114 protein-coding genes and 17 pseudogenes (1 of these 131 only partly in view) are annotated in these 113135 nt (G+C 53.7%); 69 read left to right on the forward strand and 62 right to left on the reverse strand.

Annotation, left to right across the window (positions count from 1 at the left end; all coding sequences use genetic code 11):
• Positions 1 to 409 precede the first annotated feature (409 nt).
• Entirely contained in the window at positions 410 to 793 is a 384-nt protein-coding gene (traM, locus tag HV350_RS25305) for a conjugal transfer relaxosome DNA-binding protein TraM (RefSeq protein WP_071687491.1), read from the reverse strand.
• A gap of 468 nt (positions 794 to 1261) precedes the next feature.
• Here traM and HV350_RS25310 point away from each other — a divergent pair, with 468 nt between their 5' ends.
• Positions 1262 to 1717 (forward strand): transglycosylase SLT domain-containing protein, encoded by a 456-nt coding sequence (locus HV350_RS25310; protein WP_071687492.1) that lies wholly within the window; start codon positions 1262 to 1264, stop codon positions 1715 to 1717.
• A 10-nt stretch (positions 1718 to 1727) separates the two neighbouring features.
• Here the strand turns inward: HV350_RS25310 and HV350_RS25315 are convergent, their stop codons facing one another.
• The 3 genes from HV350_RS25315 to HV350_RS25320 form a co-directional block, all read right to left on the reverse strand.
• Complete coding sequence (locus HV350_RS25315) at positions 1728 to 2258, reverse strand: antirestriction protein (RefSeq protein ID WP_071687493.1); 531 nt, start codon at positions 2256 to 2258, stop codon at positions 1728 to 1730.
• 251 nt (positions 2259 to 2509) lie between these two features.
• Complete coding sequence (locus tag HV350_RS26805) at positions 2510 to 2632, reverse strand: hypothetical protein (protein ID WP_256259396.1); 123 nt, start codon at positions 2630 to 2632, stop codon at positions 2510 to 2512.
• Positions 2633 to 2650: 18 nt separating this feature from the next.
• Positions 2651 to 2860, reverse strand: a complete 210-nt coding sequence (locus HV350_RS25320; RefSeq protein WP_071687494.1) for a hypothetical protein — start codon at positions 2858 to 2860, stop codon at positions 2651 to 2653.
• 134 nt (positions 2861 to 2994) lie between these two features.
• Between HV350_RS25320 and HV350_RS25325 the strand changes: the two genes are divergently transcribed.
• Positions 2995 to 3297 (forward strand): hypothetical protein, encoded by a 303-nt coding sequence (locus tag HV350_RS25325; protein WP_127663649.1) that lies wholly within the window; start codon positions 2995 to 2997, stop codon positions 3295 to 3297.
• A gap of 15 nt (positions 3298 to 3312) precedes the next feature.
• On the opposite strand, the gene HV350_RS25330 is transcribed toward HV350_RS25325, so the two are convergent.
• From HV350_RS25330 to ssb, 7 genes are all read right to left on the reverse strand, one after another.
• A complete protein-coding gene (locus tag HV350_RS25330) occupies positions 3313 to 3768 on the reverse strand; it encodes a conjugation system SOS inhibitor PsiB family protein (protein WP_127663648.1) in 456 nt (151 codons plus the stop codon).
• A gap of 110 nt (positions 3769 to 3878) precedes the next feature.
• Complete coding sequence (locus HV350_RS25335; protein WP_071698816.1) at positions 3879 to 4205, reverse strand: theronine dehydrogenase; 327 nt, start codon at positions 4203 to 4205, stop codon at positions 3879 to 3881.
• On the reverse strand, positions 4202 to 4930 hold the full coding sequence (locus HV350_RS25340; protein ID WP_071687496.1) for a plasmid SOS inhibition protein A: 729 nt from the start codon (positions 4928 to 4930) through the stop codon (positions 4202 to 4204). The genes HV350_RS25335 and HV350_RS25340 overlap by 4 nt, the downstream gene beginning before the upstream one ends.
• Positions 4927 to 5361 (reverse strand): conjugation system SOS inhibitor PsiB, encoded by a 435-nt coding sequence (psiB, locus tag HV350_RS25345; RefSeq protein WP_114141097.1) that lies wholly within the window; start codon positions 5359 to 5361, stop codon positions 4927 to 4929. Before psiB ends, HV350_RS25340 begins: the two co-directional genes overlap by 4 nt.
• 42 nt (positions 5362 to 5403) lie before the next feature.
• Positions 5404 to 7455: a ParB/RepB/Spo0J family partition protein gene (locus tag HV350_RS25350; RefSeq protein WP_127663647.1), complete on the reverse strand. Its 2052-nt coding sequence runs from the start codon at positions 7453 to 7455 to the stop codon at positions 5404 to 5406.
• A 68-nt stretch (positions 7456 to 7523) separates the two neighbouring features.
• A complete protein-coding gene (locus HV350_RS25355) occupies positions 7524 to 7757 on the reverse strand; it encodes a DUF905 domain-containing protein (RefSeq protein ID WP_071687499.1) in 234 nt (77 codons plus the stop codon).
• A gap of 51 nt (positions 7758 to 7808) precedes the next feature.
• Positions 7809 to 8369, reverse strand: a complete 561-nt coding sequence (ssb, locus tag HV350_RS25360) for a single-stranded DNA-binding protein (protein WP_071687500.1) — start codon at positions 8367 to 8369, stop codon at positions 7809 to 7811.
• A gap of 333 nt (positions 8370 to 8702) precedes the next feature.
• Between ssb and HV350_RS26770 the strand changes: the two are divergent.
• A pseudogene (locus tag HV350_RS26770) lies at positions 8703 to 8845 on the forward strand (hypothetical protein); the annotation flags it as partial.
• Between the two features lie 406 nt (positions 8846 to 9251).
• Here HV350_RS26770 and HV350_RS25365 read toward each other — a convergent pair.
• The 7 genes and pseudogenes from HV350_RS25365 to HV350_RS25395 form a co-directional block, all read right to left on the reverse strand.
• Positions 9252 to 9815 carry a class I SAM-dependent methyltransferase gene (locus tag HV350_RS25365; RefSeq protein ID WP_071687501.1) on the reverse strand — a complete coding sequence of 188 codons (564 nt, stop codon included), beginning with the start codon at positions 9813 to 9815 and terminating at the stop codon, positions 9252 to 9254.
• Positions 9816 to 9861: 46 nt separating this feature from the next.
• Complete coding sequence (locus HV350_RS25370) at positions 9862 to 11244, reverse strand: DUF3560 domain-containing protein (RefSeq protein ID WP_071687502.1); 1383 nt, start codon at positions 11242 to 11244, stop codon at positions 9862 to 9864.
• 51 nt (positions 11245 to 11295) lie between these two features.
• Positions 11296 to 11526, reverse strand: coding sequence for a hypothetical protein (locus HV350_RS25375; protein WP_071687503.1), 231 nt, complete (start codon positions 11524 to 11526; stop codon positions 11296 to 11298).
• A gap of 92 nt (positions 11527 to 11618) precedes the next feature.
• Positions 11619 to 11846 (reverse strand): hypothetical protein, encoded by a 228-nt coding sequence (locus tag HV350_RS25380; RefSeq protein ID WP_071687504.1) that lies wholly within the window; start codon positions 11844 to 11846, stop codon positions 11619 to 11621.
• 661 nt (positions 11847 to 12507) lie between these two features.
• Positions 12508 to 12841: pseudogene (locus HV350_RS25385) on the reverse strand (DNA polymerase III subunit theta); the annotation flags it as partial.
• 309 nt (positions 12842 to 13150) lie between these two features.
• On the reverse strand, positions 13151 to 13477 hold the full coding sequence (locus HV350_RS25390) for a phage protein Gp27 family protein (protein ID WP_148731174.1): 327 nt from the start codon (positions 13475 to 13477) through the stop codon (positions 13151 to 13153).
• Between the two features lie 1382 nt (positions 13478 to 14859).
• Complete coding sequence (locus HV350_RS25395) at positions 14860 to 15048, reverse strand: YlcI/YnfO family protein (RefSeq protein ID WP_087816400.1); 189 nt, start codon at positions 15046 to 15048, stop codon at positions 14860 to 14862.
• Positions 15049 to 15191: 143 nt separating this feature from the next.
• On the opposite strand from HV350_RS25395, the gene HV350_RS26775 reads away from it, so the two are divergent.
• The 6 genes from HV350_RS26775 to HV350_RS25425 all read left to right on the forward strand — a co-directional run bounded on the left by HV350_RS26775 (position 15192) and on the right by HV350_RS25425 (position 20701).
• Positions 15192 to 15923 (forward strand): hypothetical protein, encoded by a 732-nt coding sequence (locus tag HV350_RS26775; RefSeq protein ID WP_249418047.1) that lies wholly within the window; start codon positions 15192 to 15194, stop codon positions 15921 to 15923.
• Positions 15920 to 16210 carry a hypothetical protein gene (locus HV350_RS25405; protein WP_054626414.1) on the forward strand — a complete coding sequence of 97 codons (291 nt, stop codon included), beginning with the start codon at positions 15920 to 15922 and terminating at the stop codon, positions 16208 to 16210. Before HV350_RS26775 ends, HV350_RS25405 begins: the two co-directional genes overlap by 4 nt.
• Before the next feature lie 235 nt (positions 16211 to 16445).
• Positions 16446 to 16973, forward strand: a complete 528-nt coding sequence (locus HV350_RS25410; protein ID WP_181630727.1) for a Mor transcription activator family protein — start codon at positions 16446 to 16448, stop codon at positions 16971 to 16973.
• Between the two features lies 1 nt (position 16974).
• A complete protein-coding gene (locus HV350_RS25415) occupies positions 16975 to 17589 on the forward strand; it encodes a hypothetical protein (RefSeq protein ID WP_181630729.1) in 615 nt (204 codons plus the stop codon).
• A gap of 1 nt (position 17590) precedes the next feature.
• Positions 17591 to 18184, forward strand: coding sequence for a hypothetical protein (locus tag HV350_RS25420; protein WP_181630731.1), 594 nt, complete (start codon positions 17591 to 17593; stop codon positions 18182 to 18184).
• A 33-nt stretch (positions 18185 to 18217) separates the two neighbouring features.
• Positions 18218 to 20701, forward strand: a complete 2484-nt coding sequence (locus tag HV350_RS25425; protein WP_181630732.1) for a phage tail tape measure protein — start codon at positions 18218 to 18220, stop codon at positions 20699 to 20701.
• Positions 20702 to 20864: 163 nt separating this feature from the next.
• On the opposite strand, the gene HV350_RS25430 is transcribed toward HV350_RS25425, so the two are convergent.
• The 9 genes from HV350_RS25430 to HV350_RS25470 all read right to left on the reverse strand — a co-directional run bounded on the left by HV350_RS25430 (position 20865) and on the right by HV350_RS25470 (position 26529).
• Positions 20865 to 21299: a DUF1380 family protein gene (locus tag HV350_RS25430; protein ID WP_071687506.1), complete on the reverse strand. Its 435-nt coding sequence runs from the start codon at positions 21297 to 21299 to the stop codon at positions 20865 to 20867.
• A gap of 65 nt (positions 21300 to 21364) precedes the next feature.
• Positions 21365 to 21793 carry an antirestriction protein gene (locus HV350_RS25435; protein WP_071446529.1) on the reverse strand — a complete coding sequence of 143 codons (429 nt, stop codon included), beginning with the start codon at positions 21791 to 21793 and terminating at the stop codon, positions 21365 to 21367.
• Positions 21794 to 22210: 417 nt separating this feature from the next.
• A complete protein-coding gene (locus HV350_RS25440; protein ID WP_071446530.1) occupies positions 22211 to 22978 on the reverse strand; it encodes a hypothetical protein in 768 nt (255 codons plus the stop codon).
• 67 nt (positions 22979 to 23045) lie between these two features.
• A complete protein-coding gene (locus tag HV350_RS25445; protein WP_071446531.1) occupies positions 23046 to 23450 on the reverse strand; it encodes a DUF1380 family protein in 405 nt (134 codons plus the stop codon).
• A 55-nt stretch (positions 23451 to 23505) separates the two neighbouring features.
• Complete coding sequence (locus HV350_RS25450; protein ID WP_071446532.1) at positions 23506 to 23925, reverse strand: DUF1380 family protein; 420 nt, start codon at positions 23923 to 23925, stop codon at positions 23506 to 23508.
• A gap of 10 nt (positions 23926 to 23935) precedes the next feature.
• Positions 23936 to 24157 carry a hypothetical protein gene (locus HV350_RS25455; RefSeq protein WP_071446533.1) on the reverse strand — a complete coding sequence of 74 codons (222 nt, stop codon included), beginning with the start codon at positions 24155 to 24157 and terminating at the stop codon, positions 23936 to 23938.
• On the reverse strand, positions 24157 to 24837 hold the full coding sequence (locus HV350_RS25460; protein ID WP_071446534.1) for a DNA methylase: 681 nt from the start codon (positions 24835 to 24837) through the stop codon (positions 24157 to 24159). Before HV350_RS25460 ends, HV350_RS25455 begins: the two co-directional genes overlap by 1 nt.
• Before the next feature lie 376 nt (positions 24838 to 25213).
• Positions 25214 to 25561 (reverse strand): hypothetical protein, encoded by a 348-nt coding sequence (locus HV350_RS25465; RefSeq protein WP_071446535.1) that lies wholly within the window; start codon positions 25559 to 25561, stop codon positions 25214 to 25216.
• 32 nt (positions 25562 to 25593) lie between these two features.
• Positions 25594 to 26529 carry a DUF1281 domain-containing protein gene (locus HV350_RS25470; RefSeq protein WP_071446536.1) on the reverse strand — a complete coding sequence of 312 codons (936 nt, stop codon included), beginning with the start codon at positions 26527 to 26529 and terminating at the stop codon, positions 25594 to 25596.
• A gap of 540 nt (positions 26530 to 27069) precedes the next feature.
• Here HV350_RS25470 and umuD point away from each other — a divergent pair.
• Positions 27070 to 27492 (forward strand): translesion error-prone DNA polymerase V autoproteolytic subunit, encoded by a 423-nt coding sequence (umuD, locus tag HV350_RS25475; protein WP_045911947.1) that lies wholly within the window; start codon positions 27070 to 27072, stop codon positions 27490 to 27492.
• Positions 27492 to 28766 (forward strand): Y-family DNA polymerase, encoded by a 1275-nt coding sequence (locus tag HV350_RS25480; RefSeq protein WP_181521029.1) that lies wholly within the window; start codon positions 27492 to 27494, stop codon positions 28764 to 28766. Before umuD ends, HV350_RS25480 begins: the two co-directional genes overlap by 1 nt.
• A gap of 48 nt (positions 28767 to 28814) precedes the next feature.
• Here HV350_RS25480 and HV350_RS25485 read toward each other — a convergent pair whose 3' ends face one another.
• The 7 genes from HV350_RS25485 to HV350_RS25515 all read right to left on the reverse strand — a co-directional run bounded on the left by HV350_RS25485 (position 28815) and on the right by HV350_RS25515 (position 34627).
• On the reverse strand, positions 28815 to 30068 hold the full coding sequence (locus HV350_RS25485) for an RES family NAD+ phosphorylase (protein ID WP_224776425.1): 1254 nt from the start codon (positions 30066 to 30068) through the stop codon (positions 28815 to 28817).
• A gap of 171 nt (positions 30069 to 30239) precedes the next feature.
• Complete coding sequence (locus HV350_RS25490) at positions 30240 to 30563, reverse strand: hypothetical protein (RefSeq protein WP_071446655.1); 324 nt, start codon at positions 30561 to 30563, stop codon at positions 30240 to 30242.
• Positions 30560 to 30997, reverse strand: a complete 438-nt coding sequence (locus tag HV350_RS25495; protein ID WP_071446654.1) for a hypothetical protein — start codon at positions 30995 to 30997, stop codon at positions 30560 to 30562. Before HV350_RS25495 ends, HV350_RS25490 begins: the two co-directional genes overlap by 4 nt.
• On the reverse strand, positions 30997 to 32028 hold the full coding sequence (locus tag HV350_RS25500) for a ParB/RepB/Spo0J family partition protein (protein WP_181521027.1): 1032 nt from the start codon (positions 32026 to 32028) through the stop codon (positions 30997 to 30999). The genes HV350_RS25495 and HV350_RS25500 overlap by 1 nt, the downstream gene beginning before the upstream one ends.
• The gene (locus HV350_RS25505) at positions 32028 to 32894 is read right to left on the reverse strand and encodes an AAA family ATPase (protein ID WP_071446652.1); all 867 of its coding nucleotides are present in this window, start codon (positions 32892 to 32894) and stop codon (positions 32028 to 32030) included. The genes HV350_RS25500 and HV350_RS25505 overlap by 1 nt, the downstream gene beginning before the upstream one ends.
• Positions 32895 to 33594: 700 nt before the next feature.
• Positions 33595 to 33987, reverse strand: coding sequence for a hypothetical protein (locus tag HV350_RS25510; RefSeq protein WP_071446650.1), 393 nt, complete (start codon positions 33985 to 33987; stop codon positions 33595 to 33597).
• A 136-nt stretch (positions 33988 to 34123) separates the two neighbouring features.
• Positions 34124 to 34627: a peptidase M14 gene (locus tag HV350_RS25515; RefSeq protein ID WP_071446649.1), complete on the reverse strand. Its 504-nt coding sequence runs from the start codon at positions 34625 to 34627 to the stop codon at positions 34124 to 34126.
• A 575-nt stretch (positions 34628 to 35202) separates the two neighbouring features.
• Here HV350_RS25515 and HV350_RS25520 point away from each other — a divergent pair.
• Positions 35203 to 36192 carry an Rpn family recombination-promoting nuclease/putative transposase gene (locus HV350_RS25520; protein ID WP_020804955.1) on the forward strand — a complete coding sequence of 330 codons (990 nt, stop codon included), beginning with the start codon at positions 35203 to 35205 and terminating at the stop codon, positions 36190 to 36192.
• A gap of 144 nt (positions 36193 to 36336) precedes the next feature.
• On the opposite strand, the gene HV350_RS25525 is transcribed toward HV350_RS25520, so the two are convergent.
• Genes HV350_RS25525 through HV350_RS25535 form a run of 3 tightly spaced genes read right to left on the reverse strand, consistent with a single transcriptional unit; the run spans position 36337 to position 38273 of the window.
• The gene (locus HV350_RS25525; protein WP_032426116.1) at positions 36337 to 37113 is read right to left on the reverse strand and encodes a site-specific integrase; all 777 of its coding nucleotides are present in this window, start codon (positions 37111 to 37113) and stop codon (positions 36337 to 36339) included.
• 2 nt (positions 37114 to 37115) lie between these two features.
• Complete coding sequence (locus HV350_RS25530) at positions 37116 to 37883, reverse strand: hypothetical protein (RefSeq protein ID WP_009654830.1); 768 nt, start codon at positions 37881 to 37883, stop codon at positions 37116 to 37118.
• 39 nt (positions 37884 to 37922) lie between these two features.
• Positions 37923 to 38273 (reverse strand): hypothetical protein, encoded by a 351-nt coding sequence (locus HV350_RS25535; protein WP_009654828.1) that lies wholly within the window; start codon positions 38271 to 38273, stop codon positions 37923 to 37925.
• A gap of 542 nt (positions 38274 to 38815) precedes the next feature.
• Between HV350_RS25535 and HV350_RS25540 the strand changes: the two genes are divergently transcribed.
• Entirely contained in the window at positions 38816 to 39397 is a 582-nt protein-coding gene (locus tag HV350_RS25540) for a hypothetical protein (protein ID WP_009654315.1), read from the forward strand.
• Positions 39398 to 39552: 155 nt separating this feature from the next.
• Positions 39553 to 40554: an Abi family protein gene (locus HV350_RS25545; protein ID WP_009654304.1), complete on the forward strand. Its 1002-nt coding sequence runs from the start codon at positions 39553 to 39555 to the stop codon at positions 40552 to 40554.
• Between the two features lie 138 nt (positions 40555 to 40692).
• Here HV350_RS25545 and HV350_RS25550 read toward each other — a convergent pair whose 3' ends face one another.
• Entirely contained in the window at positions 40693 to 41271 is a 579-nt protein-coding gene (locus HV350_RS25550) for a hypothetical protein (RefSeq protein ID WP_032736902.1), read from the reverse strand.
• A gap of 289 nt (positions 41272 to 41560) precedes the next feature.
• Between HV350_RS25550 and HV350_RS25555 the strand changes: the two genes are divergently transcribed.
• The 11 genes and pseudogenes from HV350_RS25555 (at position 41561) to HV350_RS25605 (ending at position 47749) form a co-directional block, all read left to right on the forward strand.
• Positions 41561 to 41824, forward strand: coding sequence for a hypothetical protein (locus HV350_RS25555; protein ID WP_009310051.1), 264 nt, complete (start codon positions 41561 to 41563; stop codon positions 41822 to 41824).
• The gene (locus HV350_RS25560) at positions 41821 to 42387 is read left to right on the forward strand and encodes a hypothetical protein (protein ID WP_009654312.1); all 567 of its coding nucleotides are present in this window, start codon (positions 41821 to 41823) and stop codon (positions 42385 to 42387) included. Before HV350_RS25555 ends, HV350_RS25560 begins: the two co-directional genes overlap by 4 nt.
• Positions 42388 to 42417: 30 nt before the next feature.
• Positions 42418 to 42912 (forward strand): hypothetical protein, encoded by a 495-nt coding sequence (locus HV350_RS25565; protein WP_004213594.1) that lies wholly within the window; start codon positions 42418 to 42420, stop codon positions 42910 to 42912.
• A 60-nt stretch (positions 42913 to 42972) separates the two neighbouring features.
• Positions 42973 to 43176 carry an HHA domain-containing protein gene (locus HV350_RS25570; RefSeq protein ID WP_004213596.1) on the forward strand — a complete coding sequence of 68 codons (204 nt, stop codon included), beginning with the start codon at positions 42973 to 42975 and terminating at the stop codon, positions 43174 to 43176.
• A 13-nt stretch (positions 43177 to 43189) separates the two neighbouring features.
• Positions 43190 to 43387, forward strand: a complete 198-nt coding sequence (locus tag HV350_RS25575; protein WP_032736891.1) for a hypothetical protein — start codon at positions 43190 to 43192, stop codon at positions 43385 to 43387.
• A 28-nt stretch (positions 43388 to 43415) separates the two neighbouring features.
• A protein-coding gene (locus tag HV350_RS25580) for an IS1 family transposase (RefSeq protein ID WP_224252838.1) occupies positions 43416 to 44113 on the forward strand; the annotation gives its coding sequence in 2 pieces (ribosomal slippage) (positions 43416 to 43665 and positions 43665 to 44113; 699 coding nt in all).
• Between the two features lie 17 nt (positions 44114 to 44130).
• Positions 44131 to 44508 (forward strand): annotated as a pseudogene (locus HV350_RS25585) (IS30 family transposase); the annotation flags it as partial.
• 12 nt (positions 44509 to 44520) lie between these two features.
• A pseudogene (locus HV350_RS25590) lies at positions 44521 to 44799 on the forward strand (IS3 family transposase); the annotation flags it as partial.
• Positions 44800 to 44865: 66 nt separating this feature from the next.
• The gene (locus tag HV350_RS25595) at positions 44866 to 45570 is read left to right on the forward strand and encodes an IS6-like element IS26 family transposase (protein ID WP_001067855.1); all 705 of its coding nucleotides are present in this window, start codon (positions 44866 to 44868) and stop codon (positions 45568 to 45570) included.
• A gap of 137 nt (positions 45571 to 45707) precedes the next feature.
• A protein-coding gene (locus HV350_RS25600; RefSeq protein WP_087776852.1) for an IS3 family transposase occupies positions 45708 to 46915 on the forward strand; the annotation gives its coding sequence in 2 pieces (ribosomal slippage) (positions 45708 to 46029 and positions 46029 to 46915; 1209 coding nt in all).
• 333 nt (positions 46916 to 47248) lie between these two features.
• On the forward strand, positions 47249 to 47749 hold the full coding sequence (locus HV350_RS25605) for a non-heme ferritin-like protein (RefSeq protein WP_001752509.1): 501 nt from the start codon (positions 47249 to 47251) through the stop codon (positions 47747 to 47749).
• Positions 47750 to 48065: 316 nt separating this feature from the next.
• On the opposite strand, the gene HV350_RS25610 is transcribed toward HV350_RS25605, so the two are convergent.
• The 4 genes from HV350_RS25610 to HV350_RS25625 all read right to left on the reverse strand — a co-directional run bounded on the left by HV350_RS25610 (position 48066) and on the right by HV350_RS25625 (position 51523).
• Positions 48066 to 49046 carry an IS5-like element ISKpn26 family transposase gene (locus HV350_RS25610; RefSeq protein WP_000019450.1) on the reverse strand — a complete coding sequence of 327 codons (981 nt, stop codon included), beginning with the start codon at positions 49044 to 49046 and terminating at the stop codon, positions 48066 to 48068.
• A gap of 277 nt (positions 49047 to 49323) precedes the next feature.
• Complete coding sequence (locus tag HV350_RS25615) at positions 49324 to 49605, reverse strand: helix-turn-helix transcriptional regulator (protein WP_000780222.1); 282 nt, start codon at positions 49603 to 49605, stop codon at positions 49324 to 49326.
• Entirely contained in the window at positions 49586 to 49915 is a 330-nt protein-coding gene (locus HV350_RS25620; protein ID WP_000493286.1) for a type II toxin-antitoxin system RelE/ParE family toxin, read from the reverse strand. Before HV350_RS25620 ends, HV350_RS25615 begins: the two co-directional genes overlap by 20 nt.
• Before the next feature lie 603 nt (positions 49916 to 50518).
• Positions 50519 to 51523 (reverse strand): IS110-like element IS4321 family transposase, encoded by a 1005-nt coding sequence (locus tag HV350_RS25625; protein WP_053287405.1) that lies wholly within the window; start codon positions 51521 to 51523, stop codon positions 50519 to 50521.
• A 255-nt stretch (positions 51524 to 51778) separates the two neighbouring features.
• Here HV350_RS25625 and HV350_RS25630 point away from each other — a divergent pair, with 255 nt between their 5' ends.
• The 11 genes and pseudogenes from HV350_RS25630 (at position 51779) to HV350_RS25685 (ending at position 60013) form a co-directional block, all read left to right on the forward strand.
• Positions 51779 to 52483 (forward strand): IS6-like element IS26 family transposase, encoded by a 705-nt coding sequence (locus HV350_RS25630; RefSeq protein WP_001067848.1) that lies wholly within the window; start codon positions 51779 to 51781, stop codon positions 52481 to 52483.
• A 46-nt stretch (positions 52484 to 52529) separates the two neighbouring features.
• A pseudogene (locus HV350_RS25635) lies at positions 52530 to 53087 on the forward strand (IS110-like element IS4321 family transposase); the annotation flags it as partial.
• A 280-nt stretch (positions 53088 to 53367) separates the two neighbouring features.
• Entirely contained in the window at positions 53368 to 54336 is a 969-nt protein-coding gene (locus tag HV350_RS25640) for a magnesium and cobalt transport protein CorA (protein ID WP_032640602.1), read from the forward strand.
• A 91-nt stretch (positions 54337 to 54427) separates the two neighbouring features.
• Positions 54428 to 55000 (forward strand): hypothetical protein, encoded by a 573-nt coding sequence (locus HV350_RS25645; protein WP_004099040.1) that lies wholly within the window; start codon positions 54428 to 54430, stop codon positions 54998 to 55000.
• A gap of 87 nt (positions 55001 to 55087) precedes the next feature.
• Positions 55088 to 55537 (forward strand): hypothetical protein, encoded by a 450-nt coding sequence (locus tag HV350_RS25650; RefSeq protein ID WP_004099042.1) that lies wholly within the window; start codon positions 55088 to 55090, stop codon positions 55535 to 55537.
• Positions 55538 to 55652: 115 nt separating this feature from the next.
• Positions 55653 to 56594 (forward strand): annotated as a pseudogene (guaA, locus tag HV350_RS25655) (glutamine-hydrolyzing GMP synthase); the annotation flags it as partial.
• 111 nt (positions 56595 to 56705) lie between these two features.
• Positions 56706 to 58199 (forward strand): IS91-like element ISVsa3 family transposase, encoded by a 1494-nt coding sequence (locus HV350_RS25660; RefSeq protein ID WP_015344975.1) that lies wholly within the window; start codon positions 56706 to 56708, stop codon positions 58197 to 58199.
• 352 nt (positions 58200 to 58551) lie between these two features.
• A complete protein-coding gene (gene msrB / locus HV350_RS25670) occupies positions 58552 to 58992 on the forward strand; it encodes a peptide-methionine (R)-S-oxide reductase MsrB (protein ID WP_000483554.1) in 441 nt (146 codons plus the stop codon).
• Positions 58993 to 59013: 21 nt separating this feature from the next.
• Positions 59014 to 59259 (forward strand): glutaredoxin family protein, encoded by a 246-nt coding sequence (locus HV350_RS25675; RefSeq protein WP_025467194.1) that lies wholly within the window; start codon positions 59014 to 59016, stop codon positions 59257 to 59259.
• A gap of 50 nt (positions 59260 to 59309) precedes the next feature.
• On the forward strand, positions 59310 to 59618 hold the full coding sequence (locus tag HV350_RS25680) for an antibiotic biosynthesis monooxygenase (RefSeq protein WP_002122973.1): 309 nt from the start codon (positions 59310 to 59312) through the stop codon (positions 59616 to 59618).
• Positions 59615 to 60013 (forward strand): hypothetical protein, encoded by a 399-nt coding sequence (locus HV350_RS25685; protein WP_249418046.1) that lies wholly within the window; start codon positions 59615 to 59617, stop codon positions 60011 to 60013. Before HV350_RS25680 ends, HV350_RS25685 begins: the two co-directional genes overlap by 4 nt.
• Positions 60014 to 60016: 3 nt before the next feature.
• Here the strand turns inward: HV350_RS25685 and HV350_RS25690 are convergent.
• Positions 60017 to 61104, reverse strand: a protein-coding gene (locus tag HV350_RS25690; RefSeq protein ID WP_088821966.1) for an IS3-like element ISAs22 family transposase whose coding sequence is annotated in 2 segments (ribosomal slippage) — positions 60017 to 60852 and positions 60852 to 61104 — 1089 coding nt in all. Because the reading frame shifts where the segments join, the coding sequence is not laid out codon by codon here.
• A gap of 57 nt (positions 61105 to 61161) precedes the next feature.
• On the opposite strand from HV350_RS25690, the pseudogene HV350_RS25695 reads away from it, so the two are divergent.
• From HV350_RS25695 to HV350_RS25705, 3 genes and pseudogenes are all read left to right on the forward strand, one after another.
• Positions 61162 to 62091 (forward strand): annotated as a pseudogene (locus tag HV350_RS25695) (acetyl-CoA C-acyltransferase); the annotation flags it as partial.
• Positions 62092 to 62100: 9 nt separating this feature from the next.
• A complete protein-coding gene (locus HV350_RS25700) occupies positions 62101 to 62763 on the forward strand; it encodes a peptide-methionine (S)-S-oxide reductase (RefSeq protein ID WP_001281573.1) in 663 nt (220 codons plus the stop codon).
• Positions 62764 to 62996: 233 nt separating this feature from the next.
• Positions 62997 to 63473, forward strand: a pseudogene (locus tag HV350_RS25705) (transposase); the annotation flags it as partial.
• Positions 63474 to 63707: 234 nt separating this feature from the next.
• Here HV350_RS25705 and HV350_RS25715 read toward each other — a convergent pair.
• The 3 genes and pseudogenes from HV350_RS25715 to HV350_RS25725 all read right to left on the reverse strand — a co-directional run.
• Positions 63708 to 64154: pseudogene (locus HV350_RS25715) on the reverse strand (alcohol dehydrogenase catalytic domain-containing protein); the annotation flags it as partial.
• Between the two features lie 609 nt (positions 64155 to 64763).
• Positions 64764 to 66032 (reverse strand): IS4-like element ISApu1 family transposase, encoded by a 1269-nt coding sequence (locus HV350_RS25720; protein ID WP_011191342.1) that lies wholly within the window; start codon positions 66030 to 66032, stop codon positions 64764 to 64766.
• Between the two features lie 317 nt (positions 66033 to 66349).
• A complete protein-coding gene (locus tag HV350_RS25725; protein WP_004099020.1) occupies positions 66350 to 66721 on the reverse strand; it encodes a hypothetical protein in 372 nt (123 codons plus the stop codon).
• Positions 66722 to 66877: 156 nt separating this feature from the next.
• On the opposite strand from HV350_RS25725, the gene HV350_RS25730 reads away from it, so the two are divergent.
• Positions 66878 to 68152 carry an IS4-like element ISApu2 family transposase gene (locus HV350_RS25730; protein ID WP_011191341.1) on the forward strand — a complete coding sequence of 425 codons (1275 nt, stop codon included), beginning with the start codon at positions 66878 to 66880 and terminating at the stop codon, positions 68150 to 68152.
• A gap of 7 nt (positions 68153 to 68159) precedes the next feature.
• Here the strand turns inward: HV350_RS25730 and HV350_RS25735 are convergent.
• The 8 genes and pseudogenes from HV350_RS25735 to HV350_RS25770 form a co-directional block, all read right to left on the reverse strand.
• Positions 68160 to 71060: pseudogene (locus tag HV350_RS25735) on the reverse strand (Tn3-like element TnAs1 family transposase); the annotation flags it as partial.
• Positions 71061 to 71063: 3 nt separating this feature from the next.
• On the reverse strand, positions 71064 to 71624 hold the full coding sequence (locus tag HV350_RS25740; RefSeq protein WP_001161490.1) for a recombinase family protein: 561 nt from the start codon (positions 71622 to 71624) through the stop codon (positions 71064 to 71066).
• Between the two features lie 176 nt (positions 71625 to 71800).
• Positions 71801 to 73285: an efflux transporter outer membrane subunit gene (locus HV350_RS25745; protein ID WP_181630717.1), complete on the reverse strand. Its 1485-nt coding sequence runs from the start codon at positions 73283 to 73285 to the stop codon at positions 71801 to 71803.
• Positions 73272 to 73745 carry a cytochrome c gene (locus HV350_RS25750; protein ID WP_003056106.1) on the reverse strand — a complete coding sequence of 158 codons (474 nt, stop codon included), beginning with the start codon at positions 73743 to 73745 and terminating at the stop codon, positions 73272 to 73274. The genes HV350_RS25745 and HV350_RS25750 overlap by 14 nt, the downstream gene beginning before the upstream one ends.
• 28 nt (positions 73746 to 73773) lie before the next feature.
• Complete coding sequence (locus tag HV350_RS25755) at positions 73774 to 74484, reverse strand: ABC transporter ATP-binding protein (protein WP_004393997.1); 711 nt, start codon at positions 74482 to 74484, stop codon at positions 73774 to 73776.
• Position 74485: 1 nt separating this feature from the next.
• A complete protein-coding gene (locus tag HV350_RS25760) occupies positions 74486 to 75691 on the reverse strand; it encodes an ABC transporter permease (protein WP_181630718.1) in 1206 nt (401 codons plus the stop codon).
• A complete protein-coding gene (locus HV350_RS25765; RefSeq protein ID WP_181630720.1) occupies positions 75688 to 76839 on the reverse strand; it encodes an efflux RND transporter periplasmic adaptor subunit in 1152 nt (383 codons plus the stop codon). Before HV350_RS25765 ends, HV350_RS25760 begins: the two co-directional genes overlap by 4 nt.
• Positions 76836 to 77444 carry a TetR/AcrR family transcriptional regulator gene (locus tag HV350_RS25770; RefSeq protein ID WP_181630721.1) on the reverse strand — a complete coding sequence of 203 codons (609 nt, stop codon included), beginning with the start codon at positions 77442 to 77444 and terminating at the stop codon, positions 76836 to 76838. Before HV350_RS25770 ends, HV350_RS25765 begins: the two co-directional genes overlap by 4 nt.
• Positions 77445 to 77630: 186 nt before the next feature.
• On the opposite strand from HV350_RS25770, the gene HV350_RS25775 reads away from it, so the two are divergent.
• Together HV350_RS25775 and HV350_RS25780 are read left to right on the forward strand one after the other, a co-directional pair.
• Positions 77631 to 78635: an IS110-like element IS5075 family transposase gene (locus tag HV350_RS25775; RefSeq protein ID WP_000427614.1), complete on the forward strand. Its 1005-nt coding sequence runs from the start codon at positions 77631 to 77633 to the stop codon at positions 78633 to 78635.
• Between the two features lie 276 nt (positions 78636 to 78911).
• Positions 78912 to 79220 (forward strand): annotated as a pseudogene (locus HV350_RS25780) (Tn3 family transposase); the annotation flags it as partial.
• A gap of 34 nt (positions 79221 to 79254) precedes the next feature.
• Here HV350_RS25780 and HV350_RS25785 read toward each other — a convergent pair.
• Positions 79255 to 79860, reverse strand: coding sequence for a recombinase family protein (locus HV350_RS25785; RefSeq protein ID WP_000509966.1), 606 nt, complete (start codon positions 79858 to 79860; stop codon positions 79255 to 79257).
• Between the two features lie 94 nt (positions 79861 to 79954).
• Here HV350_RS25785 and HV350_RS25790 point away from each other — a divergent pair.
• Both HV350_RS25790 and HV350_RS25795 read left to right on the forward strand, forming a co-directional pair.
• A pseudogene (locus HV350_RS25790) lies at positions 79955 to 81199 on the forward strand (Tn3-like element Tn5403 family transposase); the annotation flags it as partial.
• Between the two features lie 197 nt (positions 81200 to 81396).
• Entirely contained in the window at positions 81397 to 82029 is a 633-nt protein-coding gene (locus HV350_RS25795) for a hypothetical protein (RefSeq protein ID WP_001567369.1), read from the forward strand.
• A 28-nt stretch (positions 82030 to 82057) separates the two neighbouring features.
• On the opposite strand, the gene HV350_RS25800 is transcribed toward HV350_RS25795, so the two are convergent.
• Positions 82058 to 83461 (reverse strand): ISNCY-like element ISKpn21 family transposase, encoded by a 1404-nt coding sequence (locus HV350_RS25800; protein ID WP_001567368.1) that lies wholly within the window; start codon positions 83459 to 83461, stop codon positions 82058 to 82060.
• Between the two features lie 126 nt (positions 83462 to 83587).
• Here HV350_RS25800 and HV350_RS25805 point away from each other — a divergent pair.
• The 11 genes and pseudogenes from HV350_RS25805 to repA all read left to right on the forward strand — a co-directional run.
• Positions 83588 to 85135: pseudogene (locus tag HV350_RS25805) on the forward strand (Tn3-like element Tn5403 family transposase); the annotation flags it as partial.
• 32 nt (positions 85136 to 85167) lie between these two features.
• Positions 85168 to 88347, forward strand: a pseudogene (locus HV350_RS25810) (conjugative transfer relaxase/helicase TraI domain-containing protein); the annotation flags it as partial.
• Positions 88348 to 88365: 18 nt separating this feature from the next.
• On the forward strand, positions 88366 to 88932 hold the full coding sequence (locus HV350_RS25815) for a DUF2726 domain-containing protein (protein WP_071687468.1): 567 nt from the start codon (positions 88366 to 88368) through the stop codon (positions 88930 to 88932).
• Positions 88929 to 89657 carry a type-F conjugative transfer system pilin acetylase TraX gene (gene traX, locus HV350_RS25820; RefSeq protein ID WP_181630723.1) on the forward strand — a complete coding sequence of 243 codons (729 nt, stop codon included), beginning with the start codon at positions 88929 to 88931 and terminating at the stop codon, positions 89655 to 89657. Before HV350_RS25815 ends, traX begins: the two co-directional genes overlap by 4 nt.
• Positions 89658 to 89896: 239 nt before the next feature.
• Positions 89897 to 90247 (forward strand): hypothetical protein, encoded by a 351-nt coding sequence (locus HV350_RS25825; protein ID WP_071687465.1) that lies wholly within the window; start codon positions 89897 to 89899, stop codon positions 90245 to 90247.
• Entirely contained in the window at positions 90244 to 90954 is a 711-nt protein-coding gene (locus HV350_RS25830; RefSeq protein WP_071687464.1) for a hypothetical protein, read from the forward strand. The genes HV350_RS25825 and HV350_RS25830 overlap by 4 nt, the downstream gene beginning before the upstream one ends.
• Positions 90951 to 91259 carry a hypothetical protein gene (locus HV350_RS25835; RefSeq protein WP_071687463.1) on the forward strand — a complete coding sequence of 103 codons (309 nt, stop codon included), beginning with the start codon at positions 90951 to 90953 and terminating at the stop codon, positions 91257 to 91259. Before HV350_RS25830 ends, HV350_RS25835 begins: the two co-directional genes overlap by 4 nt.
• A gap of 98 nt (positions 91260 to 91357) precedes the next feature.
• Complete coding sequence (locus HV350_RS25840; protein ID WP_071687462.1) at positions 91358 to 91921, forward strand: phospholipase D family protein; 564 nt, start codon at positions 91358 to 91360, stop codon at positions 91919 to 91921.
• A gap of 130 nt (positions 91922 to 92051) precedes the next feature.
• Positions 92052 to 92309: a replication regulatory protein RepA gene (locus HV350_RS25845; RefSeq protein WP_071687461.1), complete on the forward strand. Its 258-nt coding sequence runs from the start codon at positions 92052 to 92054 to the stop codon at positions 92307 to 92309.
• Between the two features lie 232 nt (positions 92310 to 92541).
• A complete protein-coding gene (gene tap / locus HV350_RS25850) occupies positions 92542 to 92619 on the forward strand; it encodes a RepA leader peptide Tap (protein WP_071687510.1) in 78 nt (25 codons plus the stop codon).
• Complete coding sequence (gene repA, locus HV350_RS25855) at positions 92612 to 93631, forward strand: plasmid replication initiator RepA (RefSeq protein WP_071687460.1); 1020 nt, start codon at positions 92612 to 92614, stop codon at positions 93629 to 93631. Before tap ends, repA begins: the two co-directional genes overlap by 8 nt.
• 15 nt (positions 93632 to 93646) lie before the next feature.
• Here repA and HV350_RS25860 read toward each other — a convergent pair whose 3' ends face one another.
• The 3 genes from HV350_RS25860 to araD form a co-directional block, all read right to left on the reverse strand.
• A complete protein-coding gene (locus HV350_RS25860; protein ID WP_127663654.1) occupies positions 93647 to 93895 on the reverse strand; it encodes a hypothetical protein in 249 nt (82 codons plus the stop codon).
• Between the two features lie 846 nt (positions 93896 to 94741).
• Positions 94742 to 95439 (reverse strand): IS1 family transposase gene (locus HV350_RS25865; protein WP_230133463.1). Its coding sequence is split into 2 segments (ribosomal slippage): positions 94742 to 95190 and positions 95190 to 95439, totalling 699 coding nucleotides; the frame shifts between segments, so codons are not numbered across the junction.
• A 470-nt stretch (positions 95440 to 95909) separates the two neighbouring features.
• Complete coding sequence (gene araD, locus HV350_RS25870) at positions 95910 to 96605, reverse strand: L-ribulose-5-phosphate 4-epimerase (protein ID WP_058670805.1); 696 nt, start codon at positions 96603 to 96605, stop codon at positions 95910 to 95912.
• Positions 96606 to 97044: 439 nt separating this feature from the next.
• Here araD and HV350_RS25875 point away from each other — a divergent pair, with 439 nt between their 5' ends.
• From HV350_RS25875 to HV350_RS25905, 7 genes are all read left to right on the forward strand, one after another.
• Positions 97045 to 97854, forward strand: coding sequence for a DeoR/GlpR family DNA-binding transcription regulator (locus HV350_RS25875; protein WP_058670806.1), 810 nt, complete (start codon positions 97045 to 97047; stop codon positions 97852 to 97854).
• Between the two features lie 276 nt (positions 97855 to 98130).
• The gene (locus HV350_RS25880) at positions 98131 to 99135 is read left to right on the forward strand and encodes a substrate-binding domain-containing protein (RefSeq protein ID WP_058670807.1); all 1005 of its coding nucleotides are present in this window, start codon (positions 98131 to 98133) and stop codon (positions 99133 to 99135) included.
• A 67-nt stretch (positions 99136 to 99202) separates the two neighbouring features.
• The gene (locus HV350_RS25885) at positions 99203 to 100717 is read left to right on the forward strand and encodes a sugar ABC transporter ATP-binding protein (protein ID WP_058670808.1); all 1515 of its coding nucleotides are present in this window, start codon (positions 99203 to 99205) and stop codon (positions 100715 to 100717) included.
• A complete protein-coding gene (locus tag HV350_RS25890; RefSeq protein WP_058670809.1) occupies positions 100710 to 101696 on the forward strand; it encodes an ABC transporter permease in 987 nt (328 codons plus the stop codon). The genes HV350_RS25885 and HV350_RS25890 overlap by 8 nt, the downstream gene beginning before the upstream one ends.
• Before the next feature lie 13 nt (positions 101697 to 101709).
• Positions 101710 to 102756, forward strand: a complete 1047-nt coding sequence (locus HV350_RS25895) for an ABC transporter permease (RefSeq protein ID WP_058670810.1) — start codon at positions 101710 to 101712, stop codon at positions 102754 to 102756.
• Positions 102756 to 103649, forward strand: coding sequence for an L-ribulose-5-phosphate 3-epimerase (locus tag HV350_RS25900; RefSeq protein WP_058670811.1), 894 nt, complete (start codon positions 102756 to 102758; stop codon positions 103647 to 103649). The genes HV350_RS25895 and HV350_RS25900 overlap by 1 nt, the downstream gene beginning before the upstream one ends.
• Positions 103646 to 105124 carry an FGGY-family carbohydrate kinase gene (locus tag HV350_RS25905; RefSeq protein WP_058670812.1) on the forward strand — a complete coding sequence of 493 codons (1479 nt, stop codon included), beginning with the start codon at positions 103646 to 103648 and terminating at the stop codon, positions 105122 to 105124. The genes HV350_RS25900 and HV350_RS25905 overlap by 4 nt, the downstream gene beginning before the upstream one ends.
• Positions 105125 to 105154: 30 nt before the next feature.
• Here HV350_RS25905 and HV350_RS25910 read toward each other — a convergent pair.
• Positions 105155 to 105318, reverse strand: a pseudogene (locus HV350_RS25910) (IS1 family transposase); the annotation flags it as partial.
• Between the two features lie 101 nt (positions 105319 to 105419).
• On the opposite strand from HV350_RS25910, the pseudogene HV350_RS25915 reads away from it, so the two are divergent.
• The 6 genes and pseudogenes from HV350_RS25915 to arsC form a co-directional block, all read left to right on the forward strand.
• Positions 105420 to 105566 (forward strand): annotated as a pseudogene (locus HV350_RS25915) (IS1 family transposase); the annotation flags it as partial.
• Positions 105567 to 105831: 265 nt separating this feature from the next.
• Positions 105832 to 106185, forward strand: coding sequence for an As(III)-sensing metalloregulatory transcriptional repressor ArsR (gene arsR / locus HV350_RS25920; protein ID WP_001114073.1), 354 nt, complete (start codon positions 105832 to 105834; stop codon positions 106183 to 106185).
• A gap of 47 nt (positions 106186 to 106232) precedes the next feature.
• Entirely contained in the window at positions 106233 to 106595 is a 363-nt protein-coding gene (gene arsD, locus HV350_RS25925) for an arsenite efflux transporter metallochaperone ArsD (protein WP_000783215.1), read from the forward strand.
• 17 nt (positions 106596 to 106612) lie between these two features.
• Positions 106613 to 108364 (forward strand): arsenite efflux transporter ATPase subunit ArsA, encoded by a 1752-nt coding sequence (arsA, locus tag HV350_RS25930; RefSeq protein WP_001556710.1) that lies wholly within the window; start codon positions 106613 to 106615, stop codon positions 108362 to 108364.
• Between the two features lie 47 nt (positions 108365 to 108411).
• A complete protein-coding gene (gene arsB, locus HV350_RS25935) occupies positions 108412 to 109701 on the forward strand; it encodes an arsenite efflux transporter membrane subunit ArsB (protein ID WP_000922630.1) in 1290 nt (429 codons plus the stop codon).
• A 12-nt stretch (positions 109702 to 109713) separates the two neighbouring features.
• The gene (gene arsC, locus HV350_RS25940; protein WP_000065758.1) at positions 109714 to 110139 is read left to right on the forward strand and encodes a glutaredoxin-dependent arsenate reductase; all 426 of its coding nucleotides are present in this window, start codon (positions 109714 to 109716) and stop codon (positions 110137 to 110139) included.
• 30 nt (positions 110140 to 110169) lie between these two features.
• Here arsC and HV350_RS25945 read toward each other — a convergent pair.
• Positions 110170 to 110463, reverse strand: a pseudogene (locus tag HV350_RS25945) (ArsA-related P-loop ATPase); the annotation flags it as partial.
• Positions 110464 to 110582: 119 nt separating this feature from the next.
• Complete coding sequence (locus tag HV350_RS25950; RefSeq protein ID WP_001556711.1) at positions 110583 to 111155, reverse strand: recombinase family protein; 573 nt, start codon at positions 111153 to 111155, stop codon at positions 110583 to 110585.
• 163 nt (positions 111156 to 111318) lie between these two features.
• On the opposite strand from HV350_RS25950, the gene HV350_RS25955 reads away from it, so the two are divergent.
• Positions 111319 to 113135 carry the 5' portion of a Tn3-like element Tn3 family transposase gene (locus HV350_RS25955; RefSeq protein WP_032309856.1) on the forward strand. It continues 1189 nt past the right edge of the window, so only the first 1817 of its 3006 coding nucleotides appear in the window; it begins with the start codon at positions 111319 to 111321; its stop codon lies off the right edge, out of view.

Raw genomic sequence — 113135 nt, forward strand, 5'->3', positions numbered from 1 at the left:
TGATAATTGCCTCCCTTCTGACTGATTTGCCTTAAGTGAAATATATCGCAGCAGGTATACCCACTCAATCAATAACGGAATTACGGTTTGTTTTTTGACTGTAGTCACATAAAAAATGCGAAATTTTGAACGTATTTCAGTAATCCACCCAGAAGAAATAAAAAACCATCCGGTATCCTGGGCGCAAGAGAATTAAAGGTAAAGAAGGGGGTTTAATCTGATGTGAAAAATAAGAGCTTTCCTTTACACGCAAAACTACTATATATCCTAAAAACATTAATAGGGACATTAAGCATGAATACTTAATAATTAGAAATCAATATAATCACTAACGTTACCGCACCTGAATGATAAATATACTCTGCCGCCATGAAAGGCGGCATGAAGTCGGAGAGCAATATATCAGGAGTTAGTCTTTTTCTTCTTCAGCAAAAAAAATGCCCACCTGCTCATCCGCAAAACGCTCGATAGCTTTGCGCATATTATCCAGTTTGAACCCTCCATCACTTAATGATTCCTGAGATAATGTCCCCATTTTCATTATCTCCGTACACATCATCCTGACGCGAGCCATACTGTCCAGCATAACTTTGTTATATTCCATCTGGTTAAAGCCACTTTCTTTTTTCTCACGCTGTATCCGGTATACACGCAGACCAAGCTCTATTAACATTGAAGTGACCGAAGATACTGTTGCATCAACTTCCGTCGCACCTTCCTGTCTGCGCTCTGTAACCACAGACTCTATTTCTTCACGAACCTGATTACTGACAAAAGTTTGTATACGTGGCATAGAAGATCCTTTTTTAGAACAAAACAAAAAATTATTAAAAGGCAATTTTTAACATACATATCCATAGTATGTGGCGAGTATACCATTAAAAAAATCAGAGTATAGTCGCGAGTATGTAGCCCATAAAAAGCAGAGTATACTCGCGAGTACACTCTATATAACAACCTGAAAATGCTTAAATACTCTAATCAGAGTGTGATGAACACTCTGATTAGAGTATAGATAGAGTGTACTTATACTCTATTTTAAATCGCTCTGTTTAAAATACATCGTTAAAAAAATCATAACCAACTGTTTTAAAAGACAAATCATGCAAGATTAAATCTTGCGACGGGTGTGGGACTTTGATGTTAAGGAGCAGGCATACAGAAATATACCTGCCGGGAAGAATTCAGTATTTCCGGGCATTGCCGTTTTTTATCAAAAATGGCACTCTGGCTAAAGAAAAGGTAATGAGGAATAGCTGACGTGAGGAAAACTCTGATTACAGGACTACTGGCGATGACATTTTCTGTTAATGCGCAGGACTGTTTTGAAATGGCGGGAAGAGATTATCGGATCGAGCCGGATCTGTTACGGGCGATTTCGTTCCGTGAGTCGTCCTGGCGTGATAATGCGCTCAACGTTGTATCACAGAGCGAATATGCTGTCGGTAAGATGCAAATACACTCACAAAACTTTTCGCATCTGGCTCAGTTCGGGATCACTCCCCGACAACTTTATACTGACAATTGCCTTAACATTTACACTGGCGCTTACTACCTTGCCATTGCTTTTAAACGCTGGGGATACTCATGGCGGGCTGTAGGGGCTTATAATGCAGGATTTCGTGAAACGGAAGTACAGGAGAAAAAGCGCCAGCAATATGCAAAAGAAATTCAGGCAATTTATGTTGCCATCAAAAAAAATGCGCCACCAGAGTGACGCACCTGTTTTAATCGATAGCCCGCCATATCAATCCACGTTCCGGATGTTGAATAAGACTGACATAATCCTTCAGCGCATCCTGACGGGCGACAAGCTGTTTACAGACTTTCGCATATTTATCTCCCATATCCGCCGCCTGCCAGGACAGCCAGTTCATTATCATCAACGTTGCAATAATTCCTGCAGCATCAGCACTGACCTCTGACTCAAAATAATTACCGGGGACACACATGTTATAATGTTGTTCTCCTGCTGGTGCGATATACCCGGTTTGTGTTGTGGTGAAGATAATTCTGTTCGGGGCCACATTGCCACCAACACCCTGCGGAATGATCCAGTAATTCCAGAAGCCGCCATCATAATCTGAATGCTGGCGTAACCAGCTGGCGATCATATTGTCAGCGGATGGTGTAAAAAAAAGAGCAGGGATAAAATCAAGTCGTTCATCACCATCGGTTACACAATAGCGCTGAAATTTATCTGTTTTAAATTGTTCGGCTGATTCACGAGTGGCGGTTTTGACGTTAATGGTGTGCATTCAGGTTTTCTCCTTATGGATTTATTAAATCGTTCGACTTCATCACTGAGCGGCAAAGGGCAATGAATAAAAAGGCGTGCAGCGCTTATATACCCTTTTATTTATTCCTGGCTGATGCTAAAAGCAGCCCTCTGCGAATTGATGAAAGAGACAAACAGAAGAATGCCGGATGAGAGGTGACAGGCAGGAATAAATAATAATATGACAATTATGCGTCTGAGTAATATGTGCGGCGTGTAGCGCAGCAGGTATTACCCTGCGCCGCAGGCGCGCGGCCTTTGACAGCAGTCGGGCAGGTTAACGTCGAACGCGTTACGGGAATAGATATTGCGAACAAAACCATCAGTACGCAGGGTCATATTTTTACGTGTCATCCTCGTTTCCCCTCTCACTCAGGATTTGTTAAAAATTTCAGACAGTGCGCCACGGATGAAATACAGACAGGCATCTGTGCGAGTGAACTTATCGCCGTAATGCGCATGAGCTTCCTGCACACAAGCCACGTTGTAGTGCCCACGGTCGATAATCCGTGCCATTTTTTTCACCCATCTTTTGGTAGATTCTTTGGTGGCGGTTTTGACCTTGACGTTCTGTGTGTTCATCCTGCGTTTCCTCTTGTCTGGTGATTAATCCATCTTTCGGTGAGTTCCCTGGCGGCAAAGGGCAAAGTAGCGACGACGTACGGAGGAAGGAAAGGGGCGGAGACAAAAGTTTTTGCGGCCCCAGGCAAAAAGTTTTGGCGGAGTTTATATACCCCTTGGATGACGACACGGCGGTGCTACGACCAGCCCTCCGCCCGGGGAACTCACCGAAAGATGGATTACCAGAGGCAGGGAAAGAGGATGAACACACCCGACACGGCGGAACGGCGTGGCGACATCAGAGTGACGGCAGTCTTATCGCAGGCACGGTGAAAAGCGGCGCATCCGTTTACGGATGCAGCAAGCGAGGGGTTGGTGTTGCGACAGCCTGGGATGGACACCCGCTGCCCCAAAGGAGCCGGGCAGAGACAGCATTGCTGGCTCTGTGCGAAGCATGACAGCCCCGGTTCCCGTCAGGGAAGTCGCCCGGGAATGGCTGTGATACCCGCCTGTTCAGTAGCCAGACCTGCCAGCGTATAGTTTTTTTTATCCAGCACATCAGCCCGCAGCAGCAGACTGTTAATCAGAAAGGTATCCAGCACCGGCATTCTGTGCAGACATGTCATTCGTAGCCCGCTGGCAGACTGCAGCAATATCATCCAGTGGCCACAGGCTTCTCCGGGGCTGGTCAGCATGAAGAAGTGCCGACAATGCGGTGGTATATACCGCAGACAAACTGGCCATACTCCACCATACTCACAGAAAATTTCAGGTGAAGCCACCCAGCCCTCCGGCAAAAGCAACTCCCCCGCTACGGCCTGCGTCAGCACCTGACGTGACGACCAGCCATCAGCGCGAAATTGTTCAAAATCCCCGGGAGTCATGGAAACCAGCGCCGGTAATGTCAGTCCTGTATTCAAATTCGGCATCCCTCTATTACCTCTGTTATTACTGAATTCTGCATGCGCAGCATACCCGGTATCGTACCTGACTTCGCTCCCCTGCTCACTTTTGGGTCAGCAGGGGATAATAACCTGACTCAGCGGGGAGACTTTCCGCGGAAATACGCCGGGCGAGCTTCCAGTTCACGCCTGATAAATTCATCAGCAAACAACGGCGCGATACGGTTTACACGGCGTTCCAGATTCCGCCGACGGGCAGCCGCTTTCCGCTCATCACTCCAGCGCCGGACCTGCCTTTCATCCAGAAAATCGACACACACCGCATACCCTGCGCCCGCCACCCAACGGGACATCACCGACTCAGGTGCGGGCTGCCCTGCCTCCACCAATTCTGACACCAGTTCCTGCGGTCCGGGACACGGTGTCCGGGGCAGTCTCCAGCGCAACGAGTAACGCCACTTCATGCCTGACTCCGGTGCATCAGCTTGTTGGGGACCATCCAGCGCTCCAGTTGTCTGACCGGTTCCGGGCTTTCTTTAGCGAGGGCATCAGATTCAACCATCACACTCCAGAAGGGCTGATTCACCATCATCCAGCGTTCCATTGGTGCCAGCGACGGAAAACGCTCGCTCCAGCGCCAGAACATTTCCTCCAGGTCGTACTGGTGCAGTTCAGTACCCGACCAGCGGGCGCTCCAGCTGCTGACCGTTTCCGGGGTATGAAAAGCCAGCTCAATTTCCGCCTGCCCCGCCAGCGCCTGATACGCCGTTTCGCGCTGGCACGCCTCCTTCCGGCGCTGGCGGGTGTATTTTTCAGCCCCCAGTTCACTGTGCCGGCGGGTACGCTCCTGCATCTGAAACTTCGTTTCCGGGAACAGTCGCCAGCCATCCGACAGCGACAGGGGCAACCAGCAACACGCGCCCCGGCTTTCAATCAGCCGGTCGATAGCCGCCAGCCAGTCCTGTTTATTTCCCCGCAGAGACTGTCCTGTCAGCCCCGGAGAGAACCAGCCGATATCCTTTACGGTGACACGCTTACTGCCGTTCAGGATGCGGAAAAAGGCATGGGCATACGCAAACTCCACAACATGAGCACCCCTTTCATACTTGTGCTCCACCTCTGCGATGGCCTGCATTGCAGCACGACGCTCATGACTCAGGGGGACCAGTGACAAACTCGCCGGGATCATTGTGCACCCTCCATCGCCAGAACACTGATAATGCTGGCCTGACTGTAGCCATCGGCATCGAGGCGGGCGACGAGACTCAACGTGTGGCTGATAACCTCCGGCGACCAGGCTGGCAGCGTGCGCATAACAGAGAACGGGCGACCACTGGCAGGAATAAACACCACCATCCAGGACGGGCTGATATCACCGGGGCTGCACACTGCCAGGCTGAAATTGCCGTGGGAGGGTGTGAAACGGATCTGCACCGGGAAAAAACCGCCGAACTCGCTGCGGTACTCGCCGTTCAGGTCCCAGTGAACCGGGCAGTCAAGGTCACGCATCACGGCATGGGTCAGTTCGCGGCGTAAATCTTCGCCACCGTCGCGCCAGTCTTCAAACTCCTGGGGGATCATGGTGTTCAGTACATCGGGGGTAATAATGTTACGCATAATGTTCTCCTTAAATACCGCCCCGTAACGGGGCGGCCTCCGTTATCAGGCTGCGTCGTGCAGGGTGTGGGGGCTGTCTGCATCAAAAGCCGCATCGGGTGCATCAGTACTGCCGTTTTCAGTATCAGATACGTCGTTTTCTGCATCAGACGGGGATTTTTCTGCATCAGGGGCGCGCATCCAGACAGGCACCCATCGTGTACCGGAAAGACACTGTTCAGCATGGCTGGCGGCATCTCCTTTCTTCATACTCCCGATATCTGACGCGGCCCCTGACAGTCCGGCCTCTTTCAGCGCCTCCACAATCTGGTTCTTACTCAGCAGACTGAGGAAGTTTGCCGCCGTTGGCTGCCACCAGTCGCGCAGGTTGAACCCGATTGCCGTTTCAACGCCATCGAGGTCGCTCTGTGTCGTATGCCCCATTGTTCTGGTCTGCACGCCATCGACAGAACAGGCTGTACAGAAGACCATCAGGGACATCAGCATCTTTCCGTCAAGGGTAAAAAAGGTGGTGAAATCCTTTTTCCAGCCTTCCGGCAGCAGCGCCTCCAGACGGGCTTTTTCCTGCATCAGACACAGCCATGCCTGACCACTCTTTCCGGTCGGAGCCTCACTCGTGAGTCCGCTGTGGTGTACCTCCAGACGCATAACAAATGGATCACGGGTGGTGTTGCAATAGTCGAAAACGCAGGTACACAGCCGCCATACCATCAGGGCCACAGCTTTTTCGGGCTGCTGTACCAGGGCGGCCTGCACTGCCAGCGTTCTTTCTGAAGACATCTTTTTGAGCAGCGGGGCGCTGATCCCCTCCGTCACATCCGGCTTGCTGCTGACCACATGGAGGGAGCCGCCACTGCCATTATCTTCCTGCCCTTCTTTCGCCTCGTTCTGAGGCTTCTTCTGCACCCCACGCTGGACACAAAGCTCACCGTCATACAGGCTGACCACCACGCCACAGGCTGATTTCTGCTCCGGCGTCCACGCCCGGATCGATGCCGCATTTTCAATTTCGTCAATCAGCACCTGAATCGCGGCTTCATCCTCAAACGTTTCTGTGGCCTCCTGAGTGACGTACAGTTCATCAAGACGCTGCTGTTCGTCAGCGGTGTACTGTGCTTCCGGCTCTGGTAACAGCAGATAATGTTCGCGGTCATCACCGTAGTTTCTGACCGCGCCCTCCCGGGCCAGTGACCATGACCATCCTTCATGCAGTTCGATTGCCAGTGCGGCGGACTCAAGCTTCTCCTGCACCAGTCGTTCGACCAGCACACCGTCTGCCGTACCATCACCCTCCTGGGCGCTGAACAAATCCTCACGCACCACGCCCCCTGCAGACTCATACATTTCACGCCCGATAAACACGAAGCGGGAGTGGTTCACACCGATTTCGGTGTCCGTGATGGCGCGTTTAAGCATGTGCGCGGGGGCATAGCTGTGCTGCGCCTTCACACGCTCGTAAATCTCCACCTGACGCACCGGATCATTCTCCAGACTCAGTGCCTGACACTGCTCCACATCGAGCCTGTTCTCTGCCAGCAGGACGAGAAGTTCCGGGGCAAGGTTCGCCAGCTTCAGCATTCGCTGGACGTGGCGCGAGCTGTACCCCAGCTGGTCACCAATCTGCGCCGGCGTCTTACCCTGCTCAGACAACGTGCGAAACCCGCTGATTTGTTCTGCCGGATGCATCGCCGCCCTCTGGTTGTTCTCCACCATTGAGGCGACCACCGCCAGGTCGTCGCTGACGCGCTTGACGACAACGAGATACCCGGCATCGATGCGCTGTTCGCTGAGTAACAGTTGCAGGGCAGCAAGACGACGACCGCCCGCAGCAACGCCTGACAGGCCATCAGGCAGCGAGTGAACCACCAGATTCTGGATCAGGCCGACCGCGAGAATGGAGTCAGCCATTTCCCTGACACTCTCATCCGGGTACGGAATAATACGGACGTTCAGCGGGGATTTGACGAGCGCCGACAGCGGCACCATTTCAATCTGAGCGGCCTCAAGCGCCGCCTTAAGGGCTGCGGCTTCGGCAGGTTTAACCGTTTTTTTGCTGGTTTTCGCGGGGGTTTTTGCTTTAGACTCGGTTACTGACATAGTTGATACCTCACTGGATATTGATGACTGTCCGGCCCTGCGGAGTTAGCGCTCCGGCAGGGCACCTCTTACTGCTGTTTACGAATGCCGTAACGTTCGATGTAACGGTTAAGCCAGATCCCGGCATCCGCTTCAAAATTCCATGCCTGCCACACCATTTCGCCGTTCTGACGAACGACCAGGCGAAAATGCGAACCCTGATCGTCTTCGATGGCGACATTTTCAAACTGTGCCACCACTGCTTCCGCCTGTGCTCTGGTGAAGGTGTCATCTGGTAACGGTCCGGCGTTATAAATGCTCATATTTTCTCCTTTTACTGCCCCGCTGGTTGCGGGGCGTATTCATCATGCTGGTCAAAACGGGGCATCATCATCCATCGGTGGATAATCGTCCGGTAACGGCTGCGGCACCTGCTGAGACGGTGCGGCGCTCTGACGGCCTTTTCTGCCGCCCTTCGCTTTCGGGGATTTTTCAGGAGTGCCAGCTGGTTGTGACGGAGTGGCTGGCGTCTGCGGTTGTGCGGACTGCTGCTGCGGAGCCGTGCTCTGAGACTGACCGCCGTCACGACGACCACCCAGCATCTGCATAGTGCCGTTCTGTCCGACAACGATTTCAGTGACATAACGTGTCACGCCGCTGTCGTCCTGCCAGTTTCGGGTGCGCAGTTGCCCCTCGACGTACACCTGAGCGCCTTTGCGCAGATACTCGCAGGCCACTTCCGCGAGCTTGCCAAACAGCACCACGCGATGCCATTCGGTGTTTTCGCGCATCTCTCCGGTCTGTTTATCGCGCCAGGACTCCGAAGTGGCGAGGCTGAGGTTAGCGACCGCGCCGCCATTGGGCATGTAACGGACTTCTGGGTCCTGGCCCAGATTACCCACGATGATGACTTTGTTGATGCCGCGTACGGTCATGATGAATCTCCTTCCGTTTGTTTTGCTTTTAAAAACCATCACCCGTTGAGTTGCCGGGGCCGCGGTTTTGACGTTTTGCGGGGACCTGCTGAACACTCCCGCTGGTTATTACCTTCACCCGTTTGAGAGCCGTTCGCCGCAAGGGCGTAAACGACCACGGCCCGGTGCAGGTGTCCGGGGTGAGCGGTCAATTTTTTACGGTCTAATGAAGCCTGCGGAATGGCCGGAAAAAATTTATCGCGAAAGGCTTCGCCGTCCCTGGACAGCCAGGCGGGTTGTGGTTGTCTCAGCCCCGGCGAAAGGACTCAAAAGGGTGAAAAAACCAGGCAAGGAATGAGCAGGCCCCCGCCGCAACGACGGAAAGCGCGGGCGCGAAACGGCGTTGCGCCTTACAGCCCGGCGGCAGTTTGCCGGGGTGCGAAAAGCGCAGGAAACGGCGCGCCAGGGGCGGCGTGACCGGAACGGTCGCAGCAAGCCTGCTTTTGACTTTCGCCATCAGACCCTAGCCGTATGGCCCGAAACCCGCAGGGATTCGGCGGAGACTGGCAGGTGCGCAGCAACTGCCCTGGCGGAGTGGGGCTCGACGACTGGACAGCGCCAGCTGGCCAGGAGCCGAAGGGGGCCAGTACCCTGATATTTCAGATTTCAAAAACACAGGGAAGCAGCAGCATGAAAAGGAACCGGAACAGGAACAGAAAACATCACCCTGTGAAACAGCAGAGAAAGCTCTCACCCGACAGACAGTCCAGCCAAAGAGACCATGAACAGACGCGGATGGAGGGCGGCGGCGCGAAGCGCGGCCCCCTTCAGCGCCGCAGGCGCGCGGCTTTTTCCGGCGCGGACAGACGGGGGCGTCCTCCCCCGCCCGGCTCACAGTGCCCGTCAGTTCTGAATTCTGAGAAGGACGGTTGATACATCGGTATACGTGAATGTGCCACGCGGCAGCGGCTCCCAGACATCAGACAGGGGTTTCAGGATCTTCTGCTGGCGTGGCCCGTTCAGACAAACCGCCGTCAGTATTCCGCCTGATTCGAGCAGCGTTAAGGCGTGCTGTATGTGGCGGATATCCTGCGCATGCTGAAACGGCGGATTCATCAGGATTTTGTTCCAGAGGCTTCCCGGCTTGTATTCCAGAAAATCCCCGCACCGGACGTTAACGCCCGGAAACGCCGCTTGCAGATGTGCGGCTAACGCGGCGTTAAGCTCCACGGCGTCACACCGTGCCAGCGGGGCCACCTCCCGGATGGCCCGTAAAATGGCCCCCGTTCCGGCCTCCGGCTCCAGAATACGATCAGAATCGTTAAGCTCTGCCAGGTCAGCCATCTGACGACAGACCGGATCGGGAGTGACGAAAAGCTGCGAGCTGGCCCGGATTTCGGCCACGGGGGTGCGTCCGTCAAGTCTGGCCCGCATCGCCTGAATACGGTCCCTGAGTTCACTATGCATATGAATGGCCCTTACCTCCCCGGCGTAATGCCGGGGAGTCTGTCGGTTATTTTTGCGGGATTTCCACGGTTTTCATGTCGGTGATGTACACATTATCGAGCGTGTAACCGCTGGTCATGATGCGGCGGAAGCGGTACGCGCCATGCTCATCATTTTCAGCGACACCCCGGACCGACTTATAATCAGCCGGGGTTTTCGACCATTCGGCTTTTGTCATTTCGCGGAAACCCTCCCCCGGATAGTTAACGATCGGCGGGCGTTTCGCGGCCTGTTTTGCGGCGCGGGCTTCTTCCGCAGACGGGGCTTTATAGTCCGTGATACGGTCGGGGGTCAGTGTCATGGTCCCGTTGCAGCGCATAAAGCTGTAATACGGGGTGACAACCGAACTGACCGCGCCGTTACTTTTATTGATGCGGATGATGGTCAGCCACTCGCCCCGGCTCTGAACCTGCCCGCCCGGCTCAAAATCCTGGGTACGGGTGACCACGCCGCCGCTTTCGTCCAGCATGGCGCGTTCATAGGCCAGGCGGTTCTGGTAATGATTCAGCCAGCGCTGCTGATGGCGGATCGTGCGTTCATGATATGGGGCGGCAATGTCGCGGGCCTGTTCAAAAGTAATAATCTCATTCTCAAGCGCCGAATGCAGGGACATCTGGCCTTCGTACTGGCTTTTCTCCGGCGGGCGCGGGTATTTTTCCAGCGTGAAACAGGTGTAAATATGATCGTAATTGCTGATAAGCCGCGCCATTTTCAGATCCAGCGTCTGCGCCCGCCACATCGTCAGATATTTCTGCGCCTGTGCAATATTCCGCTCCGCCTTGCGCTTGTCCGCCTCGATTTTTCTGATACGACGGTAACGCACATCCGGGCGTTCTTTGTATTTCGCCAGACGCAGGGAGGCATGCGCCCGATCCTCCCAGTATTCCGCACGTTCAAAGAGCATCACGGCGCGTTTCATACCGTTCTCAATACGCTGCGCATCCCGTCGCGCGCGGCGTTCGCTGTGATGGCCTACCAGGATCGGCTGTCCGAACGGGATAACCGACGCCAGCGCATCCACCTGCGCGAGCGTCTGCTCTGACTCCCCGGCGCGTTTTTCGCTGTAGCCGCTGAAACGGTCGGCGCGTTGCTCCTGACGGTCAAACAGGGTGTTGTCATCGTCTTCAATATCTCCGGCAAGAGACAGAAGCACGTCCTCACGGGCTGGCGTCCAGGCTGGCGCGACAAACAGTTTCTGTTTCGGCGCCCAGCGAAAACCCACGGCGTGGATCTTCTGATACGTTTCATCATCCAGACGCAGCGCGGCATACAGGCGCAATTTGTTGTCATCCGGGGAGTATGTCGCCCGGTACGACTGCACGGGGCTGTCTTCAGACGCGGGCGGCGGGGTGATGCTGGCAGTCAGTGCCAGTGCGGTAGTCTGTGTCATGTGAGTTTCTCCTTCCTGTGGTTGCCGCCCCTCGCGGGGCGGCTCACCTCATCAGTTAAATGCGCGTTTCAGTTCAAGCGTGCGGAGTACCTGCCCGTAGGCGGTATTTGTCATCGCGGGGATATGTACCCCGCGCCCCTTGCGGATACGTCTGGCGATGTGTCGCCCGAATGCCTTTAACGCGGGATTAATTTCTGATGCCGAAATATCGGCCCGAATGATGCGCGTATGACGGCGGGGCTTTACAGCCTCTGCGGAAGGTGAAACAATAGTTACTGTCACTTTAGTTAACTCCTTATGGTAGTTAATGAAGCCGTAAAAACCGTTACAGCGATTTTTACGGCGTGGGAAAAGCAGGGTTTACCCTGCTTTTTTCATGTCTGCGGGTTGCTGCCCGTTCCTTCTGCCTCCTTCTGTACTTTGTCCGTAATGTCTTCGGGGTCGCCTAAAAACCAGCCGCTGACGGGTTGATAACGTTCGATAAATGCCCTGACAGCCCGCTTTCCGGTCACGGCGCGGATACGGGTAAACATCGGTATAACGCCCTGTGCATCGCGTCCGCTGAACGCAATCTGATAAACACGCATCGCCTGAGCCTGCATTTTTCTTCCTCCTGGTTTTTAAAGAACATCACCCGTTGAGTTTCGGGAGCCGCGGTGTTGACGTTTGCGGGAACCTGCTGCGCTGCTCCCTCTGGTATTTAACTTCACCCGTTTGAGAACCTTCGCCGCAGGGGCGTAAACGAGCACGGGCGATGGCAGCCGTCCTGGGCGCGGTTTACCGCGTGCCATTTACCCTGGACGGCTGACAGCGTTTGTGCTTGTCTCAGCCCGGGCGAAAGGGGCTTAAACGGTGAAAAGGCACCAGAAGTGGATGAGAGCAGGGGCCCGCCGCAACGTCGGGGCGCGGCACGCGAAACGGCGTTGCGCCTTACAGCCCGGCAGCCTTACCGCCGGGGTGCGAAAAGCGCAGGAAACGGCGCGCCAGGGGCGGCGTGACCGGAACGGTCGCAGCAAGCCTGCCGTTGACGTTGCGACAGCCTGGGATGGAAACCCGCTGCCCGAAGGGCCGGGCAGAGACAGCGTAGCTGGCTCAGTGCGAAGCATGACAGCCCCGGTTCCCGTCAGGGAAGTCGCCCGTCGTCAGCGAAATCCGTCAGGAAATATCGGCAGCAGGATGAAAGGAAACAGGAACAGGAACAGGAACAGGAACAGGAACAGGAACAGGAACAGGCAACGTATTATCACCGGCAGAAAAAAACCTCACACACTGGCCAGAAAAAACTATCACCCGGCATGAGAAAAATCCGGCCAGCGACAGGCAGAATGCTTCAGGACTGAAGCTACTTTTTAACCTCATCCTCTTTTCTGGCATATTCCGGGGCATTTTTGTCAGGCAGCTGCTCACTGAACTGACGGTAATAGTGCAACCGCCCCCAAAAATACGCTCTGAGATGTTCAGGCAGTTCTCTGACCACCAGTTCAGCGACCACCGGCATAGCCAGCCTTTCTTTATACGCCACGCCTGAAGCGACCAGGTCAATGGCCACCTTATCCTGCTCTTCTTTCGATGTTGCGGCGAGATTAAATCCGGACATCATATACTCCGACAGAAAGGGAAACCGGCGGTAAGTGTACGCAATCTGAGTCAGGGGGGGAAAAGGACGGGGAGCGGCGCGAAGCGCGGCACGAGTCCTTCCTCCCGCAGGCGCCAGCCTGCATGGTTTTTCGCGCGGGCTGACAGGCGGCATAACCACCTGCAATTGATTAGACATGAGATAAATAAAGGGTTATCCGTGAGATAATTATGGGAAGTTCTGGGGTGTAGTGGGTTTCAATGGAACGGTTTCTGTAAATCTGTTTCAGCTATTGAAACGAGGCCAAGACTCTTGCCCTGACCTCAAATTCTACTTTTCGAGCGCCCATTGTAAAATGGCTTCTGCGTATTCTTGCAGGCTAGCTAACTCTGCCTCTGGTGTTCGTTCCGTGGCAATGCGTAGCGCTTGTAATTTAAGGGTTGCATATTCGAAACGACTTCCGGCATGCAGCCCAAGAATTTCAAATCTATGCTTTGTTGCATAGCGGTGCAAGGAAGACCTTGCAATTGGGTACCCTTTGCTCTCAAGCCAAGCGACTATTTTATCGTAGTGACTGAAATTTGATTTCACTAATTCATTATTTAGCTCGTCTCTTACCTCAAGTGGCAAGGTACTTATAGTCATCGATCTGGGCATCACTTCCCCTCATGTTGAATGCTGAGTAAACATGATTAACCAGAACTGTTGGATTTGTTTCTAATGCACTTTAATCATCACGACATGCCAAGAAATAGCCGAGGTTCTAGCCGTCAGTGCCACCTTAAATCCAGCGTTACCGCAATAGCTTGGGCGGTGACGCAGACTCAGAAATGTTAAAGGCCACCGGGGGTGAGCCGGTGGCCTTACTTACGTTTCCTGACTGCTTACGGTAAGCAGGCCAGAATCAACTCAATAAAGGCAACAATCGCCTTAAGAGCGATGACAGCGATTTGAAGAAATCCCTTCATCCGTTTGCTCCACTACAGGAGCGCGGCATCATCGTTAAAGCCCTTCCACTGCCTGGTTAACGGTGTTGCATTGTTAGTGGATGCGTGACGCGCTCAGGTTGAGGCACTGGAGCGGCACCACCCGTAATCCAGCCAGGGCTTGAACACGTTTCACATGCCTGCGTTGTGTCAGAACGCGACACCCACTAACGCCGTGATTATAAGGGCATCAGCAGTGTAATCAAAGAACTGGAGTAAATAACGGACAAAAAAAAGCCCAACTGGTGAGGTCAGGCTTTTTTCTTTGGGTGCTTAAGGTGATGAATCTCTGTTCAAGGTAATGAGCCTCAACCAGAGCGCGTCACGCATCCACTAACAGGGATAAGTGTACTAACTAGGAACAGATGATGCAATCATCATTAGCTTATTGATATTGCCAGCCTTCAAAAGCGCCAACGTTGGCGCTTTTGAGCTACCCGATATAAGCACGAATCGAGAAAAGCGGTAGTTCAAGTCGTGAGTACTGGCTTAAACCCTGCTTTAGCGCAGGATTTCCATGAAACCCCATCGTAATTAAGGTGCAGGAATCCATCTTGTTATCTGTATTCCCAGCGCTGGGAATGATATTGCCAGCCTTACAAAGCGCCAGCGCTGGCGCTTTTGAAGCGTTAAATTTATACCAGTAAAGCGCCCCAATCTATATTGCCCGACAGTACTGAAACGGCAGGCGCTTGCCGTTTTGAGGGTGATTCCCAACGTTGGGAATGATTGAACCACCTGAAATGTCCCGGCGCTGGGACATTTGTGATCCGATGCCCTCAATCAAATGCGGTATTTGGAAACATGCCAGCGCTGGCATGTTTGACATTGCTCAGCCGACAGTGATTTTTTAAAGCGGTCAACGTTGTCCGCTTTGAACGCTGGATTGCTTCCTCCCAAAAGCGCAAGCGCCTGCGCTTTTGTCTGGGTAACGTAGCGCTCAACGTTAAGCGGTTTGGAGTAAATATGTTGTTTTTTACTGATGGAAAGCGGACAGCGCTGTCCGCTATGCTGAAAGTGTCCGACTTCTTTTTTACCGAACGGTACGGTAGTTCATCTCTTGGGGTCAACACCTCTACGCCTCAGTTCATTTCGAGCAAGTTCTTTAAGCCAGTTGCCTAAACTAACTCCATCTGATTTAGCGGCAGCATCAAGCTGCTCTCGTAGTTCTGGTGAGATACGAACATTAAACATTGGAGCTTTTCCCGCGCCTTTTAAACCTTTATCAATTTTAGTTTGCATACTTGAAGTGTATAGACCTTTGGTGTAATGTTTTCAGTAAGGGTCTATACACTATAACATGTGTAGGGATAAAGAAAGCGGCTCTGAAAGGTGATGCAACACCAGACAGAGCCTGACCATCACCGTTAATAAGGCTAACGACAATGGATACAAACAAGTTTAACCATTCAGACGCAACAAACCAAGCTGACACGATCAGTTTACTACTGACTAAGAGCAGTGATGCTCAGGCCGACGTGATAGATCTGATTCGTGCCGGGGTTCAGTTGCATTTTATCAAGAACAGTAATCCTCATGGTGGATTCATTAATCGGCTCTCTGAATTAGGGATTTCACACCGTGTCGCGCTTCATTCCATGCGAGTTGCCCTTAAGTTCGGTATAGCCAATACTCCCCGCGCCGCAATCGCCAAAACAGGCATAGGAAAAACGAAGTTATCACTACTTGCCCGGCTGGATGAAGTGACACTGGATCTCCTTGCCAGTGGCGGGGCATATAATGACCACACGCTTGATGATATTCTTCGTATCAGCGCCAGAGAGTTACAACAGATTATCAATTCAGGCAAGGATAGCTCTCAGGAAAGACAGTTGGTCGATAAACCGAATACAACTCCTCTGCCAGTTGATAGTAAATCCCCCAAAAATAACGAACCAATGCAATCTGTAAAAAATGAGGAAGGTAAAAAGCAATATTGCCGTGAATTATTCAGAGTGGCATTACGTTACTCCGGTGTAAATGAACTGGATATACTGACTAAATCCATTGAAGAACTGATTGCCTGTTCACTGGCAGATAAATACTGTCCCGGACTGAATGCAGCCAGTTATGAAGTTTATAATAAATTTATGATTAACCGGAGGGCTGCAAAATGAAACAGGCTGAAACTCAAAATACTTTCCGTGCGATGCCGTCATTTTCACAAGGTGCCTCTGATGATATTATGTTTTTAAAGACTGATGCTAATCAGGAGTTAATTTACGATTCTGCCACCTACCGACTTGATGCAGTTCGTAAGCTACTTGATTTTGCGTCAACATTAGGTACGGATAAATCATGTGCATCCTCTGATGTTTCGATGGTTACAGATGCTGCTGGCATACTGGTTACTGACGCTATGGCGTTGCTTGATGGATTGAGGAAAGGCAGACAACCTCAGTAATCTGGCGTAATCGAAGCCCCTCCTCTGAGGGGCTTCTTCATATCTAAAGTACATTAAAAAACATCCCCGCCCCAAAGCCATATTCTTAATCCACGTTAGTAACCCGCGCTCAAATGCTCTCTAAGCCGTTTTGAGGTGTTACTGGTGCATGTTCCAGTTTGTTACCAGTGAGATGCCCCATAAAGCTTTATAAAGGCTTTTCTGCGCACATCTTTATCGTTACCGGGGTGTGATTATGATTACAAGAGAAGGACTGTACACTTCATCCAACGCTCTTGGGGAAATGGGGGACGCTGTAGAAGCGTTTCTGGTTAGCAAGGGCTATGAGCAGCAACAATCATATCATGTAGCTAATGACGTTATTGCAGGCATAGCTGATGGTTTTGGCGGTTGTAATTTATATATGCCAAAAAATTTTGACAATGCAACTAAAGCTATACGCCTTCTTAATGAGGTTACAGCAACCATTGAAGGTGTGCTGGATACATTCCCATTTTTATCCGTTCAGGCTAAGCAACTTTCCACTGAGATTACTGAACACCTGCGAAAGTTATTTATGGGAAATAACTTCTATATAACTAACAGGGCAACAAGAAATTTTCATGACAGAAATGCGAAAATACTTTCTGATTTTTATCGGGGGGAATCCCATCGCGAATTATCAAAAAAGTACGGTCATTCTGTTCAATGGATTTATAAGATTATTGCCGATGAACGTAAGAAAGAAAAAGAGCAGCGTGTAATGCAACAAGGTCAAATCTAAAATGACAGATAGCAATATTGGTAACTGGAGAACGATTGAGATATTCCGGGCGGGAACGCATACCGCGATGGCGGGGCAGGAAATCAGCTTTTCCGACGAGGATATCGACAACATTGCAGCGGCCTATAACGGCTATCATCGCACGGGTTATGGTGCGCCGCTGTGTCTGGGGCATCCTGCCAGTAACAGCCCTGCCTATGGCGAAACCACCGGACTGATAAGCAAGAACGGCAGGCTTTTCGCACTGGTAAAACCGGATGATACCCTGCTGGGGCTGGTACGCTCAGGGCATTACAAGAAAGTGTCTGCGTCATTCTATAAACCCGGCGAGGCCAGCAACCCGGCAGGCACCGGAGCATGGTATCTCCGTCATATCGGTTTTCTCGGCTCACAGCCGCCAGCCGTTAAGGGGCTGGAGCAGGTGGAGTTTATGGAAAGCTGTTACCCGGTCTGTTTTGGTCACAATGAATCACACATTTATTTCTCAGAGTTCGACGGCATAGCCGACAGCAAGAGGGCAGCGCAGCACCTTTTAATAAAAGATGTAAGCGAAGCCTGCAACATCTCCTATTCCGAAGCGCTCACCCTCACCACACCTTTTATCTGGAGCCATTAAAATGAAACCTGTTATTTCCCTCATTGAAGCACTGAACGCCGTTAAAAATAATCTTGCCTCCCTGAATGAGCAGAAAGAAAAGCTCTCTCGTCGCATTGGTGATATTAATGGCGAAATCACCGCATTACAGGATATGCCGTTATCGCTTAATGATTACTGTTCCTTTATTCCTGAATATATTGAGCGATTCGGGCAGGGAGAATACCAGTCGTTTAAATATGCCCTTTGTAACTGTTCCGGTAATGAAGGGAACGCTGAGCAATGGGGCCGTCTGGAAAATGATTATGGCGACATTTCCGGTCTGCCCCGTCTGGTGGGGCTGGGTGGAAATCTCTCCCCGGCAGATACCGGGATGGCGGTTATGCGAAAGCTCTGCTTTTTCTTCCCGGAGGTGGTCGCCACCCGCCTGACCGAAGCGCTCAAAAAGGATAAAAGCGTAGCATGGGGCAATGACAAACTTCCGTCACTGGCAGACCGCCGTAAGACCGTGGCGGCGCTTGTCAGCGAACGTGCGGAGCTTGAAAGTGCACTAGATGCCGTCAGCCAGGAAATTGCCGGGATTACCGGAATCAGCGGCCTGTCCCTGACCGAATGACGCCCACCGAACCACTCACTACCGGAGTGAACCATGAGCAATAACTTTTCTGTTGGTGTGATGATTGGCGGTATTGTCGGGAGTAGCTTCCGTTCCGCCGTCAGCGGCACACGGCGGGCGCTGGATTCTCTCGGCGACACATCACGCCGACTGACGGAGCAGCAAAGCAGCCTGTCACGCGCCATGCAGCGTTATGGTCAGGTGGGTTCAGGCGTGGCTTCACGCCTGAACAATGACCTGCAACGGGTCGGCAGAACGCTGGAGCAACTAAACCGCCAGCAGTCGCGCCTGTCGGCGGCGTCTGCCAATACTGACGCCCTGAGAGCTAACCGGATGGCGCTCTACGGTCAGGGGATTGAGACGTGGGCACAGGCCAAAGTGGCTTACAGCCTTGTTTCCCCGGCGATTCAGCAGTCAGCCACGTTCGACGACAAGATGATTGATATGTCAATCACCGCGAAATATGACGATAAAACCCGCGCCAGTCTGGGGCAGCAAATACGGGGCTGGTCGCTCAAGTACAACCAGTACCAGAGCGACTTACAGGACGCCGTAGGCTCGCTTATCGGTGACAATATCGACAGTGTGTCCGAAATCGGCAGCTTCATGCCCAACATAGCCCGCGCCGCTACTGCCACCCGTACCACCGGGACGGAATGGGCGAAGGTTGCCGCCGTCTGGAAAAACTCGCTGGATGGCAGCGCTAAAGATTTTGCCAAAGTACAGAACATCATGGCTTTTGCAGGCGACCAGGGGTCTTTTGAAATCCCCGATCAGGTCAAATGGATGCCGTCCCTTGCCCCTATGATGCGCGGTATCGCCGAAGGTAAAGATGCAATGGCGGAAATCGGAGCCAGCTTACAGATTGCCCGTATTGGTGCGGGATCGTCTGACGAAGCCGCCAACAACTTCCGTAACTTCCTCACCAAGATTTTTGCCAGTGACACGCAGAAACAGTTTGCCAATATCGGGATTGACCTACAGAGTTCGCTGATGGCCTATAAGTCTGCGGGCGTCTCGCCTATTGAGGGCATGGTAAACGTCATTGGCAGGTATCTGGAAGCCAAAAGCCCGGAAGCACTGGCAGGCTTCAAGAAGGCAATGAAAATCAAGGACGACAGCTCCCGCGACCTTGCATTACAGGAACTGGCAAAAAACTTTGGTTTGGGTGAGATGTTCGCCGATATGCAGGTCATGGCGTTTGTCCGTCCGATGCTCGCCAATATGGACAAATACCGCGAAATCAGGGCGGGCGCACTCAAGGCAGCGGATAAAGACCTGCTGGCCTCGTCCTACACGGAACGGCTTAAATCACCGCTGGAGGCGACCAAAGCGCTGATGGTCAGCACCCGAGAGCTTTCTATCACCCTCGGCAGTCAGCTATCTCCCTCGTTCGTATCCATGACACAGCAACTGATTCCGGTGATTCATTCCACCGGGCAATGGATAGCGCAACACCCCGGCATTGTTCAGGGTGTGGCAAAAACCGTGGGTGCATTGCTGGGCCTGAAAATCGCCACTGTCGGGTTGAAACTCGGTCTTAATCTGCTGGTATCACCGTTCGCCGGATTGTGGAAGAACGCCGTACTGCTGCGCACTAACTGGCTGTTGCTCAAAACAGCCCTGAGTGATGGCGGTAAGCTGCGCTGGCTGGCTACCGGGTTCAGTGCCGTGGCGAAAGGAGCCGGGACGCTGGGTAAAGCGCTGGCGGGTGGGCTGTTCAGGGGCGTGATGGTCGTTGCAAAAGCTTTCCTCTGGTTTGGACGAGCGCTGCTGATGAATCCCATAGGCATTGCGATAACCGTCATTGCCGGAGGTGCATATCTGATTTACCGCAACTGGGGCGCAATAAGTCGATGGTTCTCACAGCGATGGGAGGAAGTCAAAATGGCCTTTAACGGCGGGGTTCTCGGTGTCAGTAAGCTAATCCTGAACTGGTCGCCGCTGGGGCTGTTCTACAAGGCGTTTGCGGGAGTCATGAAGTGGTTTAACATCGACCTTCCCGGCCAGTTTACGGAGTTTGGCGGTCATCTGATTGATGGACTGGTGAACGGTATCAAAAACAAGTGGGAGTCGCTCAAGAATACCGTCACCGAGATGGGCGACAGTGTTGGCGGCTGGTTCAAGGAAAAGCTGGGGATTCACTCGCCAAGCCGTGTCTTTATGGGCTTCGGGTCGAACATCGCAGAGGGGGCGGCGATTGGTATTGGTCAGTCTGCATCGCTGGCGCTGAAAGCCTCCTCGCGGCTGGCTGATATGATGGTGCCGGATGTACCGAAAGTACCCCCCGTGCTAGAACGCTATATGCTCGGCGACCTTACCTTACCCAGAGGCCGGGACTCGCATTCACCAGCAAGCGCAAGCGGCGGGATTAACGTCATTAACAATATCTATATTGATGGCAAGAACAAGTCACCAGCACCGGATGTGGCTAATGCGCTTAAGCTGTCCATTCCTGAGATTGAAAGAGCACTTGAAGCTATCCTTGCCCGTAAGCGCCGGGTTGCTTACGACTGATAATCAGTAATTCCTTTGCAGTATCTGAAAAGCCGCACCGTGTCCATTTATCTCACGAATTGCGGCTTATTTATCGCGCGGTGGATCATGCAATCATGCTTACCTGCCCTGTCCTCCCTGTAAGATAAAGTGACCGCCGATGTACACGGCGCACTAATATCTGTCAGTAGTTCCCTTCGGTCTGGTTATGGTGAGGAATATTTGCGGAAAGCAGGTATCGCAACGTATCCAGTGCGGCTTCTTCTTCGGCGGCCCTGTCCTGCGTCTGGTAACGCGGAAGGTTCATTCCGGCTTCCATCAGGGGCAAAAGCGTGCGCAGCATATCTTCAGGGATGGCAATCTGGCGCGGGGGACGCTGTGCGACTAACTCGCGCAATACGCCCTCAACAAAGTTCTGGCCAATACCATCACGCCAGAGCGAATCACTGTCCGACTCGCCAATGGCGCGCAGTACGGCCTGTGTGTCATCAGCGGTCGGGTTAAACTCCGCCCCCACTTCGCGCACATCGTCTTCACACCAGACGATGACGGCTATCTTTTCGTTGTTCTCGTACACTTTCAGTAAGTCGCAGCAGATGGTGCTGACGGTTCCGTACATAACAGTCTCCCTTAAATAAATGAATGTCGCTTACAGCGGGGCGGCATCGCCGCCCCGTCGGTTAATCAGTCGAGCGCGGCATAAATGGCGGTGCATTCAGGGTGAAACGTAATGTGATTCCAGAGCTGGGTATCACGCAGCATGTACAGGCGTGTGAGCGCGGCATTGCCGCAGTCGTGATGTGTCCAGCAACGGCGGTTAATGGCAAGCGAGGTCAGAATAATCCCGGCGGCGTCGGCGCTGACGGTACGATCAAACCAGTTTTCACCGTTGATCATGTGTACCCGATCGCAGTCGGGCATCATGTACCCGCCGCCTTCCGGCAGACGGATGAAATGCCAGGTAACGCCGCTGTATTCGGGCATCCATTTTTTCGCCAGGGCATACACCTGTAATTCAGCCAGCATAAAATCGGTGCCGAACATGTACGGCAGGAAAGACAGGCGGTCGGATTCTTCGACGTTAAGGGTGTGCTGACGTGTAGCTAACTGCATGGTAAACCTCCGTAATCACATGGTCTGCGACACCGGGCGGTGCCGTGCATCCAGACCAGTCGGGCGATCGGGCGTGGATACAAGGGCGCAAGGGAAGCCGCAGCCTGACGCGCACGGCAGACGGGAGCTGAAGGGTGAGACCGTGAAACCTGAGCGGTCGAACGACCGGAAGATAACGGCTGACGTGAAGGAAGGACCGGGTGACCGCCGCGTGCACTTTACCCTTGTATCCACGACAGCCCGACTACGATGGATGCACGGCACAGCCCGCACACGGCTCCGGACTGACAGAGCGGAAAACCACCAGGCCACGTCACACCGGGACGGGGCCGCCATAAAAGCGGAGCCGGCGACATCCTTTTCAGCTTCTGAGTCACCGGCGGATAAAAGAAGGGGTTTCCCCCTTCCCTCCCTGACTTAATCCCCGATGGGGTCTGTGTTGCGGACCTCGTTCAGCACATCCCGCAACACGCGACGGTCAAACCAGCGGCGGACCGGTTCCCCCGGGAAACGCAGAAGATCGGTCATCACTCCGGCCGCTTCGATTTCCTCCCGGGACTCATTCACCAGGGTGAGCAGGACCGGACAAAACCGCGCACCCCGGACCAGTATGCCGTCCAGCACCTGATCCAGCCGTTCCCCGTCCTCACTGTCCAGCCAGTTGTCGTGCTCGTATTCGTCCGCAACCAGTCGCCAGTCTCCGAAACGTTTTTCCATCAGCCGCGGCGCGGCAGACGGCACCAGAGCCGCCGCGATGCGCTTCGCGTCCTGACGAACAATGTCACAGATCCGGTCAATGAAATCTTTCAGGAAGGCCAGCAGGTCCCCGCATTCGGCTTTTGTCAGCCATTCCTGCGCATACGGCAGACTGATACAGGTAAAATCAGTCAGGGCTTCGGGCCGGGGATAAGACTGAGCCGGATACAGATGCAGCCGGGCGGGCGTACCTGCCAGCCGTTGCGCGCTGGCGGTCAGCAGTTTCGCCCGTCCGTCATTCAGGGCCTGGCACAACCGGGTTGTCAGCGCCAGGATCTCGTCTGCATCGAGCACGCCACTGGCGAACAGCCAGCCGGGTACGGTTTCGGGCGCGACGGGCGTCATACCAACTGAGTCGGGCCAGCCGGACCGGCGCAGCAGATTGTCACCGTGGCGCAGAATGAGGGCGTTCAGGGTATCGTTATTCATGGTTATTCTCTCTGTATACTGTACGGGAAGTGTCGCCCCGTCAGAACGGGCGGGGCGGTCGGTCACATCAGGCGGCCAGGAGCTGCCTGAGCCACGTAATATCGGCCTGGGCATCAGCCACGGACGGGTAATGCTGGCTAACAAGCGGCCAGGCCCGGGCGTCCTCTGCGTCCAGCGCCAGCCCCGCGACGTCAGTCAGGCGGGCCAGCAGATCAGCGGGAACGATGACGGTCGGGATGTCGGCCCGTAATCCGGCATACATCTCCTGGACCGTGCGAAATGAAATACCCTCTTCGGTATGGCCGGTCACGCTGCCGATTTCCTGCAAAATCGCAGCGGCCTCGCTTTCCGTCATGTTTTCCACCTGGGCCATTACGTCCTGCTTCGTCCAGACCAGCAGGGCAAAGTGATCATTGTTGCCAAACATACGTTTCAGCTTTTTATTCAGTTCCTTACGGGTGCCGTACATCATGATCTTATGTTCCTCTGAGCAGATTCAGTCCACGCCGCCGGGGCGGCGTGGGTATTCAGTTTTTCAGTAAGGCGCGCACTTTCGCCGTATCAGCCAGGCGGCGGGTCACGCTGTCCGGGACCGGGTGGTTGCCGTCGCGGGCGGTCCATTCCCTGTGCCATAACGCCTGTTCGGCGGTCGTCAGCAGGGTTTCAAGCAGGTCAGCCGGCACCATCACCGCCGGAACGGCCTGTTTCACCTGATCAATCAAATCCATGACCGCACTGGCAGACACGCCCGACTCAAGCCGCTGTTCTTCCGGTATGGCGTCCAGACGCGCCAGAACGTCCTTTATGTCCTGTTCAGACACGGCACATTCCATGCCGTCGGCCAGCGCTTCGATATCCGCCGGGGACCAGACAACCAGGTTCAGCGGGGTTTCTGCGGGATACTGCTCACTCAGCAACCGGCAGAGGGTTTCACAGGTTCCGTACATGTTTTTCTCCTTAGTCCTTAAAGCAGGTATCCAGCTCAAGCATTTCGTTGTACGCCGCCATAAACAGGGCATTGATGCGGAAGAGCGTCTGACGAGCCAGGCGTTCGGTCAGCACTTCGGAATCAAAGCGATAGCGGTGCTGCATGTCGTTCAGCGCGTCCCGCAGGTCACTCATGTTGTTGGCCAGTTCCGCCACGTCTGCGCGGAGTTTTTCGTGTCCGGCATAGTTCATTACGCGGCCTCCGGATAAAAGACGTCGTTGGCTGCCGGGCGCTGCATGGCGCGCTGCACGGATGACAGGCGCTCAATTCCGGCTTTGTGGTACTGCTCCATCAGCTCAATCCCGATATAACGGCGCCCTGCCTGGACGGCGGCCACACAGGTGGAGCCGGAACCGGCAAACGGATCGAGAACAATGGCGTTCGGGTGTGTGAAGCTCTCGATCAACGGTTGCAGACTGGTCACGGGTTTTTCGGTCGGATGGTGACGGTTGCCGCTGTATTTCCAGCCCAGAACATCCGGTAACGGGTCCGGCGGCAGCGCCGGACGGCCTTTCGCCAGGATATAGGCGCATTCATGGCGGTAGCCGACATAGGCCGATTTCGACGAGTAGGTTTTGGTGAAAACCAGATGCCCGACCACGCTGAACCCGGCGCTTTTCCATGCGGCCATGAAGCGATCGACGCGGTTCCAGCCGTAGAAGCTCACCATCAGCGCGTCTTTTTTGAGGACGCGATACATCTCATTGCAGGCTGGTTGGAGCCATTCATCGGTTTTGTCACCGGCAATACTGCGGCCGGAACGGTCACGGAACCCGACCAGATACGGGGGATCGGTGAGAATGAAATCAACGGCACGCTCCGGAAAGCCGGACATAATATCGACGCAGTTACCCAGGATAAAACGGGACATAGGGACACCTCGTGGTTACAGGGGGCACCCAGGAGGACGTCGGTACGACGTCCGTTCCCTGCTGCCCGGAGCCTGTACGCCGCGACCGGTAACGGGTCAAGCTGACCGTGGAATAACGAGCCGACAGTCCCCATCATCGGCGAGCTTATGCCGCGAAAGCAGCTTGAAGGGCGCTCCTTAAAGTGCGAGTGGATGGCGTAAAATCACAGCGACGCCGGACAGGAGCGGAAACGCCGCCCGTCCCGTGTCCGTCCGGGCGCGGCACACTGGCTCCGGGCAGTGGATATCCCCGCGCCCCGCGCGGCATGGATGCGGAGCAGCGCGACATCATTATTCCGGCCTGAAGTACCGGGCAGTCGGCCTGCCCGGTCTTCCGTCAGCGGGTAATATCCCGCCAGTCGTTCCCCCACTCATCGTGCAGTCGCGGCATATCCGTTGAGCCGGTCACTGTCCACGCATCGAGGAACTTCAGCCCGCGCAGGATACTGTTTTCCACGTCATCGAGCAGAATAATGCTGTTAAACCAGACCACGCCTTCGGGGAACTCCCAGCGATGCCGGTCATCCTCGCGTCTCAGCGATGGCCACCAGGTGCGCCCCATTTCCAGAATGCCCGCTTCAGCCTGCGCCAGGTCACTCGCGGAAACCAGGTAATACACCATCATTTCAGTGCCACCGATGTCGACGCTCAGGCCAACAAGCCAGGTATTCAGATTTAATTCCATGTTATTCCGGGCGGTTTCCCGCCCGCCTCCGGTCAGCCGCCAAAATGCGCCACGTTGTTGATAATCCACTCCGGGCCGATCACATCAGGGAAGCTGTCCTCATCGTCCGGGTCAGCCTCGCCCCATTCCAGCTCGTCAGTGATGTACACGTCCGTTTCGCCGCTGACGTACCGGGCATAACCGCAGTAATTGCAGCCCTGCTCCGCAAACCAATGCTCCACTTCACCGCCATATCGCTGACTGAGTTCAGCCACAACGACCTCGCCAACCGGACTCCAGGGGGTGTCAAAATCCACCGTCAGCGTGTTCTCTCCGGCGAAACAGATATTTGACTCATAACCGACCGGCCACTTGCAACCGTACCGGGTCAGATAGTGGTCATATGACGACGGGACACCCGTCAGCAGGCCACCGTTGAAGCCGTTCACTTCAATATCCAGGCGCGTCGGCAGGACATCACGCAAATCCACTGGCTCTGCGGCAAACAAATCATCACCAGCATCGCACAGGCTGTTCCACCATTCCTCCACCGGCGCAGGCCGGAAACTGTTTCCCCAGTCAAAAGATTTTTGCTGGTACAGCTGCCGGATGACTACCTGTTCCGGTTCACTGAGGGTAGCCCAGCGGGCATGCCCGATATGGCTGTCCAGCCAGCACTGATGCAGCGTCTGGCAGGTTTCCACATCCAGCACAGCTCCGGCCATAAACATCGCCAGCCAGTCGCTGTATGCCTGGGCTGAAGCCCGGTTGTCTGCGGCCATCCCGTGAGCAACCAGTTGCGGGTATGGCGTGTAACACAGTTCTGTCAGGGGGCGCAGTATCCCCGCACAGCCTGCCAGGAAAAGCTGAATACCGTCTTTTCTGGCGCGGCGATGCAGGGACAGCCCGCCTCCGGCAATCCACGTTTTGAGGGCATCACTGTTTTGAATACCACTGAACATCAGTCGGTTGGCACACCAGTTCGGCATGGGAAGCTCCTTACACAGTCAGGGTGGGCAGGAGGCATCACCGCGATACCGTTCCCTGCCGCACGCTGCCTGTTCGTCGCGTCCGGTAACGGGTCAACGCCGACCGTGGAATAACGAGCCGACAATTCTCATCGTCGGCGAGCTTATGCCGCGAAAGCGGCTTGAAGGGCGCGCCTTAAACTGGCGAGGGTATGGCGTAAAATCACAACGACGCCGGGCCTGAGCGATAAAGACGCCCGTCCCGTGACAGGCCGGACGCGGCACACTGGCAGCGGGTGGCAGTCAGCAACAGGCGGGCAGGAATGGCCGTGGTGATCAGAGGATTTGTGGGAAGGGAAAACACCAGAGAGGGAGCAGATGACATACCAACAGTTCTGCGCCGGTCCTCCACAGGGTTATTAACCGATTCTGTGGATAACCTGACATCTGTTTTTCCAGGCAGAACAGTTACCTGACGGGAAACAGCAAAATTTCACTTGCAGGACAGGAAATATCTTAAATAATACTGTATATGCAAACAGGTGTTTTAAGAGGTATGCCATGTTACTTTTTGTCGCCCCCGAACAGGAGCCGGTGCAGTCCACTGCCCCGCTGTTCACCGAACGTTGCCCGGCGGGTTTTCCGTCGCCGGCCGCCGATTACACCGAAGAAGAGCTGGACCTGAACACTTACTGTATCCGGCGTCCGGCTGCAACGTTCTTCGTCAGGGCTATCGGGGATTCGATGCGGGATATGGGTCTGCATTCCGGCGATTTAATGGTGGTCGACAAAGCAGAGAAACCCATGCAGGGGGATATCGTTATCGCGGAAACAAACGGCGAATTCACGGTTAAACGCCTGCAGCTGAAGCCCCGCATTGCCCTGCTGCCGATGAACCCGGCCTACCCCACGCTCTATCCGGAAGAACTGCAGATTTTTGGGGTGGTGACGGCTTTTATACACAAAACCCGGAGCACAGACTGATGTTTGCGCTCGCGGACGTGAATTCGTTCTATGCCAGCTGCGAAAAGGTCTTTCGCCCTGATCTGCGGAATAAACCCGTTGTCGTTCTCTCAAATAATGATGGCTGCGTCATTGCGAGAAGCCCTGAAGCGAAGCGGCTGGGCATAAAAATGGGGGTACCGTGGTTTCAGCTGAAGTTGGTGAAATTTCCGGAGCCGGTCATCGCGTTCTCCAGTAATTACGCGTTGTATGCGAGTCTCAGCAACAGAGTGATGATCCATTTAGAGGAAATGGCGCCACGGGTGGAGCAGTATTCCATTGATGAGATGTTTCTGGACATTCGCGGCATAGACCGCTGCATTAATTTTGAGGACTTCGGCCGGCAGCTGCGTGAGCACGTCCGGAACGGAACCGGCCTGACTATCGGCGTGGGTATGGGGCCAACTAAAACGCTGGCGAAGTCAGCTCAATGGGCCTCCAAAGAATGGTCGCAGTTTGGTGGCGTTCTGGCGTTAACGCCGGGAAATCCCCGCCGCACGGAAAAACTGCTCTCACTGCAGCCGGTGGAGGAAATCTGGGGGGTTGGCCGGAGAATTTCGAAAAAGCTGAACACAATGGGAGTCACCACGGCACTGCAGCTGGCGCGCGCGAACCCTGTATTTATCAGGAAGAATTTCAGCGTTGTGCTGGAGAGAACCGTCCGGGAACTCAACGGAGAAAGCTGTATTTCGCTGGAAGAAGCGCCTCCGCCGAAACAGCAGATTGTCTGCAGCCGATCCTTTGGGGAGCGTGTTACGACGTATGAAGCCATGCGCCAGGCAGTTTGTCAGTACGCTGAGCGTGCAGCTGAAAAGCTGCGCGGCGAGCGTCAGTTCTGCAGGCATATTGCCGTGTTTGTGAAAACATCGCCATTCGCCGTAAATGAGCCCTACTACGGTAATCTGGCCAGTGAAAAACTGCTCATCCCCACGCAGGATACACGGGACATCATTGCCGCTGCCGTCAGAGCTCTGGACAGGATCTGGGTGGATGGTCACCGTTACGCAAAGGCAGGCTGTATGCTGAACGATTTCATGCCAACTGGGGTATCGCAGCTGAATTTGTTTGATGAAGTACAGCCGTGGGAACGGAGCGACCAGTTGATGCAAGTTCTGGATAGTATTAACCATTCCGGTCTGGGGAAAGTGTGGTTTGCGGGACGGGGCATTGCTCCTGAGTGGCAAATGAAACGAGAAATGCTTTCCCCTGCGTACACAACGCGCTGGAATGATCTCCCGGTGGCAATGATAAGATGATCTGCCACCGAAAGATTTCGCATGCGAAATCTAGGTTGTATCAACCCGTCAGAAATCGTCATCTGAATAGCCAGATTTCGCATGCGAAATCTCTGCTTCAGCGGCAGACAAACTTATCTCTTTATGGCCTACCGGGGTTACTAACGATGTATACTTAACGCCCCTGATTTCATGGATCTCAATACTGCCCAACTTCAGTTCAAGTACGTCTTGCTGAGGTTTGTTTCGGGAGAGAACGGTAAACTCTCGTCTGAAATCACGATTGGTCGTTGTCATCTGAGGGTCAAACTCAGCGTAGTCATCGTCTTCTCTATACATTGAAACTTGCGCTTCCAGTCGTCTGAGTTTGGCGTTTTTAACTGCCGATGACTTATGAAACAAGATCACATTACACGCGTTTTCCTCCCCTTGGCCAGAAGGCATTTGAGCAGACGAAAACTTGATTCCATCCAGTGAATATTTGTCCGTGATAGACAGATAATCAGCAATAGCTTGCGTAAGCAGATAGTTCGATTCAGCGAGCTCAGGCACAACCGGCATAACTAGTTTGCGTGATAGTGTTGCTATGAAACGGCTACGCTCATATCTGACCAGATATTCAGGATCAAAACGGCTTACACCGTTTACAGCCACTCTGCCGAGTACCGTCAAATCGAGGAGACGTACAGGACGCAGTACCCGAAATTCAGAAACTACTACGAAACTACCGACCGGAGGACGGACTTCCGAAACGGCATTAGTTTTGGATGTTGCTCCATAAAATACAGATATTCCTTTCGCGTTCATCCGACCATAAGGTGCTAAATCGGAAGGAGGGGGGCCAAGCCTTGATTCTGGCATGTGCAACGCAGACTTAATGTCATCCTCGGACTTAAAAATCCGTCCACGATAAAGAGGCGTATCTGGAGTGAAATCGGTAAAGGCTGAAGGGTGATTATCAAAGAGATAACCGAACACTTCATCAAACGTTTCAAGGGCATCATGATTGAAAAAACGATTACTTTCACGAAGCTTCTTTTCCATTAAAGCCCATTTGTTGGAAAGCTTAGAAGAAATTGATATTGCTGAGATGAAGAGTGGATCTTCACCATATTTATGTTCTTCAGTTCCCCGTTCGAACCAGCAATCCAACAGTATTTTTGAAAGGTCTTTAATCACATCGATGTTGGATGAAACCTCTTGTTCAAGAATCTCGATAAGAGGAGAACCTTCCTGAACACCATACTCATGGTCTACTTCGCCAGGAGAATAATATTTTTCTATCAGCCAGTCAGTTTTATTTCCCAATGCATGCATAGACATGGTTCGGTCTTCATTACCACAGTAGTCGCATGGTCTGTAAGAATCCGGGTCATTAATGATCATGTGAAAGAGAACCGGGTCATTCTTCAAACAGTGACTGCAAACTCTCTTGTAATTCTCGTCAAGCATCGTGATGCTCCTGTAAAAATTTCGCATGCGAAATCTCAATATCTAATTTCGCCGATAGAGTTCTTTAACGCTTGCAGATAGCTGGTAGTGCTGTTTTGCCCACCGCCCGTAGTTATTAACGGACTCATACTGACGCTCGGCAGCACCATCACGGTAATACTGTATATGGATAATCCCATGTAGCTGCAGATAGCTGGCTACCGTTGTTACATTATTGCGAATGAAGCGCGTGTGGCTCTGGAACACATCAAGATCAACTCCGTCCTGTCCTTCATCAAGCGCATCAAGAATAAAAGCGATTAATGCAGAAGCGATAGAACGTCTGCCAGAGCCTGCGATACAAGCATCAAGCTCTTGAAAGGTCATGTGGATTTCCTGTTGTAACGGTAGCTGGCATCCTCTTCAATTGCCGCCACGAACCATCCGGTAGCCGTTTGCCTGTCTATGCTATCAGGCAAGGAAGCGACTAACTGCTCAAGTGGAAGTGTACGATTAGCTCTGAATATCAGCGCCGACATACCACACCAGTCCTGGTTACTTTCTGGCTTCCAGCCGATGCTGAGCATCAATGTTAACGCTGTCTGAGCTGCCCACAACGGAGTTTCAGCCGGGTTAGAGGACCATGAAAGTAACGCCGCGCCGGGTACGGGCCTGCTTCTTGTAACATATCCCAGATTGATAGCCGCTTCTGTTAATGCGGCAGCTGCTTCGGATTGAGTTCCGGGATATCGAAGCGCCCAGAGGCGGACAATTTGGCCACGGAATGCCATGGCCATTTCGGTGAACGGGGTTGATTTCATCACTGAGAGCGCATCCCTTTGACGCGTAGTTCAGAAGCCTCAACTGAAATCTCACCAATTTCCATTTTCACCCACACATACCCAGCTTTATCTGGCGCACGGTCAGTCATTATTACCCCTTGCTGACCGTCTATCTCGACAACAACCTGCCATGTTTTTACATCTGAATTACAGTCTAAAAGCTTGGTTGATTTTTTGTTCTGAGACTTAGATTTCGCATGCGAAATCTCACCTTTGCTTTTGTTCTTAACTGCATCAAGAACAGCTTTAACCTGCGAACGTGAAATACCAGACTCTCGCGCAGCTGCGACAAGCTTCGCGGCCTCTTCGGGAGACTTTTCATTTACCTGTATCAGTGTGTATGCCAGATCGACATCGGATGTGATTTTATCCCGGAGAAGGGCGGTAACATTTTCTGGTGCATCAATGAGACGAAGGTGTTTACTGACAAATGAGGTAGGCTTACCCATTGTTTTTGCGATCTGCTCACCCGTCATATTGAACTCATGCTTGAGCTCATAGAACGATTTTGCAGTCGCTAATGGTTTCAAACCAGACTGCTGCAGATTTTCAATGAGCTGACCGATGATGCGTTCTTTTCTTTCCCGTGGTGGTTTACCGACATAAATATCAATGTGGGTATCACCACGCTTGCGGGCAGTGCGAACACGCGTTTCGCCTAACCATATCTGGTAGCCACGTCTGTCACGAGGATAACAACGAGGCGGGGTAAGCATCCCTATCGTTTCGAAGGTATCAGCCATACCATCGATAATATCTTCCTCGAAGTCTTCTTCAGGTCGCACTTGTTCTTCAGCATAAACCAGATTTATATCGACACGGATTATCTGTCCATCAGGTTCGATATCCGGTCGGGCAATATCCGCCATAATCTGGTGCGCAGCTATATCATGGTTCTGCTCATCTGGTTGTTTATTTGCAATGACCTGTTCAATATCAGAAACAACAGATGCATTTTTTTTCATTTCCTGCTGCGCCTGGAGTCGTCTCATAAACGGTTTCTTGGCCATTACTTACCTCCTGCGAGCAGAATAATTTTCTTAGTAAGTTCTTTATACTGAATTGCAGGAAGACATTTGGGGTCATATTCATCAAATGAGAGACCAAGTTCGATCGCTTCCTTTGCAGCAGCAGGTACAAATGATATATAGGCGAGAATGTATTCTTCAGAGTAGCCTTTTCCCTGAAGGATCTCGATGAGGAGATTCAGGTTCAGTGTATCAATAGGCCCCAGATATCCTTCTTTAAGTGGCTTTTTATAATTTTTGACCTGCGTCTGCGTCACATAAGTCCCCATGAACTGCAGCGAAGGATTGTAGTTCCGCTTAATTTTCTGCATATAAGTAAGCTGTTTACCAACTGCATTACGGGCCTGCTTCTCCAGCAGGGTAGGGATCAGAAGGTAATCAGCTGACATATGCGCTGCGATCATGACATTTGAATAAGATGGCGCTGAATCAGCAATAATAAAATCAAACTGTTTCTTCAGTTCTTCAATACGGTCCCTGAAGTCGAACATGCAGTCGCTGTTTCGGTAGTTAATTTCATTAAGTTCACTGGTAGCACCGATAAAAAAGCGCCCGCCAGGAAGCTCAATCGGTCGAATCTCTGTTTCAGAAAAGAAAAGCTGATATGTATTCGCTTCACCGGGTGTAAAACTGTTACTTAAAGGTTCGCGTTCTATCTCATAAGGTAAGCCGTCAGGGAATGCCCTCTCCGTCAGACCAGTTGTCCAGTCCATATCAATTTCAAGCACACGGAAACCAGCTTCACGAAGGTCATGTGCGATTTCACTGGATGACTGCGATTTAACGATTCCGCCCTTCTGACTACATACAACGATCAGTTTTCCGATAGGTCCAATTTTCAGTGTCATGTAACAATCCTTAAGATTTCGCATGCGAAATGTTTGAGAAGGGGCGGCACGGCTTGAAAGAGTATTTCAATAATGAAATGAATTCATTGCGGGATTTCATACACACTCCTGTGAGTCAGGCGTTTCGCCAGGTGCAGAAGCAGCTATCTGCCACTGCGTTTGTTGTCGCGCTTTCATGACAACACAAACAGTATACAGAGAAAATATAAGATATCAATAATGATACGCAATAGATTTCGCATGCGAAATCACATTTTATGTCCGTTAGTAAAAGCCGAACCAGCGGCTTTTTTACGTCACTGGTTTAATACCCTCGCCATCTGGACACTCCGATAATTCTGTCCAGTTCTGCTGGCAGCGCAGGATCTGGCCTGATAGTCTTGGGTAATAACTACAGGAGGTAGAGATGACATTTTTCCTTATTATTGCGTTTGCTCTGATAGTCGTCGGTAGGCTTCTGCTGCGAAAGAGCCTAAATAAACTCCACAATGAGTATTACCGCCGCGCTGACGAGCGGGGATGCGCGGAACGTTATGAATCGTTCGTTCGCCTTTACAATTCCAGAGATCCCCGCATTTTAGAAATTGCTTATCTGGAAGCCATTTCCTGCACTAAGGCCGCTTGAGCGGCCTTTTTTATATCCCTCGTTTAATTCTCCGCTCGGTTAGACATTCAGGTATTTCTGTCCACGTCAGTTAGCTCAGGTCCATAACGAAAGAATCCAGCCAGCTATCACATCGTTTGAAATTGATGCGAAAACTCCACACGCGCCTCCAAGCCACCATTTATGCTTTCCCACAAAACGCTTTAGCTTTTCCCCTCTGGTAAGTGATGCCTCATGCAATTCGATAAGCGTTATCCATTCCTGTATCTTCTGTTTATAATAATTCCAGCTATTCTTATCTACCTGTTCCTGAGATAGCGGTTTTATTCTTCTGGAGATCCAGCCGCAGAATTCGGGAGGCATAATTTCCGATAACTCTTTTACACCAAAATCAAACCGGTGCTGGTTAAGAAGAGATATAATTTCTCTCTGTTCAGCGGTGTTAAGCCCAGCGCGGTCGCGGACTTCAATTAGTTGGTCCAGTGTCATAAGCAAGCCCTCTTATGGTTGAAGACCCCTATTTTATCACCTCCGGAACATGGCCGTAGAAGTCGCCCTGTTATGTCCATTTATAATAAATTTGCGTTCGCCTGGACGTTCAGTTGTTTCAGTTCACTTACTTACCTTACCTCCGCCAGAACGCCCACCATGCATGTTGTTTGCCCTGAAGTGCAGCTTTATCCTGAAGTAATTCAGCACTAACTACCCCCTGAAGCATAGAAACGGAGTCTCTCGCGGCATTACGGTAGGAATCAATAAGATCACTGGGCTTTCTGAGCAAAATAAATTGCGATACTTTTGCCTGAGTATCAAACGCATAAACTCGTAATTCAGACGAAGAAGTGAGACTCACAATATTATGCAACCGCATATAATCGGTGTAGTCCTCGCCACCTGGATCACATGATTCATAAAGATATTTCTGCATTAGCAATTGCGATGAAGAAAGGAAATCTATATAGCGGTCAGTTTTTTTATCTATATCACGCAGTCGCTGAGCTACTGCTTCTTTCCTAATTTCATGGAGGTGTGTTAATTTCAGTGTAATCCAGCCGCCAACAATGGTGATTAACGCGCCCAGACCGATTTTAACGGCACTGTCAGCCACATCCACCCACTCAAGCGCCATCTGCTATCCCTTCTATTTCTGTGATGATCATGACTGTCAGTATAAATCCCCGGCGGATTGGACATACAGCGCTTTCTGTCCAGTTCAATCCATGCCTCGCTCTATCACCTTCAATCATGCACCAAGAATGTACAAAAAATGTTTTCTAACTTGGACATTTCGGCACTATCGGAAAAAGTGTCCAGAAAATATTTCTGGTGATCGTATTTAATTTTGTTGACCCGCTGCGCAAACCGTGAGTCTGTTCAGAACTTGCTTCTGAACAGGGGAGGGGTTGGACAAGCCCGCCGGGCGCGTCAGCAAGTCACATTGGGGTATACGTCAACGATACCGGGAGCTTCCTCCGCCTCCGGACTGATGTGACCAGATATGTGAGGCCATAAACGGCAAGACCACTTAAATATCTTCAGAGACGTCTGTAACTGTAGAGTGAATGGTATGCCAGGGAAGAGGAGAGGGGGACAGAACCACCCCGGCACTGCCCCCCTCGGAAGAAACAGAAAGTCCCCTCCACGCGAATGTTAGCATTTTTTGCCTGTGATATTATGACAACGTTATTTTCAGAGCATGGACCGATGAAAAAGAAAACCACCACGCCCACACCCCACGATGCGACATTCAGGCAGTTCCTGACGCAGCCGGAAATAGCCCGGGATTTTATGGAGCTGCACCTCCCGGCAGAACTGCGTGCCATCTGTGACCTCACGACGCTGAAGCTGGAATCCGGCTCGTTTGTTGAGGATGACCTCCGCCAGTATTTCAGCGACGTTCTCTATAGCCTGAAAACCGCCGGCGGCGACGGCTACGTTCACGTGCTTATTGAGCACCAGTCGTCGCCGGACAGGCACATGGCGTTTCGCCTTATACGTTACGCAGTAGCCGCCATGCAGCGCCATCTGGAAGCGGGCCATAAGAAGTTGCCCCTGGTGATACCGGTCCTTTTCTATACAGGTAAACGCAGCCCCTATCCGTACTCCACCCGCTGGCTGGATGAGTTTGACGACCCCGTGCTGGCAGGCAACCTCTACAGCAACGCTTTCCCGCTGGTTGATGTGACCGTTATTCCGGATGATGACATCGCCGGCCACCGCAGTATGGCCGCCCTGACTTTACTGCAGAAACATATTCATCAGCGCGACCTCGCTGAACTGGTTGACCGTCTGGCGCCCATTTTGCTGGCCGGATACCTGTCTTCATCCCAGGTCATATCACTGGTACACTATATCGTGCAGGCAGGCGAAACAGCCGACGCCGAAGCCTTTGTACGCGAACTGGCACTGCGTGTGCCGCAACACGGGGACGCACTTATGACCATCGCACAGCAGCTTGAGCAGAAAGGTATTGAGAAGGGTATCCAGCAGGGAATCGAGCAGGGGCTCGAGCAGGGCATCCAACTAGGTGAACAACGTGGTATTGAAAAAGGCCGCAATGAAGGAAAACTGGAAGGCAAACTGGAAGGCAAGCTGGAAGTTGCCCGTACCATGCTCAGGAGCGGCATTGACCGCAGTACCGTGATGAAAATGACCGGTCTGACTGAAGACGACCTGGCGCAGATCCGCCACTGATTCTTCCCTCCTGAGAACGCGTTTACTGCCCGGATGAGGCAAAATACCTACCCGGCATTTCATTCTGAACCCCTTGTCTGTTCAGAACTCGCTTCTGGACAGACAAGGGGTTGGACAAGCCTGCTGCGCGTCAGCCTGTAGCCGTTAAATTCGTTCTTTCAGCATCGCCACCGCCTCGGCCCCCGGCATCTGGAACTGAACCCGGTGACGTGCCGCCACATCGAGCGCAAACACCTTCGTGTAGACCTCCGTTGAGCTCACTGACTTGTGGCCCATCAGGCTCTGCAGGACCTTCAGCGGAATGCCGGCATACAGCATGTGCATGGCGTAACTGTGCCGGAACGTGTGCGGTGTCACCGGTATCGAGAATGTGACGCCATCAGCAGCAGCTGCATCAACGGCTTCATTCAGCCAGGTGCGTACGGTACGGTCGGTAATCTCCCAGATGCGGGCCTTCTCGGTTCGGCCGGTCCGCTTGTTGCGACGCTCGAGAGGAATTTTCAGCGTGGCCACCATCATCTGCAGCTGGCTGACGTACTGGTGATCGGATAGCGGAACCAGACGATGGGCCTGATTGCCGGCGGGCGCTCTCCCGGCCGTTCTCGCCGCTTTTTCCGCACGCTGTTTGAGCGTGGCCAGCTGCACAAACGGATACGGCGGTGCCAGTGAAAAATCCCCCCGCGTCAGCGCCAGCGCTTCGTTAATGCGCGCGCCGGTGTTCCAGAGCGTCGCCAGCAGCATCTTGCGATGCAGATCGGGCACATAGTGGAGCAGGGCGCTGATTTCCGGCGCCAGCAGGTATTTCGGCAGTTCGTCCTGAACAAGGGCCATCTGGCGCAGGGCGAGGGCCGCGGGATAATCGATGGCCACTGGCAGCTGTAAGGAATGTCCCTGGTGAGAAACAGCCGGAAGGGATGACATTATCATGATGGTGTTCCTGCAGGGGCTGAATCATTATTACCGGACTGTTTCCGGATATGAAACGCTGCTATCGCGCGCTGATTAAGGATAGTTATCTTGGCCCGACGTTTACGCTCCTGCCGCCAGATCGACCAGAGAGCAGGCTGTGCCGACCAGGGCGTTGCATCGAGGCGGGTTGCAGGGAGTTGTGCGAGGTTTCTCAGCCGCCGGGAAAGAATAATTGTTTTCAGTCCAAGCCAGGCATACTGATAGCGACGCTCATAAAACGTATCAGAATAGTCAGGTGGATCATCATGTTCAGCTGCTGAACTGACAGCCCTGTCAGCACCGTTCTGCAATACGGGCAACTCGCGGATACGGTACATAAGATGGCGGGGCAGGACTCGCCAGTCACCTGAGATAGCACTAAGACTGAGGTCTTCCGGTACCACTGAAAACCGGGTAATACCGTCACGATCTTCATAACCGGCATCCGTGGCAACTCTTGCACAGTGCTCAGCGAAACGTTCAAGGTGGAAGACCAGCTCCGTGGTGATGTAAAGAAGTTCTTTCTGCTGTTTATCCTCAGACAGTTGCTGCTCATGGCGCAGTCGCTCCGCTGCCGCAGTCGCTTCTCGTTCCCGGGCGTAACGGTGATTCACCCTGCTCACCAGTAAAGCCACGCCGCCAGCCAGTACACCACCGGCTAGGGTTGATATCACCGGCATCCATGCAGAAAACCCCTGCACAACTGCTTTAACTTGTTCTGAATCTGTCATGACATCTGACATGATTGTTCCTTAATGTGAAATCACACCTTCTGTCTGTATTCAGCGGCCGGCAGCCAGCTCTTCAGCAAGCTTCACAAACCCTTTGTGCTCAGTCTGCAGGTAATGACTGTAAATCCGGGCATCACGTTCTGTCAGCCCGGATGAATTACCGGTGAAGTAGCGCTTCAGCACCGTAATACAGTGGCTGTAGGTATCGAGATCATATTCCCAGTCGCCCAGTTCGCCGGCCGCATCCAGTTCCTTGCGGAACAGTTCATACTTGCGGACCAGAATGTCGAGGCCGAGATTTGTAGCAGCATAAGTATTACTTTCACCAGGTGAAGAAATCGCGTTACGGATTTTTTCAAAAGCATAACTGAAATCATTTCTCTCATTGAATGCAGTAAACATGTCCTTTCCTCAGTTGAATAGTTAGCCGTGCAATTTTACCACACCTCAATCATCGTCAGATGAGTGCCACTCTGTTGAGAAAGTGACTTTCACAACAGTTAATTTCAAACACTGAAATAATAAGCAGCCATATAACCACGCCGTTAAATTACCGGATGCCCATTCCGACCTGATCCGACTTTTCTGTTATTCCGCAGTTTCCGGAAGTGTACCACGCACACGAAATAACCACACCGCCCTTTAATGGGGGTGATCGGGCGGTCACGGGGCAGGGGAGGGACACAACATATAGCGTCATCGTCAGCGGATGACACCGCTACATCTTGTGTTGCCGGGCTGCCGGGTGCCGGAGCGGTTGCGGCAGATCCGGAACTGCCTTTTTTCGGATCTGTGCAAAATGAAGAGAGTGACGCTGGAATCATAACCTATCTTATGCATCAAATTTAGCCTTAAAAATGCAGATATAAAATATTGCATCACAATTTTACATATGAGATGCTGACACCAGATCGCAGTCAGAAGTTGTTAACAGGATGCCAGTAATGAAAGATGCTAAATCAAAAGACCTCTCTGAGTTATTTAACACCATTACGGTGCGTAATGTGCCAGCTGATGTTGATGAAGCTATCACGAGGCAGGCTAAAGCCGCCGGCAAATCAAAGAGTGATTTTGTGCAGGAGTTTCTGACGGCAACATTTGGCGATCTGATCGGCAATTTCATCCGCACCAGTGAACTGGTTGCCCTGATGGACCAGGAAATGGCGAGGATGGCCGGAACAGTACTGAGCGAGCATGTTTATGATCTGGAGATGACTCAGGCCGGCCACCGGGAGTTCTGCCGTATTCTCGGGATAAAAAACAACGATGATTTGCAGCGCATTATGCTCGCGGGGATGCCATACCTTCAGATCCGCGCCGGACAGCTGAGAGGGATTGACAGCCTGGCAAGGGGGAACTCCCTGTATGCCGCACTGCTGGTCAACGGGGCGTCCCGGGATGAAGAGACGGTACAGGCGCTTCACCGGTCACTTTTTAATATGTTCCCGGAAACTGTTTTTCAGGAAATGATTAATGAACTGCGAAAGGCAATGCGCATGGACGCTTTTGAATGGTCGCTTATCTGAGACAGATATAAACGAGAAAAGCCACCCCGAGGGATGGCTTTTCCGGTACTAACTTTAACGCACGGGTCCGAAGAAATCCGCGCCTTGATGGGATAAATCTACCAGTTACTGGTACGCCCGTCAACCTGACCCTCAGTTTAGCCCGGGAGGGCTGTATGCAGCTGGAAGACTATATCTCGGCCGGGCGGCTGAACATTTACACTGACGTGCTGAAGCTGAAACCTGGTGAAGAACTGGGCGGGTATAACTGGAACAAAGCCGTTTCCGCCGCCATGCAGCCGCTGATGCACTGCCTTGAGGTGACGCTGCGTAACGCCATCGATTACAGTATTCGCCATGCCCGGCTGCCCGGCGCTGCCGGACACTGGCGAACCGATACCAACTGGATCTTTGATTTACCCCGCTATATCGGTGACAAGACCTGGATACGCCAGAACAAGCGCTACAAAACCGATGCCCGTGGCCAGAAGCTCATGCATCACGGGAAACCGGTTTATGACCGGACAGCCTGGGAAGAAGACTGTATCCGTAAGGTGTCAAAACGTATCCGTGCTGCGGGCAAGGCGCCGACGGCAGAGCGGGTGATCTCCGGTCTGGACTTTGGTTTCTGGACCAATTTTCTCACGAAAAACTACGATGAACCGCGGAACCGCTCGCTCCTGTGGCCCCAGTTGCTTCCGTCGGTGTTCCCCGGCGCCCCGGCCGGCACCCCCCGTCACGTGCTGGAAAAGAAATTTACCCGTATCCGTGACTTGCGTAACCGCCTGGCGCACCATGAAGCAGTCTGGAAATTCCAGGAGGAAGATCCGGTTACCGGTGCGCCGGATTACAACCGCCCGGTATATGGTCTTCAGGCGTCCCTGCAGCTGTTGCGTCGGGCATGGAAAGATATGCTGGAGGCTCTCAGCTGGCTCAGTCCTGCAAGGCATGCTGCGTTTCTGGCAGAAGGTCATCATCTGCGTTTCGAGGCACTGGCCACGCACGATGGTTTGCTGAGTTTCACCGGACGGGCACAGCTGATGCACGACCTGAACGTGCGGCGCAGTAAAGAGATCAGAAAATTATTGCGGGGGCTCGGACAGCAAAAAATCATCCGCCTGACCAGCCGTACCCGGATCATTGCTATTATTGGTCCCGATTTTATCCGTACCCTCTGACCTTTCCCCTCCCTTGTGGCAGGGGATTTTTCATAAAACACTGAAAGCTGAACGGCTTCCGTTGCCATTTTCAGCAGGACATGAGGCACGTCCCACTTGCTTTCCGCATAGCCAGACATGCCATGCTGACGCAAAGCGTTAGTCGCTCATCCACTGAACCGTAAGTTGCTTATTAATGGCAGATACATCATCCGGCATAGCCAGAAAGTAAAAATGAGGTGTTCCAGACCGCTTCAGTACCTCATAACGATGGGTCCCGTCCCCGAAATGAAATCCACCATCTTCGTGCACAGATAACAGGACCGGTGAAACAGGCCATCCTTTTGCGATATGCAGTATGGCCTTTCCGAGTTTCGGGTTGGTAATTTCCACCCAGAGGCTGGAATCTGTCAGTCGAAAGAAGGAATTAATAAGCGGGTCAAAATCAGCAAAAGAGGCTTTCCCCAGCACCAGAGAACTGAGATCAATTTGTTCACAGTCAGCAGGCTGCAATACCCGTGGACCAGGAAGGTAAATCGAACGTCTGCGCCCCGGAACAGACAGATCCCAGTTAATGTCTGTCTGTCCTGCCGTTGGCCATCTGTCCGGAGACAACCCCTCCAGGGCATCAATCTCATCATCTGAAATCCGGAACAATTCTTCCTGGTGATCGCCTTTAAACATTAAACTCAACGCTTCGGCCCACATATCGCGAGCTTCATTGTTCTGGTCTGTCATTGCCATGTTCTCCTGTACTAAGAAGGCCACATTGTGCGCCTTTTCACGCTCTGGAGCCTAATACAGGCATGTGATAATCCTTGCTTCCTACTTAGCCAGAAACCGGATTTGCGCGGCGGGAAACGCGCAAAGGATATGATAATCAAACCAAACACATAAAATCATACTGAATGTGATATTTAGCATTAAACACACAATAATATCTGATATGATATTTGAATTATTAGTAAGAAATCATACGTGATATGATTTTTAACCTAACCGGACATGTTCAGACGGAGCGAGCAGGATGGATGAGAAAGAAGTGAATTTTTCACTCAGCTATGAGCAGCTGACCCGGATAGCGGAAGAGCGTATCCGTGAATGCAATCTGGACAGCCAGGGCGCGATTTACATCAGCGAGTCAGCCAAGGCCGGTGCCGTGCTGAGCTATTGGTATGAACTGGCCATAAATGGCTATGCCTCAGTGAATGCCATAAAGAGACAAGAGCTCATAGACGCCGATCACCTGCGCCTCAGACAACTCATCTGGCCGGAGGCGGACAAGCAATGACTCAGGCGCGCCGACCATCGCCGCTGCAGCGGCGGGTGCTGATTGTGCTGGCCGCCCTCGATGCGAAACGTCCGGGGCCGGTGGCGACGCGGGATATCGAGCGGGTGCTGGAGCAGGGCGGGGATGCCCCGGTGTACGGGCCGAACCTGCGCGCCTCCTGCCGGCGCATGGAAGCCGCGGGCTGGCTGCGCACCCTGCGCGCCCCGAACCTGCAGCTGGCCGTCGAGCTGACGGAGGCCGGTCGCGGCATTGCAGAACCGCTCTTCCAGGCAGAACGCGAGGCTGAAACGGCACGACAACGACTGACAGACGTCCGGCGTCTGCCGTTACGCCAGACGGCTGCCGGTGACGCGGTGGAGCTGCAGCTGGGTGACGGTCATTACTCCCTGCGGGAAGCGGCCTACGTGATCCGTCTGGACGGTACCACCTGCCTGCAGCTGACGGATGCCGGCGGCATACGCCGGATAAAAGAGGGCGATCCCCTGCAGGTGGCCAGCTGGTATCAGACCTGTTTTGATGCAGGCCTGCCGGTCACCGTCCAGGTGAATGAGAGCCGGGACTGATCGCCACCACACAAGGAATATGAGCATAAAATGAAAGTCACTGAACCCGGGCTGAATAAGCTGATCGATAACCTGAACACCCTGATTTGCGAGGACAGCCTGCTCACGCGCCAGGAGCGTGAAACGCTGGTACTGGCCGTCGCCGCTATCGGCGCCATGAAAGCGCGCGTCGGCTTGAAAAAAGGCGATGCGCCGACCGTTGCCAGACGGGAAAAAAGGGAGAAAAAAGACCGCCAGCCTGATCCGCGTTTTCCGCGAGCCGGTCATCCCTGGCAGGAAGACGAAAAAACCTTACTGAGTGATGCGCTCGATTCGGTACCGGACGAAGAGATTGGCAAGCATCTGTTCTGGCTTTCCGAGAAACTGGGCAGAACGCCTTTCAGTGTTGCTTTCCAGATCGCGGCAATCAGGGAGCTGCAGGACGGCTGGGAGGAGCAGTTCAGGGAGATTTCGGATAACATTCGCTTGTCCGGTCTGAGCATCAGTGATTATCTTACACAGAACGGCACGGGCCATAACGCCTGAAAGAAATTTGCGTTATTTGTAAAATTAAATACCAGGGAAGCCTCAGGATATAAAAAACTAATGACGAAACAGGAATGGATTTTACGACTACGGCGCTGTACATCGAAGGAAACCCTGGAAAGGGTTATAGAAAAAAATAAATATTCTCTGTCAGATGATGAGCTTGAGCATTTCAATGCCGCGGTTGATCACCGGCTGGCGGAGATGACGATGGGAAAGTTGTATGACCGGGTACCGCCAGGTGTCTGGAAATTTGTGAAATAGAACAGGTGACCTTATGAGTTACGGCTGGCTCTTCGAAAGTCCGGATGATGACATTTCGGGTGATAATCATATCAATCTGGAACACCTCCCTCCTGAGCTAAAACAGGTTGCTATCCAGATAGTACAAAATCAGTTTGATCGTGATACTGCAGAGAAAAAACTTGCAGAATTAATCCAGAAACTCGGTGATGCTGCCAACTTACTGATTTAGTGTATGATGGTGTTTTTGAGGTGCTCCTGTGGCTTCTGTTTCTATCAGCTGTCCCTCCTGTTCAGCTACTGACGGGGTGGTGCGTAACGGCAAAAGCACCGCCGGACATCAGCGCTATCTCTGCTCTCACTGCCGTAAAACATGGCAACTGCAGTTCACTTACACCGCTTCTCAACCCGGTACGCACCAGAAAATCATTGATATGGCCATGAATGGCGTTGGATGCCGGGCAACCGCCCGCATTATGGGCGTTGGCCTCAACACGATTTTACGTCACTTAAAAAACTCAGGCCGCAGTCGGTAACCTCGCGCATACAGCCGGGCAGTGACGTCATCGTCTGCGCGGAAATGGACGAACAGTGGGGCTACGTCGGTGCTAAATCACGTCAGCGCTGGCTGTTTTACGCGTATGACAGGATACGGAGGACGGTTGTGGCGCACGTCTTCGGTGAACGCACTCTGGCCACACTGGAGCGTCTTCTGAGCCTGCTGTCGGCCTTTGAGGTCGTGGTATGGATGACGGATGGCTGGCCGCTGTATGAATCACGCCTGAAGGGAAAGCTGCACGTTAACAGCAAGCGTTACACTCAGCGCATTGAGCGACATAACCTGAATCTGAGACAACATCTGGCAAGGCTGGGACGGAAGTCACTGTCGTTCTCAAAATCGGTGGAGCTGCATGACAAGGTCATCGGGCATTATCTGAACATAAAACACTATCAGTAAGTTGGAGTCATTACCCGATCATCCTTAGACTCAGGGGCAAAGATTCTGTCTCAGTAAATCAGGCTCTTACCGACAAATTCCTGAGTTTACCGTCAGAACTCAGAAAATCACTGACATGGGACAGAGGAATGGAACTGGCCAGACATCTAGAATTTACTGTCAGCACCGGCGTTAAAGTTTACTTCTGCGATCCTCAGAGTCCTTGGCAGCGGGGAACAAATGAGAACACAAATGGGCTAATTCGGCAGTACTTTCCTAAAAAGACATGTCTTGCCCAATATACTCAACATGAACTAGATCTGGTTGCTGCTCAGCTAAACAACAGACCGAGAAAGACACTGAAGTTCAAAACACCGAAAGAGATAATTGAAAGGGGTGTTGCATTGACAGATTGAATCTACAACTGCGCTCTTGATGTCCGACTCGCTGAACGGTTCACGATAGTTGCCAGACTGAGCGACAGCCACACGGTTGTCAGCCTGTGCTCCGCGCTGGAAATACACCGCAGCAGTTACCGGTACTGGCGAAAACGACGCGATATGGTTAATCCGGTACACGTCAGGTTGTACAGCGAAATACGTCGGGCGTGGAACCAGAGCCGGGGCTCTGCGGGGGCACGCACTTTGGCTGACATGCTGACCCAAAACGGCGTCCCGATGAGCCGTTACCGTGCCGGACGCCTGATGAAAGGCACTGTTGCAAATAGTCGGTGGTGATAAACTTATCATCCCCTTTTGCTGATGGAGCTGCACATGAACCCATTCAAAGGCCGGCATTTTCAGCGTGACATCATTCTGTGGGCCGTACGCTGGTACTGCAAATACGGCATCAGTTACCGTGAGCTGCAGGAGATGCTGGCTGAACGCGGAGTGAATGTCGATCACTCCACGATTTACCGCTGGGTTCAGCGTTATGCGCCTGAAATGGAAAAACGGCTGCGCTGGTACTGGCGTAACCCTTCCGATCTTTGCCCGTGGCACATGGATGAAACCTACGTGAAGGTCAATGGCCGCTGGGCGTATCTGTACCGGGCCGTCGACAGCCGGGGCCGCACTGTCGATTTTTATCTCTCCTCCCGTCGTAACAGCAAAGCTGCATACCGGTTTCTGGGTAAAATCCTCAACAACGTGAAGAAGTGGCAGATCCCGCGATTCATCAACACGGATAAAGCGCCCGCCTATGGTCGCGCGCTTGCTCTGCTCAAACGCGAAGGCCGGTGCCCGTCTGACGTTGAACACCGACAGATTAAGTACCGGAACAACGTGATTGAATGCGATCATGGCAAACTGAAACGGATAATCGGCGCCACGCTGGGATTTAAATCCATGAAGACGGCTTACGCCACCATCAAAGGTATTGAGGTGATGCGTGCACTACGCAAAGGCCAGGCCTCAGCATTTTATTATGGTGATCCCCTGGGCGAAATGCGCCTGGTAAGCAGAGTTTTTGAAATGTAAGGCCTTTGAATAAGACAAAAGGCTGCCTCATCGCTAACTTTGCAACTGATGTAGCCCCCTGAAACACCGGACAGTAGCTGTATCTCCAGATAAGAGATAGGCTTGAATATATGTCTAACACTAACGCCAATTTTGAGATGACCGGGATCCTGTTAGGGCAAGAAGCCCGTAAACGTAAAACTCCTCAGGAGAAGATCGCCATTATCCAGCAGACGATGGAGCCGGGCATGAATGTCTCCCATGTCGCCCGCCTGCATGGTATCCAGCCCAGCCTGCTGTTTAAGTGGAAGAAGCAATATCAGGAAGGCAGCCTCACCGCCGTTGCGGCCGGAGAGGAAGTCGTTCCTGCTTCTGAGCTTACTGCTGCTCTGAAGCAGGTCCGGGAACTTCAGCGCCTTCTGGGCAAGAAGACGATGGAAGTTGAGATCCTGAAAGAAGCCGTGGAGTACGGCCAGTCGCGAAAATGGATAGCGCACGCGCCCTTGTTGCCAAAGGACGGGGAATAGCCCTGGTCAGCCGCACCATGGGCGTGTCGCGTGCGCAGCTGTCACTGCGGATTAACCGTTCTGCCGACTGGCAGGACAAGCGCTGTAACCGGCGTAATGACGAAGCAGACGAAGAAATACTGTCGGCTATCCTCGACATCATCAGCGATATGCCGAGTTATGGTTATCGACGCGTGTGGGGCATCCTGCGCAAGCAACGTCGCACAGAGGGACAGCCACCTGTGAACGCCAAACGGCTTTACAGGATAATGAGCGAGCATAACCTGTTGTTGTTGCATGACAAACCAGAGCGACCGAAGCGTGAACATAAGGGCAAGATAGCGGTGGCAGAAAGCGATATGCGCTGGTGTTCAGATGGCTTCGAGTTCGGCTGCGACAACGGCGAAAAACTGCGGGTAACGTTCGCGCTGGACTGCTGCGACCGTGAGGCCATAGACTGGGCAGCAAGCACGGGAGGCTATGACAGTTCAACCGTGCAGGATGTGATGCTGAGGTCGGTGGAAAAGCGCTTCGGCGACAGGTTGCCCGATACAGCGGTGCAGTGGCTGACGGACAACGGTTCAGCGTATACCGCGTATGAAACGCGGAGGTTCGCGAGAGAGCTGAATCTGGAGCCCTGCACAACAGCGGTGAGCAGCCCGCAGAGTAATGGCATGGCCGAACGGTTCGTGAAAACGATGAAAGAAGACTATATCGCGTTCATGCCAAAACCGGATGTGAGAACAGCACTGCGAAACCTTGCAGTAGCGTTCACGCATTACAATGAAAACCACCCGCACAGCGCGCTGGGATATCACTCCCCGAGGGAATACCGGCGGCAGCGGACATCGTTAACTTAAGATACAAAAGCTGTTCGGAGATGGCGGGTCAAGATCATCGCTAACTTTGCAACAGTGCCCCTAATCGTGTTCAGCAGAATAGCCGGAGGAAGTTTCCTACTGTCGATAAGAAAGGATTGGCACAGGGAGTGTGAATATCGAAACACCATCACAGAATAATGCCAGATAGAAATGCGATAGTAGGGTTGGATATTTAAATAAGGAGCATCCCGACTTAAAATGAATATGACTGCGTAACCAGGCGCAATAAAAAAAGCGAAAGAATCGCTTTTATTCTGGTTGTTTTTTCGAAGAGTGACCGTTTTCTGAGATGACAAGAAATAAGGAAGTCCTATGATCGCTAGCGGAATAGTTCAAAAACTGAATGCGCAAATGAATCAGGAGTTTTATACCTCAAATTTGTATCTTCAGCTCAGCCAGAGGTGCAGCGAGAATAGCCTTAATGGCACCGCACTATTTTTGCGTCATCAGGCGCAAAATACGGTGACGCAAATGATGCGCATGTACGAATACATCAAACAGAGCGGCGCCACGCCGGTGTTACAGGAGCAACACGCCCGGTGCGGTGAATTTTCCACGCTGGAAGATCTGTTTGAGCAGACGGTAAGCGATTACCAGAAGCGCATTAATGCGCTGACCTCTTTGACGGAAGACGCCCAGGCAGCAAACGATAAGTCAGCGATTAACTTCCTGAAGCGATACAGAAAAGAGGAAATCGTGGACGGGACGCTGTTGCAAATCATTCTGGATGAAGTCCGCAGCGCTAAAAAAGCGGGCATCAACATGCAGCAAACCGACCACTATCTGGTTGGCGTGATCGATCGCTATCACTAAATCAATTTCGCAGTACGAGGAGGTTTTACGCCTCCTCAGAAAATCTGTTTTACATCAGAAACAGAGGTTTATGCCAGTGAACATTTGATACCCAACACGTCATAGTGATTTTTTAACTTAGCGTTTTTATATCGTGCCAAAAATGTCTCTGCTTGTGTCTTTATATTAAGGAAGGTGCGAATAAGCAGGTCATTTCTTCCCAAGCTGACTCGCTGATTAAAATTTCGCGGATCTGGGCCGATTTTTTTCCCGCAAACACATCGAATCAGCCTATTTAGGCTATTTTTTCCACCATTTCTGGCGTTATTTCCGGTTTTTACTGAGATCTCTCCCACTGACGTATCATTTGGTCCACCCGAAACAGGTTGGCCAGGGTGAATAACATCGCCAGTTGGTTATCGTTTTTCAGCAGCCCCTTGTATCTGGCTTTCACGAAGCCGAACTGCCGCTTGATGATGCGAAACGGGTGCTCCACCCTGGCACGGATGCTGGCTTTCATGTATTCGATGTTGATGGCCGTTTTGTTCTTGCGCGGATGCTGCTTCAAGGTTTTTACCCTGCCGGGACGCTCGGCGATCAGCCAGTCCACATCCACCTCGGCCAGCTCCTCGCGCTGTGGCGCTCCTTGGTAGCCGGCATCGGCTGAGACAAATTGCTCCTCTCCATGAAGCAGATTACCCAGCTGATTGAGGTCATGCTCGTTGGCCGCGGTGGTGACCAGGCTGTGGGTCAGGCCACTCTTGGCATCGACACCAATGTGGGCCTTCATGCCAAAGTGCCACTGATTGCCTTTCTTGGTCTGATGCATCTCCGGATCGCGTTGCTGCTCTTTGTTCTTGGTAGAGCTGGGTGCCTCAATGATGGTGGCATCCACCAAAGTGCCTTGGGTCATCATGACGCCTGCTTCGGCCAGCCAGCGATTGATGGTCTTGAACAATTGACGGGCCAGTTGATGCTGCTCGAGCAGGTGGCGGAAATTCATGATGGTGGTGCGATCCGGCAGGGCGCTATCCAGGGATAATCGGGCAAACAGGCGCATGGAGGCGATTTCGTACAGGGCATCTTCCATGGCACCGTCGCTCAGGTTGTACCAATGCTGCATGCAGTGAATACGCAGCATGGTCTCCAGCGGATAGGGCCGTCGGCCATTGCCCGCCTTGGGATAAAACGGCTCGATGACAGCGGTCATATTCTGCCATGGCAGAATCTGCTCCATGCGGGAGAGGAAAATCTCTTTTCGGGTCTGACGGCGCTTAGTGCTGAATTCACTATCGGCGAAGGTGAGTTGATGGCTCATGATGTCCCTCTGGGATGCGCTCCGGATGAATATGATGATCTCATATCAGGAACTTGTTCGCACCTTCCCTAAGTCACCGGCGGCTTGCCTGCCACACATTGAACATTACAGACCAATTAGCACTTTGTCACCGGGGAAAGATGTAAAGATTATGTATAAATAGATTGGCTTAGAAGTGACATTTCAACTTTGGAGAAACAGGTGACATTTTAAACTTGCTTTAACAAAATTTTGGGACTGACCGAAACAAAAAGGCCAGCCCCGGAGGGCTGGCTATTCAGTACAGGGCAATGACAGGTTTCTTGATGCCGCAGGCGTGAGCGTAGCGGGTCAGTGTGTCGATGCTGGCTTTGGTGATGTTGTTTTCCAGGCGAGAAATAACCGGAGGTGTAACCCCCATGCGTTCAGCAACCTGCGCTTTTGTCAGGTTGTCATGCTTGCGCCATTCAGCAAGCAGCTCCCTGAGCTTTTCCTTACGTTCTTCTTCCTGCCATGCAGCGCGATATTCATCGTCCTGCATCCACTCGTTATGCAGTTCTTTATGGCTTACCAGTTTCATTAAGTACCTCCGCTAACCGCTTTTTGGCGAGATCGATTTCTTTCGCTGGCGTTTTCTGTGACTTCTTGATGAAAACACGGAGCATGATGATGGTATTGCCTTTGTGGTATACCCAGATTCCCCTGGCTATGTCCGTCCCCATCGTGCGGATCTCAAAAAGTCCATCGCCCAGGGGCTTCGTGTCCGGCTCCCGCAGTAATCGGGCGTCATACTCCAGTTTGCCGATGAGACGGTCAAACTTCACCCTGATTTTTACGGGTAATGCTGTGGCTTCTTCCCTGGCTTCCGGGTGATAAACAACGCTAAACATGTGACCTCCCATTTCTATTAATATTAACCTATAGGCTAATTTCAGACAAGGTAGAATTAACCTATAAGCTAATTTTGTTGGCAGTTATCGTGGCTACCCGGTCACTACCCTGTTAGCGTGAGTTTTCGTTCCACTGAGGAACGGGGATTTATGCGCGTTAGCGCATGTAAGGCGGCAGGATGAAATGACAGGTAGCACCGAGGGTTAGCCGCCGATACCAGTGAGGGATCGAAAGGGATCGCCTATCCATCCCTTCACCTTGCAAAGCCATATTCCGCTAAAAGCGGCTCAGAGGCTTTTGTGCGCGGTCGGAGTGGTCACAACAAGGGGACGTCTCAGAAAACGGAATCTATGGTCACTCCCGTTTTTGCAACACCGATTTTGACGATAAGTTGGCTTGCTTGAATCTATCCGGCGTCTGAATGGGATTTTATTCCCGCGCCTTGATGAGTTCCGCGCCTGATGAACCTCCAGAAAATATACGGCTTCAATGAGCCTTTCCGTTTTACAGGTTCCTCAACAGGCCGGTGGGCCGTTAGTATCATCAATATCAGTATTCGCAAAACCAGATCAGTGATTCTTTAAACCGGTGTATTTCTGCCGTTATGCTACATAAGTTTGCTGTCGTGCCGTTAGGGCCCAGGCTATTCTGGCCAGCTTGTTTGCCAGAGCACAAGTGACGACAAAGTTGCTTTTCCGGCACAGTAAATCCCTGACCCAATCGGCCAATTTGCCAGACTGGTGTTCCAGTTTTTGTATGAATACCCTGGCACATTGAACCAACAAAGTTCGGATCTTTTTGTTACCTCGCTTACTAATTCCCAGCAATGTCGTCCGACCTCCCGTGCTGTACTGTCGAGGCACTAGCCCTGTTGCCGCCGCAAAGTCACGACTGCTGGCGTACTGCTTCCCGTCGCCAATCTCAGTTGAAATAGTACTCGCTGTCAGTGTTCCGACGCAGGGAATGCTCAGCAAGCGCTGTCCAATCTCATCTTCGTCCAACTTTCGTTTCAACTGGGATTCCAAATCTTTAATCTGCTCAACAAGATAGTGATAATGCTGTTGTAATTTCAGCAATAACTGGCTGAGGTAAAGAGGCAAACTATTGTCCTCAAGAATGGTACTCAGTCGGCTAATAACGGCAGCTCCTCGGGGAACACTAATGCCAAATTCCAGCAGAAAAGCATGCATTTGATTGGTTGTTTTTACCTTATCCTGAACCAGGGATTCACGGACACGGTGCAGAGCCCGCATTGCCTGCTGAGATTCCGTTCTAGGTTGCACAAAACGCATAGACGGACGCGATGCAGCTTCACAAATAGCTTCGGCGTCGACAAAGTCGTTTTTGTTACTTTTAACGAATGGACGGACAAATTGTGGTGATATCAGCTTTGGAAAATGCCCCAACTCTTCCAACTTGCGTGCCATAAAGTGAGAGCCTCCGCAGGCTTCCATTACGATGGTCGTTGCCGGGCATGTCGCCAAAAATTCGATTAACTTTGGCCGGGTAAATTTTTTACGGTAAACAGCCTTGCCGCGACGATCCTGGCAATGAATATGGAAAGAGTTTTTACCCAGATCGATACCAATGAGCGCAATGTTTTCCATGATAGTTCTCCGAATGAAAGCCTATCCTCAGCATAGTACCGGGAAGGAGGGAGTGACCATCTCATTAAATAAAGCACGTTAAGCCCATTGCAGACTCTAGATATTGACGAGTACGTCGGGTTTTCTCTTGTTTGAGTTGCCTCTTGTGGTAAGATAGTAATCAATTACTATCTTACCAGGAGTGCTCGTGGAGGCACTGTTGCAAATAGTCGGTGGTGATAAACTTATCATCCCCTTTTGCTGATGGAGCTGCACATGAACCCATTCAAAGGCCGGCATTTTCAGCGTGACATCATTCTGTGGGCCGTACGCTGGTACTGCAAATACGGCATCAGTTACCGTGAGCTGCAGGAGATGCTGGCTGAACGCGGAGTGAATGTCGATCACTCCACGATTTACCGCTGGGTTCAGCGTTATGCGCCTGAAATGGAAAAACGGCTGCGCTGGTACTGGCGTAACCCTTCCGATCTTTGCCCGTGGCACATGGATGAAACCTACGTGAAGGTCAATGGCCGCTGGGCGTATCTGTACCGGGCCGTCGACAGCCGGGGCCGCACTGTCGATTTTTATCTCTCCTCCCGTCGTAACAGCAAAGCTGCATACCGGTTTCTGGGTAAAATCCTCAACAACGTGAAGAAGTGGCAGATCCCGCGATTCATCAACACGGATAAAGCGCCCGCCTATGGTCGCGCGCTTGCTCTGCTCAAACGCGAAGGCCGGTGCCCGTCTGACGTTGAACACCGACAGATTAAGTACCGGAACAACGTGATTGAATGCGATCATGGCAAACTGAAACGGATAATCGACGCCACGCTGGGATTTAAATCCATGAAGACGGCTTACGCCACCATCAAAGGTATTGAGGTGATGCGTGCACTACGCAAAGGCCAGGCCTCAGCATTTTATTATGGTGATCCCCTGGGCGAAATGCGCCTGGTAAGCAGAGTTTTTGAAATGTAAGGCCTTTGAATAAGACAAAAGGCTGCCTCATCGCTAACTTTGCAACAGTGCCCCCCGAGGAGCTGCCGTTATTAGCCGACTGAGTACCATTCTTGAGGACAATAGTTTGCCTCTTTACCTCAGCCAGTTATTGCTGAAATTACAACAGCATTATCACTATCTTGTTGAGCAGATTAAAGATTTGGAATCCCAGTTGAAACGAAAGTTGGACGAAGATGAGGTTGGACAGCGCTTGCTGAGCATTCCCTGCGTCGGAACACTGACAGCGAGTACTATTTCAACTGAGATTGGCGACGGGAAGCAGTACGCCAGCAGCCGTGACTTTGCGGCGGCAACAGGGCTTGTACCTCGGCAGTACAGCACGGGAGGTAGGACGACATTGCTGGGAATTAGTAAGCGAGGTAATAAAAAGATCCGAACTTTGTTGGTTCAATGTGCCAGGGTATTCATACAAAAACTGGAACACCAGTCTGGCAAATTGGCCGATTGGGTCAGGGATTTACTGTGCCGGAAAAGCAACTTTGTCGTCACTTGTGCTCTGGCAAACAAGCTGGCCAGAATAGCCTGGGCCCTAACGGCACGACAGCAAACTTATGTAGCATAACGGCAGAAATACACCGGTTTAAAGAATTACTGATCTGGTTTTGCGAATACTGATATTGATGATACTAACGGCCCACCGGCCTGTTGAGGAACCTGTAAAACGGAAAGGCTCATTGAAGCCGTATATTTTCTGGAGGTTCATCAGGCGCGGAACTCATCAAGGCGCGGGAATAAAATCCCATTCAGACGCCGGATAGATTCAAGCAAGCCAACTTGTCGTCAAAATCGGTGTTGCAAAAACGGGAGTGACCATAGATTCCGTTTTCTGAGACGACCCCTGCATGACCATTATCGCCGCATATTATTACAACGAAGGTAAGCGAGTCCGTGAAATCAGGCTCGATGAGCACGTCGAACTAAACGAGAATCGCTCGGGCTTCTGCTGGATCGCGCTTAGCGAGCCCACCGCAGACGAACTCAGCGCGATCCAGACGACGTATAACCTCCATCCTTTGGCGATCGACAACGCCATGCACCCGCTGTGCCCGCCCAAGCTCGAGGTCTACAACGATGAGTTGTACGTCGTCGCCCAGACCGCCGAGCTGGTCGGCGACCGGATCAGCTACGGCAAGATGGCGATCTTCACCGGTCACAATCACCTTATCACCGTGCGGCACGGCAATGCCGGAGCGCTGGGCAAACTTCGGGAGCAACTCGAGGCATCGCCGACGCAGTTCGGCAAGGGTGTCGACTATGTGCTGCACGCGATCTTGCACCGAGTGGTCGACCAGTATCTGCCCATCTTCGAAATGATCGAGGACGACGTCCTGGCGATGGAGCGACGGTCGCTGCACGATTTCCTCGAGCCAGAAGAGGTGGCGCGAATCTTCGAACTAAGGTCCGAACTCACGCGGTTCCAGCGCACGCTCGGGGCTATGGCCGAGCTGGTGCGAAAGCTCGTTCGCGGCCACTTTCCCTGCATCAGCGCCGAAATGACACCATATTTCCACGACGTCGCGGACCATGTCCACCGCGTGCAGTCCATGGTCGACGGCCTCCTGCTTGTCCTGTCCACGGTCTTCGAGGCCAGCAGCCTTCTGGAAGCGCAAAGGATCGGTGTGGTCACTCGCCAGCTCGCGGCCTGGGCGGCGATCTTGGCGGTCCCGACGGCGATCGCCGGAATATATGGCATGAACTTCAAGCACATGCCGGAACTGGACACGCCATATGGCTACTTCGTCGTGCTCGGAGTGATAGCGGTGTTCTGCCTTCTCCTATTCATGCGCTTCAAGAAGGCCAAGTGGCTATGAGTAACGCACTTCGCGAGCTTCTCCGTCCGCCGAGTCACAGCGCGCTTTGTGCGCGAGCGTGTCCAATCCAGTTCAAGATGAAGGTGCTTCCATGACCTCCCAGGTGACCGACGTTCTAGAAGCAGTCCAGTCATTCATCGCCAAAGGCTATGACCGCGAATACCGCGTCAAGGACGGCAATCTCGTCGATCTCGAACTAGGGTCAACCCTCGATGCATGCAGCATTCGCGTCGATGCGGCGTTGCGCCTCGAGAGCGGGGACGACGGCGAAGATGCCTCCAACATCTACGCGATCACCGATCCGGCGACAGAGCATAAAGGCCTGTTGATCGACGCCTTCGACGTGTTCCACGAAATCTGCCCCCGCGACTTGTCCGAGCGCCTTGTGGCGCATCGGGAAACAGCACCGGCAGGTGACCAGGACGCGCCGAGCAAGCACGGACTACGGAAAGTCTACAAGAGCGAGTTTCACAGCGATCCCGAGCGTTACGTTCTGCGCGAGGGCTTTCCAGACTTCCCGCCATGCCCTTTCGGCCAATCCTTCAGCATCCTCGGCTTCGATACCGCCGAGCAGGAATATGTCTGGCTCGTCACGAGCATCATTCGAGATCCTCGGCTGATCAGGGTTCCATACCAGGGCGAAGACGTCATCAGCGACGAATAGCGGTGTCGCTTAGCCGGAAAGGCTGGCCTTCCTGGCCCACACATCTGCAGGCTGAACTTTAAGAACATCGAAAATTAGGAGGTGATTATGGACTGGAACAAGGACCACATACGAGAAACTATGCTCTTGCTGGAGACAGCAGCGTTGCACAGCGCTCGCGAAAACTACCTGGACTATGTCTCTACCGCTCGGCTCGATCGGAGCGAACCGATCGAAAACGACGAACTAGCTCAGGCCGAGGTCGCGAGCGACTTCGCTGAAGCGCTCGATGACACGCTCCATGACTACGCCAATAAACTCGAAAAGCTCAGGACGATCGATTTCGGCCCCAAGTTGGCCGTCAACGAAGGCGCTGTCGTCAAGCTGTCCGGCCGCCACTTTGTGATCGCGGTGTCAACGAGCAAGTTTACCTGTCAGGGGCGTGAGCTCATGGGCATTTCCACGATGGCGCCGATCTTCGAAGCGATCGAGGGTGCCCGAGCCGGGGAGACCGTGCAGTTCAACGGCCGGGACCTCACCGTAGAAGACGTGGAATAAAGCCCTCCACCGCAGCCGGCGCGCTAGTGCCGAACGCCCTGCATCTCTTTCTGCATGCATACGGTCACTTGCAGCCGCGTTGACCTGGCTCATCAAAGGCAAACCACCAGAGAGCATCATTGACGACGCCGTTGCTAAAATTCGTGCGCAGGTGGGCGATGAGGAAGTCATCCTTGGTTTGTCCGGTGGCGTTGACTCCTCTGTTACCGCCGCACTTTTGCATCGTGCGATTGGTAAAAAGCTGGTCTGCGTGTTTGTTGATACTGGTTTGTTGCGCCAAGGTGAAGGCGATCAGGTCATGGAGATGTTCGCCAAAAACATGGGCGTCAAAGTTATTCGTGTTGATGCCGAAGAAAAGTTCTTATCACGTCTCGCTGGCGAAGCGGACCCAGAGAAAAAGCGCAAAATTATCGGTAATGCATTTATCGATATTTTTGAAGAAGAAGCGAGCAAGCACAAGCAAGCCAAGTGGTTGGCACAAGGCACCATCTATCCAGATGTGATTGAGTCTGCCGGTAGCAAAACCGGTAAGGCGCAGGTGATCAAGTCGCACCACAATGTCGGCGGCCTAAAAGAAAATATGACGCTCAAGCTGGTGGAGCCGCTGCGCGAGCTGTTTAAAGATGAGGTGCGCAAGATCGGTATGGAGTTAGGCCTGCCTTACGATATGGTCTATCGCCACCCCTTCCCTGGCCCCGGTTTAGGTGTGCGTATTCTTGGTGAAGTAAAAAAAGAATATGCCGACACGTTGCGCTTGGCTGATGCCATCTTTATCGAAGAGCTGTATGCCGCAGACCTGTATCACAAAACCAGCCAAGCCTTTGCTGTGTTCCTGCCGGTGAAGTCGGTGGGTGTAGTGGGCGATGCCCGCCGCTATGAGTATGTGGTGGCATTGCGCGCAGTAGAAACTATCGATTTTATGACAGCGCGCTGGGCACACTTGCCGTATGAGTTTTTAGAAACGGTTTCTAGCCGCATCATCAATGAAATCCCGGGGATTTCGCGGGTAACCTATGATATTTCTTCGAAGCCACCGGCAACCATTGAGTGGGAGTGACGGGCACTGGCTGGCAATGTCTAGCAACGGCAGGCATTTCGGCTGAGGGTAAAAGAACTTTCCGCTAAGCGATAGACTGTATGTAAACACAGTATTGCAAGGACGCGGAACATGCCTCATGTGGCGGCCAGGACGGCCAGCCGGGATCGGGATACTGGTCGTTACCAGAGCCACCGACCCGAGCAAACCCTTCTCTATCAGATCGTTGACGAGTATTACCCGGCATTCGCTGCGCTTATGGCAGAGCAGGGAAAGGAATTGCCGGGCTATGTGCAACGGGAATTTGAAGAATTTCTCCAATGCGGGCGGCTGGAGCATGGCTTTCTACGGGTTCGCTGCGAGTCTTGCCACGCCGAGCACCTGGTCGCTTTCAGCTGTAAGCGTCGCGGTTTCTGCCCGAGCTGTGGGGCGCGGCGGATGGCCGAAAGTGCCGCCTTGCTGGTTGATGAAGTACTGCCTGAACAACCCATGCGTCAGTGGGTGTTGAGTTTCCCGTTTCAGCTGCGTTTCCTGTTTGCCAGCCGGCCCGAGATCATGGGGTGGGTGCTGGGCATCGTTTACCGCGTCATTGCCACGCACCTGGTCAAGAAAGCGGGCCATACCCACCAAGTGGCCAAGACGGGCGCGGTCACCCTGATCCAGCGTTTTGGATCGGCGCTCAATCTGAATGTTCACTTCCACATGCTGTTTCTCGACGGTGTGTATGTCGAGCAATCCCACGGCTCAGCGCGTTTCCGCTGGGTCAAGGCGCCGACCAGCCCAGAGCTCACCCAGCTGACGCACACCATCGCCCACCGGGTGGGTCGCTATCTGGAACGGCAAGGCCTGCTGGAACGGGATGTCGAAAACAGCTATCTGGCCTCGGATGCGGTGGATGACGACCCGATGACACCCCTGCTGGGGCACTCGATCACTTACCGTATCGCTGTCGGTTCACAGGCGGGGCGAAAGGTGTTCACTTTGCAAACTCTGCCGACCAGTGGTGATCCGTTCGGTGACGGGATTGGCAAGGTAGCCGGGTTCAGCCTGCACGCCGGCGTGGCGGCCAGGGCCGATGAACGCAAGAAGCTCGAACGGCTGTGCCGGTACATCAGCCGCCCGGCGGTATCCGAGAAGCGGCTGTCGTTAACACGAGGCGGCAACGTGCGCTACCAGCTCAAGACGCCGTACCGGGACGGCACCACGCACGTCATTTTCGAACCATTGGATTTCATTGCAAGGCTGGCCGCCCTGGTACCGAAGCCCAGAGTCAACCTAACCCGCTTCCACGGGGTGTTCGCACCCAACAGTCGGCACCGGGCGTTGGTCACGCCGGCAAAACGGGGCAGGGGCAACAAGGTCAGGGTGGCTGATGAACCGGCAACACCAGCACAACGGCGAGCGTCGATGACATGGGCGCAACGGCTCAAGCGTGTTTTCAATATCGACATCGAGACCTGCAGCGGCTGCGGCGGCGCCATGAAAGTCATCGCCTGCATTGAAGACCCTATAGTGATCAAGCAGATCCTTGATCACCTGAAGCACAAAGCCGAAACCAGCGGGACCAGGGCGTTACCCGAAAGCCGGGCGCCACCGGCTGAGCTGCTCCTGGGTCTGTTTGACTGACGAGCCTGAAGGCCAACGATACCAATCAAAATGCTGCGTTCACAGCGCCGCGGCAGGGATCCGCCGTGCTGGTTGTCGGAAAAGGAGCCGCTAGTGGGAAAGAGGAGGGTAAATTTTCAGCGTTGCTGGCTCCCCGTCAGCCGGATTGGGTTGCATCGCAGGGGTGTCGAAAGAGTCAACTGCGGTCCAAAGCTGTTGGACTTGGGTGAAAAGGGCGTTTATTCTTCCTATACGTCCAACCTTCAAACTGTTCCGCAAGTTTTTGTGGATGGAAAATTCATTGGTAGCGCGACTGACTTCTTCGCGTGGATTGATAGCTAAAGAACAAACCCAAAAATAAAGGAGCAAATTTATGTTCAACTGGGAAAGCATTAACAACTATCTCGATAACGGCACTCCCGCTCCTCCTAGAAAAGTAGAAAAGAGCGAGGAAGAGTGGAAAAAAATTCTGACGCCCGCTCAATTTAATGTCATGCGGAAGAAAGGCACCGAGCGCCCTCACACTGGGGAACTCTGTTCATTTTATGAGGCAGGACGGTATGCCTGCGCGGGCTGCGACACTGAACTGTTTGATTCGAACGTTAAGTTTGATTCGGGAACAGGTTGGCCGAGTTTTTCTGAGCCCGTCGCCGACAACGTAATTCAATATGAACTGGACACGACTTACGGACGAAGAATCGAAGTGCTATGCAATGTGTGCGAAGCCCACTTAGGGCACGTTTTTCCAGATGGTCCTGAGCCCTCTGGGGCTCGATTCTGCATCAACTCGGAGTCGTTGAAGTTTGTAGAGTAATTTTAGAAAATGGAGGGGGTCGTGGGGATTAAGCTGTTCGGTCATAAGGACTGCCACAAAACCAAGATTTACCAGTCGTACTTGAAAGAAAAAGGAATCGAGTTTGATTTTTTAGATGTTCACGAAGACGACGCGGCAGCTGATGAACTGCGATCCCTTTATACTACTGGAAAGTTAAATTTCCCGACAATACTGGTTGGGACAAAGAAGCTGAGAAACCCCAAGTTCAAGGATCTCGACAAGTGGTTGGAAGCTTCGATGAAATAACGAGATCTTTTTTTTGAGGATTGTAATTAGCTTAGTAAGGAGTCAGATCAATGATTATAGCAGTTTTCCGCAGTCGTGTTGCCAAGGAGCACGGTGGGGAGTTTGAAAGAAGATACGCCGAGATGTCCGCGCTTGTCGAAGCCATTCCTGGTTACGGAAGCCATGAGCGGTTTTCTTCTCCTAACGGTGAAGATGTTCTAATTGTCGAGTTCCTTACCAGAGAAGCTTTCGATGCTTGGGATAAGCATCCCGAACACAAAAAAGCCAAGATGCTTGGCAAAGACTACATTTTTGAATCGTACGACGTGAAGGTCGGAGAAGTTTTTGAACGGCACACAAAGCCGGAGGTGAAATTATGAAAACGAGAACTACTTATGTCGTAGGTGGCGTCCGTATTCCATTTATGAAATCAATGACTGCCTATCGAGATGTCACCACGCCAGAGCTTATGACCGCTAGCCTGAAAAGTTTAGTCGAAAGATATAACTTAAAGGGCAAAGTCGTGGGTGACGTGGCTCTGGGTGCACTCATGCAAAGTTCGGCCAACTGGAACTTTGCGCGTGAAGTTGTTCAGGCTTCTGGCTTACATCCGAATACGCCAGCATATAACGTGCAGCGGGCTTGCGGTACCAGTTTAGAAACTACGATTCAGATCGCACACAAAATATCCAGCTACCAAATCGAGAGCGGTATTGCGGGCGGCGTGGATAGCAATAGCGGTAATCCCCCCATTTTTTGGAGCACTCAAAAGTAGAGGTCATGCGGCCTGTGCCAAGCGCTGTTTCGGCGTGTAGCCGCCCAGCGCCATATTGGGCCGCTCATGGTTATAAACCCACAGCCAGTTCGTGGCAAATTCCTGTAACTCATTCAGTGACTCAAACAGGTAATGGCCCAACCAGTCGTAACGCACAGTGCGGTTAAATCGCTCTATGTAGGCATTCTGCTGCGGGTTGCCTGGCTGGATATACCTCAGCGCAATCCTCTTCTGCTGCGCCCATTGCTTGAGCTCTTCGCTGATGTATTCCGGACCATTATCACAGCGGATTGCGGCTGGTTTGCCCCGCCACTCGATGACCTGCTCCAGCACCCGTTTGACTCGCGAGGCAGGCAAGGAAAAATCCACCTCGATGCACAGTGCTTCGCGATTGAAGTCATCGATCACATTAAACAACCGCACCGAACGACCATCGCTGAGCTGGTCATGCATAAAGTCCATCGACCAACAGTGATTCGGTTGGTCAGGGACTGCCAACGGCTCCGGCTTGGCCCGCACTAGCCGCTTCTTGGGTTTTATCCGCAGATTGAGCTCTAGCGCCCGATAGATCCGGTAGACCCGCTTGTGGTTCCAGCCAAAGCCTTTGACGTTACGCAGGTACAGGAAGCACAGTCCGAAACCCCAGTTGCGCTGGTTGGCGGTGAGGCGCAGCAGCCAGTCGGCAATCTCCTGGTTTTCATCAGCCAGCACGGGCTGATAACGGTAGCAACCCTCGCTCACCTTGAACACCTGGCAAGCCAGACGGATAGAAATGGCGTAATGAGCCACAGCCTTGGTCGCCATCTCCCTGCGGGCAGATGGCGTCACCACTTTTTTGCCATCGCCTCGGAGATGATCTCAGCCTTTAGGCGCTCCTCGGCATACATCTTCTTAAGGCGACGATTTTCCTCTTCCAGCTCTTTGAGGCGCGCCATGAGAGAGGCATCCATGCCACCGAATTTGGAGCGCCACTTGTAGAAGGTGGCGGAGCTGATGCCATGCTCACGGCAGAGCTCAGGGACGGGTGAACCAGACTCGGCCTGCTTGAGGATGGCGATGATCTGTGCATCGCTAAAGCGTGATGTTTTCATGTAGAACCTCCTGCGTTCAAGATACGAGAAAATTCTACTTATGAGCACCTCAGTTTTTCGGGGGGATTACCTAGCGACTTGCCAATTATGGTGACTCGTTCGTTCTCGCAGAAGCTCGTTGCATTGAATTCGGCCAGAACACTCGGCGAGAAACTAAGAATCTTTTTGAGCTTTAGGCCGAGCGATTTAAAACCCGTGCCACCCGCCGTCGTTGAACCGCGAACAGGGAAGTCAATGGGTGAACATTGTGAGTTGATGGTCAAAGAATGGAAAATTTCCCGGCAAGAGCAAGACGAGCTGGCTCTGGCAAGCCATCTGAACGCCGCGAAAGCGTACAAAGACGGCTTTTATGCCGATCTCGTTTTTCCATTTTTAGGAAAAAGTACGGATGGAATCATGCGTGGCGATACGACTTTAGAGAAGTTGGCAAAGCTAAAGCCAGCATTTGATCGATCCGAAAAAGGAACTCTGACGGCAGGCAACTCGAGTTCACTCACGGATGGCTCGTCCACCGTTCTTTTGGCTTCCGAAGAAGAGGCTAAAAAGAATAATTGGCCGCTGTTGGCCAAGATTGTGGATTCTCATACTTCTGCCGTGGATTACGTCGCTGGCGAAGGTTTGCTCATGGCTCCAACTGTGGCGGTCAGTGAATTATTGAAGCGAAACGGCTTAAAGCTTCAGGATTTTGATTTTTACGAAATTCACGAGGCGTTCGCTGGACAAGTGCTCTGCACGATGAAGGCGTGGGAGTCTGCTGAATACTGCAAAACACGTTTGGGACGATCAGAGCCTCTCGGAAAAATTGACCGCTCGAAGCTAAATGTCCGTGGAAGTAGCATTGCCCTTGGGCATCCGTTTGCGGCTACTGGCGCTAAGATCGTCGGAGTTTTAGCAAAGATACTGCACTCAGCTGGTCCTGGAAAACGTGGCCTTATCGTCGTTTGCACGGCGGGAGGAATGGGAGTGGCTACAATTCTTGAAAGTTAGGAGAAAAATATGTCGGATCTAAAAATGAATAAAGAAGACGGTGTTGAAAGCTATGAATTTGCAACCCCTGAAGCAATCGAAGAAGCATTGAAAATCGGGAAGCTTAGTCAAACGGTTTTCGGCATGGGTTGCTTTTGGGGACCGGATTCTAATTTTGGAGGGACGCAGGGAGTAGTGCAAACACGTGTTGGCTACGCTGGAGCATCAACTCTGGATCCGAGTTACCGCAACATCAACGGACACGCCGAAGTCGTCAGAGTGATCTACGATAAAGACCAAATCAGCTACAGGGAACTTCTTGGAAGTTTTGAATCATGGTCTGTTCATGGTAGAAAGCAGGGCCAGTATCGCCAGATACTTTTTGTTTTTGATCTGGAGCAAAAACAAGTAGCTGAAGAACTGATTCAAGCGATTGGAAAGGAGAAATCTCCCGAGGTGATTGAGGCCGGAGAACAAAATGGTTATTTTTGGCCCGCCGAAGATTACCATCAAAAGCATCGTCTTCGCAGAAACAAACAGCTTGTAAGTCTTGCAGAAGTAGATTTCGGTCCTCGCTGGGATGAACATCTGTATTTTACTAAATTAAATAGTACCGATAGAAAAGGCTTCAGTCTCTCAAGCTGGCTAAAAAAGTTGTCTCCGGAAATGCAGAAAGCTTACCGAATCGGTTAATCTGAAATTGCAGCTGGCTAAAGAACTCTATTTTCTATATGTAAAGAATGTGACGATCTCCTTCACATGGAGTCCAAGAGAGCATAAAAAATCTGTGTAAGTCGCATTACCCATGTATTTGAAAGGAATAAATAATGCCAATATCAGACCAGCTTATCGACCGAAGCAAGACCTCAGTTTTTATGAGGTCTTGAGATCAGCGCAGCATGAACAGATCTCTTACAGTGTGGCGAACACGAGGCGGCAACGTGCGCTACCAGCTCAAGACGCCGTACCGGGACGGCACCACGCACGTCATTTTCGAACCATTGGATTTCATTGCAAGGCTGGCCGCCCTGGTACCGAAGCCCAGAGTCAACCTAACCCGCTTCCACGGGGTGTTCGCACCCAACAGTCGGCACCGGGCGTTGGTCACGCCGGCAAAACGGGGCAGGGGCAACAAGGTCAGGGTGGCTGATGAACCGGCAACACCAGCACAACGGCGAGCGTCGATGACATGGGCGCAACGGCTCAAGCGTGTTTTCAATATCGACATCGAGACCTGCAGCGGCTGCGGCGGCGCCATGAAAGTCATCGCCTGCATTGAAGACCCTATAGTGATCAAGCAGATCCTTGATCACCTGAAGCACAAAGCCGAAACCAGCGGGACCAGGGCGTTACCCGAAAGCCGGGCGCCACCGGCTGAGCTGCTCCTGGGTCTGTTTGACTGACGAGCCTGAAGGCCAACGATACCAATCAAAATGCTGCGTTCACAGCGCCGCGGCAGGGATCCGCCGTGCTGGTTGTCGGAAAAGGAGCCGCTAGTGGGAAAGAGGAGGGTAAATTTTCAGCGTTGCTGGCTCCCCGTCAGCCGGATTGGGTTGCATCGCAGGGGTGTCGAAAGAGTCAACTGCGGTCCAAAGCTGTTGGACTTGGGTGAAAAGGGCGTTTATTCTTCCTATACGTGCCCCGGGAACGGGCTTCGTCACGTCCAGGCGATCGAACATGGCTTCCCAGGCCGTCAACGTCGTGAGTGGCAGCGCCGCCGCTTCCGCCCAGTCGAGCGACGCGGGTTTACGACCGACGATCCGGGCGTCGACGAGATGGAACTCCGCATTGGTGCCAGGCCTTATGAGCGATCCGGCATAATAGACCTCGTCGCCTACCGCGAACTGCGTCACGTCGGGGCCGACCTCTTGCACGATCCCGGCCGCATCCCATCCCAGCACTTTCCAATCGCCATCAGCGGGCGGCGTGCTGCTGCGGATTTTGTAGTCGACCGGGTTGACCGAGACAGCCTTCACCTCAACCAGGATATCGCCTCCTTCAGCGACAGGCCGAGGCAGATCAATGTCGACCAGAGAGGCGTCCTCGGCGATGGGTCCCGGAACCTTGTAACCAACGGCTTTCATCGGTGTCTCCAGCTTGCTGTATCCTGAAGTCTTATCGATCAGATCGAAATTTCTTCCGAAATATACTCAGGATTTAAAGATTTCGCGTGTCAGACTATGAAGGTATGCGCGCAACATATCCAATAGCGGTACGACATAGTTTCCATACCTCGGAGCCGGATTCAGAAGTTTATCGAAAATAGCGGTTTATTGCTGTTCGGCGGGTGAGCATCCGGATGGAGGCGATAAGCGCCCAAGCGGTTGAGGAGTCGACCTCTCAGCGGTCGCGTTGGCAGGGGCGATCTCGCCCGCCGGTCTCACACCAACGTTGGCAAGCGACGGCGTCCGCTCGAAATCCGCTGACGGGGATACGCCTGCAATGCCGATTCGAAGCTATCGAAACTATAGCTACAGGGTATTGGGAAATCATACTGGACTGACGCTATAGTCTTCACGCATAACCACGACTCAAAATGGTCCAACACTTTTCTCTACGCTAATAGGGGAGCCCGCAGAATTCGGAAAAAATCGTACGCTAAGGTTTTCCGGGCATCCGTAAGGGCCGAAACTTCCCGTCTTCCAGTCTGCGGCTCTGCCGCCAGACGTAATCGCCGGTTCATGTACAGGACCTTAAGCGGCGAGTCCATTTAAAACGCCTTCCAAGGTCCTGTTCTGTATCGACTTTCTCTGCTTGGTTCGGCAGGCGTTCTTGGCCAAATAATCGGCAGCCCATTCCAATCTTTCCCTTATTTCTGTCAGCGCCCTATGGGCCACTGCTTCCAATAGCGGTAGCCACCACGTCGCACTGTTCTTCGACGCTTTCAGCATCGATAGCGCCCCACTCATCACACTCTGCGCGACCCGTCTCTTCATCACCAGCGACAGCAGGCTCGTCCACACCAACCCCTCGGCAATCGCTTTCTCGCCCGTCACAAACCCCTTGAGCCGGTTGTGCGATTTCCACTCTTTAAATAACAACTCCACCTGCCAACGGCAGCGATACAGGCTCATCACCTGCTCTGCTGACCATGCTGCTCGCGGTAGGTTCGTCATCCACAGACAGAACCGCTTTTCCTCAGCAAACCAGCGCCGGATCAACCGGTACTCGACCTGGCCGGACTTCACCACCATATCCAGTACCTCGGCCCGACAGCGTCGCCGTCCGGCCTCTCTCAGAGATAGTCCCGCCAGCTTGGGTACTTCCCGTCCATCACCGCGCCAGGCTTGGATTATCTTGGGGTTCAGGCTTTTCGTGCCGCGCACCAGATAAAATCCGCCAGCGTCGTTCACCTGCTCAAACCAAGCCCTGTCAATGTAACCTGCGTCAGCCAGCAGCAGGCAGTTGGTCAGCGTGTGGGCTTCAGGCAGAAATTGCCGTTCCCCTGCGGTATCGGCAGACACACTCATGCACAACGGGCTCTGCTCCGACAGTGACATGGTCATATGGCACTCGATAGCTGCCGGACTGATGGTCTTGAACCGGCCGGGAAAATCAGCAGCAAGGCGCCGATGCACCGCAAAGGAGGTGCCATCGTGCAGTAACACCTGCTTGAACGCGCCGAGGGAGGCTGCTTTGAGTTGATGGTCGATACGCAAGGCGATGGCCCGCTCGACCAGGGCTTTCATAAACAGGGCAAAGCTCTCTTTGCGCAGCTGATTGTGAAACGGTTTGTAAGAAACCTGATGGGTGTTTACCAGTTGCAAGGCATTGAAATGGCGGTGTAAACCGGCAATGTCATTGACCTGGTCGCCTCCCATGGCCCGCAGCAGTGCAGGTACGAGCATGGCTGGGGTAATGGCACGCTGACGCAGACAAAACTTGCAGAGCCGAGCAATGCGCTCGAGTGCGGCGGGAGCCAAGAGTTGCTCCAGATAGTAATTAGCGTTGATAATAGTCATAGGCTTCGCGCGTGTTGATTTTGTTTGGCGATAAAATCAGATCACAAACGAAGCCTTTTTTATATCTATTTCAATTGGTTGCCGCTAAAGATCCTGTACATGAGTGAGGGTTATGGTGGCTATATGCTGGATATTGCTATTCAGATGACAGCCATATGGGGAAGATTACAGGCGCCTGAAATAACAGCAGAGTATGGAGTGACTACCACGGCTGGAGGTTGGCACGGGCTGATCCCCTCTCCCTTTGGGAGAGGGTTAGGGTGAGGGGAGCTGGCTGACCGGGTGTAGCAACCAGGCGGCATTACACCGCTGAATCTTCAGTTATTGAAATTCCACGCGATCGGCAGTTCGACGTCGAAGATAAGTGCATCCCCGTCGAGGCGAAAGGCCAGGCTGGTCTGGTGCTGGTCGTATTCGTTGATAATCAGGCAGCTCTCGGCGAAGTTGGACTCGTAGTTGATATGGGCCACTCCTTCACGGCCGTCAGCGAGTTCGATGCTGAGCACCCGCAGCGGGTTCTCCTGACTGAGGTTGACCCGGGTGTCCCCCACGTCCACCAGCCGTTCCAGCAGAGGGAAGAAATCTTGTCTGTGGGTCGTTATGGCCTGGGTGATGGCCTGCTCCAGCTCAGCCTGGGTGGCGAAGGGGCCGCCGAGTGGGTAGCGGGTCTGGATCCTTTCCTGAGTCATTGCGTTTCCTCCTGAACTGAGATGTGGCAACAGTTTGGCCGCTGCAGTGACCTGTCATGTACAGGATCTTTAGCTACAACCAATTGAAATAGATAGAAAAAAGGCTTCGTTTGTGATCTGATTTAATCGCAAAAAAAAACCGACACGCCCGAAGCCATGACTATTATCAATGCAACCCAGTACCTCAAGCAACTTCTTAGCTCTTCTGAACTCAACCGGATCGGTAAATTTACCGGTTTTTGTCAGCGACTCCGGGATATCCAGCCTGCGAGACTACTCCCGGCTCTGCTCTCAGGGCTTGGTTGCGACAAGGTGGATGGTATTGCTGGTTTGCATCGCCATTTCAATGCGTTGCAGCTCCATGATACTGACCAAATAGCGTATAAACCCTTTCACAACCAGTTACGCAAGCAGGGTTTTCCCTTGTTCATGCGCGCACTGGTTGAACGAGCCATCGCCTTACGCCTCAAGGAGTGTCTACCGGACGCCCACGGACTGGCAGGCTTTGAGCAGGTACTGCTGCAGGACGGGTCGTCATTCGCGTTACATCCGCAATTGGCAGAACATTTCCCGGGCCGATTCAATAAGCACAGCCCCGCTGCGGTAGAGTGTCATATGACCATGTCCTTGCTGGACCAGTCGCCGATATCGATGAGTATCACGGCGGATACCGAATCGGAGCGCAAGCATCTTCCGGCCGCAAATTCGTTAAATAACAAACTGTTATTGGCGGATGCCGGTTACATCAGCCGCGAGTACTTTGCTGATGTGACCAAAGCCAAAGGAAGCTATCTGGTCAGAGGGAGTCAAAATCTCAATCCCAAAGTACAGGCAGCTTACCGACAGGACGGCAGGGAAATGCCCAAGTTACTCGGAAAAAAGCTCAAGGATATCGATCGGAGAAGCTGCAGAGCCGAGGTTCTGGATCTGGATGTGAGTTCGGGAAAGTATAAATATCGACTCATAAGACGTTGGTTTGCAGAGGAAAAACGGTTCTGTATATGGATGACCAATCTTCCGCGTGAGCGATGGCCAGCCGAGAAGGTGATGGCATTGTATCGTTGCCGTTGGCAGATCGAACTGTTGTTCAAAGAGCTGAAATCACATAACCGGTTGAAGGCGTTCGCGACACGACAAAAAGCGATAGCGGAAGGCTTGATCTGGGCTAGTTTGCTGGCCTTGCTGGTCAAACGTCGGCTGGCGCTGACGCTGATTGGCAGCGCGGAGTTATCGATGCTGAAGATTGCCAAAAACAGCGCGCTTTGGTTAATGCCGATATTGGCGAGCATCATCCATGGTGCGTGGCAGGAAATAACAGAGAAGTTGGAGTGGGCAATGGTGTATTTATCCAAAAACGGCAAAAAGAGTAGGCAGAGAAAATCCAAGCAAAACAACACGTTAGACGGTATTATTAATTCGCTTGCCGCTTAAGGTTCTGTACATGATCGCCGGTTAGGTTGATGTGCTCCCAGCCCAGCGGCGACAGGAATTGCAGCAGCTCGCCGTCCACCGGCTTGCCGGCCTCGACCAACCCCTGGGTGGCGCGTTCCAGGTACACCGTGTTCCACAGCACGATAGCCGCCGTCACCAGGTTGAGGCCGCTGGCCCGGTAGCGCTGCTGCTCGAAGCTCCGATCCCTGATTTCCCCAAGGCGGTTGAAGAACACCGCCCTGGCCAGCGAGTTGCGCGCCTCACCTTTGTTCAGGCCGGCATGCACGCGGCGGCGCAGTTCAACACTTTGCAGCCAGTCCAGGATGAACAGCGTGCGCTCGATCCGGCCCAGCTCGCGCAGGGCCACGGCCAGTCCGTTCTGGCGCGGGTAGCTGCCGAGCTTGCGCAGCATCAGCGAGGCGGTGACGGTGCCCTGCTTGATCGAGCTGGCCAGGCGCAGGATGTCGTCCCAGTGGGCACGCACGTGCTTGATGTTCAGGGTGCCGCCGATCAGCGGGCGCAACGTCGGGTAGGCTTGCACGCCCTGCGGCACGTACAGCTTGGTTTCGCCGAGGTCGCGGATGCGCGGCGCGAAGCGGAAGCCTAGCAGGTGCATCAGGGCAAAGACGTGATCGGTGAAGCCGGCCGTGTCGGTGTAGTGCTCCTCGATCCGCAGGTCGGACTCGTGGTACAGCAGGCCGTCGAGCACATAGGTGGAATCGCGGACGCCGACATTCACCACGCGGGTGCTGAACGGCGCGTACTGGTCGGAGATATGGGTATAGAACAGCCGTCCCGGCTCGCTACCGTACTTCGGGTTGACGTGCCCGGTGCTCTCGCCCCGGCCACCCGCGCGGAAGCGCTGGCCATCGGAGGATGAGGTCGTGCCGTCGCCCCAGTGGGCGGCAAAGGCGTGGCGATACTGGTGGTTGACCAGCTCGGCCAAGGCCGCCGAATAGGTTTCGTCGCGGATGTGCCAGGCTTGCAGCCAGGACAGCTTGGCGTAGGTCAGGCCGGGGCTCGACTCGGCCATCTTGGTCAGCCCGAGGTTGATCGCATCACCGAGGATTGCGGACAGCAGCAACGTCCTGTCTTTGGCCTCGGCCCCGTCCTTCAAGTGGGTGAAGTGGCGGCTGAAGCCCGTCCAGTCGTCCACGTCCATCAGCAGTTCGGTGATCTTGATGCGCGGCAGTAACTGGCTGGTTTGGTCGATCAGCGCCTGCGCCCGATCCGGCACCGCCGCATCCAGCGGGGTGATTTTCAGCCCTGACTCGGTGAGGATGGCATCGGGCAGCTCGTTGTCCTTGGCCAGGCGGGTGACGGTGGCCAACTGCTCGTCCAGCAGCTGCAAACGCTCTTCCAGGTACTGGTCGCTGTTCGGGTTGATCGCCAGGGGCAGGGCCTGCTCGCGCTTGAGTGCGGCGAACTTCTCGGCCGGCAGCAGGTAGTCGTCGAAGTCGCGGAACTGCCGCGAGCCCTTGACCCAGATGTCGCCGGAGCGCAGGGCGTTCTTCAGCTCGGACAGGGCGCAGATTTCGTAGAATTTCCGGTCGAGGCCTTCCGGGGTGATCACCAGCGGCTTCCAGCGCGGCTTGATGAAGGCCGTGGGTGCATCGGCCGGCACCTTGCGCAGGTTGTCGGCGTTCATCTCACGCAGGGTCTGCACGGCTGCCAGCACGCCTTGCGCGGCCGGCGCGGCGCGCAGTTCCAGCACCTCCAGCAAGGCCGGCGTGTAACGGCGCAGGGTGGCGAAGTTCTCGCCGACCAGGTGCAGGTGGTCGAAGCCTTCCGGCCGGGCCAGCAGCTCGGCCTCGCTGACGCTCTCGGTGAACTCGTCCCAGGGAATCACCGCCTCGATGGCGGCATAGGGGTCGCTGCCGCTTTCCTTCGCTTCCAGCAGCGCCTGGCCGATCCTGGAGTACAGGCGCACCTTGTCGTTGATCGCCTTGCCCTGCTTCTGGAACTGCTGCTGATGCTTGTGCTTCGCGCCGCTGAACAGCTTGACCAGGATGCGGTCATGCAGATCGACCAGCTCATCGATCACGGTCGCGGTGCTCTCCAGCACCACGGCGGCCAGGGTCGCGTAGCGGCGCTGCGGCTCGAACTTACCGAGGTCTTTGGGCGTCATCTGCCCACCCTCGCGGGCCAGCTTGAGCAGGCGGTTCTGGTGGATGTGCCGGCCCAGGCCTTCGGGCAAGTCCACCAACTGAAATGTCTTCAGCCGCTCGATGTGTTCCAGCATGTGCCGAGAGTTGGGTTTCAGCGGTGCCTGGCGCAGCCAGGTCAACCAGGTGATGCTGCTGCCGGCCTTGAGCTTCAACAGCTCGTCCAGCTTGGCCCGATGCGAGTCCGTGAGTGGTTCGACCAGGGCGCGGTAGACCCGCCGATTGGCTCGCGCAATGGCTTCCGAGCAGGCCCGGTCAATCACGCTCAGCGCCGGCAGGATGCGTCGTTTCTGCCGTAGGCTCTCCAGGGCCTGACCGGCCAGCAGCAAGCCTTTGTCGGTCTGCTGGGCCAGCTCGGTTAGCTCGCGCACCAGGGCGCGGAAGTCGGACAGGCCGAACGGGGCCAGTTGCAGGTAGGTGCGCAGTTCCTGGGCATGCTCGCGACGGGTCACGTCGCGCTCGCCGTACTTTGCCCAGCTCGCCGGCTCGGCCTGGACTTGCTTCGCCACCCACAGGATGACCGGCTCGGGCAGCTCGCTGTCGGTTCCCAGCGCGTAACCGGGGTAGCGCAGCAGGCAGAGCTGCACGGCGAAGCCGAGGCGGTTGGCGTCGCCGCGTCGCTGGCGGATCAGCGACAGGTCGGAGTCGTTGAAGGTGTAGTAGCGGATCAGGTCATCCTGGCTTTCCGGCAGCGCAAGCTGGGTGTCCCGCTCCGTGGCCGAGAGGATCAAGCGACGCGGCATGTGTCAGTCGTCCGTGCGGAGGTACTGGTAGAGGGTTTCCCGGCTGATGTTGAACTCGCGGGCAAGCTGCGCCTTGGGCTCGCCGGCCGTCGCTCGCTGCCGCAGGGTAGCAGCCTGCTCATCGGACAGGGCTTTCTTGCGGCCCCGGTACGCGCCACGCTGCTTGGCCAAGGCGATGCCCTCACGCTGCCGCTCGCGGATCAGGGCGCGCTCGAACTCAGCGAAGGCCCCCATCACCGACAGCATCAGGTTGGCCATCGGCGAGTCCTCGCCAGTGAACACCAGGCCCTCCTTCAGGAACTCGATGCGCACGCCGCGCTGAGTCAGCTTCTGTACCAAGCGACGCAGGTCATCGAGGTTGCGGGCCAGCCGATCCATGCTGTGCACCACCACTGTATCGCCTTCGCGGACGAAGCTCAGCAGCGCTTCGAGCTGGGGGCGCTGGGTGTCCTTGCCCGATGCCTTGTCGGTGAACACCTTGCTCACCTGGGTTTGTTCCAGCTGGCGTTCCGGGTTCTGGTCAAAGCTGCTGACCCGGACGTAGCCGATGCGGTGCCCCTGCACGATGTCTCCTTGGTTGAAGGCGGCTTAAGTGCACTTTCTGTTCCGTTGTGCCTCAAAGCCCATTTCTGTCAGGCTGAAATCTATAACCTTCGCGGGCATGTGTCAAAAAATGGGAAAGCAGACTCTATTCTGACGAAGCGGCGCGGCCCTGCCTGACATCAAGTTAGGGTATAGCCTTAACTGACACCACCTCCCAGGGCCTGATATAAAGCAACACTATCGACTAGGCGTTGTGCCTGGGCCGCAACCATATTGATCCGGATTGACTGTGCCTGTTGCTGCGCGATGAGCAGTTGCAGGTAGCTGGCCGCGCCCAGCCGGTATTGCCGCTCGACCGACTGCAATGAGGCCTGTGCAGCCATATCAGCGGCAGCGAGGGCAGTCAAAGTTTGTGCATCGCTTTCCACCCCGCGCAGGGTATCGGCGACGTTACGCAAAGACTCCAATACGACGCTCTGGTAATTGGCTGCGGCGGCATCAAAAGCGGCGAGCGCCGCTCTTTTTTCAGCGGGTAGCCCTGGATTAAAAAGAGGCTGGGTGAGCTGCGCAACTAGGCCCCACACTGCCGAGCCACCACCGAACAGGGCACCGGTGGTCAGCGCTTGAGAGCCAAGGTTGGCGCTCAGGTTGATCTGTGGGTAGAGCTTGGCGACAGCCACACCATAGTCTGCATTGGCCGCATGCAACAGCGCCTCTGACGCCTGGATATCCGGTCGGCGGCGCACCAGTTCTGAGGGCACGACGAGCGGCATCTCGACGGGCAGAGTGAAATCGGCCAGAGTGAAGGCCGGGATGCCACCCGTGCCTGGGGCACGACCGGCTAGCACCGCCAGTAGATGTTCGGTTTGTTGCAGTTGTTTACGCAGCGCAGGCAGTTCTGCCCGCGTTTGCTCCGCCTGAGCTTGTAGGCTCAACGCTTCATCAGGTGAGGCCTGACCGATACGCACGCGTTCATGGGCTAGGCGCAGTTGCTCATCCTGCACGCGCAAAATGGCAGTAGTGGCTTCTAGTTGCGCGGCGAGGCGTGCTCGGGTAATGGCAGCGGTTGCCATGTTGCCGGCAAGGGCCAGGCGCGCAGTATTCAGTTCGAAGCGACGGTAGTCGGCGCGAGCAGCCAAGGCTTCGAGTGCGCGCCGGTTGCCGCCAGCCAGATCGAGGTTGTAATGCACGCCAACGCTGGCGTTGTAGAGGCTGAATTGACGTGCGTCTCCGCTCAACCCTTGGCTACTGGGACTCATTTGCTGGCGCTGAGATCCCAGTGCGACATCTACCTGTGGATATTGCGTCGAGCCCGCCTGTGCGGCAAGAAGCTCCTGCGCCTGTCGCAAATTGGCGCTGATGCTCGCCAGCGTCGGGCTGACATGGAAAGCTTCGTTTATCAGTCCGTCGAGTGCGGATGAACCCAAGCTTTGCCACCATTGCGTTTCGATCGGAAGCCCTTCGACTAGACGTTGTGTTTCGCCGAACTGCGTGGGAGCGGACACGGTTCTATCAGCTACCGGTGTTGCAGTGTAGGCCACATCGGGTGCGGTGGGACGCTGAAAATCAGGGCCGGCGGCGCAGCCGGCCAGACCGGCGGTGACCAGACCAGCTACCAGGTAAGTTGCCGCAAGCCGTCTTTCGAGGCTGATGGGGCGCTGGCATGTTTTAGCGTGCTCCATAAAAATGCTCCACGAAAGGTTTACGGAAAGCTTGGTGGCAGCCCAAGCAGCTTTCCTGCACGTGGGCGAATGATTGGATCACCGCCTTGCCGTCGCTGCTCGCAGCAGCCAGCTTCATGGCCAGCGCCGCCTCGTGAGTCTGCGCGTCAAAGTTTCTGAACTTGGTCGCATCAGCGCCGAGGTAAGCAAGGATGCGCATTTTTTCAGTAAGCGGTGGCTCGGGGTGTGCAGCAACTTTTGGGGCGAGCTGAACGACCTGAACCCATTCCTCCTGCGAAATCGCACCGGTAATAGCCTGCATGTTGCGCCCGAGTTCCTGCATGATCTTGCGTAGCGCCAGTGGCTCAACCTGGGTAGCGTCACCAGCCCAAGCTGGCAACTGAAAACCCCATAAAAGCAGGCAGGCCGTAACGGTCAGGGTGATAGTTCCAAATGCGTGGCTGTGTTTGCGGTGGGTCATGAAATTCTCCTGTAATTCAATCGTTCTCTCATTCGAACTCCCGCCCTTCGCCAGCTTCCTCATGGGTCACGCCGTCGCGGATGTGGTAGATGCGCTTGAATGTGGGGATGATCTTTTCGTCATGGGTGACGACGATGATGGCGGTCTCGAACTTCCGGGCCATGTCGTTGAGGATGCGGATTACAGCCATGGCGCGCTCGGAATCCAGCGGCGCAGTGGGTTCATCGGCCAGGATCACCGGCGGACGATTGACCAGTCCGCGCGCGATGGCGACCCGTTGCTGCTCGCCACCGGAGAGTTGCGAGGGCATTGCGCGAGCTCGGTGTTGCACATCAAGCGCTGTGAGCAATTCCAGTGCCTTCGCGCGCGACTCTCCATTCGCGACGCCTGCAAGCATCGGCAGCAGCGCCACGTTGTCGGTGACATCGAGAAACGGAATCAGGTACGGCGCCTGGAAAACGAAACCGATCTTGTCACGCCGTAAGGCGCGCAGGTCGCGGACTTTCCAGCCATCGGCGTAGATCACTTCATCGCCCAGCGTCATGCGACCGGCGGTCGGTTCGATCACCGCACCCAGACACTTGAGCAGCGTGCTCTTGCCGGACCCGGAAGGGCCGATCAGTCCCACCACTTCACCAGGCGCAACATGCATATTCACGTCTCTCAAGGCAAAGACAGCGGTGTCACCATCGCCATACCGCTTGCTTAAACTTTCGATGTGTATCCCTTTGCCACTCATCTCAACCTCCAATGGCTTCGGCCGGATCGACCTTGAGTGCCATGCGAATGGCGACGAGGCTAGCTAGAACGCAGATCACGAGCACGGCAAAAAAACCGGCGACAGAATCCATTGGCGTGAGCAGGACATATTTTGGAAAAGCCGGTGCTGAAAAGGTGGCTGTGATCTTGCCGACCACGAAGCCAATCACGCCCAGGGCGAGCGCCTGCTGCATGATCATCACGGCGATGGTTCGGTTGCGTGTGCCGATGAGCTTCAACACCGCGATCTCACGGATTTTGTCCATCGTCAGCGAATAGATGATGAAGGCAACGATGGCCGCGCTAACGATGGCCAGAATCACAAGGAACATGCCGATCTGCTTGGCCGAGGTGGCGATCAGCTTGCCGACGAGGATGTCTTCCATCTGTGCCCGGGTGTAGACCGTCAAACGCTTCCAGCGCTGGATGGATTCGGCAACCTCGTCCGGCGCATGACCAGGTTTCAGAGTGACCAGCACGGCATTGACGAACGCGTTGCTGCTCTGTGAAGCAATCACGGCATCCAGCAAACCTGGATCACCGGGTCGATTGAAGACCGGGTTGGCTTCGGTGCGACGCCGGCTTTGCCAGATGGCATCGTTGTCCTTGAGGAACTGGGCCTCCTGGGCATCTTTGAGCGGAATGAATACCATCGGGTCGCCGCTGGACGACACCATGCGCCGTGTCAGCCCCACGACGGTGTAATGATTGCGGCGAATGGCAAGACGATCTCCCAGTTTGAAGCCGGTGGCGATGTCGGCCACAGCCTCGTAGTGACCGCGCGTGATCTGGCGTCCAGCGACGAGATAAGGAGGCCATCCGGGTGTAGCCCCCAACGCACCGGGCGCGATGCCGACCACCATGGTGCGTACATCACTCTCGCCCTTGCGTACCTGCATGGTCAGGTAGGTCGCGTTCGCTGCCTGTGAGACTCCCGGCATGGCGAGAATGGCGCGATACACGTCATCGTTGAGGCTGGACGACTCCGCATAAGGACCCAGAGTATCCTTTTGCACCACCCAAAGGTCAGCGCCACTGTTGTCGAGCAACGCCTTGCCGTCGTCCACCATGCCTCGGTACACCCCAGCCATGACTAGGGTGACGCCGATCAGCAGACCCAGACCGATGCCGGTGAAGACGAATTTCCCCCAGGCATGGAGAATGTCGCGGCCGGCCAGGCTGATCATCGTGAAACTCCCGGGATATGCTCGACCACATGGATGCGGCTGCGCGCCGTCAGTGCCTTTTCGCTATAGGTCACAACCTGGTCCCCATTCTTGAGCCCTTCGCGCACCTGCACGTAACCATTGAGGTCGGAAGTGCCGAGCTTGACCGGGGAGAAATGCAGCTCACCATCCACGATTTGCCAGACACCAACTTTATCGCCTTCACGCTGGACGGCAGCGTTGGGGATCAGTGGAGCGGCCGGGAGCGCCGGCAAGTCAACCGTGACTTCGGCCAGTTCACCCACTGGTGGCAAAGGTTCTGGTTTGTTATCGAATGTCACCTTGGCAAGCGTTTCCTCGGTTACCGCGTCGGCCTTGAGTTCCACCCGCAGCACGCGACCTTTCAAGGTCTGGCCACCACGCGAACGAAGGACGATACGGGTCGGCAGCCCCCCAGCCAGCCCCGATGCGCTGATCTGGTCGAAGCGCACATTGATCCACAAACTCTTGGGGTCGATCACCTCCACCACGGCCTGACCCGCGACGATGGTCGTGCCGGGATCGGCATCGCGCACGGCGACTACACCGTCGACCGGCGCGATCAGGCGCAGATTGCTCCGCTGCGCGACGAGTCCTTCGCGGTCGGAGCGTGCCCGGGCAATATCTTCCCGAGCGGCGGATAGGGCGGCATCGGCGATCTGCAGTTCCTGCCGCTTGGTGGTGACGATTTCCTCGCTGGTCGAGCGCACCGCAAACAATTGCTCATAGCGGCGCACCTGGGTTTGCGCGTAGGCTTGCCGGGCTTCTGCCTCGCGCAAAGCCGCTTCCGCCCGCTTGAATACCGACTCCTGTGAGCGCACCCGATCATCGAGGTCGACCGGCTCCATCTCGCCGAGCACCTGTCCGGCCTTGACCTGGTCGCCTACATGCACCTCCAGGCGTTTGACGCGCCCGGCAAACGTCGGCCCGATCTTGTAGGTGTAGCGCGCCTCCACCGTGCCGATGCCGAACAGCGCCGGTGTGATAGCCCGTGATTCAACGCTTGCCACCGTCACAGCGACCGGGGCGAGCGGCCCTGATCGCAGACCGACATAAATAAAAAGCACCAGCAAAGGAATGATGACGGCAAGCAGCGCCAGGGTGCGGCCTTGCAAGGATAACTTTTTCATTGCGCACTCCTTATGCCACGCCGATAAATTGCAAAGACGCGCGGCGCATCGCGGTGCATACGTCCCACATCACCCGCCAACAGCGATTGCATGACCAAGCCCTGGATCGTGCCAATGAACAGCGTTGCCGCTGCCTCGTTGTCAAGCGAGGGAGGCAGCTCGCCGCTGGCCTTGCCTTTCTCGATGAAACGATCCAAACGTTCGCCGTAGCGCTGAATCAAGGTTTGCACCATGCGCTTGGCCGGTGTCGATTCGGCACGCTGAAGCTCACCAAACATCATTCTTGGCACGCCTGGGTGCTCAGCAACAAATTCGATATGACTCATGAACATCGCCTCCATGGCTGCCAAGGGCGACTCGATTCCTTGTGCGGATCGATCGATTCTGGCTAATAGGCGCTCTGCTACCCACTCCATGACCGCCTGCCAAATAGCTTCCTTGTTCGGGAAGTGCCGAAACAGCGCACCCTGGGTCAAGTTCATGTGTTTAGCGATAGCCGCAGTGGTTATCTCGCTTGGGTTTTGTGAACCGGCAAGTGCCACGACGGACTCGACAGTTACGGCACGACGCTCATCGGCCGGCAGATGCTTTGGATGGGTGTCCACGAGCACTCCTTTTAAGATAGTAATTGATTACTATCTTATCACAAGAGGCAACTCAAACAAGAGAAACCTGACGTCCTCGTCAATATTTAGCGTCTGCAATGGGCTTAACGTGCTTTATTTAATGAGATGGTCACTCCCTCCTTCCCAGTACTATGCTGAGGACAGGCTTTCATTCGGAGAACCATCATGGAAAACATTGCGCTTATTGGTATCGATCTGGGTAAGAACTCTTTCCATATTCATTGTCAGGATCATCGTGGGAAGGCCGTTTACCGTAAAAAATTCACCCGACCAAAGCTAATCGAATTTCTGGCGACATGCCCGGCAACAACCATCGCGATGGAAGCCTGTGGCGGTTCTCACTTTATGGCACGCAAGCTGGCAGAGTTAGGGCATTTTCCAAAGCTGATATCACCGCAATTTGTCCGCCCATTCGTTAAAAGCAACAAAAATGACTTCGTTGATGCTGAAGCTATCTGTGAAGCAGCATCACGTCCATCTATGCGTTTCGTGCAGCCCAGAACCGAATCTCAGCAGGCAATGCGAGCTCTGCATCGTGTCCGTGAATCCCTGGTTCAGGATAAGGTGAAAACAACTAATCAGATGCATGCTTTTCTGCTGGAATTTGGTATCAGCGTTCCGCGAGGTGCTGCCGTTATTAGTCGACTGAGTACCCTTCTTGAGGACAGTAGTTTGCCTCTTTATCTCAGCCAGTTACTGCTGAAATTACAACAGCATTATCACTATCTTGTTGAGCAGATTAAAGATCTGGAATCTCAGTTGAAACGAAAGTTGGACGAAGATGAGGTTGGACAGCGCTTGCTGAGTATTCCCTGCGTTGGAACGCTGACTGCCAGTACTATTTCAACTGAGATTGGCGACGGGAAGCAGTACGCCAGCAGCCGTGACTTTGCGGCGGCAACAGGGCTGGTACCCCGACAGTACAGCACGGGAGGTCGGACGACATTGTTAGGGATTAGCAAGCGGGGCAACAAAAAGATCCGAACTTTGTTGGTTCAGTGTGCCAGGGTATTCATACAAAAACTGGAACACCAGTCTGGCAAGTTGGCCGACTGGGTCAGGGAGTTGTTGTGTCGGAAAAGCAACTTTGTCGTCACCTGTGCTCTGGCAAACAAGCTGGCCAGAATAGCCTGGGCACTGACGGCGCGACAGCAAACTTACGAAGCATAAAGGCAGAAATACACCAGTTTAAACAATCATTCATCTGGTTTTGCGAATACTGATATTGATGATACTAACGGCCCACCGGCCTGTTGAGGAACCTGTAAAACGGAAAGGCTCATTGAAGCCGTATATTTTCTGGAGGTTCATCAGGCGCGGAACTCATCGAGGCGCGGGAATAAAATCCCATTCAGACGCCGGATAGATTCAAGCAAGCCAACTTGTCGTCAAAATCGGTGTTGCAAAAACGGGAGTGACCATAGATTCCGTTTTCTGAGAGGTCCCCTTCTGGAGCAGCAGACCGGGCTGAATCCGGTAGAAATTATGACGGACACGGCAGGATCCAGCGATATCATTTTTGGCCTGTTCTGGCTACTGGGCTACCAGTTTTCCCCTCGTCTGGCCGATGCAGGTGGGGCGATATTCTGGCGGGCAGATAAAATGGCCCATTATGGTGCCCTGAATGAGCTGGCTCGGGGATGTGTTGAACTTTCAAAAATAGAATCCCAATGGGATGAAATGATGCGAATGGCGGGTTCACTGAAGCTTGGGACCATCCATGCATCAGAGCTTATTCGTTCACTGTTGAGAAGTAGGGGTCGGTTCCGGCTGAGGGCGAAATGACACCCTAAGCGTTAGCTCTGTGTCGTTGCACGATGTCAGCGACGGTATTCTTGCTGATACCGAGCTCGCGTGCGATCCAGCGATAGCTGCGTCCCTCGGCCCTCATCGCAACCACCTTAGGCAAAAGTCGGTCTGATTTTGGTCGCACTCCGGCCTGACGACCAAGCCTCTTACCACGTGCCTTCGCAACAGCAAGGCCTGACTTGACCCGCTCGCTGATGAGATCCCGCTCAAACTCCGCAATGCCGGAAAGAAACGTCGCCAGCATTCGTCCATACGGCGACGAAAGATCGAACGCCATTCCATTCATGGCTATCACGGAAACCTTCCAGTTCTCCAGTTCACGTAGCGTATTGAGCAGATCGAGCGTCGAGCGCCCCCACCGGGAAAGCTCAGTGACCAGGATTGCATCAATTTGTCTGGACTGGGCAAGCGCCAGGACTTTCTTTCGCTCGGCCCGGTCGAGTTTAGTTCCTGAACCTGTTTCCTTAAATATTCCCACCACGTCGTAGCCGGCACGGCCGGCGAAGGCTCGCAGATCAAATTCCTGGCGTTCACAAGACTGATCCGCTGTTGAAACCCGGCAGTAAATGGCGGCACGATGTCCCAATTGAACCCTCCTGGATTTTTGTATCGGAACGCCCTGATTTATATGGGCTGGCTGTTGTCCAAAACAGACTATACTTCAAAAGGGACGAATTTGTATGTCACGACGCCATATTTTCACCGAACGGCAGCGAGCAGCGCTGTTCGATCTGCCCACGGACGAACTGTCGCTACTGAAGTTCTACACGCTGGGCGATGATGACCTGGAAAACATTAGGCAGCGCCGCAGACCGGAAAACAGGATTGGCTTTGCCCTGCAACTTTGTGCCTTACGATATCCGGGCCGTGCACTGGCTCCTGGTGAGATGATCCCGCGTGAAGTCCTTTCCTTCGTCGGTGCTCAGCTTGGAGTTCCGGCTGATGCGCTTCTCACTTATGCCACACGGCGCCAAACCCGTCAGCAGCACATGGACACGCTGCGCGAAATTTACGGCTACAAGACCTTCACGGGCCGTGGTGCCCGTGATCTGCGGGAGTGGACTTTCGGCCAGGCCGAAGATGCCAGATCAAACGAGGATCTTGCTCATCGTTTTATTGTGCGGTGTCGGGAAACTTCCACCATTCTGCCCGCAGTATCGACAATCGAGCGCTTGTGCGCGGATGCTCTGGTCGCCGCTGAGCGGCGGATTGAAACGCGGATTGCGGAAAATTTAACAGCGGATGTTCGCGATCACCTGGACAAACTTCTGAGTGAAATGCTCGCCGGCAATATCAGTCGTTTCATCTGGCTTCGCAACTTCGAGGTTGGTAACAACTCGGCTGCTGCTAACCGTTTGCTCGACAGGCTCGAATTTCTGCGTACCCTGAATATCAATCATAGTGCTTTGGCCAGCATACCTGCCCATCGCATTGCCCGGCTGCGTCGGCAGGGTGAACGCTACTTCACCGACGGTTTGCGTGACATCACTTCGGACCGCCGCTGGGCGATCCTTGCCGTCTGTGTTGTGGAGTGGGAAGCGGCGATTGCTGATGCCATAGTCGAAACCCATGACAGGATCGTAGGAAAAACCTGGCGGGAAGCGAAGCGCCAGCATGACGAAACAATTTCCGGCTCTAAAGCCACACTCACGGATACGATCCGTACCTTCACCGCGCTGGGAGCTTCGTTGCTTGAGGCCCGCAGTGACGGAACCCCGCTGGAGATGGCTGTCGCCAGTTCGGTTGCATGGGACCGGCTCGCTCAACTGGTAGCGACAGGGACTCAACTCAGCAACACGCTAGCCGATGAGCCTCTTGCATATGTCGGGCAGGGATACCATCGCTTTCGTCGTTATGCGCCCCGCATGTTGCGCTGTCTGAAGCTCGAAGCCGCGCCGGTCGCCGGACCATTGGTAGCAGCAGCTTTGTCGATCGGAGAGATGAAAGGTGTTGCATCGCCAGAAAGGCGTTTCCTGCGGCCCAGCTCCAAATGGAACCGTCATTTATGTCAAGGCTCAATTGAAATGTCCGTTATCCAGCTCAATTAAAATGACCACTTTGATCTCTCATTCTCTTTACTGATAGACTTTCCTCCGACTGAAACAACAGGATGATTGAGCCCATGCTTCGATACGAGTTAACGCCGAACAATGCAGGTTTTATACTGTGGGGAGATTCAGAAGCCCTGAATGAATTACATGAACTCATTCATTACATCGTGGATGAAAGCCCACTGATTAAAGTTAAAGACGGATTTATGTTATCCCTTGCCTATGATATTCGTAAAGCACGGGAAGGTAATCGTCGTGTTGAGCAACATCAGTATGATCAACATGATACATATAAGCTTTATGGTGTTGAGCTTTTATGGCCTCTGGTCCTGGTACAGTCCTCAATACTCAGAAACTCAATGGGTTATATTCAGACAGACAAAAACCAGCTGTCTGTCATGTATGCCTTTGAATACCTGATAGAATCAGCATTAACAGAGTCTGAGAGAACAACGTCGAATGATATTATGCTAACAGTAAAATATGCATCAGACTCTGATTTTAATTTCATTGAGGATAATATTGACAGCAGGTGCTGCTATTTTATCAGCCTATCTCCGGAGCAAAGAAAAAAGCAGTTAATCAGTATTGTTCGTTCTTTTCATTCATTATGGGGTAAGTATGCCCGTGAAAAGCAGGACATAAAGATGCTGAACGAAATGAATAATACATCATGGGTCTGGCCGGACAATATCAACTGGTGAGCAACCACTGTCCGGCCAGTGAGTACCATCAGCGGGCTCTTTTACCAAAAATGTCCTCTGAACGTGACTGAAGCTGTTTGAGTGCTTCGAGCATGTCATCATTATCCAGTGAGCGCTGGGATTTCTTCCCTTCCTGCTTTGGCCGTCGTCGGGAAGGGCCATCTCCAGCGGGAATTGACTGAGAGCGCGTGTTATCCCGCTTGCTCTGCACCAGACTGATAAACTCCAGGGTTCGGCCAAGACGCTTGTTATCGACAATCGCGCCCTGGTCGATTTCTGACAGTCGGTCGTAGGTAGAGTAGGGAAGTAGCGTACCGTTCAGGCGCAGCTCTTTTCTGCCATCAGGATAGTGATACACATCGATATATTTACCTATTGCACGGCGACTCAGTTCGCTGTCTTCAATCAGGTACAACATTTTATCATATTGTATCGTCAACGATTTTGAGACTTTACGTTTTTCACGAACAGTGAAAATAAGCCCCAGGTCCTCATCATGTTCTACAGCACGGTGTACGTCAAAATCATGTCGCGGTACTTTGCCAAAACGGCGGTTATAGTCAGCCATATAGGCCTCAGCGAAGTCATTTGCAGCCTCCATTGAACAAATGCCCTGTAACCGCAGCTCTTTGACCAGACGATCCTGTAAAGTGAGGTGAGCTCGTTCTACACGCCCTTTGGCGGGACTGGTTTCTGCACAGATAGTCTGGATGTTCAGTTCATGCATGGCTCGCCCAAACTGAGTATGCCCGTCTCCGCCTGTGGCGTGTTTATTGTTAACACGAAAAACACCGGCTTTATCGCTGTACAGTGCCAGCGGTTTACCATGCTTATCGATATAGCGCCGCGTGGCTTCGAAGTAAGAAAACGTGGACTCCGATTTAACAAACAACAGTTCCATCAGTTTGCTGGTTGCATCATCAACATAGACCAGCGCGGTGCAGGCCGGGCCACGGCCTTCAAACCAGTCGTGATCACAGCCATCTATTTGTATCAGCTCACCAGTACACGGACGCCGGTACCGTGGTTGAGGGATCCTTGCGGCACGTTGTTTACGGGGAACCCATAAGCCAGCCCGCACCATGATGCGCCGGACAGTTTCTTTGCCAAGAAACAGTCCGTGGAGTTCTTCGAGCTTTTCACGCGCCAGAGTCGGACCGAAATCAGCATAACGCGTCTTGATCAGTTCCAGAGCCTGATCTGCGAGCCCGGGTGGCAACTGGCGGTTACCACGCATGCCACATCGTCTGCTGGCCATACCAAGCGGTCCGCCTTCACGGTAACGGGCAAGAAGTCTGCGGCATTGCCTGTCGCTGATACCGAGGTGCTCGGCCGCACGGCGCGTTGTGATGCGACGTTCAATGACGTCCTGTATAATCTTGATCCGGTTGATCTCTTTCAAAGTAAACACTCCTGAGCTTTCTGCGCTCATGATATGCCTCCCGGTAGTTTAAACGGACCAGTGAAGCTTACCATAGCGCGGACATCTGAATTGAGCCACAGGCGGACATTACTATTGAGCCATTACAATTTACGAGCTCAGGAAAAAGGAGATACCCGTCTTTGGGAAGTGGCGGTACTCTTTCACCTCCGGGATGCTTTTCGTTCCGGAGATGTCTGGCTCGCTCATTCGCGCCGCTATGGTGACCTCAAGCAGGTACTGGTGCCGATGATCGCGGCGCAGGAAAATGCAAAACTGGCCGTGCCTTCCAACCCACAGGATTGGCTGGCAGACAGAAAGGCGCGACTCACGATCGCTCTTAAGCGGCTGGCCCGGGCTGCCCGTAACGGCACTATTCCGCACGGTAGCATAGAAGATGGAACGTTGCGGATCGACAGGTTGACAGCAGACGTGCCGGATGGTGCCGAGGCACTCATACTGGATCTGTATCGCCGAATGCCGTCCGTTCGGATTACCGACATGCTGCTTGAAGTTGATGCAGCCCTTGGTTTCACAGATGCGTTTACCCATCTGAGAACCGGGGCTCCATGTCGCGACCGGATCGGTCTGCTCAACGTCCTGCTCGCTGAAGGGCTCAATCTGGGCCTGCGTAAGATGGCGGAAGCTACAAACACGCATGATTACTGGCAGCTCTCACGCCTTGCCCGCTGGCATGTTGAAAGCGAAGCCATGAACCAGGCATTGGCAATTGTGGTGGCCGCGCAGGGTAAACTGCCGATGTCACGCGTCTGGGGGATGGGCACGTCAGCATCGAGCGATGGTCAGTTTTTCCCGACAGCGCGGCATGGCGAAGCCATGAACATGGTCAATGCCAAATATGGTTCTGTTCCCGGCCTCAAAGCGTATACTCACGTAAGCGACCAGTTCGCGCCATTCGCTTGTCAGTCGATCCCGGCGACCGTGAGCGAGGCACCGTATATTCTCGATGGACTACTGATGAACGAGGTCGGTCGCCATGTTCGCGAACAGTATGCCGATACAGCAGGATTCACCGACCATTTGTTCGGAGCCAGTAGCCTGCTCGGCTACAATCTCGTTCTGCGAATCAGGGATCTGCCATCGAAGCGGTTGTACGTATTTAATCCCGATACGACCCCCAGGGAGTTACGCAAGTTGGTAGGTGGAAAAGCCCGGGAGGATCTTATCGTTGCGAACTGGCCTGATATTTTCCGTTGTGCCGCGACGATGACCGCTGGCAAAATCAGGCCCAGCCAACTCCTGCGCAAGCTCGCTTCTTACCCACGACAAAACAACCTTGCAGTTGCGCTTCGTGAAGTTGGTCGTATTGAACGGACCCTTTTCATTATTGAGTGGATCCTGGATACGGACATGCAGCGGCGTGCTCAGATCGGTCTTAACAAGGGAGAGGCCCACCATGCGCTCAAAAATGCGCTCCGTATCGGGAGGCAGGGGGAAATTCGCGATCGCACGACAGAGGGGCAGCACTACCGAATCGCTGGGCTCAATTTATTGACTGCGGTGATCATTTACTGGAATACCGTCCATCTTGGTCATGCCGTCACGGAGCGGCGGAACGAAGGGTTGGATGTTCCCCCTGAATTTCTTCCCCACATATCCCCATTGGGCTGGGCGCACATTCTACTGACTGGCGAATATCTTTGGCCCAAGGAACCGAAAGCTTAGGGTGTCATTTCGCCCTCAGCCGGAACCGACCCCAACTGGACGGCAGCTGGAGTTTGTACCGCAGCCGGACACTGGCGGTTTCTGAAGGGGACCGCGTCATGGCACTGGGGCGGGAGCTGAAGGGGGCCATCAAAGCGAAAGAACAGTTTACAGTGGCGGGGCTGGAAGAGGGCGCGGTACGGCTGCGCAGCGGCGACCGGGAACTGCGTCTGCCCACAGACCGGGCTGTGAAGCTGGCCCATGACTATGTGGAAGGGACCGGGGCCGGTACCAGCGCGTCGCGCACGGTACTGGCTGCAGTCGGTCCGCGAGGCCTGAATAAACAGACCCTGAACGCGCTGGCGCAGAGTGGCAGCGACATCCGGATTTATACGCCGCTTGCGCCTGAGCAGGCTGCGCGCAAAGTGGAAAGTGTGTCTGCGGTGCGCCTGGCCAGTGACCAGGTTCGCCAGTCGACCGGTGAGGCAAATCTGGATACCGCCATACAGGCCAGCCGGGACCGTCTGATGTCGGATGCGGAGCAGGCGGTGAGTCTGGCCATCCCGCGCGCCCAGCAGGGGCTGGTCCATCTCGGTGAACTTAACCTGCTGGCCGAGGCGGTGAAGTCTGGCCAGCCGCTGGCGGCGGTCCGGGCTGAAATCGCCCGCCAGGTGGACAGCGGGGCACTGATTAAGCTGGATTCGGTTGCCGGGGCGGGAAACCGCGTCCTGGTCCCGCGTGTGGCGTATGAGATGGAAAAGACCATCATCCGCCATATTGCTGAGGGTAAGGAAGCTGTACAGCCCCTGATGGCGCTGACGCCTGCCTCGGTCCTGGCGGGCCTGACAGCAGGTCAGCGGGAGGCCACGCGGACGGTGCTGGAGAACACCGACCGCTTTATGGCCATTCAGGGGTACGCCGGGGTGGGGAAAACGACCCAGTTCCGGGCGGTGATGGGGGCTCTGAACACCCTGTCTGAGTCCGTACGCCCGCAGGTCATTGGTCTGGGACCGACACACAGGGCGGTGCATGAGATGCGTGAGGCCGGGGTGGACGCGCGCACGCTCGCCAGTTTCCTCAGTGAAACCCGGCTGGCCATTCAGGGCGGTGAAACACCGGACTTTCGTAATGTCCTGTTCCTGACCGATGAGAGCTCGATGGTGGGCAACCGCGATATGGCAGAACTCTACCAGCTGGTTGCTGCCGGCGGCGGACGGATGGTCTCCAGCGGGGATACCGCGCAGCTGCAGGCCATCTCCACCGGTCTGCCGTTTCGCCTGGTGCAGCAGCGCAGCGCCATCGATACGGTGGTGATGCAGGAGATTGTCCGCCAGACCCCAGCGCTGCGTCCGGCGATTGAGAGCATCATTGCCGGTCAGGTGGCGCTGTCCCTGCATCAGGTGGATGACGTCACCCCACAGCAGGTTCCGCGTCAGGAAGGAGCCTGGGTGCCCGAAAATTCCGTGATGGAAATCCGTGCGCCGAAAAAGGACCCGGAGCAGGGGTATCTTGTGGCTTCCGGACAGCAGGCGCAGTCTGTGGAACAGCTGGCCCTGGTGCGCACCGACATCATTGAAGCCATCCGGGACGACTGGATGGGCCGTACCCGGGAGGCGCAGCAGCAGACGCTGGTTGTGGCAGAGCTGAACGCCGACCGTCATGCCATCAATGAGGCCATCCATGCCGCCCGGCGTGAGAAAGGCGATACCGGCGCAGAGGAGCGCACGTTCACCGTGCTGGAGCCGCTGCGGGTACCGGATAACGTTCTGCGGGCCGTCGAAACGTTCGCCGCGTACACAGGCGCGGTGGCCATGATGAATGAGCGTTACTGGACGGTAGCGGACGTGAACACGGAGGACGCCGTGGTCACGCTGCGGAATGCCGACGGGGAATCGGTGCTGATTTCTCCCCAGCAGAACACGTCGCAGGATATTTCCCTCTTCACGCCCCGCGACCTGACGCTCAGCCAGGGAGACCGGGTACGCTTTACCCGCTCGGACACCGACCGCGGCTATGTGGCCAACAGCCTGTGGGAAGTGGCAGGTTTCACTGATGATGGTGCCATCCGGTTCCGCCAGGGAGACCAGGAGAAAATCGTCGACCCGCAGGCGATGACGGAGGACCGTCATATTGACCTCGCTTACGCCCTGACGGTGTATGGCGTGCAGGGTGCCAGCGAGCGCTTTGCCATTGCCCTGACCGGTACGGAAGGCGGCAGGAAACGAATGGCGTCTCTGGAATCCACCTACGTGACGCTGTCACGCGCAAAAGAGCATATGCAGGTCTACACCGACAACCTGGCGGGCTGGCGGGCCGATGCCCGGCACTCAAATGCCGGACAAACCGCCCACGACCTGCTGCACCAGAAAAGCGACCACGAATCCGACACCGGTAACCGCCTGCTGGCCACCGCCTCCCCGCTGGATAAAACCGCTCTGGGCCGCCGGGTACTGGCAGAAAACGGCCTGGAGGGCGAGACAATGGCCCGCTTCATTGCTGCCGGCAAAAAATACCCGTCACCGTATGTGGCCCTGCCGGTCTGGACCCGTCACGGGAAAGAGGCCGGAGCGCTGCTGACCGAAATCCGCATAGAGGACGACGGGATGCGCGTGGTGCTCAGTGAAGAATCCCGGCTGCGTGGCGGGGAGGATGCGCAGTTCGCCGGCCTGCAGGCCAGCCGTAACGGACAGACACTCATTGCTGATGATGCACAGACGGCGCTGCGTCTGGCACAGGAGAACCCTGAGAGCGGGGTGGTGATACGCCTGCACGGTGAAGAAAAGCTGCTCAATGCAGCCCGCCTGACCGAGGGACGTATCACGGAGCCTGATGAGGTGGCCCGGACGGTGCGCAGTGTGGCGGAGGCTGAAGCGGCGGCGAAAGCGGAAGACCCCATTACGCTGCCTGCGGACGAGCAGCAGAAGCTGGCAGAGACGCAGGAAAAAGCGGCCCGGGCGCTGGCGGAGCAGGCCCGGCAGGAACTGTTGCCGGCTGTGCCGCGTACAGAGAGCGACAGGTCTGACCCGCTGCTGTCAGCCCGTGACGAACGCCGTCTGCGGGACGGCACAGACCGGGATACCCGGGAACTGGATGAGGCTGTCCGGGAAGCCGTGGCGGAAGGCCGGGGACCCCGCCAGCAGGTCCGCGAACAGATGGAGCGGACCGAACGTGAATGGGTGGTGAATGTACCGGAGAAAGCCATTGAGCTGGAAAAAACGCTCGGTGGGGACTGATTAATGGAGATAAAAAGTATGGTTATTGCGATTGTTATTATTGTCATTCTGCTGGCCGGTTTTGTGGTGCTGTTCCGGCAGGCCGGCCGGGCCAGCCATCCCCTGCTGCAGGCCCTGCGGGCGCGGGGAATGCGTCCGGGGACGGCGGAGCAGTTGTTGTGTGCCAGGCCATCATTTGTCAGTGCCGGACGTCTGATGACGGTGCGGGAACAGCGCTTTCTGCGTCGTCTCGACAGGGTGACAGATACCCGCCAGTGGCGTCTGTGTCCGCAGGTTCGGGTGGCCGATATTGTCCGCGTGGCCCCCGACCGGAAGTCCGGCAGTCGGGAATGGTGGCAGCTGTTCCGCCTGGTCTCACAGTGGCACTGCGATGTGGTTATCACGGACCGTGACGGGCGTATCGTGGCAGCGGTGGAGCTTGACGACCGTACCCATCAGGCACCGAAACGCCAGCGCCGGGACCTGTTGCTGGAGGAAGTACTGAAGCAGGCGGGAATCCCGTTGCTGCGGGGTGATGACGAACAGCAGTTGGCGGAGTGCGTCAGGGAGCATCTGTGTGCACAGCGTCCGGAGGGGACCACATGAATCCGGACCCCGTTGCCGTACATCACATCAGACCGGTCCTGACCTTCTCCGCGCTTCAGCGCGATGTCATCCGGACAGTGGCATTTCTGGCGATGGCGGGGGACCACCTCGCCACCGCCTTTCAGGCTGACCTGCCACTGCTGAACATGGTCGGGCGCTGTGCATTCCCCCTGTTTGCACTGGTCAGCGGGTGCAACCTGACAGGTAAATCCATCAGGCAACGAAGCCTGAACCGTCTGTGGCTGATGGCGCTCCTGGCCCAGCCAGGTTACTGGCTGGCCTTCCGGGACGCGGGACTGGTCTGGTGGCAACTCAATATCCTGTTCACTTTTGCGGTGGTTATGCAGATGACCCGGTTCCTGCAGAACACGACTGTACTCAGTGGCATTGCCGCCTTCGCGGCCCTGGTGGGGTATCTGCCGCTCAGTTCTGCCAGCTACGGCATATCCGGTCTGCTGATGCTCGCCGGGGCGCTGCTGGTCTGGCAGGTCAGGGACACGCTGCGGTCCGCCATGTTTGCCATCTGGCTGCTGCTGATTGCCCTGCTTAACGCCCGTCACGGGGATGTGATGATGCTTTCCGGCGTGATTCTGACGCTGACGGTGCTGTTCTGTGTTCACGGGCTGGTACCGGCTTCCGGACGACGTCTGCAGGCCGGACGCTGGTTTGCGCCGGGGTATGCCCTGCATCTGTTACTCATCGCGCTGATGGTCAGTCTGCACTGACATCAGCTTCCGATTTCCCACATAAACAAAGGAGTATGTATGTGCGCTCTTAAATATGGCGCCCTGATTTGTGTCGCGGCTCTTGTCTGGCTGACGGGATATCTGTCTTTACGCAGCTTCCAGGCGGAAGGGGCCAGTCTTAAAACCTGCGCGCTGATGTCAGGGCCCCCTCTTATCTGGCTGGCTTACCAGAAAGCCTGTCTCTTTGTTCAAAAATTCACGACTGAAAGGAAATCATCATGAAAAACAAGAAAATCATTCTCTCAGCTGCTGTCGCATTGCTGATGTCTGGCGGTCTGGCATTTGCAGGATTTGACAGTACTCCAAAGACTCAATATGTGGGCCCGCCATTCGGCAGCACTCTACAACCTGATTATCTGAGCCAGCAAGGGGAACAGGTAACGACTAACGTGCTGTTGCGCCAGATTCTGGCGGAGGTCATCAGGTCAAACAACCTGAAAGAAGACAGACGTTGCAGCGACGGTGAAAAACAGTACTCGCCGGGCTACGTCATTACGGTCGACAGGAAAACGCTGCGTTGTGACAGCGGCAATGGCTATCCGGAGTGGGTAGCGGAGGGTAAGTCATGAGTTTCTTCAGCTATTTCCGTCTTCGCACCGCGCAGCAGGTGCTGTGTGTTTCGTACAGTGTCCCACTGGCGATATTTCTGACGACCGCTTTCTCGCCGTTCGGTACCTGGTCCGGTTTGTGGTTTTTTAATTACGTTGTTGTGCTGATGGCGCTGAGCTGGGGCGGGCTGGCGCTGTACACCCGTGAGACTGACCGGGTTCGCCAGCTTGCTGACTCGCGGGAGGTCACCATCCGCAATGGCAGACGTGTCGTTGTGGCCAGAATGAAGGCGCATGAGAAGGCGCAGCTGGTATGGGAGGTACTGCTGGACGATGATGTTATCCGCCGCCAACTGCAGGTGTGGTGGCACGGGACAGCCCGTTTTCTGGTGTTCAGCATCAGGTATCTGCCGGCCGCTGTTCTGATGACGGTCTGGCTTGTTTTCTGGCTGATACCCGACGTGGCCGGGGAGATAGTGGAACAAATCAGGGAGTGTCCGGCAGACCGTGTGGTCAGGTGGGCTGCGGGGGCGCTGACATCAATGTATGTCATCACCGGCCTAGCGTGGGTGATATGGAACGTTCAGATGGACCGGCTTCCGGTTAACTGCTTTCGTGAGGCCTTTCTGGCGAAAGTGGCGGCATATCAGCAGTGTGGTGACGAAATGTCCGCTTCCGGAACAGATGCCCCCGCAGCGCATACTGAACTCAGGGTGGACGGAAAATGATTGTACCCGTCGATGTAAACCGTGATGAGCACGGATACTGGGCGCATCCTGCACTGACCCGCAGCGGCTGTGAAACCCCGGCAGAACTTCGCTACTGGCTGAGAACCCACGGGCTGGAGTGCTTCGTGATGACCATGCGCGACGAGGCGCCTGAAGCCTTTGCTGCCGGATTCACTGACGAGGCACCAGATGCGCGCGGCTGGCTGCCGGAACCGCCGGATAATGATGGCTGGTTCCTGGGCTCGGTCCATGATACCCGCGACGGACCTGTCTGCTACTGGTTCCGTAATACCACAAAGGCCTGACGCCTCCGCAGGGCGTCGTTGTCCAACCCCGGCAATCGGGGAAAAGCGAGTTTCCCCCGATTCCGGCGTTTCTGAATACATCCCGCGAAGGAAATACCATGCAAATAACTCACAAAATACCTGTGCACCGATGGCTTCTGCCCGGCCTGCTCGGTCTGGCAATGTGTGCACCAGTCCCCATCACTTACGCCGCTGCCATTGAAACTGGTTTTTCTCCGGAAGGTACTGCTCTGCAGCTGGTTCTTAAGACAATTGAGACCGCACAGCAGGAAATCCGTCTGATGGGCTATTCCTTCACATCTCCGGAGGTGGTCAGCGCCCTTGTCAACGCAAAACGCCGTGGAGTGGATGTGAAAGTTGTGCTGGACTGGAAAGCCAATACCGGCAAAAACAACAACGCCAGCAGGGCGGCAATGAACTTGCTGGTCGGTGCCGGCATTCCGGTACGTACCGTCAGTGCGTACAAAATTCTGCACGACAAAGTGATCGTGAGCGACGGCCGCCACACCGAAGTGGGATCGTTTAATTATTCTCGGGCAGCAGACCGTTCGAATTCAGAAAACGTGCTTGTCGTCTGGGATGACCCGGTAGTCGCGCAGAAATACCTGAACCACTGGACATCCCGCTGGGCGCAGGGAACGGACTGGATACAGACGTACTGACCCTGTAGTGCACGATCCTCAGACGTAAACCGTGCGCCAACGCGGGTTACGTTCATAAAGTAAGTCGCTGATTTCCTGAATCTGTAGTATTCTCTGCAAAGATCCTTATTTGATCTTTGAGGAGGCAGAGATGTCGCAGGTTGAAGGTGCAGTAACTTCCTCATCGAAAGTAAAGCGTCAGTATAGAAAAGGTAATCCTCTTACTGATGCAGAAAAGCAAAGGCAGTCAGTCGCTCGCAAGAGAGCATTGCTCAAAGAGGTTAAAGTTTTTCTTGATCCACAACTTAAAGGATACCTTTTGAGTATGTGTGAGCAGGATGGGCTAACTCAGGCTGAAGTATTGACTACTCTTATCGAGCGTGAAGCGCAGAAAAGAAAATTAGGCTAATGGGCTTACTTTCTTGAGTGTTTCATTTTTCGATGCTAGATTACTGATCGCTTAAAGAATTTTTGGCTGGCCACGCCGTAAGGTGGCAGGGAACTGGTTCTGATGAGGTGTCTACCCGGAGCCAGAAAAGCAAAAACCCCGATAATCTCTCTAATCTTGGCGGGTCAGGAGATTACCGGGGCCTACTTAAACTGTATAGCCATCAATCAGGCTATGCAGGGAGTATAGTTTTATGCTCAGAAAAGTTCAATACCTGTTTCTGTGCCCATTACTCCTTCCGTGCATTGTAAGTACAGGAAGAAGTGACTGAAAGGCACAATCCGCAACACTGGAGTCAGCTGTCGACCGAAGACCAGATCCGTTTCTGGGAGCGTGTTGATGAGGGCGATACATCCTCTTTTCTGGTTACGCCAGAGAAGAAGCGTACACGTCGCCGCCGTGGCGAACACTCCACTAAACCCAAATGCGAAAATCCGTCCTGGTTCCGTCCTGCGCACTATAAAGCGCTGGGTGGACAGCTTGGTCATGCCTATAACCGTCTGGTGAAGAAAGATCCGGCGACAGGGCAGTACAGTCTGCGCATGCATATGTCCCTGCACCCTTTTTATGTCCGCGAACGGCAGCGTGCTGGGCGTAAGTACGCCTTTCGTCCGGAAAAACAACGACTGCTTGATGCCCTGTGGCCGATGCTGATCAGTTTCTGCGATGCCGGCAAACATACTGTGGGCATGTGTGTGTCCAGGCTGGCCAGAGAACTCAGCCCAAAGGACGCAAAGGGGAATGTCATACCCGAAACGGAAGTCACCGTCTCCCGTCTTTCCTGCCTTATTTCTGAGCAGGTGCGCTTTGGCACGCTGGGTGTGTCAGAAGAAACCTCCTGGGACCGTGAGTCCCGTAAGCGGCTGCCCAAATACGTCTGGATAACCACCACCGGCTGGCAGATGCTGGGCGTGGACCTGATGAAGCTACAGGAACAGCAGATGAAGCGGCTGCGTGAGAGTGAAGAACGTCGCCGGCTCATCGAGGAAGGTATTCTGGGGGAAGATGAAGATATTTCTGTCCATGCTGCCAGAAAGCGCTGGTACCTGCAGCGCAGCCATGAAGCACTGAAATATCGCCGGGAGAAAGGTGCGGCGCGTAAACGCGCCAACCGGCTGGCCAGGCTGCCACAGGACCGGCAAATTTACGAGATGACGCTCTTCCTCAAAAGGACTCTTCCTGCAGATGAGGCTTACCAGTGCTCTGATGACCATCTGAGGAGACTGGCCATTAAACATCTGTACCAGCTGGAGCTGTCGCTGGCTGCTCCACCACCACACTAGCGATATCAGCCCCCGTTAATTTTCTGTCGCCAGCCCCTTACGGGGCTTGTGGTGCTGGTTCCGTTCGCCCATTTTTCGGCAGTCCATCGCTTTTTCTTCATAATCTCCCTGTGTTCTCCCATTTTTACGGTCGCAGGAGCGTTCATATTGACGACAGGACTGAGTTATCCACACATTTCCGCAAACAAATAAGTAAAGCTTTTCACAAACAGATATCAGCAAACCCGGAAAATAATCTAACCCCCCTTTATTAATCCCCTGCATCGCAAGCCTGCAGGGAGATCCTTTATCCTCTGAAACGCTGTGAGTAAATGATATAAGGCCCGCCCTTGCAGCGGACTTACGTCCGCGCCGGTTCGGAAACACCAGAAGTACCTCCCGTCGCACAGCGCCGGGCCCCTTCAGTGCAAATAGTTACAACATCCAGAATTTTGAACAGCATAATCAGAGCAAAAACCCACCATCCAGCCCCTCCCGGCACTGAAAAGCGAGGCCGCCCCGGGCCAAAGGCCCGAAACAACATCGCTTTAAATGCTGGATGATGTAACTAAACATTTAAGTTGCTGCCAGTAACATCGCGGCAGGTTCTCAGTACAGCCCCCGGGCACCGGCTTCGCCGGCACCACGGCTCCGGAAATCACGCCCTGTACGTCGCAAGCGCCGTACAGCCCGCTCACCGGAGTTAAAAGGGCTTAATGAAACCACATCATGGCTATCAGCGGGTTATGGCTTAGCAGGGCGAAGGGATGGATTGGTGGAACCTGTCAACAGCGTAACCGGCTGCGCCGGGCTACGGCGCCATTAACAACCGTGCTCTGGTCAACTTCTGAGGGCGCCTCTATGCGCCTCTGGCGCATTCCCGGAATGCCTGCGCACTGCTCGGCATTCTTAACCCGAATATTGAAGCTGCATTTCCGGCTACGCCGGGTCCCGGCGCCACTCACCATCAGTATTCTGTTTACCACCTGATGGCGCCTCCATGCCGCCTCGCGGCATTCGTGACCACCGCTTATGCTCAGCAGTAGAAATACTGACGTTAAGCCTCTGCCGTAGTATATTTTCGCGATTATCCTTAGCTACGGCTAAGGCTGGCCGGGTAATGACTCCAACTTACTGATAGTGTTTTATGTTCAGATAATGCCCGATGACCTTGTCATGCAGCTCCACCGATTTTGAGAACGACAGTGACTTCCGTCCCAGCCTTGCCAGATGTTGTCTCAGATTCAGGTTATGCAGCTCAATTCGCTGAGTGTAACGCTTGCTGATTACGTGCAGCTTTCCCTTCAGGCGGGATTCATACAGCGGCCAGCCATCCGTCATCCATACCACGACCTCAAAGGCCGACAGCAGGCTCAGAAGACGCTCCAGTGTGGCCAGAGTGCGTTCACCGAAGACGTGCGCCACAACCGTCCTCCGTATCCTGTCATACGCGTAAAACAGCCAGCGCTGACGTGATTTAGCACCGACGTAGCCCCACTGTTCGTCCATTTCAGCGCAGACAATCACATCACTGCCCGGCTGTATGCGCGAGGTTACCGACTGCGGCCTGAGTTTTTTAAGTGACGTAAAATCGTGTTGAGGCCAACGCCCATAATGCGGGCGGTTGCCCGGCATCCAACACCATTCATGGCCATATCAATGATTTTCTGGTGTGTACCGGGCTGAGAGGCGGTGTAAGTGAACTGTAGCTGCCATGTTTTACGGCAGTGAGAGCAGAGATAGCGCTGATGTCCGGCAGTACTTTTACCGTTACGCACCACGCCTTCAGTAGCTGAGCAGGAGGGACAACTGATGGAGATGGAAGCCACGGGAGCACCTCAAAAACACCATCGTACACTAAATCAGTAAGTTGGCACCATTACCTAAATCCCCGGGACAACCACAGAATCCCACAATTATCTCGCTTATCCCTGTTCATTTATCTCACTTCTAATCACCAGGCAGCTCAACGAGAGGCCACGAAAAACACCAGACTATGAATCACCCGCAGAGCGGTTCAATGAGTGTGTTGCATCCATCGGTTGAACTCACAGCCGAAAGCGCAAAGTCGGTCGGCGCAGGTGAATCTGGCGGTGGCGTTCAGTCATTACAACGAGCATCATCCCTACCGTGCGCTGGGGTAGCGCTCACCACGGGAATATATACGCAGGAAGTTATCGCAACCGTAAGGGAGAAAAAGCGTCTGGATATATAGGGTCAAATCCACATTACATAAAACTGGCATGGCCGATCCACCATACCAGAACGAATAAATTCTCTCTTCCTGAGTAGAACGCGATTATTGCCCGTAATACGCATTCACCCCGTGCTTACGCAGGAAGTGTTTATCCAGCAGCGTCTGCTGCATACTGTCAACGCCGGGCTGTAGCTGACGGGTGAACAGATTCATATAGGCGATCTCTTCCAGCACTACGGCATTATGCACGGCATTATCCGCATCGATGCCCCAGGCAAAGGGACCGTGGCCGTTGACCAGCACCGCAGGGATATCCTTCGCGCTAATCCCCTGCTGATTCACCGTTTCCACAATGACATTCCCGGTTTCATGCTCATACTGACCGTTAATTTCCTCATCGCGCATCAGCCGGGTGCAGGGAATCGTGCCATAGAAATAATCGGCGTGAGTGGTGCCCAGCGCCTTCAGCGGCTGACCGGCCTGCGCCCAGATCGTCGCGTGGCGAGAATGAGTATGTACCACGCCGCCGATATGCTCAAAGGCACGATACAGCACCAGATGCGTCGCGGTATCGGAAGAGGGTTTTTTATCACCCTCTACCACTTTCCCGGTTTGCAGATCGACCACCACCATATCTTCCGGCCGCATATCTTTATAATCCACGCCGGAAGGTTTAATCACCACCAGACCGCATTTACGATCGATTCCGCTGACGTTTCCCCAGGTAAAGGTAACCAGCTTGTGGGCGGGTAATAATAGGTTTGCTTCAAATACCTGTTGTTTTAATTTCTGCAGCATAGTTTAACCTCACGTAATAAAAAACTTATTTGCAGATGACGAATAAATCGCTGCAAATATTCATTTCATCAATTAAGAAGGAGTGAATGGTTTATTACGTTACGTCTAATACTCCGCGGCGAAAAGCCTGTGGGAATGGCAAAATTAGCCAAACAAACGAAAACGGTCGAATTTGGTCAAAAACGGGCATTTATGACTTGACCGTTTATGTTGATTTAAAGCTGTTAATGAATTTTTATCTGCAATAACGCCCGCTTTTAAGTGATAAAAATCACATTAAAATGCAAAAAATAAATAAAAACATCAATGTATTGTGATATTTATCACGTTATGGTATATGAAAAACCCAGCGATCAGGTTTCTTGAAATCAGTCACTTTAAAAATAACTGAAAAGTATGAATATTAGGCCATGTGATAAGCAATGGAATCGGGCTATTTATGTTACAGGCTGAGCGTTATAAGATGATTTGTAGCTATGTGCAACAGAATGGCTCCGCGCTGGTTGCTGAACTGTCGGCTATGTGCAGCGTTTCGCAGGAAACTATCCGCCGCGATTTAAATCTGCTGGAACGTAACAAGAAACTGATTCGCAGCTTTGGCGGCGCAGTGTCACTTGATGACTATGATGACCGCACCCGGCCCGTGCAGAATGCTTTCTACAAAGCGGATACTATTGATTGGGCAGAATCGTTACGCAAAAGAACGGAAGAACATCCCGATATCAAGATGAAACTGGCCAAGGCTGCGCTGCAGTTTATTCAACCCGGCGACTGCATCCAGCTGGATAACAGCAGCACCTGCTGGTTCCTGGCACGACAGATCCCGGATATTGATATCACCGTCGTAACCAACTCGCTCAAAATCATCCAGGCGCTGGCCTGCCGCGATAAAGTGCGTATTATTGGCTGCGGAGGTGAATACTCTGAACGCCACGAGGATTTCCACGGCCCGGTGGCGGAAAGCGCGATTCGTAACTTTCAGATCAATACTTTCTTTTTCTCCTGTCAGGGACTGAATCTGGAAAATGGCATTCGTGACGGCAGTGAAATTAACGCCCGCTTAAAGCAGGTGATGCTACAGGTTTCCGGCAAGAAAATTCTGCTGGCCGACTCCAGTAAATTCGATCAGTTCGCATTTTGTAAGATTTGCATGCTCGATGACATTGACATTTTAATCACCAATAAAGTGGCTGAAGAAAGAAACTGGGGAGACAGTCCTGAATTTAGTGTGATTGAAGTTGATAAATAAGTTCTTTAGCAAAAATAAAACCCGTCCGTTCTGGCTCAATTAACCAGAACGGTTTTATTACCGTCAATAACAGTAAAAGTTGTAATAAACCGGAACCGAAATACACTATCACCATTGTTTTATTCAATGGCTAAAGCGGATTAATGCATACTTTGCGTTAGCCGTTGCCGCTCATTTTATTTAGCAACGCGCGGTGTAATGGCGAAGGGGAAACCAACCAAATAACGAACTATTAGGCAACGATGAAAATTAAAATAACCTTCTGAGGATCTAATAATGAAAAAATTACTCTTACCCTGTGTAATCGCCTCACTGATCGCTTCATTTTCCACCTGGGCTGATGACGCAGCGGTCCCTCAAAAAGCCAACAAGCCTTTTACCATGGGCGTGGTGGTGAAAGTAGGTGGGATTCCCTGGTTTAACGTGATGGAACAGGGGATTAAAGAAGAAGGTAAAGCCCTGGGTGTGAACGCCTGGCAGGTGGGGCCAACCACCGCCGATCCGGCCGAGCAGGTGCGCGCCATTGAAGATTTGATTGCCAAGAAAGTGGATGTGATTGGCGTGGTACCAAACGACGCCAAAGTGCTGGAACCGGTACTGAAACGCGCGCAGGAAGCGGGTATCAAGGTTATTACCCACGAATCACCGGCACAGGCCAATGCGGACTGGGACTTTGAATTGCTCGACACCCAAACCATGGGCGCTAACCATATGAAAGATATGGCTGCCTGCATGGGTGAAGAAGGCAAATATGCCATGTTCGTTGGCAGCCTGACCGTTCCGCTGGTAAACGACTGGGCCAACGCGGCCATCGCCTACCAGAAAGAACACTATCCGAAAATGCAGCTGGTTGAAGACCGTTTTGGCGTCGCCGAATCGGTAGATGACTCCATGCGTACCGCCAACGACCTGATGTCAAAACACAAAGATCTGAAAGGCATTATGTCCTTCGGCTCGCAGGGCCCAATCGGCGCAGGCCGCGCTATCGACAAGCGTAAGAAAAACAATGATATCTGCGTCTTCGGTACATTTACCCCGGGTCAGGGCATCAAGCTGCTGGAGAAAGGAGCGATCGATGGCGGCTATATCTCTAACCCGATGACCGCCGGCAAGGTCTTTGTGCAGGTGGCGACGGCGATGATGAACGGAGAACCGATCAAAGACGGCGTCAAACTGGGCGACATGGGCGAAATCAAAATAAAAGGCAACACCATCCTCAGCGATAACCCGGAAAAACTGGATGTGGAAAACACCAAACGTCTGGTGAAACTGGGCCTCTGACCCTGAGCCGTATCGCCGGAGCCTTTGCGCTCCGGCTTTATTCACGTCTAACACCAGGGCAAGAACGATGCTTAATAATAACAATGTCGATAATGCCGCCGCGCTGATCACGCTGAACGCGCTGTCAAAAAGCTTTGGCGGTCATCAGGCATTAAAAAACATCACGCTGACCTTAAACCAGGGCGAAGTCCACTGCCTGGCCGGAGCCAACGGCTGCGGTAAAAGTACACTGATTAAAACCATCAGCGGCGTCTACGCGCCCGATGCCGGCAGCGAAATCATCATCGACGACAAAACCCATGCTCGCCTGACGCCCGATCGCGCCAGGGCCTTAGGCATTCAAGTGATTTATCAGGACCTGTCGCTGTTTCCGAATCTGACCGTCGCCGAAAACATTGCCTTCGAATACAACCTTAAGGGCTATTTCGGCTGGTTTAAGCAAAAAAAACTGAAAGAAAAAGCGCAGCAGATCCTCAACGAACTGGCGTTCAATATCGATCCGGACGCGCTGGTGCAGCATCTTCCAATAGCCCAACGTCAGCAAATCGCCATCTGCCGCGCGTTGGTTGCAGATGCCCGGCTGGTGATTATGGATGAGCCCACCGCCTCGCTGACACGAACCGAAGTGAACCAGTTGCTGCGCACAGTGAACTACCTGCGTGATAAAAACATCACTGTGGTCTTCGTCAGCCACCGTCTGGATGAAGTGAAAGAAATTTCCGACCGCATTACCGTGATCCGCGACGGCGAGAAGATCGGCACCTGGGACGCCGCCGCCCTATCCACCGGCAAAATCACCGAGCTGATGACCGGATTAGTCATTGAACACCAGCAGAAGCTGCCGAACGCCGAACTGGGTAAAGTGGTGCTGGAGCTGAATCACCTCAGCCGCAAAGGCCAGTTTGACGATATTTCCCTCCAGCTACATCGTGGCGAAGTACTGGGTCTGTGCGGCCTGCTGGGCTCCGGCCGTACCGAGCTGGCGCTGAGCCTGTTTGGTATCACTCATCCCGATAGCGGCAAGATCCTCCTTGATGGTAAACAGGTACAGATCAAAGACAACACCCAGGCACGAGAAATGGGCATTGCCTATGTTTCAGAAGACCGTCTGACGCTGGGTGCCATTCTGCCGCAGTCGGTTGCCGACAACATGGTGATTTCCATTCTCGATGAGATCAAAACACCGTGGCATATGATCGATGAACAGCGCAAAGACGCGCTGGTGCAGGAGTGGATCAAAGATCTGGATATCAAGGTGACCAACCCGGATAACCCGCTTTCAACCCTTTCCGGCGGCAACCAGCAGAAGGTGGTGCTGGCGAAATGGATACTCACCCGGCCAAAAGTGTTGATTCTTGATGCGCCCACCGTCGGCGTGGATATCGGTGCGAAAGACAGTATCTACAAGTTGATCCACCGCCTGTCCGGCGTCGGTATTTCGGTGCTGCTGATCACTGATGAAGCCCCGGAAGCCTATTACAACTGCGATCGCGTGCTGCATATGAAGCAGGGAAAAATCATTAACGAGTTAATTCCTTCAACGCTGAGCGAACATCAATTCGCGGAGGCCATCAATGGCTAACATTTTTAAAATGCCACGTTCGGTCGAAGGCTGGCTGGGCTGGGTTATCGCGTTAATGCTGGTGCTGTTTTCAACCTTAAGCAGCGAGTTTTTGTCGATCCAGAATCTGCTGGATTTGACCGAAAGCTATGCCGTAACCGGGATTTTCGCGCTGGGTTTATTTGTGGTGCTGGTGACCGGCGGCATTGATATTTCCTTCGCCGCCGTGGCTTCCGTAGCGCAGTATTTTATTGCCTCACTGTTGCTCAACGATGTGATTGCCAGCCCACTGCTGTGCATCGTGCTGGCGATTGTCTGCGGTGTGGTCTTCGGGCTGATTAACGCCGTGCTGATCTACTACCTCAATATCGTCTCGATCATTATCACCATCAGTATGCAGTCGCTGCTGTTCGGCATGCTGATGTGGATTACCAACGGTCATAGCATTTACGACCTGCCCGACTGGTGGATCAGCCAGCGCACTATCCTGCCCTTCGAATACGGCGGCGAAAGCTACCAGGTGGGCCTGCCGGTGGTCGTGATGCTGGGCATGGCGCTGCTGACCTGGCTGCTGCTGAATAAAACCCATATCGGTCGGCAGCTCTACGCCGTCGGCGGCAGCAACGAATCCGCCCGTCGTATCGGCATCCGCGTCTCCGTTATCTATCTGTTTGCCTACGGCTATCTGGGCGCGTCGGCGGCGATTGGCGGCATGCTGCAGGCGTACCGCATGAGCGAAGTGGTGCCTAACGCGCTGGTTGGCGGCGAGCTGGATGTGCTGGCTGCGGCGGTGTTGGGCGGTGCCAGTCTCTCAGGGGGCAGAGGCTCGGTGATCGGCACGCTGATGGGCGTATTCCTGATCGGCATTCTGAAAAACGGCCTGAACCTGATCGGCGTTTCCAGCTATTTCGTCAACATCGTGATTGGCGTCGTTATCGTCGCCGCGATCTGCGTCACCCACTACAAGAAACGCAAAGAAACCGATGTCGGCTTCGTCTGACGGAGACTGTTTAATGAAAAATAAACCCTTTTTACCTCTGGACGGTACCAGCACCGGTCTGCTGGCTATCTGCCTGATTGCCACGGTGGCCTTTTCACTGGCGATGCCGGGCCGCTTTCTGACCGAAAACACCTTTCTGAGCATTGCGTTTCAGTTGCCGGAACTCGGCCTGCTGACCTTTGCGATGTTTGTACCCATGCTGAGCGGCGGCTTGAATCTGTCGATTATCGGCACAGCCAACCTCACCAGCCTGTTTATGGCCTGGCTGCTGATCAACTACATTCCGGTTGATGCCAGCATCGGCATTCAGTTGATGTGGCTGGTACTGGCGCTGCTAGGCGCGGCGGGGATTGCGGTGCTGATTGGCGTACTGACCGGGCTGATGATTTCCCGCGTGGGCGCGCACCCGATTCTGGTGACCCTCGGCAGCATGACCATTATCAGCGGCATTGGGGTGTACCTGACCAAAGGCGCGGCGCTGAGCGGCATGCCGCCGATCGTGCGCAGTATGGGATCGGAAGTGATATGGGGAGTCCCGGTTCCGCTGATTATCTTTATCGTCGCCACCGTATTTTTGGCCTTGCTACTGGGCAGAACGCGCCTCGGCAAAAATATCTACATGTGCGGCAGCAACATTAACGCCACCTGGTTCAGCGGCATCCGCACCGACCGAATCATGATGGCGATTTACGCCATTTCCAGCCTGCTGTGCGTGCTGGCGGGGCTTATCATGATGGCCCGCTTTAACTCGGCGCGCATGGGCTACGGAGACTCCTATCTGCTGCTGACGGTGCTGGCTATTGTGCTGGGCGGAACCGATCCGTTCGGCGGCGTGGGCAAAATTATCCACGTCTTCTGTGCGCTGCTGGTGCTACAGGTTATTGCCACCGGGCTAAGCCTGGCGGGTGTCAGCCTGCACTTCAATCTGGCGGTATGGGGCATCACGCTGATTTTCGCCCTGGCGTTCAAATTCTTTAAAAACAAATGGCAGGCGCAGCGGGCAATGAAGCTGAACCAGAAAAAGCACCGGCAGTTGCTGGCAACACGTGGGGAAAGATAATGCGTAAGCATCCATTAGGGATTTACGAGAAGGCCCTACCGAAAGGGACCAGTTGGGTGGAGAAACTGGCCGTGGCGAAATCCTGCGGGTTTGATTTCGTCGAGATGTCGGTGGATGAAAGCGATGAACGCCTGGCGCGCCTGGACTGGACGCAGGCAGAGCGCATGGAGATCATCCAGGCGATTCAGCAGACCGGCGTGCGTATTCCCACCCTGTGCCTGTCGGCACACCGCCGCTTCCCGTTCGGCAGCCGCGACGCGCAGACCCGCCAGCAGGCGTATGCCATTATGGAAAAAGCAGTGCGGCTGGCGCAAGATTTGGGCATCCGTACCATTCAACTGGCAGGCTACGACGTCTATTACGAACCACAGGACGACGACACTATCGCCCGCTTTGAGGACTCCGTGGCCTGGGCCGTTGAACTGGCCGCCGGGGCACAGGTGATGTGCGCGGTGGAAATCATGGACACGCCGTTTATGAACTCCATCAGCAAGTGGCAGGCGCTGAATCAGAAAATTAACTCGCCATGGTTCACCGTCTATCCCGATATCGGCAACCTCAGCGCCTGGGGAAATGAGGTGGACAGCGAGCTGACCGGCGGTATCGATCGCATTGCGGCTATCCACTTGAAAGATACGCTGCCGGTCACGCCGGACTCGCCGGGCCAGTTCCGCGATGTGCCGTTTGGCGAGGGCTGTGTTGATTTCGTCCAGTTCTTTAAAACCCTGCGCCGCCTGAACTATCGCGGCACCTTCCTGATTGAAATGTGGACGGAAAAAGCCGACGAGCCACTGCTGGAAATCATTCGCGCCCGTCGCTGGATTGAAGACAAAATGGCCGCAGCCGGCTGGGGTGAAACTCGCGCCGCGCTGCTCAGCCCGGAGGCAGTATGAGCCACTACTTTATGGGAGTTGATTTAGGTGGGACGGTAACCAAAGCGGGGATTTACACCGCGGACGGTCTGGAGATCAAAGTCGTTGAGCTGGCAGTACCGCTGCTCAGTGAACAGATGGGGTTCTGCGAACGCGATATGGCAGAGCTGTGGTCCGCCACCAGCCAGGTGATTCGCCAGGTGTTGAAAGACAGCGGTATTGCGGCAGATGCGATTCACGGCGTGAGCTTTTCCGCCCACGGTAAGGGTCTGTACCTGGTGGATAAGCAGGGCCAGCCGGTGCGTAACGGCATCGTCTCCTCCGACTCACGCACACAGCCACTGGTCAGCCGCTGGAAAAGTGAAGGCCGCGACGCCGAAGCTTACGGGCGCAGCCTGCAACAGCTGTGGCCGTCGCATCCGGCGGCGCTGCTCGGCTGGCTGAAGGAGCATGAGCCGGACAGCTATCAGCGCACGGGCTATATTCTGATGGTCCACGACTATATCCGCTACTGCCTGACCGGCAAGTTCGCCTGCGAAGAAACCAATATCTCCGGCAGCAATTTGTTTAACCAGCAGCAGGGGGCATTCGACCCTACTCTGTTTAACATCTTCGGTATTGCAGAGATGGCGGAGAAAGCGCCGCCGGTGATCGGTTCCGCCGAATGCGCCGGATACGTCACCGAACAGGCCGCCGTGCGGTGCGGTTTAAAAGCCGGAACGCCGGTGTTCGGCGGGCTGTTTGACGTTGTCGGCGCAGCGTTGGCCTCGGGCGTACACGACAGTTCCTGCCTGAGCGCCGTAGCAGGCACCTGGAGTATTGCCACTCGCGTTTTCGACTGTATTGAACCGTCTGACTATCCCTACGTGTGGGGGAAATACTGCATTCCCGGCACTTTCTTTGTTCATGAAGGCAGTCCGACCTCGGCCAGCAACCTCGCCTGGTTTGTGCAGCAGTTCTTCCCGGATCTGCCGGACAGCTATCGCCAGCTTAACCAGTGGGCGAAAGACGGCTACGAAAAGGATCTCAACATCCTGTTTTATCCGTGGCTGTACGGCTCCAACTTCCACGATAGCCTGCACGGTGGCTTCCTTGGCTTAAGCGGCCACCACAGCCGGGAAGACATTATCTACGCCATCTATCAGGGCATCGTCTTCTCACATCTGCTGCATCAGGATCGCGTGCAAGATCTGGGCACAGGCAGCGACTTCATCCGCTTTACCGGCGGGCCAACTCATTCGAATATCTGGATGCAAATGTTTTGCGACGCCAGCAACCTGCCGCTGGAAATCGTCGACGTGAAGCAGTCCGGCTGCCGCGCGGCAGCGATTTGTGCGGCGGTGGGGGCCGGTGAATACAGCGATTTCCAGACGGCAATGAAGCACTGCCAGCCGCCCACCCTTCGCCTGGAGCCAAACCCGGCTAAACACGTAATGCTGAGAAAACGCTTCGAGCGCTTTAAGCAGATTGCGCAGGCATTAAGTGAAGTGAAGTGAAGACTCCCGTCTGACGGTCATGACTCCAATTTATGGGTAATGATTTATCGTCAGATAATGTCCAATGACTTTGTCATGCAGTTCCACCGATTTTGAGAACGACAGCGACTTCCTGCCCAGCCTTGCAAGATGCTGCCTCAGATTAAGATTATGTGCTGCGTATACCGATTGCTGATAACGTGCAGCTTCCGCACATCGATTTTTGCTATCACGGCCGAAATTCAGGAAATGAAAAAAATGGGTAATGCTGCCAACTTACTGATTTAGTGTACGATGGTGTTTTTGAGGTGCTCCCGTGGCTTCCATCTCCATCAGTTGTCCCTCCTGCTCAGCTACTGAAGGCGTGGTGCGTAACGGTAAAAGTACTGCCGGACATCAGCGCTATCTCTGCTCTCACTGCCGTAAAACATGGCAGCTACAGTTCACTTACACGGGGTCTGAGGGCCAATGGAACGAAAACGTACGCTAAGGAAATAACCAATTGTTATAATTGATATTATTCATTCTTCTCTATGAACTGAAAGCCCGCACTAAGCAATGTTTTAGCCTCAAATGACTTTTTTACCTACCCAACTAACGTAACGATCGCACATCAGGTCGTTTTTCAACCGCATAGTGACACCTGCACTCACATGCGAGAAAACACATATGATTTTGACTTCTTGTTTTGGTGGAGAGACAATACCCATTCATAGCAGGAGTACATAATGCCAGAAATTGCATCCCTACAACTTTTCAAAATACTATCTGATGAAACCCGCCTGGGTATCGTGCTACTGCTCAGGGAGATGGGGGAGCTGTGCGTATGCGATCTCTGCACAGCGCTGGAACAATCACAACCCAAGACCTCCCGCCATCTGGCGATGCTTCGGGAAAGTGGCCTGTTGCTGGATCGCAAGCAGGGGAAATGGGTTCATTATCGCTTATCCCCGCATATTCCTTCCTGGGCTGCCCTGGTGATTGAGCAGGCCTGGTTAAGTCAACAGGACGACGTACAGGCCATCGCCCGTAAGCTGGCATCGGCCAACTGCTCTGGCAGCGGTAAGGCTGTTTGTATCTAAAAATTTTGCCTGTACATATATGTTTTTACGAATATGAGGTGTTAAAGATGAAAATGTTAACGGTGTTTGATCCGGCGATGTGCTGCAGTACCGGCGTTTGTGGTTCAGATGTCGATCAGGTTTTGGTCAATTTTTCTGCTGATGTGCAATGGCTGAAAGGGCGTGGGGTTCAGATCGAACGTTATAACCTGGCGCAGCAGCCTATGAGCTTCGTTGAGAACGAAAAAGCGAAAGCATTCCTTGAGGCTTCTGGAGCTGAAGGGCTTCCGCTGCTGTTGCTTGATGGTGAAACGGTGATGGCCGGGCGATACCCAAAACGCGCTGAACTGGCTCGCTGGTTTGGTATACCGCTGGAAAAGGTGGGTTTAGCTTCCACCAGTTGCTGTGGTGGTAAAACTTCCTGTTGTTGAGTATGTCAGGAGGACATATGAAATTCTTAGAGAATATCCCGTCTTACCTGTTTTTCACCGGTAAGGGAGGTGTAGGCAAAACTTCGATTTCCTGCGCAACGGCTATACGTCTGGCTGAACTGGGAAAGCGTGTTCTGCTTGTCAGTACCGACCCGGCTTCCAATGTCGGTCAGGTATTCGATCAGACTATCGGTAACACTATCCAGCCCGTGACTGCTGTGTCTGGTCTTTCGGCTCTGGAGATTGACCCGCAGGACGCCGCCCAGCAATACCGCGCCAGAATCGTTGACCCTATTAAAGGTCTTTTGCCTGATGACGTTGTTAACAGCATCAGTGAACAGCTTTCAGGAGCTTGTACGACAGAGATCGCTGCATTCGACGAGTTTACTGGCTTACTGACTGACGCTTCTCTGCTGACCCGCTTTGATCACATCATTTTTGATACTGCCCCAACTGGCCACACTATTCGCCTTCTTCAGCTTCCCGGAGCCTGGAGCAGCTTCATCGAAAGTAACCCGGATGGTGCTTCCTGTCTTGGTCCAATGGCTGGGCTGGAAAAACAACGCGAGCAATATGCTCATGCGGTTGAGGCATTATCCGATCCTGAACGAACTCGCCTTGTGCTGGTCGCGCGATTGCAAAAATCAACACTGCAGGAAGTCGCTCGTACTCATGACGAATTATCAGCTATTGGCCTTAAAAATCAGTATTTAGTCATTAACGGTGTCCTGCCTGCGAGCGAAGCAGAACGTGATGCACTGGCCGCTGCAATATGGCAACGGGAGCAAGAGGCGCTGGCAAATCTTCCTGCCGGGTTATCTGATTTGCCGACAGACAACTTATACCTGCAGCCGCTGAACATGGTTGGTGTATCCGCATTGAAAGGCCTGCTCAACGAACACGCTGAGATAACATCGCTTCCTGAACAAAGCCCACAGAACAAGCCAGAGAATATGTCGTTGTCTGTCCTGGTTGATGATATCGCCCGCAGTGAACACGGTTTGATTATGCTGATGGGCAAAGGTGGTGTGGGCAAAACCACAATGGCTGCGGCTATCGCCGTCAGTCTGGCGGATAAGGGTTTTGATGTGCATCTCACCACCTCAGATCCTGCTGCACATCTCAGTACAACGCTCAATGGCAGCCTCAAAAATCTGCAGGTCAGCCGAATCAACCCTCACGATGAAACTGAACGCTATCGTCAGCATGTTCTTGAGACGAAAGGCAGGGATCTGGATGAGGCTGGGAAACGGCTGCTCGAAGAGGATTTACGTTCTCCTTGCACAGAAGAGATTGCGGTGTTCCAGGCGTTTTCACGCGTAATTCGTGAAGCTGGCAAACGGTTTGTGGTCATGGATACGGCACCTACCGGGCATACGCTATTACTGCTTGATGCTACCGGGGCTTATCACCGTGAGATTGCCAGGAAGATGGGGGATAAAGGTCATTTTACCACTCCGATGATGCAGCTTCAGGACCAGGAACGTACCAAAGTTTTGCTGGTCACTCTGCCTGAAACCACACCTGTACTGGAAGCGGCAAACCTGCAGTCCGATCTTGAACGTGCGGGGATTCATCCCTGGGGCTGGATTATCAATAACAGCCTTTCGATTGCACAGACGCAATCGCCGCTGCTTTGCCAGCGCGCCCTACAAGAGCGTCCTCAAATCGAGGTTGTGAAAAACCAGCATGCAAGCCGCATAGCGTTAGTACCGGTAATGGCTGCAGAGCCCACTGGCATCGAGAAACTCAGAGAGCTGGTTGTTTAATTTTTTTGTATATACAGGGCGGCAAAGCCGTCCTGTCTGGAGGATTTATGTTACTGGCAGGCGCTATTTTTGTCCTGACCATCGTTTTGGTTATCTGGCAACCGAAGGGATTAGGGATCGGCTGGAGTGCGACGCTGGGCGCGGTACTGGCGCTGATCTCTGGCGTAGTCCATTTTGGTGATATCCCTGTAGTGTGGAATATTGTCTGGAATGCGACGGCGACCTTTATTGCCGTGATTATTATCAGCCTTCTGCTCGATGAATCGGGCTTTTTCGAATGGGCGGCGCTGCACGTTTCACGTTGGGGTAACGGTCGCGGGCGTTTGCTGTTTACCTATATCGTTTTGCTCGGCGCAGCGGTGGCGGCACTGTTTGCCAACGATGGTGCGGCATTGATTCTGACGCCAATTGTTATCGCCATGCTGCTTGCATTAGGTTTCAGCAAAGGCACTACGCTGGCATTTGTCATGGCCGCCGGGTTTATTGCCGATACGGCCAGTCTGCCGCTTATCGTGTCCAACCTGGTTAACATCGTTTCTGCAGACTTCTTTGGGCTGGGTTTCACTGAGTATGCGTCGGTAATGGTGCCGGTGGATATCGCAGCCATTATCGCCACGCTGGTGATGCTGCATCTGTTCTTCCGCAAAGATATTCCGCCAACTTACGACCTGGCTCTCCTGAAAGCACCGGCAAAAGCGATTAAAGATCTGGCAACCTTCAGAACCGGCTGGATAGTGTTGATCCTTCTTCTGGTTGGCTTTTTCGTCCTTGAGCCGTTGGGTATCCCGGTCAGTGCGATTGCTGCTGTAGGGGCTGTCATTCTGTTTGCGGTGGCGAAGCGAGGCCATGCCATTAACACTGGCAAAGTGCTTCGCGGTGCGCCATGGCAGATCGTCATATTCTCTCTGGGAATGTATCTGGTGGTCTATGGTCTGCGTAATGCCGGACTAACAGAATACCTCTCCGGTGTGTTGAACGTGCTGGCAGATAAAGGACTTTGGGCCGCGACGTTTGGTACTGGCTTCCTGACGGCTTTCCTCTCTTCCATCATGAACAATATGCCTACCGTGCTGGTTGGTGCTCTCTCTATTGATGGCAGCACTGCAACAGGCGTTATCAAAGAGGCGATGATTTTTGCCAACGTGATTGGCTGCGATCTTGGACCGAAAATTACACCTATTGGTAGCCTGGCAACGTTGCTCTGGCTGCATGTCCTTTCACAGAAGAACATGACCATCACATGGGGATACTATTTCCGCACCGGGATCGTCATGACTCTGCCTGTGCTGTTTGTAACGCTGGCCGCGCTGGCGCTACGTCTCTCTTTCACTTTGTAATGAGATACTGATATGAGCAACATCACCATTTATCACAACCCAGCCTGCGGCACGTCGCGTAATACGCTGGAGATGATCCGCAACAGCGGTATCGAGCCGACCGTTATTCTTTACCTTGAGACTCCACCTTCACGCGATGAGCTGCTCAAACTCATTGCGGATATGGGCATTTCCGTCCGGGCTTTGCTGCGTAAGAACGTCGAGCCGTATGAGGAACTGGGTCTTGCAGAAGATAAATTTACTGACGACCAGCTCATCGACTTTATGCTACAGCATCCGATTCTGATCAACCGTCCGATCGTAGTGACGCCACTGGGAACTAAACTTTGCCGTCCTTCAGAGGTTGTTCTCGATATCCTTCCAGATGCCCAGAAAGCGGCTTTCACCAAGGAAGACGGTGAAAAAGTCGTTGATGATTCAGGTAAAAGACTGAAATAAAGACGAAGGGGGCATTTGCCCCCTTCATTATTACTTCGCCATTTCTTCCAGCAGGTCAATACCAACCGGCTCTTCGCTCTGTAGCGCTGTTAATGCAATACGCTTTGCATACTGCTCTTCCACATCAGAGATGAGAGGCAGCTCGCGGTTCGCCCTGATCTTCAGGAAAGGCGAAGACGGTTGAGCAGCTGCCAGGCTGTTATTAACGACCCATGCCCACGGCTCGATGCCAGCTCGGCGTAGATCCTGCTGCAGGTTAGCGGCTTCCAGTACAGGTGTCGTTTCGGCAAGCGTCACGATAATCACCTTCGTCTTCTCCGGGTCTGCTGCTTTTTCGCTATCACCTGTCTTCGATGTCAGAAAGCGAGAGAATTCGGCTTCATGCTGTCGCCAGAACACACTCATGCAATTGTTGAATGCCTTTACATCACTCATGTTCGTCCTCAAATTTTGCTCAGATTAACCCGGCTCTCATCTTCCAGAATTTTATAAACAGTGGAACGGGCAATACTGAGCCGGCGGGCAATATCTGTTGCACCAGTTCCCTGCTGATGAAGTGCCAGTACACTATTTCTGTCGATGATGCGCTTTCGGCCAAACCGGATACCTTTCAGCCTGGCCTCCTGCCGTCCTTCGTTCGTACGCTCCAGAATCCTCCTGCGTTCGGCCTGGGCTACAGCTGAAAGAATGGTCACAACCATTTTCCCCATTTCACCGTCGGTGCTGATCCCGTCGTCTATGAATCGGACCGCGACTCCCTGAGCGTCGAATTCTTTTATCAGTTGGATCATATCGGCAGTGTCGCGGCCAAGCCGGTCGAGTTTCTTCACCAGGATGACGTCACCTTCCTCCACCTTCATTCGCAGCAGATCCAGTCCTTTCCTGTCGGTAGAACTGCCGGATGCTTTGTCGGTAAATATGCGACTGGCTTTCACCCCCGCCTCTTTAAGCCCCTTGATCTGAATATCGAGGGACTGCTGGCTTGTTGATACCCGTGCGTAACCAAAAAGTCGCATAAAAATGTATCCTAAATCAAATATCGGACAGTGGGTGTCTGTTATAACAAAAAATCGATTTAATAGACACCTAGACAACACCATTTTAGTGTGTTCGAGAATTTATAACATTTCGGACGGTTGCAAAAATGTTACTAAATGCCCGTCAGGCAGGGAGGCCGATATGCCCGTTGACTTTCTGACCACTGAGCAGACTGAAAGCTATGGCAGATTCACCGGTGAACCGGATGAGCTTCAGCTGGCACGATATTTTCATCTTGATGAAGCAGACAAGGAATTTATCGGAAAAAGCAGAGGTGATCACAACCGTCTGGGCATTGCCCTGCAAATTGGATGTGTCCGTTTTCTGGGCACCTTCCTCACCGATATGAATCATATTCCTTCCGGCGTCCGGCATTTTACCGCCAGACAGCTCGGGATTCGTGATATCACCGTTCTTGCAGAATACGGTCAGAGGGAAAATACCCGCCGTGAGCATGCAGCGCTGATACGTCAGCACTATCAGTATCGTGAATTTGCCTGGCCCTGGACATTTCGCCTTACCCGTCTTTTATATACCCGGAGCTGGATAAGCAACGAACGTCCTGGCCTGCTTTTCGATCTGGCGACAGGGTGGCTTATGCAACATCGTATTATTCTCCCCGGAGCCACTACGCTGACCCGGTTGATTTCAGAGGTAAGGGAAAAGGCGACGTTGCGCCTGTGGAACAAACTGGCACTGATACCGTCAGCCGAACAACGTTCACAGCTGGAGATGCTGCTGGGGCCAACTGATTGCAGCCGCCTGTCTTTACTGGAATCACTGAAAAAAGGCCCTGTGACCATCAGTGGTCCGGCGTTTAATGAAGCAATTGAACGCTGGAAAACTCTGAACGATTTTGGCTTGCATGCTGACAACCTGAGTACACTCCCGGCTGTGCGCCTGAAAAATCTCGCACGTTATGCTGGTATGACTTCGGTGTTCAATATTGCCAGGATGTCACCGCAGAAAAGGATGGCGGTTCTGGTTGCCTTTGTCCTTGCATGGGAAACGCTGGCGTTGGATGATGCACTGGACGTTCTGGACGCCATGCTGGCCGTTATCATCCGTGACGCCAGAAAGATTGGGCAGAAAAAACGGCTCCGCTCGCTGAAGGATCTGGATAAATCTGCATTGGCGCTCGCCAGCGCATGTTCGTACCTGCTGAAAGAAGAAACACCGGACGAATCGATTCGTGCTGAGGTGTTCAGCTACATCCCCAGGCAAAAGCTGGCTGAAATCATCACGCTTGTCCGTGAAATTTCCCGGCCCTCAGACGATAATTTTCATGAAGAAATGGTGGAGCAGTACGGGCGCGTTCGTCGTTTCCTGCCCCATCTGCTGAATACCGTTAAATTTTCATCCGCACCTGCCGGGGTTACCACTCTGAATGCCTGTGACTACCTCAGCCGGGAGTTCAGCTCACGGCGGCAGTTTTTTGACGACGCACCAACGGAAATTATCAGTCGGTCATGGAAACGGCTGGTGATTAACAAGGAAAAACATATCACCCGCAGGGGATACACGCTCTGCTTTCTCAGTAAACTGCAGGATAGTCTGAGGCGGAGGGATGTCTACGTTACCGGCAGTAACCGGTGGGGAGATCCCCGAGCAAGATTACTACAGGGTGCTGACTGGCAGGCAAACCGGATTAAGGTTTATCGTTCTCTGGGACACCCGACAGACCCGCAGGAAGCAATAAAATCTCTGGGTCATCAGCTTGATAGTCGTTACAGACAGGTTGCTGCACGTCTTGGCGAAAATGAGGCTGTCGAACTCGATGTTTCTGGCCCGAAGCCCCGGTTGACAATTTCTCCCCTCGCCAGTCTTGATGAGCCGGACAGTCTGAAACGACTGAGCAAAATGATCAGTGATCTGCTCCCTCCGGTGGATTTAACAGAGTTGCTGCTCGAAATTAACGCCCATACCGGATTTGCTGATGAGTTTTTCCATGCTAGTGA

The organism is Citrobacter sp. RHBSTW-01013, from assembly GCF_013781985.1.
Classification (GTDB): Bacteria; Pseudomonadota; Gammaproteobacteria; order Enterobacterales; family Enterobacteriaceae; genus Citrobacter; species Citrobacter braakii.

Coding starts and splice junctions, on each gene's coding strand:
- HV350_RS25800 (WP_001567368.1), bottom strand. CDS start 83,461: ATGAGCGCAGAAAGCTCAGGAGTGTTTACTTTGAAAGAGATCAACCGG.
- HV350_RS25700 (WP_001281573.1), top strand. CDS start 62,101: ATGTCGGATCTAAAAATGAATAAAGAAGACGGTGTTGAAAGCTATGAA.
- arsR (WP_001114073.1), top strand. CDS start 105,832: ATGCCAGAAATTGCATCCCTACAACTTTTCAAAATACTATCTGATGAA.
- HV350_RS25335 (WP_071698816.1), bottom strand. CDS start 4,205: ATGAAGTGGCGTTACTCGTTGCGCTGGAGACTGCCCCGGACACCGTGT.
- HV350_RS25880 (WP_058670807.1), top strand. CDS start 98,131: ATGAAAAAATTACTCTTACCCTGTGTAATCGCCTCACTGATCGCTTCA.
- HV350_RS25480 (WP_181521029.1), top strand. CDS start 27,492: ATGTTTGCGCTCGCGGACGTGAATTCGTTCTATGCCAGCTGCGAAAAG.
- HV350_RS25470 (WP_071446536.1), bottom strand. CDS start 26,529: ATGCCGAACTGGTGTGCCAACCGACTGATGTTCAGTGGTATTCAAAAC.
- HV350_RS25905 (WP_058670812.1), top strand. CDS start 103,646: ATGAGCCACTACTTTATGGGAGTTGATTTAGGTGGGACGGTAACCAAA.
- HV350_RS25630 (WP_001067848.1), top strand. CDS start 51,779: ATGAACCCATTCAAAGGCCGGCATTTTCAGCGTGACATCATTCTGTGG.
- HV350_RS25355 (WP_071687499.1), bottom strand. CDS start 7,757: ATGAGCATTTATAACGCCGGACCGTTACCAGATGACACCTTCACCAGA.
- HV350_RS25900 (WP_058670811.1), top strand. CDS start 102,756: ATGCGTAAGCATCCATTAGGGATTTACGAGAAGGCCCTACCGAAAGGG.
- HV350_RS25795 (WP_001567369.1), top strand. CDS start 81,397: ATGCTTCGATACGAGTTAACGCCGAACAATGCAGGTTTTATACTGTGG.
- HV350_RS25455 (WP_071446533.1), bottom strand. CDS start 24,157: ATGAACTATGCCGGACACGAAAAACTCCGCGCAGACGTGGCGGAACTG.
- HV350_RS26805 (WP_256259396.1), bottom strand. CDS start 2,632: ATGACACGTAAAAATATGACCCTGCGTACTGATGGTTTTGTTCGCAAT.
- HV350_RS25950 (WP_001556711.1), bottom strand. CDS start 111,155: ATGCGACTTTTTGGTTACGCACGGGTATCAACAAGCCAGCAGTCCCTC.
- HV350_RS25640 (WP_032640602.1), top strand. CDS start 53,368: ATGACCATTATCGCCGCATATTATTACAACGAAGGTAAGCGAGTCCGT.
- arsD (WP_000783215.1), top strand. CDS start 106,233: ATGAAAATGTTAACGGTGTTTGATCCGGCGATGTGCTGCAGTACCGGC.
- HV350_RS25745 (WP_181630717.1), bottom strand. CDS start 73,285: ATGGAGCACGCTAAAACATGCCAGCGCCCCATCAGCCTCGAAAGACGG.
- HV350_RS25830 (WP_071687464.1), top strand. CDS start 90,244: ATGAGTTTCTTCAGCTATTTCCGTCTTCGCACCGCGCAGCAGGTGCTG.
- HV350_RS25885 (WP_058670808.1), top strand. CDS start 99,203: ATGCTTAATAATAACAATGTCGATAATGCCGCCGCGCTGATCACGCTG.
- HV350_RS25730 (WP_011191341.1), top strand. CDS start 66,878: ATGACTATTATCAATGCAACCCAGTACCTCAAGCAACTTCTTAGCTCT.
- HV350_RS25685 (WP_249418046.1), top strand. CDS start 59,615: ATGAAAACGAGAACTACTTATGTCGTAGGTGGCGTCCGTATTCCATTT.
- HV350_RS26775 (WP_249418047.1), top strand. CDS start 15,192: ATGGATACAAACAAGTTTAACCATTCAGACGCAACAAACCAAGCTGAC.
- HV350_RS25560 (WP_009654312.1), top strand. CDS start 41,821: ATGACTCAGGCGCGCCGACCATCGCCGCTGCAGCGGCGGGTGCTGATT.
- HV350_RS25840 (WP_071687462.1), top strand. CDS start 91,358: ATGCAAATAACTCACAAAATACCTGTGCACCGATGGCTTCTGCCCGGC.
- HV350_RS25895 (WP_058670810.1), top strand. CDS start 101,710: ATGAAAAATAAACCCTTTTTACCTCTGGACGGTACCAGCACCGGTCTG.
- HV350_RS25515 (WP_071446649.1), bottom strand. CDS start 34,627: ATGGCGCTTGAGTGGGTGGATGTGGCTGACAGTGCCGTTAAAATCGGT.
- HV350_RS25330 (WP_127663648.1), bottom strand. CDS start 3,768: ATGCCGAATTTGAATACAGGACTGACATTACCGGCGCTGGTTTCCATG.
- HV350_RS25390 (WP_148731174.1), bottom strand. CDS start 13,477: ATGCCCAGATCGATGACTATAAGTACCTTGCCACTTGAGGTAAGAGAC.
- HV350_RS25535 (WP_009654828.1), bottom strand. CDS start 38,273: ATGTTTACTGCATTCAATGAGAGAAATGATTTCAGTTATGCTTTTGAA.
- HV350_RS25425 (WP_181630732.1), top strand. CDS start 18,218: ATGAGCAATAACTTTTCTGTTGGTGTGATGATTGGCGGTATTGTCGGG.
- ssb (WP_071687500.1), bottom strand. CDS start 8,369: ATGACCGTACGCGGCATCAACAAAGTCATCATCGTGGGTAATCTGGGC.
- HV350_RS25680 (WP_002122973.1), top strand. CDS start 59,310: ATGATTATAGCAGTTTTCCGCAGTCGTGTTGCCAAGGAGCACGGTGGG.
- HV350_RS25835 (WP_071687463.1), top strand. CDS start 90,951: ATGATTGTACCCGTCGATGTAAACCGTGATGAGCACGGATACTGGGCG.
- HV350_RS25760 (WP_181630718.1), bottom strand. CDS start 75,691: ATGATCAGCCTGGCCGGCCGCGACATTCTCCATGCCTGGGGGAAATTC.
- arsA (WP_001556710.1), top strand. CDS start 106,613: ATGAAATTCTTAGAGAATATCCCGTCTTACCTGTTTTTCACCGGTAAG.
- HV350_RS25435 (WP_071446529.1), bottom strand. CDS start 21,793: ATGCAGTTAGCTACACGTCAGCACACCCTTAACGTCGAAGAATCCGAC.
- HV350_RS25315 (WP_071687493.1), bottom strand. CDS start 2,258: ATGCACACCATTAACGTCAAAACCGCCACTCGTGAATCAGCCGAACAA.
- HV350_RS25490 (WP_071446655.1), bottom strand. CDS start 30,563: ATGACCTTTCAAGAGCTTGATGCTTGTATCGCAGGCTCTGGCAGACGT.
- HV350_RS25660 (WP_015344975.1), top strand. CDS start 56,706: ATGCCTCATGTGGCGGCCAGGACGGCCAGCCGGGATCGGGATACTGGT.
- HV350_RS25465 (WP_071446535.1), bottom strand. CDS start 25,561: ATGGAATTAAATCTGAATACCTGGCTTGTTGGCCTGAGCGTCGACATC.
- HV350_RS25405 (WP_054626414.1), top strand. CDS start 15,920: ATGAAACAGGCTGAAACTCAAAATACTTTCCGTGCGATGCCGTCATTT.
- HV350_RS25430 (WP_071687506.1), bottom strand. CDS start 21,299: ATGTACGGAACCGTCAGCACCATCTGCTGCGACTTACTGAAAGTGTAC.
- HV350_RS25440 (WP_071446530.1), bottom strand. CDS start 22,978: ATGAATAACGATACCCTGAACGCCCTCATTCTGCGCCACGGTGACAAT.
- umuD (WP_045911947.1), top strand. CDS start 27,070: ATGTTACTTTTTGTCGCCCCCGAACAGGAGCCGGTGCAGTCCACTGCC.
- HV350_RS25370 (WP_071687502.1), bottom strand. CDS start 11,244: ATGACACAGACTACCGCACTGGCACTGACTGCCAGCATCACCCCGCCG.
- HV350_RS25815 (WP_071687468.1), top strand. CDS start 88,366: ATGGTTATTGCGATTGTTATTATTGTCATTCTGCTGGCCGGTTTTGTG.
- HV350_RS25845 (WP_071687461.1), top strand. CDS start 92,052: ATGTCGCAGGTTGAAGGTGCAGTAACTTCCTCATCGAAAGTAAAGCGT.
- HV350_RS25875 (WP_058670806.1), top strand. CDS start 97,045: ATGTTACAGGCTGAGCGTTATAAGATGATTTGTAGCTATGTGCAACAG.
- HV350_RS25610 (WP_000019450.1), bottom strand. CDS start 49,046: ATGAGCCATCAACTCACCTTCGCCGATAGTGAATTCAGCACTAAGCGC.
- HV350_RS25565 (WP_004213594.1), top strand. CDS start 42,418: ATGAAAGTCACTGAACCCGGGCTGAATAAGCTGATCGATAACCTGAAC.
- HV350_RS25860 (WP_127663654.1), bottom strand. CDS start 93,895: ATGCAGGGGATTAATAAAGGGGGGTTAGATTATTTTCCGGGTTTGCTG.
- HV350_RS25380 (WP_071687504.1), bottom strand. CDS start 11,846: ATGCAGGCTCAGGCGATGCGTGTTTATCAGATTGCGTTCAGCGGACGC.
- HV350_RS25725 (WP_004099020.1), bottom strand. CDS start 66,721: ATGACTCAGGAAAGGATCCAGACCCGCTACCCACTCGGCGGCCCCTTC.
- HV350_RS25540 (WP_009654315.1), top strand. CDS start 38,816: ATGAAAGATGCTAAATCAAAAGACCTCTCTGAGTTATTTAACACCATT.
- HV350_RS25765 (WP_181630720.1), bottom strand. CDS start 76,839: ATGAAAAAGTTATCCTTGCAAGGCCGCACCCTGGCGCTGCTTGCCGTC.
- traX (WP_181630723.1), top strand. CDS start 88,929: ATGAATCCGGACCCCGTTGCCGTACATCACATCAGACCGGTCCTGACC.
- HV350_RS25890 (WP_058670809.1), top strand. CDS start 100,710: ATGGCTAACATTTTTAAAATGCCACGTTCGGTCGAAGGCTGGCTGGGC.
- HV350_RS25615 (WP_000780222.1), bottom strand. CDS start 49,605: ATGAAACTGGTAAGCCATAAAGAACTGCATAACGAGTGGATGCAGGAC.
- araD (WP_058670805.1), bottom strand. CDS start 96,605: ATGCTGCAGAAATTAAAACAACAGGTATTTGAAGCAAACCTATTATTA.
- HV350_RS25720 (WP_011191342.1), bottom strand. CDS start 66,032: ATGACTATTATCAACGCTAATTACTATCTGGAGCAACTCTTGGCTCCC.
- HV350_RS25510 (WP_071446650.1), bottom strand. CDS start 33,987: ATGACACTGGACCAACTAATTGAAGTCCGCGACCGCGCTGGGCTTAAC.
- HV350_RS25350 (WP_127663647.1), bottom strand. CDS start 7,455: ATGTCAGTAACCGAGTCTAAAGCAAAAACCCCCGCGAAAACCAGCAAA.
- HV350_RS25650 (WP_004099042.1), top strand. CDS start 55,088: ATGGACTGGAACAAGGACCACATACGAGAAACTATGCTCTTGCTGGAG.
- HV350_RS25545 (WP_009654304.1), top strand. CDS start 39,553: ATGCAGCTGGAAGACTATATCTCGGCCGGGCGGCTGAACATTTACACT.
- HV350_RS25485 (WP_224776425.1), bottom strand. CDS start 30,068: ATGTCTATGCATGCATTGGGAAATAAAACTGACTGGCTGATAGAAAAA.
- HV350_RS25320 (WP_071687494.1), bottom strand. CDS start 2,860: ATGAACACACAGAACGTCAAGGTCAAAACCGCCACCAAAGAATCTACC.
- HV350_RS25775 (WP_000427614.1), top strand. CDS start 77,631: ATGGAAAACATTGCGCTTATTGGTATCGATCTGGGTAAGAACTCTTTC.
- HV350_RS25525 (WP_032426116.1), bottom strand. CDS start 37,113: ATGTCATCCCTTCCGGCTGTTTCTCACCAGGGACATTCCTTACAGCTG.
- HV350_RS25605 (WP_001752509.1), top strand. CDS start 47,249: ATGATCGCTAGCGGAATAGTTCAAAAACTGAATGCGCAAATGAATCAG.
- HV350_RS25500 (WP_181521027.1), bottom strand. CDS start 32,028: ATGGCCAAGAAACCGTTTATGAGACGACTCCAGGCGCAGCAGGAAATG.
- HV350_RS25395 (WP_087816400.1), bottom strand. CDS start 15,048: ATGCAAACTAAAATTGATAAAGGTTTAAAAGGCGCGGGAAAAGCTCCA.
- HV350_RS25555 (WP_009310051.1), top strand. CDS start 41,561: ATGGATGAGAAAGAAGTGAATTTTTCACTCAGCTATGAGCAGCTGACC.
- HV350_RS25420 (WP_181630731.1), top strand. CDS start 17,591: ATGAAACCTGTTATTTCCCTCATTGAAGCACTGAACGCCGTTAAAAAT.
- arsB (WP_000922630.1), top strand. CDS start 108,412: ATGTTACTGGCAGGCGCTATTTTTGTCCTGACCATCGTTTTGGTTATC.
- HV350_RS25575 (WP_032736891.1), top strand. CDS start 43,190: ATGAGTTACGGCTGGCTCTTCGAAAGTCCGGATGATGACATTTCGGGT.
- HV350_RS25340 (WP_071687496.1), bottom strand. CDS start 4,930: ATGATCCCGGCGAGTTTGTCACTGGTCCCCCTGAGTCATGAGCGTCGT.
- HV350_RS25365 (WP_071687501.1), bottom strand. CDS start 9,815: ATGCATAGTGAACTCAGGGACCGTATTCAGGCGATGCGGGCCAGACTT.
- HV350_RS25645 (WP_004099040.1), top strand. CDS start 54,428: ATGACCTCCCAGGTGACCGACGTTCTAGAAGCAGTCCAGTCATTCATC.
- HV350_RS25530 (WP_009654830.1), bottom strand. CDS start 37,883: ATGTCAGATGTCATGACAGATTCAGAACAAGTTAAAGCAGTTGTGCAG.
- traM (WP_071687491.1), bottom strand. CDS start 793: ATGCCACGTATACAAACTTTTGTCAGTAATCAGGTTCGTGAAGAAATA.
- tap (WP_071687510.1), top strand. CDS start 92,542: ATGCTCAGAAAAGTTCAATACCTGTTTCTGTGCCCATTACTCCTTCCG.
- HV350_RS25550 (WP_032736902.1), bottom strand. CDS start 41,271: ATGACAGACCAGAACAATGAAGCTCGCGATATGTGGGCCGAAGCGTTG.
- HV350_RS25450 (WP_071446532.1), bottom strand. CDS start 23,925: ATGTACGGAACCTGTGAAACCCTCTGCCGGTTGCTGAGTGAGCAGTAT.
- HV350_RS25755 (WP_004393997.1), bottom strand. CDS start 74,484: ATGAGTGGCAAAGGGATACACATCGAAAGTTTAAGCAAGCGGTATGGC.
- HV350_RS25750 (WP_003056106.1), bottom strand. CDS start 73,745: ATGACCCACCGCAAACACAGCCACGCATTTGGAACTATCACCCTGACC.
- HV350_RS25460 (WP_071446534.1), bottom strand. CDS start 24,837: ATGTCCCGTTTTATCCTGGGTAACTGCGTCGATATTATGTCCGGCTTT.
- HV350_RS25415 (WP_181630729.1), top strand. CDS start 16,975: ATGACAGATAGCAATATTGGTAACTGGAGAACGATTGAGATATTCCGG.
- HV350_RS25625 (WP_053287405.1), bottom strand. CDS start 51,523: ATGGAAAACATTGCGCTCATTGGTATCGATCTGGGTAAAAACTCTTTC.
- HV350_RS25495 (WP_071446654.1), bottom strand. CDS start 30,997: ATGAAATCAACCCCGTTCACCGAAATGGCCATGGCATTCCGTGGCCAA.
- HV350_RS25570 (WP_004213596.1), top strand. CDS start 42,973: ATGACGAAACAGGAATGGATTTTACGACTACGGCGCTGTACATCGAAG.
- HV350_RS25445 (WP_071446531.1), bottom strand. CDS start 23,450: ATGATGTACGGCACCCGTAAGGAACTGAATAAAAAGCTGAAACGTATG.
- HV350_RS25520 (WP_020804955.1), top strand. CDS start 35,203: ATGAAAAAGAAAACCACCACGCCCACACCCCACGATGCGACATTCAGG.
- arsC (WP_000065758.1), top strand. CDS start 109,714: ATGAGCAACATCACCATTTATCACAACCCAGCCTGCGGCACGTCGCGT.
- HV350_RS25505 (WP_071446652.1), bottom strand. CDS start 32,894: ATGACACTGAAAATTGGACCTATCGGAAAACTGATCGTTGTATGTAGT.
- HV350_RS25825 (WP_071687465.1), top strand. CDS start 89,897: ATGAAAAACAAGAAAATCATTCTCTCAGCTGCTGTCGCATTGCTGATG.
- msrB (WP_000483554.1), top strand. CDS start 58,552: ATGTTCAACTGGGAAAGCATTAACAACTATCTCGATAACGGCACTCCC.
- HV350_RS25410 (WP_181630727.1), top strand. CDS start 16,446: ATGATTACAAGAGAAGGACTGTACACTTCATCCAACGCTCTTGGGGAA.
- HV350_RS25595 (WP_001067855.1), top strand. CDS start 44,866: ATGAACCCATTCAAAGGCCGGCATTTTCAGCGTGACATCATTCTGTGG.
- HV350_RS25620 (WP_000493286.1), bottom strand. CDS start 49,915: ATGTTTAGCGTTGTTTATCACCCGGAAGCCAGGGAAGAAGCCACAGCA.